This is a genomic window from Polaromonas sp. P4_F6 (assembly GCF_056401275.1).
The window spans coordinates 1-111,461 of the sequence record NZ_JBFUJQ010000003.1; the positions used below are offsets into that span (position 1 = coordinate 1).

The 111,461-nt window shown below is 65.2% G+C and carries 105 protein-coding genes and 4 tRNA genes (1 of these 109 running past the window's edge); 55 read left to right on the forward strand and 54 right to left on the reverse strand.

The genetic code is table 11. The features are described 5' to 3' along the window. The 4 genes from AC1DUN_RS09340 to AC1DUN_RS09355 all read right to left on the reverse strand — a co-directional run. Window positions 1-422 (reverse strand): GTP-binding protein (locus tag AC1DUN_RS09340; RefSeq protein ID WP_477713730.1); only part of this gene is annotated, 422 nt, incomplete at its 3' end. 91 nt (window positions 423-513) lie between these two features. After that, a tRNA-Thr gene (locus AC1DUN_RS09345) sits at window positions 514-588 on the reverse strand. A 97-nt stretch (window positions 589-685) separates the two neighbouring features. Continuing rightward, window positions 686-759 (reverse strand) — tRNA-Gly (locus AC1DUN_RS09350). 100 nt (window positions 760-859) lie between these two features. Then, window positions 860-945: transfer RNA gene (locus tag AC1DUN_RS09355), tRNA-Tyr, on the reverse strand. An 80-nt stretch (window positions 946-1,025) separates the two neighbouring features. Here AC1DUN_RS09355 and AC1DUN_RS09360 point away from each other — a divergent pair. After that, window positions 1,026-2,129 (forward strand): patatin-like phospholipase family protein, encoded by a 1,104-nt coding sequence (locus tag AC1DUN_RS09360; protein ID WP_477713731.1) that lies wholly within the window; start codon window positions 1,026-1,028, stop codon window positions 2,127-2,129. Window positions 2,130-2,202: 73 nt separating this feature from the next. Here the strand turns inward: AC1DUN_RS09360 and AC1DUN_RS09365 are convergent, their stop codons facing one another. From AC1DUN_RS09365 to trpE, 8 genes are read right to left on the reverse strand one after another with little or no spacing between them, the layout of a single operon-like run. Further along, the gene (locus tag AC1DUN_RS09365) at window positions 2,203-2,907 is read right to left on the reverse strand and encodes a uracil-DNA glycosylase (RefSeq protein ID WP_477713732.1); all 705 of its coding nucleotides are present in this window, start codon (window positions 2,905-2,907) and stop codon (window positions 2,203-2,205) included. A 17-nt stretch (window positions 2,908-2,924) separates the two neighbouring features. After that, the gene (gene trpC / locus AC1DUN_RS09370; protein WP_477713733.1) at window positions 2,925-3,731 is read right to left on the reverse strand and encodes an indole-3-glycerol phosphate synthase TrpC; all 807 of its coding nucleotides are present in this window, start codon (window positions 3,729-3,731) and stop codon (window positions 2,925-2,927) included. A 5-nt stretch (window positions 3,732-3,736) separates the two neighbouring features. Further along, window positions 3,737-4,780 carry an anthranilate phosphoribosyltransferase gene (trpD, locus tag AC1DUN_RS09375; RefSeq protein WP_413328541.1) on the reverse strand — a complete coding sequence of 348 codons (1,044 nt, stop codon included), beginning with the start codon at window positions 4,778-4,780 and terminating at the stop codon, window positions 3,737-3,739. Between the two features lie 39 nt (window positions 4,781-4,819). After that, entirely contained in the window at window positions 4,820-5,470 is a 651-nt protein-coding gene (locus tag AC1DUN_RS09380) for a LysE family translocator (RefSeq protein ID WP_477664752.1), read from the reverse strand. A 9-nt stretch (window positions 5,471-5,479) separates the two neighbouring features. Beyond that, the gene (gene ltaE, locus AC1DUN_RS09385) at window positions 5,480-6,529 is read right to left on the reverse strand and encodes a low-specificity L-threonine aldolase (protein ID WP_477713734.1); all 1,050 of its coding nucleotides are present in this window, start codon (window positions 6,527-6,529) and stop codon (window positions 5,480-5,482) included. Next, window positions 6,526-7,107 (reverse strand): aminodeoxychorismate/anthranilate synthase component II, encoded by a 582-nt coding sequence (locus AC1DUN_RS09390; RefSeq protein WP_477713735.1) that lies wholly within the window; start codon window positions 7,105-7,107, stop codon window positions 6,526-6,528. Before AC1DUN_RS09390 ends, ltaE begins: the two co-directional genes overlap by 4 nt. Window positions 7,108-7,109: 2 nt before the next feature. Then, window positions 7,110-7,424, reverse strand: a complete 315-nt coding sequence (locus AC1DUN_RS09395) for a chorismate mutase (protein WP_477713736.1) — start codon at window positions 7,422-7,424, stop codon at window positions 7,110-7,112. A 2-nt stretch (window positions 7,425-7,426) separates the two neighbouring features. Next, window positions 7,427-8,926, reverse strand: coding sequence for an anthranilate synthase component I (gene trpE / locus AC1DUN_RS09400; protein WP_413328546.1), 1,500 nt, complete (start codon window positions 8,924-8,926; stop codon window positions 7,427-7,429). Between the two features lie 445 nt (window positions 8,927-9,371). Between trpE and AC1DUN_RS09405 the strand changes: the two genes are divergently transcribed. After that, window positions 9,372-9,953: a chalcone isomerase family protein gene (locus tag AC1DUN_RS09405; RefSeq protein WP_477664756.1), complete on the forward strand. Its 582-nt coding sequence runs from the start codon at window positions 9,372-9,374 to the stop codon at window positions 9,951-9,953. 64 nt (window positions 9,954-10,017) lie between these two features. Here the strand turns inward: AC1DUN_RS09405 and gph are convergent, their stop codons facing one another. Then, on the reverse strand, window positions 10,018-10,710 hold the full coding sequence (gph, locus tag AC1DUN_RS09410) for a phosphoglycolate phosphatase (RefSeq protein ID WP_477713737.1): 693 nt from the start codon (window positions 10,708-10,710) through the stop codon (window positions 10,018-10,020). Window positions 10,711-10,840: 130 nt separating this feature from the next. Between gph and AC1DUN_RS09415 the strand changes: the two genes are divergently transcribed. Then, window positions 10,841-11,413, forward strand: coding sequence for a hypothetical protein (locus AC1DUN_RS09415; RefSeq protein WP_477713738.1), 573 nt, complete (start codon window positions 10,841-10,843; stop codon window positions 11,411-11,413). A 7-nt stretch (window positions 11,414-11,420) separates the two neighbouring features. Here AC1DUN_RS09415 and AC1DUN_RS09420 read toward each other — a convergent pair whose 3' ends face one another. The 4 genes from AC1DUN_RS09420 to rpe all read right to left on the reverse strand — a co-directional run bounded on the left by AC1DUN_RS09420 (window position 11,421) and on the right by rpe (window position 17,368). Beyond that, window positions 11,421-13,934 carry a PAS domain S-box protein gene (locus tag AC1DUN_RS09420; protein WP_477713739.1) on the reverse strand — a complete coding sequence of 838 codons (2,514 nt, stop codon included), beginning with the start codon at window positions 13,932-13,934 and terminating at the stop codon, window positions 11,421-11,423. Between the two features lie 63 nt (window positions 13,935-13,997). Further along, window positions 13,998-14,750: a response regulator transcription factor gene (locus AC1DUN_RS09425; protein WP_477713740.1), complete on the reverse strand. Its 753-nt coding sequence runs from the start codon at window positions 14,748-14,750 to the stop codon at window positions 13,998-14,000. 136 nt (window positions 14,751-14,886) lie between these two features. Then, entirely contained in the window at window positions 14,887-16,584 is a 1,698-nt protein-coding gene (locus AC1DUN_RS09430; protein WP_477713741.1) for an adenylate/guanylate cyclase domain-containing protein, read from the reverse strand. A gap of 88 nt (window positions 16,585-16,672) precedes the next feature. Next, window positions 16,673-17,368 carry a ribulose-phosphate 3-epimerase gene (gene rpe, locus AC1DUN_RS09435; RefSeq protein ID WP_477713742.1) on the reverse strand — a complete coding sequence of 232 codons (696 nt, stop codon included), beginning with the start codon at window positions 17,366-17,368 and terminating at the stop codon, window positions 16,673-16,675. A gap of 114 nt (window positions 17,369-17,482) precedes the next feature. On the opposite strand from rpe, the gene apaG reads away from it, so the two are divergent. The 5 genes from apaG (at window position 17,483) to thiL (ending at window position 23,705) form a co-directional block, all read left to right on the forward strand. Further along, window positions 17,483-17,884, forward strand: coding sequence for a Co2+/Mg2+ efflux protein ApaG (apaG, locus tag AC1DUN_RS09440; RefSeq protein WP_477714086.1), 402 nt, complete (start codon window positions 17,483-17,485; stop codon window positions 17,882-17,884). Between the two features lie 21 nt (window positions 17,885-17,905). After that, the gene (locus tag AC1DUN_RS09445; RefSeq protein ID WP_477713743.1) at window positions 17,906-19,873 is read left to right on the forward strand and encodes a site-specific recombinase; all 1,968 of its coding nucleotides are present in this window, start codon (window positions 17,906-17,908) and stop codon (window positions 19,871-19,873) included. A 413-nt stretch (window positions 19,874-20,286) separates the two neighbouring features. Next, window positions 20,287-21,555 carry a cation:proton antiporter gene (locus AC1DUN_RS09450; protein WP_477713744.1) on the forward strand — a complete coding sequence of 423 codons (1,269 nt, stop codon included), beginning with the start codon at window positions 20,287-20,289 and terminating at the stop codon, window positions 21,553-21,555. Further along, the gene (locus AC1DUN_RS09455; protein ID WP_477713745.1) at window positions 21,545-22,684 is read left to right on the forward strand and encodes a YbdK family carboxylate-amine ligase; all 1,140 of its coding nucleotides are present in this window, start codon (window positions 21,545-21,547) and stop codon (window positions 22,682-22,684) included. The genes AC1DUN_RS09450 and AC1DUN_RS09455 overlap by 11 nt, the downstream gene beginning before the upstream one ends. Window positions 22,685-22,718: 34 nt before the next feature. Beyond that, a complete protein-coding gene (gene thiL, locus AC1DUN_RS09460) occupies window positions 22,719-23,705 on the forward strand; it encodes a thiamine-phosphate kinase (protein ID WP_477713746.1) in 987 nt (328 codons plus the stop codon). Here thiL and AC1DUN_RS09465 read toward each other — a convergent pair. Further along, the gene (locus AC1DUN_RS09465; RefSeq protein WP_477713747.1) at window positions 23,693-23,869 is read right to left on the reverse strand and encodes a hypothetical protein; all 177 of its coding nucleotides are present in this window, start codon (window positions 23,867-23,869) and stop codon (window positions 23,693-23,695) included. The genes thiL and AC1DUN_RS09465 overlap by 13 nt on opposite strands. Before the next feature lie 114 nt (window positions 23,870-23,983). Here AC1DUN_RS09465 and AC1DUN_RS09470 point away from each other — a divergent pair, with 114 nt between their 5' ends. Beyond that, window positions 23,984-24,913: a LysR family transcriptional regulator gene (locus AC1DUN_RS09470; protein ID WP_477713748.1), complete on the forward strand. Its 930-nt coding sequence runs from the start codon at window positions 23,984-23,986 to the stop codon at window positions 24,911-24,913. Between the two features lie 25 nt (window positions 24,914-24,938). On the opposite strand, the gene AC1DUN_RS09475 is transcribed toward AC1DUN_RS09470, so the two are convergent. Beyond that, entirely contained in the window at window positions 24,939-26,342 is a 1,404-nt protein-coding gene (locus tag AC1DUN_RS09475) for an esterase-like activity of phytase family protein (protein WP_477713749.1), read from the reverse strand. 91 nt (window positions 26,343-26,433) lie between these two features. Between AC1DUN_RS09475 and AC1DUN_RS09480 the strand changes: the two genes are divergently transcribed. The 5 genes from AC1DUN_RS09480 (at window position 26,434) to AC1DUN_RS09500 (ending at window position 29,496) form a co-directional block, all read left to right on the forward strand. After that, entirely contained in the window at window positions 26,434-26,955 is a 522-nt protein-coding gene (locus AC1DUN_RS09480; protein WP_477713750.1) for a phosphatidylglycerophosphatase A family protein, read from the forward strand. After that, window positions 26,952-27,452 carry a CinA family protein gene (locus AC1DUN_RS09485; protein WP_477713751.1) on the forward strand — a complete coding sequence of 167 codons (501 nt, stop codon included), beginning with the start codon at window positions 26,952-26,954 and terminating at the stop codon, window positions 27,450-27,452. The genes AC1DUN_RS09480 and AC1DUN_RS09485 overlap by 4 nt, the downstream gene beginning before the upstream one ends. 92 nt (window positions 27,453-27,544) lie before the next feature. Then, window positions 27,545-28,033 (forward strand): nuclear transport factor 2 family protein, encoded by a 489-nt coding sequence (locus AC1DUN_RS09490; protein WP_477713752.1) that lies wholly within the window; start codon window positions 27,545-27,547, stop codon window positions 28,031-28,033. A 36-nt stretch (window positions 28,034-28,069) separates the two neighbouring features. Then, window positions 28,070-29,002 carry an alpha/beta fold hydrolase gene (locus AC1DUN_RS09495; RefSeq protein WP_477713753.1) on the forward strand — a complete coding sequence of 311 codons (933 nt, stop codon included), beginning with the start codon at window positions 28,070-28,072 and terminating at the stop codon, window positions 29,000-29,002. A 20-nt stretch (window positions 29,003-29,022) separates the two neighbouring features. Then, complete coding sequence (locus AC1DUN_RS09500; protein ID WP_477713754.1) at window positions 29,023-29,496, forward strand: OsmC family protein; 474 nt, start codon at window positions 29,023-29,025, stop codon at window positions 29,494-29,496. Between the two features lie 18 nt (window positions 29,497-29,514). Here AC1DUN_RS09500 and corA read toward each other — a convergent pair whose 3' ends face one another. After that, a complete protein-coding gene (corA, locus tag AC1DUN_RS09505) occupies window positions 29,515-30,501 on the reverse strand; it encodes a magnesium/cobalt transporter CorA (protein WP_477713755.1) in 987 nt (328 codons plus the stop codon). A gap of 233 nt (window positions 30,502-30,734) precedes the next feature. Beyond that, a complete protein-coding gene (locus AC1DUN_RS09510) occupies window positions 30,735-31,952 on the reverse strand; it encodes a patatin-like phospholipase family protein (protein WP_477713756.1) in 1,218 nt (405 codons plus the stop codon). 465 nt (window positions 31,953-32,417) lie between these two features. Between AC1DUN_RS09510 and hpf the strand changes: the two genes are divergently transcribed. From hpf to hprK, 3 genes are all read left to right on the forward strand, one after another. Continuing rightward, window positions 32,418-32,747, forward strand: a complete 330-nt coding sequence (gene hpf / locus AC1DUN_RS09515; protein WP_007872838.1) for a ribosome hibernation-promoting factor, HPF/YfiA family — start codon at window positions 32,418-32,420, stop codon at window positions 32,745-32,747. Between the two features lie 217 nt (window positions 32,748-32,964). Beyond that, complete coding sequence (locus AC1DUN_RS09520; protein ID WP_007872841.1) at window positions 32,965-33,438, forward strand: PTS sugar transporter subunit IIA; 474 nt, start codon at window positions 32,965-32,967, stop codon at window positions 33,436-33,438. A gap of 36 nt (window positions 33,439-33,474) precedes the next feature. Next, window positions 33,475-34,425 carry an HPr(Ser) kinase/phosphatase gene (gene hprK, locus AC1DUN_RS09525; RefSeq protein ID WP_007872844.1) on the forward strand — a complete coding sequence of 317 codons (951 nt, stop codon included), beginning with the start codon at window positions 33,475-33,477 and terminating at the stop codon, window positions 34,423-34,425. Between the two features lie 48 nt (window positions 34,426-34,473). Here hprK and fur read toward each other — a convergent pair whose 3' ends face one another. After that, window positions 34,474-34,929 carry a ferric iron uptake transcriptional regulator gene (gene fur / locus AC1DUN_RS09530; RefSeq protein ID WP_477664536.1) on the reverse strand — a complete coding sequence of 152 codons (456 nt, stop codon included), beginning with the start codon at window positions 34,927-34,929 and terminating at the stop codon, window positions 34,474-34,476. Between the two features lie 125 nt (window positions 34,930-35,054). Here fur and AC1DUN_RS09535 point away from each other — a divergent pair, with 125 nt between their 5' ends. The 6 genes from AC1DUN_RS09535 to AC1DUN_RS09560 all read left to right on the forward strand — a co-directional run bounded on the left by AC1DUN_RS09535 (window position 35,055) and on the right by AC1DUN_RS09560 (window position 40,850). Then, window positions 35,055-35,630, forward strand: coding sequence for an outer membrane protein assembly factor BamE (locus tag AC1DUN_RS09535; protein WP_477713757.1), 576 nt, complete (start codon window positions 35,055-35,057; stop codon window positions 35,628-35,630). Then, the gene (gene dapB / locus AC1DUN_RS09540; protein ID WP_477713758.1) at window positions 35,627-36,460 is read left to right on the forward strand and encodes a 4-hydroxy-tetrahydrodipicolinate reductase; all 834 of its coding nucleotides are present in this window, start codon (window positions 35,627-35,629) and stop codon (window positions 36,458-36,460) included. Before AC1DUN_RS09535 ends, dapB begins: the two co-directional genes overlap by 4 nt. 39 nt (window positions 36,461-36,499) lie before the next feature. After that, window positions 36,500-37,141, forward strand: coding sequence for a MotA/TolQ/ExbB proton channel family protein (locus AC1DUN_RS09545; protein ID WP_477713759.1), 642 nt, complete (start codon window positions 36,500-36,502; stop codon window positions 37,139-37,141). A gap of 5 nt (window positions 37,142-37,146) precedes the next feature. Continuing rightward, the gene (locus tag AC1DUN_RS09550) at window positions 37,147-37,581 is read left to right on the forward strand and encodes an ExbD/TolR family protein (protein ID WP_477713760.1); all 435 of its coding nucleotides are present in this window, start codon (window positions 37,147-37,149) and stop codon (window positions 37,579-37,581) included. Between the two features lie 108 nt (window positions 37,582-37,689). Then, a complete protein-coding gene (gene leuS, locus AC1DUN_RS09555) occupies window positions 37,690-40,314 on the forward strand; it encodes a leucine--tRNA ligase (RefSeq protein WP_477713761.1) in 2,625 nt (874 codons plus the stop codon). A gap of 29 nt (window positions 40,315-40,343) precedes the next feature. Continuing rightward, a complete protein-coding gene (locus tag AC1DUN_RS09560; RefSeq protein WP_477713762.1) occupies window positions 40,344-40,850 on the forward strand; it encodes an LPS-assembly lipoprotein LptE in 507 nt (168 codons plus the stop codon). A 16-nt stretch (window positions 40,851-40,866) separates the two neighbouring features. Here the strand turns inward: AC1DUN_RS09560 and rocF are convergent, their stop codons facing one another. After that, window positions 40,867-41,781, reverse strand: a complete 915-nt coding sequence (gene rocF / locus AC1DUN_RS09565; protein ID WP_477713763.1) for an arginase — start codon at window positions 41,779-41,781, stop codon at window positions 40,867-40,869. Next, window positions 41,781-42,869: an ornithine cyclodeaminase gene (locus AC1DUN_RS09570; RefSeq protein ID WP_477713764.1), complete on the reverse strand. Its 1,089-nt coding sequence runs from the start codon at window positions 42,867-42,869 to the stop codon at window positions 41,781-41,783. Before AC1DUN_RS09570 ends, rocF begins: the two co-directional genes overlap by 1 nt. Window positions 42,870-43,007: 138 nt before the next feature. Here AC1DUN_RS09570 and AC1DUN_RS09575 point away from each other — a divergent pair, with 138 nt between their 5' ends. The 5 genes from AC1DUN_RS09575 (at window position 43,008) to AC1DUN_RS09595 (ending at window position 49,594) form a co-directional block, all read left to right on the forward strand. Then, window positions 43,008-43,430, forward strand: coding sequence for an Lrp/AsnC family transcriptional regulator (locus AC1DUN_RS09575; RefSeq protein WP_477664527.1), 423 nt, complete (start codon window positions 43,008-43,010; stop codon window positions 43,428-43,430). Between the two features lie 28 nt (window positions 43,431-43,458). Continuing rightward, window positions 43,459-44,547, forward strand: coding sequence for a DNA polymerase III subunit delta (gene holA / locus AC1DUN_RS09580; protein ID WP_477713765.1), 1,089 nt, complete (start codon window positions 43,459-43,461; stop codon window positions 44,545-44,547). Between the two features lie 94 nt (window positions 44,548-44,641). Further along, complete coding sequence (locus tag AC1DUN_RS09585; RefSeq protein ID WP_477713766.1) at window positions 44,642-45,964, forward strand: glutamate-5-semialdehyde dehydrogenase; 1,323 nt, start codon at window positions 44,642-44,644, stop codon at window positions 45,962-45,964. A 152-nt stretch (window positions 45,965-46,116) separates the two neighbouring features. Next, a complete protein-coding gene (gene gshA, locus AC1DUN_RS09590; protein WP_074578810.1) occupies window positions 46,117-47,412 on the forward strand; it encodes a glutamate--cysteine ligase in 1,296 nt (431 codons plus the stop codon). A 313-nt stretch (window positions 47,413-47,725) separates the two neighbouring features. Further along, window positions 47,726-49,594, forward strand: coding sequence for a potassium transporter Kup (locus tag AC1DUN_RS09595; protein WP_074578808.1), 1,869 nt, complete (start codon window positions 47,726-47,728; stop codon window positions 49,592-49,594). Between the two features lie 27 nt (window positions 49,595-49,621). On the opposite strand, the gene AC1DUN_RS09600 is transcribed toward AC1DUN_RS09595, so the two are convergent. After that, window positions 49,622-52,594, reverse strand: coding sequence for an L-glutamate gamma-semialdehyde dehydrogenase (locus AC1DUN_RS09600; RefSeq protein ID WP_477713767.1), 2,973 nt, complete (start codon window positions 52,592-52,594; stop codon window positions 49,622-49,624). A gap of 121 nt (window positions 52,595-52,715) precedes the next feature. On the opposite strand from AC1DUN_RS09600, the gene AC1DUN_RS09605 reads away from it, so the two are divergent. From AC1DUN_RS09605 to AC1DUN_RS09615, 3 genes are all read left to right on the forward strand, one after another. After that, window positions 52,716-53,195 (forward strand): Lrp/AsnC ligand binding domain-containing protein, encoded by a 480-nt coding sequence (locus tag AC1DUN_RS09605; protein WP_007872894.1) that lies wholly within the window; start codon window positions 52,716-52,718, stop codon window positions 53,193-53,195. Window positions 53,196-53,401: 206 nt separating this feature from the next. Then, window positions 53,402-54,541, forward strand: coding sequence for an ABC transporter substrate-binding protein (locus tag AC1DUN_RS09610; protein ID WP_477713768.1), 1,140 nt, complete (start codon window positions 53,402-53,404; stop codon window positions 54,539-54,541). 111 nt (window positions 54,542-54,652) lie between these two features. Further along, window positions 54,653-55,210, forward strand: a complete 558-nt coding sequence (locus AC1DUN_RS09615) for a DUF3617 domain-containing protein (protein ID WP_477713769.1) — start codon at window positions 54,653-54,655, stop codon at window positions 55,208-55,210. Window positions 55,211-55,344: 134 nt separating this feature from the next. Here the strand turns inward: AC1DUN_RS09615 and AC1DUN_RS09620 are convergent, their stop codons facing one another. Further along, window positions 55,345-56,046, reverse strand: coding sequence for a YggS family pyridoxal phosphate-dependent enzyme (locus AC1DUN_RS09620; RefSeq protein ID WP_477713770.1), 702 nt, complete (start codon window positions 56,044-56,046; stop codon window positions 55,345-55,347). Window positions 56,047-56,093: 47 nt separating this feature from the next. Here AC1DUN_RS09620 and AC1DUN_RS09625 point away from each other — a divergent pair, with 47 nt between their 5' ends. From AC1DUN_RS09625 to AC1DUN_RS09635, 3 genes are all read left to right on the forward strand, one after another. Beyond that, on the forward strand, window positions 56,094-57,137 hold the full coding sequence (locus AC1DUN_RS09625; RefSeq protein ID WP_477713771.1) for a type IV pilus twitching motility protein PilT: 1,044 nt from the start codon (window positions 56,094-56,096) through the stop codon (window positions 57,135-57,137). Window positions 57,138-57,189: 52 nt separating this feature from the next. After that, complete coding sequence (locus AC1DUN_RS09630; protein ID WP_477713772.1) at window positions 57,190-58,326, forward strand: PilT/PilU family type 4a pilus ATPase; 1,137 nt, start codon at window positions 57,190-57,192, stop codon at window positions 58,324-58,326. Between the two features lie 89 nt (window positions 58,327-58,415). Next, complete coding sequence (locus AC1DUN_RS09635; RefSeq protein ID WP_477713773.1) at window positions 58,416-59,330, forward strand: NAD(P)-dependent oxidoreductase; 915 nt, start codon at window positions 58,416-58,418, stop codon at window positions 59,328-59,330. Window positions 59,331-59,398: 68 nt separating this feature from the next. Here the strand turns inward: AC1DUN_RS09635 and AC1DUN_RS09640 are convergent, their stop codons facing one another. From AC1DUN_RS09640 to AC1DUN_RS09650, 3 genes are all read right to left on the reverse strand, one after another. Next, window positions 59,399-60,061 carry a BON domain-containing protein gene (locus AC1DUN_RS09640; protein WP_477713774.1) on the reverse strand — a complete coding sequence of 221 codons (663 nt, stop codon included), beginning with the start codon at window positions 60,059-60,061 and terminating at the stop codon, window positions 59,399-59,401. Continuing rightward, window positions 60,058-60,657: a phosphoheptose isomerase gene (locus tag AC1DUN_RS09645; protein WP_074578790.1), complete on the reverse strand. Its 600-nt coding sequence runs from the start codon at window positions 60,655-60,657 to the stop codon at window positions 60,058-60,060. Before AC1DUN_RS09645 ends, AC1DUN_RS09640 begins: the two co-directional genes overlap by 4 nt. 78 nt (window positions 60,658-60,735) lie before the next feature. After that, window positions 60,736-63,516 (reverse strand): S8 family serine peptidase, encoded by a 2,781-nt coding sequence (locus AC1DUN_RS09650; protein WP_477713775.1) that lies wholly within the window; start codon window positions 63,514-63,516, stop codon window positions 60,736-60,738. A 426-nt stretch (window positions 63,517-63,942) separates the two neighbouring features. On the opposite strand from AC1DUN_RS09650, the gene AC1DUN_RS09655 reads away from it, so the two are divergent. After that, window positions 63,943-64,251, forward strand: a complete 309-nt coding sequence (locus AC1DUN_RS09655; RefSeq protein ID WP_477713776.1) for a hypothetical protein — start codon at window positions 63,943-63,945, stop codon at window positions 64,249-64,251. A 35-nt stretch (window positions 64,252-64,286) separates the two neighbouring features. Here the strand turns inward: AC1DUN_RS09655 and AC1DUN_RS09660 are convergent, their stop codons facing one another. Continuing rightward, the gene (locus AC1DUN_RS09660; RefSeq protein ID WP_477714087.1) at window positions 64,287-64,703 is read right to left on the reverse strand and encodes a YraN family protein; all 417 of its coding nucleotides are present in this window, start codon (window positions 64,701-64,703) and stop codon (window positions 64,287-64,289) included. A gap of 86 nt (window positions 64,704-64,789) precedes the next feature. Here AC1DUN_RS09660 and rsmI point away from each other — a divergent pair, with 86 nt between their 5' ends. Then, window positions 64,790-65,638 (forward strand): 16S rRNA (cytidine(1402)-2'-O)-methyltransferase, encoded by an 849-nt coding sequence (rsmI, locus tag AC1DUN_RS09665; protein ID WP_477714088.1) that lies wholly within the window; start codon window positions 64,790-64,792, stop codon window positions 65,636-65,638. Next, window positions 65,635-66,867, forward strand: coding sequence for a multidrug effflux MFS transporter (locus AC1DUN_RS09670; protein WP_477713777.1), 1,233 nt, complete (start codon window positions 65,635-65,637; stop codon window positions 66,865-66,867). Before rsmI ends, AC1DUN_RS09670 begins: the two co-directional genes overlap by 4 nt. Window positions 66,868-66,887: 20 nt before the next feature. On the opposite strand, the gene AC1DUN_RS09675 is transcribed toward AC1DUN_RS09670, so the two are convergent. From AC1DUN_RS09675 to AC1DUN_RS09685, 3 genes are all read right to left on the reverse strand, one after another. Continuing rightward, window positions 66,888-67,370 carry a hypothetical protein gene (locus AC1DUN_RS09675; protein ID WP_477713778.1) on the reverse strand — a complete coding sequence of 161 codons (483 nt, stop codon included), beginning with the start codon at window positions 67,368-67,370 and terminating at the stop codon, window positions 66,888-66,890. 68 nt (window positions 67,371-67,438) lie between these two features. Next, window positions 67,439-68,491 carry a 3'-5' exonuclease gene (locus AC1DUN_RS09680; RefSeq protein WP_477713779.1) on the reverse strand — a complete coding sequence of 351 codons (1,053 nt, stop codon included), beginning with the start codon at window positions 68,489-68,491 and terminating at the stop codon, window positions 67,439-67,441. Window positions 68,492-68,653: 162 nt separating this feature from the next. Further along, complete coding sequence (locus AC1DUN_RS09685) at window positions 68,654-69,598, reverse strand: LysR substrate-binding domain-containing protein (protein ID WP_477713780.1); 945 nt, start codon at window positions 69,596-69,598, stop codon at window positions 68,654-68,656. Between the two features lie 174 nt (window positions 69,599-69,772). Between AC1DUN_RS09685 and AC1DUN_RS09690 the strand changes: the two genes are divergently transcribed. After that, window positions 69,773-71,047, forward strand: coding sequence for a cation:dicarboxylate symporter family transporter (locus AC1DUN_RS09690; protein ID WP_477713781.1), 1,275 nt, complete (start codon window positions 69,773-69,775; stop codon window positions 71,045-71,047). On the opposite strand, the gene AC1DUN_RS09695 is transcribed toward AC1DUN_RS09690, so the two are convergent. The 6 genes from AC1DUN_RS09695 to AC1DUN_RS09720 all read right to left on the reverse strand — a co-directional run bounded on the left by AC1DUN_RS09695 (window position 70,999) and on the right by AC1DUN_RS09720 (window position 83,827). Then, the gene (locus AC1DUN_RS09695; RefSeq protein WP_477713782.1) at window positions 70,999-72,855 is read right to left on the reverse strand and encodes a peptide transporter; all 1,857 of its coding nucleotides are present in this window, start codon (window positions 72,853-72,855) and stop codon (window positions 70,999-71,001) included. The genes AC1DUN_RS09690 and AC1DUN_RS09695 overlap by 49 nt on opposite strands. Window positions 72,856-72,900: 45 nt before the next feature. Next, window positions 72,901-74,460: an argininosuccinate lyase gene (locus tag AC1DUN_RS09700; protein ID WP_477713783.1), complete on the reverse strand. Its 1,560-nt coding sequence runs from the start codon at window positions 74,458-74,460 to the stop codon at window positions 72,901-72,903. Continuing rightward, a complete protein-coding gene (locus tag AC1DUN_RS09705) occupies window positions 74,447-78,361 on the reverse strand; it encodes a beta strand repeat-containing protein (protein WP_477713784.1) in 3,915 nt (1,304 codons plus the stop codon). The genes AC1DUN_RS09700 and AC1DUN_RS09705 overlap by 14 nt, the downstream gene beginning before the upstream one ends. Window positions 78,362-78,371: 10 nt before the next feature. Further along, a complete protein-coding gene (locus AC1DUN_RS09710; protein WP_477713785.1) occupies window positions 78,372-81,419 on the reverse strand; it encodes a ShlB/FhaC/HecB family hemolysin secretion/activation protein in 3,048 nt (1,015 codons plus the stop codon). Window positions 81,420-81,545: 126 nt separating this feature from the next. Beyond that, a complete protein-coding gene (locus AC1DUN_RS09715) occupies window positions 81,546-82,547 on the reverse strand; it encodes an alpha/beta fold hydrolase (protein ID WP_477714089.1) in 1,002 nt (333 codons plus the stop codon). Window positions 82,548-82,900: 353 nt separating this feature from the next. After that, entirely contained in the window at window positions 82,901-83,827 is a 927-nt protein-coding gene (locus tag AC1DUN_RS09720; protein ID WP_477713786.1) for a LysR substrate-binding domain-containing protein, read from the reverse strand. Between the two features lie 111 nt (window positions 83,828-83,938). Here AC1DUN_RS09720 and AC1DUN_RS09725 point away from each other — a divergent pair, with 111 nt between their 5' ends. Beyond that, complete coding sequence (locus tag AC1DUN_RS09725) at window positions 83,939-84,988, forward strand: Gfo/Idh/MocA family protein (protein WP_477713787.1); 1,050 nt, start codon at window positions 83,939-83,941, stop codon at window positions 84,986-84,988. Window positions 84,989-84,996: 8 nt separating this feature from the next. Further along, complete coding sequence (locus AC1DUN_RS09730) at window positions 84,997-85,806, forward strand: sugar phosphate isomerase/epimerase family protein (protein WP_477713788.1); 810 nt, start codon at window positions 84,997-84,999, stop codon at window positions 85,804-85,806. Window positions 85,807-85,899: 93 nt separating this feature from the next. On the opposite strand, the gene AC1DUN_RS09735 is transcribed toward AC1DUN_RS09730, so the two are convergent. Beyond that, window positions 85,900-87,357, reverse strand: a complete 1,458-nt coding sequence (locus AC1DUN_RS09735; RefSeq protein ID WP_477713789.1) for an efflux transporter outer membrane subunit — start codon at window positions 87,355-87,357, stop codon at window positions 85,900-85,902. A gap of 93 nt (window positions 87,358-87,450) precedes the next feature. On the opposite strand from AC1DUN_RS09735, the gene AC1DUN_RS09740 reads away from it, so the two are divergent. The 5 genes from AC1DUN_RS09740 to AC1DUN_RS09760 all read left to right on the forward strand — a co-directional run bounded on the left by AC1DUN_RS09740 (window position 87,451) and on the right by AC1DUN_RS09760 (window position 94,401). Further along, window positions 87,451-88,068, forward strand: a complete 618-nt coding sequence (locus AC1DUN_RS09740; RefSeq protein WP_477713790.1) for a TetR/AcrR family transcriptional regulator — start codon at window positions 87,451-87,453, stop codon at window positions 88,066-88,068. 77 nt (window positions 88,069-88,145) lie between these two features. Further along, window positions 88,146-89,255 (forward strand): efflux RND transporter periplasmic adaptor subunit, encoded by a 1,110-nt coding sequence (locus tag AC1DUN_RS09745; protein ID WP_477713791.1) that lies wholly within the window; start codon window positions 88,146-88,148, stop codon window positions 89,253-89,255. Beyond that, a complete protein-coding gene (locus tag AC1DUN_RS09750; protein WP_477713792.1) occupies window positions 89,252-92,326 on the forward strand; it encodes an efflux RND transporter permease subunit in 3,075 nt (1,024 codons plus the stop codon). Before AC1DUN_RS09745 ends, AC1DUN_RS09750 begins: the two co-directional genes overlap by 4 nt. A 319-nt stretch (window positions 92,327-92,645) precedes the next feature. Then, window positions 92,646-93,065: an LIC_13387 family protein gene (locus AC1DUN_RS09755; RefSeq protein ID WP_477713793.1), complete on the forward strand. Its 420-nt coding sequence runs from the start codon at window positions 92,646-92,648 to the stop codon at window positions 93,063-93,065. 328 nt (window positions 93,066-93,393) lie between these two features. After that, the gene (locus AC1DUN_RS09760) at window positions 93,394-94,401 is read left to right on the forward strand and encodes a FecR domain-containing protein (protein ID WP_477713794.1); all 1,008 of its coding nucleotides are present in this window, start codon (window positions 93,394-93,396) and stop codon (window positions 94,399-94,401) included. Window positions 94,402-94,477: 76 nt separating this feature from the next. Here AC1DUN_RS09760 and AC1DUN_RS09765 read toward each other — a convergent pair. After that, window positions 94,478-94,553, reverse strand: a tRNA-Arg gene (locus tag AC1DUN_RS09765). 233 nt (window positions 94,554-94,786) lie between these two features. Here AC1DUN_RS09765 and AC1DUN_RS09770 point away from each other — a divergent pair. Beyond that, the gene (locus AC1DUN_RS09770; RefSeq protein WP_477663702.1) at window positions 94,787-95,341 is read left to right on the forward strand and encodes a c-type cytochrome; all 555 of its coding nucleotides are present in this window, start codon (window positions 94,787-94,789) and stop codon (window positions 95,339-95,341) included. Between the two features lie 53 nt (window positions 95,342-95,394). Here the strand turns inward: AC1DUN_RS09770 and AC1DUN_RS09775 are convergent, their stop codons facing one another. Genes AC1DUN_RS09775 through AC1DUN_RS09790 form a run of 4 tightly spaced genes read right to left on the reverse strand, consistent with a single transcriptional unit; the run spans window position 95,395 to window position 98,326 of the window. Continuing rightward, on the reverse strand, window positions 95,395-95,964 hold the full coding sequence (locus tag AC1DUN_RS09775) for a DUF2946 family protein (protein ID WP_477713795.1): 570 nt from the start codon (window positions 95,962-95,964) through the stop codon (window positions 95,395-95,397). A 21-nt stretch (window positions 95,965-95,985) separates the two neighbouring features. Further along, complete coding sequence (locus AC1DUN_RS09780; RefSeq protein ID WP_477713796.1) at window positions 95,986-96,960, reverse strand: YheT family hydrolase; 975 nt, start codon at window positions 96,958-96,960, stop codon at window positions 95,986-95,988. A gap of 23 nt (window positions 96,961-96,983) precedes the next feature. Continuing rightward, entirely contained in the window at window positions 96,984-97,430 is a 447-nt protein-coding gene (locus AC1DUN_RS09785) for a YybH family protein (protein ID WP_074578731.1), read from the reverse strand. Window positions 97,431-97,468: 38 nt separating this feature from the next. Further along, window positions 97,469-98,326 carry a hypothetical protein gene (locus AC1DUN_RS09790; RefSeq protein ID WP_477713797.1) on the reverse strand — a complete coding sequence of 286 codons (858 nt, stop codon included), beginning with the start codon at window positions 98,324-98,326 and terminating at the stop codon, window positions 97,469-97,471. 44 nt (window positions 98,327-98,370) lie between these two features. Between AC1DUN_RS09790 and AC1DUN_RS09795 the strand changes: the two genes are divergently transcribed. From AC1DUN_RS09795 to AC1DUN_RS09805, 3 genes are read left to right on the forward strand one after another with little or no spacing between them, the layout of a single operon-like run. Further along, window positions 98,371-98,973: a LemA family protein gene (locus tag AC1DUN_RS09795; protein ID WP_477713798.1), complete on the forward strand. Its 603-nt coding sequence runs from the start codon at window positions 98,371-98,373 to the stop codon at window positions 98,971-98,973. 32 nt (window positions 98,974-99,005) lie between these two features. Continuing rightward, window positions 99,006-99,926, forward strand: a complete 921-nt coding sequence (locus AC1DUN_RS09800) for a TPM domain-containing protein (protein WP_477713799.1) — start codon at window positions 99,006-99,008, stop codon at window positions 99,924-99,926. Window positions 99,927-99,931: 5 nt separating this feature from the next. Then, complete coding sequence (locus AC1DUN_RS09805; protein ID WP_477713800.1) at window positions 99,932-100,474, forward strand: TPM domain-containing protein; 543 nt, start codon at window positions 99,932-99,934, stop codon at window positions 100,472-100,474. Between the two features lie 371 nt (window positions 100,475-100,845). Here AC1DUN_RS09805 and AC1DUN_RS09810 read toward each other — a convergent pair whose 3' ends face one another. The 9 genes from AC1DUN_RS09810 to AC1DUN_RS09850 all read right to left on the reverse strand — a co-directional run bounded on the left by AC1DUN_RS09810 (window position 100,846) and on the right by AC1DUN_RS09850 (window position 108,188). Further along, window positions 100,846-101,262 carry a F0F1 ATP synthase subunit epsilon gene (locus tag AC1DUN_RS09810; protein ID WP_007868942.1) on the reverse strand — a complete coding sequence of 139 codons (417 nt, stop codon included), beginning with the start codon at window positions 101,260-101,262 and terminating at the stop codon, window positions 100,846-100,848. 123 nt (window positions 101,263-101,385) lie between these two features. Continuing rightward, complete coding sequence (atpD, locus tag AC1DUN_RS09815) at window positions 101,386-102,792, reverse strand: F0F1 ATP synthase subunit beta (RefSeq protein ID WP_477663877.1); 1,407 nt, start codon at window positions 102,790-102,792, stop codon at window positions 101,386-101,388. A gap of 49 nt (window positions 102,793-102,841) precedes the next feature. Further along, window positions 102,842-103,708 carry a F0F1 ATP synthase subunit gamma gene (gene atpG / locus AC1DUN_RS09820; RefSeq protein WP_477655760.1) on the reverse strand — a complete coding sequence of 289 codons (867 nt, stop codon included), beginning with the start codon at window positions 103,706-103,708 and terminating at the stop codon, window positions 102,842-102,844. 64 nt (window positions 103,709-103,772) lie between these two features. Continuing rightward, window positions 103,773-105,326, reverse strand: a complete 1,554-nt coding sequence (gene atpA / locus AC1DUN_RS09825; RefSeq protein ID WP_477663878.1) for a F0F1 ATP synthase subunit alpha — start codon at window positions 105,324-105,326, stop codon at window positions 103,773-103,775. A gap of 64 nt (window positions 105,327-105,390) precedes the next feature. Continuing rightward, entirely contained in the window at window positions 105,391-105,921 is a 531-nt protein-coding gene (locus AC1DUN_RS09830; protein WP_007868963.1) for a F0F1 ATP synthase subunit delta, read from the reverse strand. A gap of 12 nt (window positions 105,922-105,933) precedes the next feature. Further along, a complete protein-coding gene (locus AC1DUN_RS09835; protein ID WP_413328632.1) occupies window positions 105,934-106,404 on the reverse strand; it encodes a F0F1 ATP synthase subunit B in 471 nt (156 codons plus the stop codon). A 74-nt stretch (window positions 106,405-106,478) separates the two neighbouring features. Next, entirely contained in the window at window positions 106,479-106,742 is a 264-nt protein-coding gene (gene atpE, locus AC1DUN_RS09840) for a F0F1 ATP synthase subunit C (protein ID WP_007868969.1), read from the reverse strand. Window positions 106,743-106,802: 60 nt separating this feature from the next. Continuing rightward, complete coding sequence (atpB, locus tag AC1DUN_RS09845; protein WP_477663880.1) at window positions 106,803-107,675, reverse strand: F0F1 ATP synthase subunit A; 873 nt, start codon at window positions 107,673-107,675, stop codon at window positions 106,803-106,805. Window positions 107,676-107,687: 12 nt separating this feature from the next. Further along, window positions 107,688-108,188, reverse strand: a complete 501-nt coding sequence (locus AC1DUN_RS09850; RefSeq protein WP_413328635.1) for an ATP synthase subunit I — start codon at window positions 108,186-108,188, stop codon at window positions 107,688-107,690. Window positions 108,189-108,384: 196 nt separating this feature from the next. On the opposite strand from AC1DUN_RS09850, the gene AC1DUN_RS09855 reads away from it, so the two are divergent. The 6 genes from AC1DUN_RS09855 to lipA form a co-directional block, all read left to right on the forward strand. Then, a complete protein-coding gene (locus tag AC1DUN_RS09855; protein WP_413328636.1) occupies window positions 108,385-108,831 on the forward strand; it encodes a DUF4149 domain-containing protein in 447 nt (148 codons plus the stop codon). Continuing rightward, window positions 108,828-109,358 carry a DUF2062 domain-containing protein gene (locus AC1DUN_RS09860; RefSeq protein WP_477713801.1) on the forward strand — a complete coding sequence of 177 codons (531 nt, stop codon included), beginning with the start codon at window positions 108,828-108,830 and terminating at the stop codon, window positions 109,356-109,358. Before AC1DUN_RS09855 ends, AC1DUN_RS09860 begins: the two co-directional genes overlap by 4 nt. A 76-nt stretch (window positions 109,359-109,434) precedes the next feature. Next, a complete protein-coding gene (locus AC1DUN_RS09865) occupies window positions 109,435-110,355 on the forward strand; it encodes a D-amino acid aminotransferase (protein ID WP_477713802.1) in 921 nt (306 codons plus the stop codon). Between the two features lie 14 nt (window positions 110,356-110,369). Continuing rightward, entirely contained in the window at window positions 110,370-110,687 is a 318-nt protein-coding gene (locus AC1DUN_RS09870) for an HP0495 family protein (protein ID WP_413328639.1), read from the forward strand. A gap of 21 nt (window positions 110,688-110,708) precedes the next feature. Further along, on the forward strand, window positions 110,709-111,395 hold the full coding sequence (lipB, locus tag AC1DUN_RS09875) for a lipoyl(octanoyl) transferase LipB (protein WP_477713803.1): 687 nt from the start codon (window positions 110,709-110,711) through the stop codon (window positions 111,393-111,395). A gap of 38 nt (window positions 111,396-111,433) precedes the next feature. Continuing rightward, a protein-coding gene (gene lipA, locus AC1DUN_RS09880; protein WP_477713804.1) for a lipoyl synthase crosses the window boundary here: on the forward strand, window positions 111,434-111,461 show its beginning. The gene runs 1,010 nt beyond the window's last position; only the first 28 of its 1,038 coding nucleotides appear in the window; it begins with the start codon at window positions 111,434-111,436; its stop codon lies off the right edge, out of view.

A 111,461-nucleotide genomic window follows, 5' to 3' on the forward strand; every position in this document is an offset into this window, starting at 1 on the left:
ACCATGTCGCACTTGTTCAGGAACACGATGATGTAAGGGACACCCACCTGGCGGGCCAGCAGGATGTGCTCACGGGTCTGGGGCATGGGGCCGTCAGCGGCCGAGCACACCAGGATCGCGCCGTCCATCTGGGCGGCGCCGGTGATCATGTTCTTCACATAGTCGGCGTGGCCTGGGCAGTCCACGTGGGCGTAGTGGCGGTTGGCCGTTTCGTATTCGACGTGGGCGGTGTTGATCGTGATGCCGCGCGCTTTTTCTTCCGGTGCCGCGTCAATTTGGTCGTAGCCCTTGGCTTCGCCGCCGAACTTCGATGCCAGAACGGTCGTGATCGCCGCCGTCAGCGTCGTCTTGCCATGGTCCACGTGGCCAATCGTGCCTACGTTGACGTGCGGCTTGGTCCGCTCAAATTTGCCTTTTGCCATTTTTTCAACTCCAGAAATTTATAAAGAGTTACAAAACCAGTGAATCACTACCGCCGGCCGCAGCACCTTGCATGCTGCGCCGGCACAAAATTGGTGCCCTTTGCGGGAATCGGACCCGCGACCTCTCCCTTACCAAGGGAGTGCTCTACCACTGAGCCAAAAGGGCTTAAATTCTTCAAAAAGTCAAACGACTTCAATCCCACCGCAATCCAACGCAAGACCAACCAACAGAGCCCGCAAACACCACAAAACCGCGGTTTTTGTGGAGCGGGAGACGGGAATCGAACCCGCGTCATTAGCTTGGAAGGCTAGGGTTCTACCATTGAACTACTCCCGCGCAGCTCTGCCAATTCAACTCACATCAAACCATTCACAGCTCAAAACCCGCTTTTTGCGACTGCCTTGCACTGCCCGCTTGCCAAAAATCAACAAAAATCTGGTGGATGAGGCTGGATTCGAACCAGCGTAGGCGTTAGCCAACAGATTTACAGTCTGCCCCCTTTAGCCACTCGGGCACCCATCCTTCAAGCGAACCTCGGATTATGCCACGGTTTTATGTCGGACGGAATCCCCGGGTAGCGCAAAAAGCATTAAAAATACCTCATGAGCACCCCGCCCCCAATCCCCTTGCCGCCCGCCCCCTCTTCCCAGCGCCGGGTCAACCTGGCCTTGCAGGGCGGTGGCTCCCACGGCGCCTTCACCTGGGGCGTCCTGGACGCCCTGCTGCAGGACGAGCGCATCCAGTTCGACGGCATCAGCGGCGCCAGCGCGGGCGCGGTCAATGCCGTGGCGCTGGCGCACGGATTTGCCGTCGCCGCGCACAAAGACAGCGGAACGCCCAATCCCCGGGAGGCGGCCCGCGCCTCGCTGGCCCGGATCTGGCAGGGCGTGGCCGCCATGGGCAGCCTGGGCTCCATGGCCGACGGCATCAGCAAGATGCTGCTGGGCGGTTGGCCCTCCGACAAAGTGGGCGCTAACTTTTTTAGCAACGCCATGAGCCAATGGCTGTCGCCCTACCAGTCCAATCCGCTGGACATCAATCCCCTGCGCAAGCTGCTGCAGGCGGAAATCGACTTTCCCGCCGTCGCCGCCCTGCAACTGCCCAAGGCTTTTGTGTCCGCGACCCATGTCAACACCGGCCAGGCCGAAATCTTTTCGGGCAAACGCCTGACATTGCAGGCGGTGATGGCTTCCACCTGCCTGCCCACGCTGTTCCAGGCGGTGGAAATTGACGGCCAGGCTTACTGGGACGGTGGATTTTCCAGCAATCCCTCCCTGTTGCCCCTGATCAGCGAATGCAGCAGCCGCGACATCATCGTGGTGCAGATCAACCCGCTGCGGCGGCCCGAGGTGCCCCACACGCCGCTAGACATCATGGACCGGGTGAACGAGCTGACCTTTAACGCCAGCCTGCTGTCCCAGATGCGCACCATCGATTTCATCAACCGCCTGCTGGCGGACGGGCGCCTGCAGGAAGGCGTGAAGTACAAAAGCCTGCTGCTGCACCGCATCGACGGCGGCGAGGCCCTGGAAAACCTGCCCTCGTCGAGCAAGATGTCGGCCGACGGCGCCATGATCGAAAAACTGTTTGAAATGGGCCAGGGCGCGGCCAAACGCTGGCTGCGCCGCCACTTTGAAGCGCTGGGCCAACAAAGCACGGTCAATATCCGGCGCGACTATGTCGGCAGCCTCCCCCAGGAGTTCTAGCGGGGGCTGCTTATCTGTCTAGTGGGTTTTTAATGTTCCGCGCTGCGGCAACCATTTCACACCCACACGCCGGCTAGGGTTTCGGGTGCGCGTCACGCCATTCCCGCGCCTGCGAGAAATGCCCGCAACCGATGAAAGGCAAAGGCGGGCGCAGGGCCGACAGCGGCGACGGGTGGTTGGCCACCAGCACCTTGTGGCGCTTGGCGTCAATCAGCGCCCGCTTGCTCTGGGCATGGGAGCCCCACAGCATAAAAACCACCGGGTGGTCGCCGTCGGCGACCTGGCGGATCAGCGTGTCGGTCAACACTTCCCAGCCTTTGCCCGAATGGCTGGCCGGCTGGCTTTCTTCCACGGTGAGGCAGGTATTGAGCAGCAGCACACCGTGCGTGGCCCATTTCACCAGGCTGCCGCCGGGCACAGGGAACTTGGGCGGCGGCGTGCCCAGGTCGCGCTGCAGTTCCTTGAAGATGTTGCGCAGCGAAGGCGGCAGGGCCACGCCGGGCGCGACGGAAAAGGCCAGCCCCTCGGCCTGGCTCCGGCCGTGGTAGGGGTCCTGGCCCAGGATCACGACGCGCACCTCTTCGGGCGGCGTAAGTTCCAGCGCGCGCAGCGGCTGGGGCGGAAAAATCACTGCGCCTTGCGCGAGCCGGCCCCGCAGGAAATCCAGCAGCTTTTGGCCGGTGGGGGAAGTGAAAAAAGCCTCGGTGGTGGGACGCCAGCCGGGCGCCACCGGCCAGTCCGCAGGGTCCGCGCTCAGCAGCTGGTCCGGAGGGTTCATCTGCACCGCCTCCTGGTTTACTGGCCGCTAAACAGCTGCGCCAGCGCCAGGCCCGGCTCTTCGGCGCGCATAAAGGCCTCGCCGACCAGGAAGGCGTTGACGCCGGCGTCCCGCATGCGCTTCACGTCGGCCGGGGTGGTGATGCCGGACTCGGTGACCAGCAGGCGGTCGGCCGGCACCTGGCCCAGCATGCCCAGGGTGGTGTCCAGCGAAACCTCAAAAGTCTTGAGATTACGGTTGTTGATACCGACCAGCGGCGTTTTGAGCTTGAGCGCGCGCTCCAGTTCGGCCTTGTCGTGCACCTCGACCAGCACCGCCATGTCCAGCGACATGGCCAGCGCCTCCAGCGATTTCATCTGCGCATCGTCCAGGCAGGCGGCGATCAGCAGGATGCAGTCGGCGCCCATGACACGCGCCTCATAGACCTGGTAAGGGTCGACCATGAAGTCCTTGCGCAGCACCGGCAGGCTGCACGAAGCCCTGGCCTGCTTGAGGTAGTCGACGCTGCCCTGGAAGAACTGCTTGTCGGTCAGCACCGAGAGGCAGGCCGCGCTGAGCGTGCCGTCGCCCTCGGCATAGCTTTGCGCGATGTCGGCCGGGATGAAGTCGGCGCGCAGCACGCCCTTGGACGGGCTGGCTTTTTTGACTTCGGCGATCACCGCGGGCTGGCCCGCCGCGATCTTGGCGCGCAGCGCGCCCACGAAGTCACGCGTCAGCACGCGCGATTCGGCGTCTTCACGCATCACGGCCAAGGGTTTCTTGCGAATCGCCTCGGCGATTTCCTGGCGCTTGACGGCGATGATTTTGTCGAGGATGTCGGACATGGTGTTCAGGCGGCGAGTTGTTGGGTGGTGGAAACCAGTTGCTGCAAGCGCGCCTTGGCCGCTCCCGAGGCCAGCGCCTCGCGGGCCAGGACGATGCCGGCCTTCATCGAGTCGGCCACATTGGCGGCATACAGCGCCGCGCCGGCATTGAGGATCACGATGTCGCGCGCCGCGCCGGGCTGGTTGTCCAGCACGCCCAGCAGCATGGCCTTGGACTGCTCGGGCGTTTCCACGCGCAGCGCGCGGTTGCTGGCCATGGGCATGTCGAAGTCTTCGGGGTGGATCTCGTATTCGGTGATCTCGCCGTTCTTGAGCTCACCGACGACGGTGGCCGCGCCCAGGCTGACCTCGTCCATGCCGTCCTTGCCATAGACCACCACCGCATGCTCGGCACCCAGGCGCTGCAGGGCGCGCACCTGTATACCGACGAGGTCGGAATGGAACACGCCCATGAGGATGTTGGGTGCGCCGGCCGGGTTGGTCAGCGGGCCCAGGATGTTGAAGATGGTGCGCACACCCAGCTCCTTGCGGATGGGGGCGACGTTTTTCATCGCCGGGTGGTGGTTGGGCGCGAACATAAAACCCACGCCGACCTGTTCTATGCACTTGGCGATGGCCTCGGGCGAAAGGCCGATATGGATGCCCAGCGATTCGATCACGTCGGCGCTGCCCGACTTGCTGCTGACGCTGCGCCCGCCGTGCTTGCTGACCTTGGCGCCGGCCGCCGCCGCCACAAACATGGAGCAGGTGGAAATATTGAAGGTGTGCGAGCCGTCGCCGCCGGTGCCGACGATGTCGACCAGATGGGTCTTGTCGGCCACATGGACCTTGGTGGAGAACTCGCGCATCACCTGCGCGGCGGCGGTGATCTCGCCTATGGTCTCCTTCTTGACGCGCAGGCCGGTGATCAGCGCGGCCATCATCACGGGCGACATCTCGCCGCTCATGATGAGCCGCATGATGTGCAGCATCTCGTCGTGGAAGATTTCGCGGTGTTCGATGGTGCGCTGCAGCGCTTCCTGCGGCGTGATTTTGTGGGTATGGGGCATGGCGTGTCTCGCTTTTTTGTTCCGGGGCTGGAGTAAGGTTCAGTTCGCGGGATTATCGGTAAAGGCAAGCTTGAGGCCAAACGCGATGAACATGGCGCCTGCCGCACGGTCCAGCCAGTGCATGCCGCGCTGCACCGCGTCGCGCCTGGCCATCCAGGCGGCCGCCACGGCCCAGCCCGAATTGACCGGAATGGCGTTCAGGTTGAACAGCATGCCCAGCAGCACAAAGGCCAGCGCCTTGTTTTCGGTGCCCGGTGCGATGAACTGCGGCACAAAGGCGAGGAAAAAAATCGCCACCTTGGGATTGAGCACATTGGTCCAGAAGCCACCCATAAAAATCGCCTTGAGGGGCTTGGGCGCTTCGGCGGCGGCAACCGCGGCCAGGTCGGTCGTGGCCTGCGGCGCCCTGGACAGCAGGATCTTGGCGCCTATCCACAGCAGGTAGGCCGCGCCTATCCACTTGAGCACGGTAAAGGCCAGGGCCGACGTGGCCAGCAAGGCGCCCACGCCCACGGCCGCCGCGAAGATGTGGACAAAACAGCCCGCGGTGATGCCCAGGCCGGCCACGATGCCGGCGCGCGCGCCCGAGCGCAGCGAGTGGGTCACGATGTAAAGCACGTCGGGGCCCGGCGTCAGGTTGAGCAGCCAGCCGGCCGCGATAAACAGCAACAGGTGTTGGAAATCAGGCATGGCGGCTCCTTAGCGACGGAAGAATTCGCGGATGGCGGCCACCGCGCGGTCCACGCCGTCGGCATCCACGTCCAGGTGGGTGACAAAACGCAGGCGGTACAGGCCCGTGGCCTGTATGCCCTTGCCGGCCAGGTGCTTGAGCAGGGCCGCCGACTGCTCACGCGCCGCGCCCGTCAGGTCGACAAAAACGATGTTGGTCTGCGGCGCCTCGACCTGCAGGCCCTCGATGCCGGCCAGGCCGTCGGCCAGCCGCCTGGCCAGCGCATGGTCCTGGGCCAGGCGCCCCACATGATGGTCCAGCGCATGCGAGGCCGCCGCGGCCAGCATGCCGGCCTGGCGCATGCCGCCGCCCGCCATCTTGCGGATGCGGTGCGCCCGCGCGATGAACTCGCGCGAACCGCACAGCGCCGAACCGACGGGCGCGCCCAGGCCCTTGCTGAAGCAGACCGAGACACTGTCAAAGCATGCGGCGATGCGTTTGGCCTCGGCCAGCGCGCTACCGCCTGTTTGCGCAGCCTGCGCCACGGCGGCATTGAACAGCCGCGCGCCATCCAGGTGGCAATTCAAGCCGTGCTTTTTTGCCAGTGCGGTGGCTTGCTGCACATAGTCAAAAGGCAGCAGTTTGCCGCCCAGGGTGTTTTCCAGCGCCAGCAGCCGGGTGCGCGCGAAATGCGCGTCGTCGGGCTTGATGGATGCCTCGATCTCGGCCAGGGCCAGTGTGCCGTCGCTATGGTGGTTCAGCGGCTGCGGCTGCACGCTACCGAACACCGCCGCGCCGCCGCCTTCCCAGCGGTAGCAATGCGCCATCTGGCCGACGATGTACTCGTCGCCGCGCTGGCAGTGGCTCAAAATGGCGCAGAGGTTGCTCTGCGTGCCGGTGGGCACAAACAGCGCGGCCTCAAAGCCCAGCAGGCCGGCGATTTTTTCCTGCAGCCCATTGACAGCGGGATCGTCGCCGAACACGTCGTCGCCCAGCGGCGCGGCCAGCATGGCTTCGCGCATGGCGGCGGTCGGCCGGGTCACGGTGTCGCTGCGTAAATCCACAAAGGCCTGGCTCATGCGCTTTGCTCCAGGAAGTTTTTCAGCATGGCGTGGCCGTGCTCGGTCAGTATCGATTCAGGATGGAACTGCACACCCTGGATGGGCAGCTCCTTGTGGCGCACGCCCATGATCTCGCCGTCGTCCGTCCAGGCCGTGACGGCCAGGGCCTTGGGGCAGGTCGATTTTTCAATCGCCAGCGAGTGGTAGCGGTTGACGACGAACTGCTCGGGCAAATTGGCGAAGACGCCCTCTTGCGTGGTGGTGATCACGCTGGTCTTGCCGTGCATGAGCTGCTGCGCGCGGATGATGTTGCCGCCGAAGGCCGCGCCTATGCTCTGGTGGCCCAAGCAGACGCCCAGAATCGGCAGCTTGCCGGCGAAATGCTGGATCGCCGCGACCGAGATGCCGGCTTCGGCCGGCGAGCACGGCCCGGGCGAGACCACCAGCAGGTCGGGCGCGCGGGCGGCGATGTCCGCCACGCTGATTTCGTCATTGCGAAACACCTCGACCTCGGCGCCCAGTTCACCGAAGTACTGGACGATGTTGTAGGTAAAGCTGTCGTAGTTGTCGATCATCAAGAGTTTGCTGCGCTTCATGTTCAGGCCTCCTGGCGCAGGCGTTGGAACTCGCCGCGCTCAAAGTCAATGGATGCGGCGATCATGGCGCGGTAGGCCGCTTCCAGGACGGCCTCGGGGGCGCCGGCCGTACGGGCCTGGGCGCGCACGCGGTCTACGATGAATTCAATGCGCGCGGTGTCGACGATCTGATCGGCGTTTTGTTTGATGCGCGCGGCTTGCGCGACGTAGGCGCTGCGCTCGGCGACCAGCGCCACGATGCGGTCGTCGAGCGCGTCGATGTTGCGGCGCACGTCGGCCATGGTGTGGCAGTGCTCCACGGTTGGGCGGATGGGCATATTCATTCCAGACCCTCCTCGACAAGCTCGGAGGCCCGCAGCAGCGCGCGCGCCTTGGCTTCGGTCTCTTTCCATTCGAGCTCGGGCACCGAGTCGGCCACCACGCCGGCCGCCGCCTGCACATACAACGTCTGGTCCTTGATGATGCCGGTGCGTATGGCAATCGCCACGTCCATGTCGCCGGCATAGCTGAGGTAGCCGCAGGCGCCGCCGTAGAGGCCGCGTTTGGTGGGCTCGAGCTGGTCGATGATTTCCATGGCATGGACCTTGGGCGCGCCGGTCAGCGTGCCGGCCGGGAAAGTGGCTTTGAGCACATCCATGCTGGTCATCCCGTCCAGCAGCACGCCCTCGACGTTGCTCACGATGTGCATCACATGGCTGTAGCGCTCGACCGCGAAGGCCTCGGTGACCTTCACCGTGCCGGTCTTGGCGATGCGGCCTATGTCGTTGCGCGCCAGGTCTATCAGCATGACGTGCTCGGCGCGCTCCTTGGGGTCGTTGACCAGTTCCTGCTCGACGGCTTTGTCGGCCTCGGGCGAGGAGGCGCGCGGCCGTGTGCCGGCCAGGGGCCTGATGGTGATCTTCTGCCCCTCGCTGACTTGTTCCTGCCGCACCAGGATTTCGGGCGAGGCCCCCACCACGTGGAAGTCGCCGAAGTGGTAGTAGTACATATAGGGCGAGGGGTTGAGCGAGCGCAGCGCGCGGTACAGGCTCAGCGGCGACTCGGTGTAGCGTTTCTTGATGCGCTGGCCGACCTGCACTTGCATGAAGTCGCCGGCTTCGATCAGGCGCTTGGCCTTCTCCACGGCGGCGATGTAGTCGGCCTTGGCGAAGTCGCGCTCGGCTGGGTAGCTTTGCGAGGGTTTCACCACCGGGGCACTGACCGAGTATTTGAGTTTTTCCCTGAGTTCGCGCAAGCGCTTTTTGGCGTTGGCATAGGCCTCGGGCTGGGCCGGGTCGGCATAGACGATCAGGTAGAGCTTGCCCGAGAGGTTGTCGATCACCGCCAGCTCTTCGCACTGCAGCAGCAGGATGTCGGGGCAGCCCAGGGTGTCGGGCGGACAGCTGGCTTCGAGTTTTTTCTCGATGTGGCGCACCGCGTCGTAGCCGAAGTAGCCAGCCAGGCCACCGCAAAACCGCGGCAGGCCCGGCCGCAGCGCGACCTTGAAGCGCTTTTGGTAGTCGGCGATGAAGTCCAGCGGGTTGGCCGCCGAAGTTTCCACGACGCGGCCGTCCGTCACCACCTCGGTGACCCGGTCGGCGCCAAAACCCGAGGCGCGCACCAGCGTGCGGGCCGGCAGGCCGATAAAACTGTAGCGGCCGAAGCGCTCGCCGCCGACGACGGACTCCAGCAGAAAGCTGAATTTGCCGCCATCCTTGGAATGCGCGAGCTTGAGGTAGAGGGAAAGCGGCGTTTCAAGGTCGGCAAACGCCTCCGCCATCAAGGGAATGCGGTTGTAGCCCTGGCCGGCCAGGCTTTTAAATTCGAGTTCAGTGATCACGGTAAATCCTTCGCTGGGAGGCAAAGCGCAAAGAGGCGCCGCCGCCGGTCATTCAAAACGCCCCGAAAACCGGGGCCGGGATGCCTCTCTCGGGAGGGCATCGATGGAAAAAGGGGGGTGCCGCAGAACCTGCGGCAGTTGCGCGGACCGATGGCAGCGTGGTAACGCGCCGGCCCGCATGCGCCTCAGGCGTGCGAGAAATGACAGGTACGCCAGGGCCAGGCTCCCCGGTCGCCACAACCTGTTTGAATGATGCGATGAATGAACATGTAGGGCAAAGTGTAGCAAAGACCGGGACCGGCCCGCGCCAGGCAAGCATGCCCGGGACAGACTAGTACTAATGCTTATCTCGCAAACCCTCTTGCGAGAGGCCGCCCCTGAACTCGAGAATGGTGAATAAAAAAAGAACGCTCGTTCTATTTCAACCATTCTTTGGAGACAGCCCATGACTTTGACAGCGCGATGCATCGCGGGCCTGACCAGCCTGCTGCTCTCATTCGGCATTCTTGCCGCACCCATGGAAGTAGCGGGCGTCAAACTCGACGACCCGGTGGAGCTTCACGGCACCAAGCTCCAGCTCAATGGCGCGGGCATCCGCTACAAGGCCGTGTTCAAAGTCTACGTGGCCGGCATGTACCTGCCCAAAAAGGCCTCCACCCCCGAAGAGGTTTACACCATGGCCGGCCCCAAGCGCATCAGCATCACCCTGCTGCGCGAGATCGACTCCAACGAGTTGGGCAAAAGCTTCACCACCGCATTCACCGAAAACGCGCCCAAGGCGGAAATGTCCAAGCTGATTCCCGGCCTGATCAGAATGGGCCAGCTCTTTGCCGACCAGAAAAAGCTGGTGGCCGGCGAAGGCTTCACCATCGACTGGATCCCCGGCACCGGCACCGTGATTTCCGTCAAAGGCAAACCGCAAGGCGAGCCCTTCAAGGAAGCCGAATTTTTCAACGCCCTGGTGCGCATCTGGCTGGGCCCGCAGCCCGCCGACTGGAAACTCAAGGACGCGCTGCTCGGCAAATAAGGCCCGCGGCTTTCAGACGGTCAACGGGGCGCCAAGCCCCGTTGCCGTTTTCACCGCCTCATTGTTATTTTTGGAAACGCAGTTCGGCCAGCGAATCGACAAAGCCGTCGGCATCGACCTCGCGCACCGGCTCGCCGTGGTTGTAGCCATAGGTCACCAGCAGCACCGGGCAGCCCGCCGCCCGCGCGGCCTGCGCGTCGTTGCTGGAGTCGCCGATCATCAAGGTGCGCGCGGGCGCGCTGCCCAGCGCCTCGCAGGTCTTGAGCAGGGGCAGAGGATCGGGCTTTTTGCGCGCGAAGGAGTCGCCGCCAAAGACCTCGCTGAAAAAAACGTCCAGGCCCTTGAGTTTGAGCAGCTGGCACGCCATGGCCAGCGGCTTGTTGGTCAGGCAGGCCAGTTTGAGCCCGGCTTGCTGCAGGGCGCGCAAGCCTTCCAGCCCTCCGGGATACACCGCCGAGTGCGCGCCGTTGATGGCGGCGTAATGCCGCTGGTAGCTGGCCATGGCTTCGGCGTAGCGCGCCGGCAGGTCTTCACCGGCATGCGTCAGCACCGTCCTCACCAGATTCTCAGAGCCTTTGCCGACCATGCGGCCCACGGTCGCCGCATCCAGCGCTTGCGGCGCCTCACCAGGCTTGCGCAGTTCGGCCAGCATGGCGTTCACGGCGGCCACGAAATCTCCCAGGGTGTCCACCAGCGTGCCGTCCAGGTCCACCATGGCGGCGTCGAAATGGGTGAGCGTCAGAACAGCAGGATTCATTCAAAACAGCCGGTGAAAGGTGGCAGGCGGAGCGGCGATCATGCCAGAACCCGCTCCCTGGCGCCCGGCTTTCTGCGCTACGCTAGGCCTGCACTTTTTCCATTGCCGCCACCGACCTTCCAGGAATGCCATGAATGCTTTTTCTCAAGACCGATGCCGCAACAAGGCGCTGCGGCGGCTGGCCGCGGCCTGTGCCGCATTGTTCGCCGCGGCGATGCCGGGGCCCACGATGACCCAGCCGGCGCCCGCACCGCTTGCCGCGGTGCCGCCCGGCGCCAACACCTTTGAACGGCTGGCGACAGGCGCCGGGATCACCAGTTGCTCCAAGGCCCTGCGCACGCTGGGGCCGGTGCTGACCGGGCCGGAGGGCGGCTATGCCGTGATGCTGATGGCCAACCGCGTGGCGCCCGCCGCCTCGGCCTTCTCGGCCTCGATTGAAAAAACCGGGCCCGCCGGCACCACCTTTGTCAGCGCATTTTTCAGTCCCGGCCTGATGGGCGGCTGCGATGTCGGCTACGACACCGTCAGCACCTGGAACAAGTCCTGCCAGGACGTTGCCGAGCAGGATTTCCGCTATGCGCAACCGCTCAACGTGATCGGCCGCAACATCAGCGTGCTGCCGTACTCGCCCACCCACCACGTGTACCTGATCCGCATGCCGGGCGGCTGCATCAGCATCAACAAGGAAATGCTCTACCCCTGAGCGGCGCTCAGGAGGCTGCGCGGCGCCTGGCCTGGATCGCGCGGTCCAGGCTGCCCAGCAGGCGCTGCTCGTCCAGGGGTTTTTCCAGCCAGCCCGAGACCCCCAGCGTCTGGCTGCCGGCCTGCTGCCGCGCCTCCGCGGCGGTGACCGACAACACCAGCACCGGCAGGCGCGCGGTGCGTTTATTCGCCCGCAACTCGTGTATCAGCGAGAACCCGCTCTCATAGGGTTGCCTGACGTCCACCGTCATCGCCGCGTAGGACTCCATCTTGAGGTAGTCGCGCGCCTGCTCGGTGGTGTGTGCCATGTCCACGGCATAGCCGCCGTTGTCCAGCATCATGCCGATGAGCTGGGCCACATCGGGATCGTCCTCGTACACCAGCACGCGCGGGCGCGCCACGCCGTCAAGCCCCATGGGCGCGGTGACCGGCGGCGCTTCCCGCCACACGGGCAGCTCGAAGAAGAAGGTCGTGCCAACCCGGCTTTCCGTGGTGAAGCCTATGCTTCCGTCCATGCGCTCGATGATGGCCTTGGAGATGCTCAGGCCCAGGCCGGTTCCGCCTTTTTGCCGCGTGTCGGAAGAGTCGGCCTGGGAAAACTTCTGGAAGATGCGCTGGCGGAATTCATCCGGAATGCCGGGGCCGCTGTCGGTGATTTCCACACGCGCGCGCCCCGCGTCCGTACGCAGCGACACCTGCACGGCACCTCCCGGCGGCGAGAACTTGATGGCGTTGGACAGCAGGTTGGTCACCACCTGGATCAGCCGGTCGCCGTCGACGCAGACCTGCACGGGCGCCTCCATCCTGCCCAGCGCCAGCGTCACGCCGTGCTGCTCCGCGAAGCCTTCATTGGCGGCCAGCGCCTGCTCCAGCAAGGGTTCCAGCTCCATGGGCCGCAGCTCAAAACTCATCTTGCCGGATTCGATTTTTTCGCTGTCGAGGATGTCGTTGATGAGCCGGATCAGCCGCTCGCAATTGCTCTTGGCGATACCCACCAGGTTTTTGGCCTGCGCCGGCAGCTCGCCCGTCACACCGCCCCAGACCAGCCCGAGCGAGCCGCGTATCGAGGTCAGCGGTGTGCGCAGCTCATGGCTGACGGTGGAGACGAACTCGCTCTTCATGCGGTCTATGCGCTTGAGCTCGGTCACGTCGTTGCCCAGCGAGGAAAAACCGATGACCGTGCCCTGCTCGTCCCCCTCACCGTAGCGCGGGAAATGGCTCATGACGTACTCGCGCCTCTCGCCCCCGGGCGTCACCTGCACGCACTCGTAGCGAACCGAATAGCCCGCCAGCGCCTCCTGCACATGGCCCTTGACCTGCTCGTACAGCTGCGGCCCCATGACCTCGAACAAGGTCTGGTTCTGTATCTGCTCGGGCGCAAGGCCAAAGGCCTCTTCATAGGCCCGGTTGTGGAACTGGAAACGCTCCTCCCTGTCGACATAGGCGATCAAGGCCGGAACGGCGTCGGTCAGCTCGCGCAGCTGGGCTTCGCTGCTGCGCAGGGCCTCGCTGATGCGGTTGCTTTCGGTGATGTCATGAATGATCGCGGTGAACAGCCGGCGGCCGCCGACATTGACGTCGCCGAACGATGCATTCACCGGAAACTCGGTGCCGTCGTGGCGCAGGCCCAGGACCTTGACGTCCCATTCGCGAAAGCCGCGCTGGCGCCCGCCCAGGCTCGCGAAGAAGGCCTGAAAGCCCATGCGGTAACGCGTGGGCAGCAGCATGGTCACTTCCCGGCCCACCAGGTCGTCAAGCCGGTAGCCGAAGAGATGGCGGGCGGCGCTGTTGGCGTTGACGATGATGCCCTCCTGGGTGGCCGTCACCAGCCCTTCGGCCATGCTCTCGGTCACGGCCCGGCTCATGGCCTCGCTGTCGGAAAGCCTGGCCTCGATGCGGCGGCGCTTTTCCTGCGCCCTGACAATCATCTGGATGGCCCAGCCGAAAACGCTCAGGCACAGCATGCCGCCCAGCAAGATCAATTGCTTGACGGTCTGCGCGGTCCGGCGCGTCTCCTCCTTGGAGTGCTCCAAGGTCTGGGTTTCAGCCACCTTGATGCGGGCCACCAGTGCCTCTATCTCGTCATGAAGCCGGCGATTGGGCGCGTTGCCGACGATGGCCGCCGCCGCGTCCAGCCCTGTCTGCTGCCGGGCGGCAATGGCCTGCTCCATGAGATCGAAGCGGCGCGTCATGGCCTCGCCCAGGGCGCGCCAGTCCTGGCCAGTTGCGGCCTGCGCATGCACGCGCTGCAGCGCCTGCTGGCTCAACGAGCGGGCCCGTTGGTAAGCGGCAAGGTCGCTGGCAATGTTGGTCAGCAGGTAGCGCCGCTGCGAGGACTCGGCAGCCTGGAACTCCGAGACGACCTGCTCCAGCAGCAACACCGTTTCGCGGGCCTCGGTTTCGCTCTGCGTGCCGCTGATCAGCGAATTGATCGTGAGATAGGAGGCCGCGATGCTCAGGATGATCAGGACCATACCGACGCCCAGCGCGACGTTGATGGTGGCGCGAAAAGGCAGCCTCATGGCACTTGAGCCGGCAGGCCTGGTTGACCAGAAAAGCGGCTCATCTCGCCATGCTCGCGCGCGCTACTGCGAGCCCAGCACGGTGCGGACCGCCTGGATCAGCGACTCGGTCTCCACGGGCTTGGTGATGTAGCCGTCGGCGCCGCTGGCCAGACCCTTGAGCACCGCCTCGCGCGTTGCCTTCGCCGTGAGCATGATCACGGGAATGTCCTTGAGCTGGGGATGCGAGCGGATGCGCAGCAGGATGTCAAAACCGTCGGTATCAGGCAGCATGACGTCCAGCAGCACCAGGTCGGGAATCGGTGCCTTGCGGAACTCGGCCACCACTTCAGCGCGTGAGCCCGCCACCCGCACGTCGAAACCCTCGAAGGTCAGGTAGTGGTTCAGGAACTTGGCCAGGTGCTCATCGTCGTCCACGATGATGGCCGACTGGCGCTCACCGGGCGCGCGCTGGCGCGGCGAGCCGCGCTTGCGGGCAATGCGGACGTAGTAGTTGGATTTCTTGAGCGTGGCCGCGCAGAGATCGGCTTCAGCGCCCGCCTCCGTGAGCGCCGTCGGGCTCAGCTGGAACTGCAGCGAAGCGGCGAACGGGTCCGGCACGACCTGCGTTACCAGCCCCTTGGCCAGCAGCAGTTTCAAGGTGTGGTCCAGCGTGGCGCCCACGGCATCTCCCACACTCTGGCGTATCTGGGCCATGGACAGGATGCCGTCGAGCCGCACAAGCAACTCCACCTCGGGCGGTGAAATCGTGGTGGCGGCGCTGCGCAGCTCCTGCTGGCCTTTGGGCGTAACTGCGTAGATGTCGTTGTACTGCACGGTGTAGCTCCTCTCTGTGGGTAAGGGGCATGACATGCGCCTGGGCGCCCTGCCTGATGATTCTAAGGGTCCAGGGCCGGCCCGAATGGCATACGCCCGCAGTAAGAAGATACACCAAGCGGGCCGGCCCGGGTGCTCACGGCGATTTCACGGGATCGGGCGGCGGCAAGGCCGAGCGCAAGGCCCCCATCAATTCACCGAGCGACTCCTCCATGCGCAGCAGCAGCTCGTCGATGCCGTCGCGCGGGGCGTTGTCGCGCAGCGCCTGCTCCAGTGCCTCGGCGTCTTGCGGCAGTTGCGTGGCGCCTATCTGCGCCGAGACGCCGCGCAGCGAGTGGCTCAGCAGTTCCGCTGCCTTCAGGTCGCCGGCCGCCAGCGCCTCGCGTATGCGCACCGGCGTGTCCGCGCGGCCGTCCATGAAGCGGCGCAGCATCGAAATGTAAAAACCTTTCATATTCATCGCCCGGCTCAAGCCCACCGTCAAGTTGATGCCGGCAATGCTGTCCGGCAGCGCTTCATCGCCAGCGCCCGCCGCGTCCGCCGCCTGCACGGCGGCAAGGCGGGAGGCCTGCGTGCCGGCATCGGCTGCGGGCGCCGGTGCCGGCGCGGGCTCCAGGCTGTCCAGCGCCCTGCGCAGCTCGGCGGCGGCATCCGCGCGCTGCGCGGGCGTGAGGCGGCCCGGGTCCAGTTCCAGGCGCAGGCCGGGCCGGTCGCACTGAATCACCCCCGCCGCCGCAGCCGGCGGGGCCGGGGTTTTGCGGACCGCGTAAACCGTGATGGGCTCGGAAAACCCCTTGGCGATCACCGGCTCGCGCTCTTCGACCTCGATGTCGCCCTGCACCAGGTCGTGGGTGTCCCTGGAAATCAGGATGCCGCCGGGCTCGGCGGCCTGCTCCAGCCGGGCGGCGAGGTTCACCTCCCGGCCGATGATGGTGTAGTCCATGCGCAGGTTGCTGCCGAAGTTGCCGACGTCGCAAAAACCCGAGTTGATGCCTATGCGTATCTCGAAAGCCTTGGGAATGCCCATGGCCTTCCAGCGCTGCCGCAGCTCGGCCATGCGCTGCTGCATGGCCACGGCCATCCTGACGCACTGCACCGCGTCCTGGCGCGGGCCCAGGGTGTGGGGGTCGCCGAAGAAAATGACGATGGCGTCGCCGATGAACTTGTCCAGGGTCGCGCCGTACTCGGCGGCGATCTGCGACATCTCCTCGAAGTAACTGTTGAGCAAAAACGTAACTTCCTCGGGCTGCCACTGCGCCGTGGAGGCGGTGAAATTCTTGATGTCCGAGAAAAACACCGTGAGCCGTTTACGCTGGGTCTGGATCTCGGCCTGGCGGGATCCGTCAAAAAGCGACTGGTAGACCTGCGGCGCAAGATAGCGCGACAGCTGCTCGGACAGGGTCTTCAGGCGCTTGGCATTGGCGCTGCGCTCCAGGTGCAGCCTCACGCGCGCCAGCAGCACGGGCGGGCTGATCGGTTTGGTGATGTAGTCGGTGGCGCCCAGGTCCAGCCCGAACTGCTCTTCCTCCACGCTGCTCAGCGCCGTGAGGAAGATGACGGGAATGTCGGCCGTGCGCGGGTCGCGCGCCAGCCGCCGCATGACCTCGTAGCCGTCCATGCCGGGCATCATCACGTCCAGCAGGATGATTTCGGGGCGCCGCTCGGACAGCGCCACCTGCAGGCCCTCTTCGCCCGACTCGGCGGCCTCCACCTCATAGCCGTCCCGCAGCAGGGCGACAAGGAAAAACCGGACGTCCGCCGTGTCGTCCACCACCAGGATGCGGGCGCGGCGCTTGGAACGCCCCGCGTCTTGCTCGCTTACGGCTTCAGTCATGCGGCTCCTCCATGAACAACGGGGGGCCGGCGTCCGGCCTGGCCGGTTACCGGGATTGGCGCGCGGGTCGGCGTCGTCGCGCGCCGGCCTATTTCACCAGTTCCGCACGCATGGCGTCAATGACCGCCTTGTAGTCGGGTTTCCCGAAAATGGCGCTTCCGGCCACAAAGGTGTCGGCGCCGGCGGCGGCCACGCGCGCGATGTTGTCGGCCTTGATGCCCCCGTCGACTTCGAGGCGGATGTCCTTGCCCGAGGCCTCTATGCGCTTGCGCGCCTGTTCGATCTTGCGCAGCGCCGAGTCGATGAAGCTTTGCCCGCCGAAACCGGGGTTGACGCTCATGATCAGGATCAGGTCGATGTCCTCGATCACCCAGTCCAGCACGTCCAGCGGCGTGGCCGGGTTGAACACCAGCCCGGCCTTGCAACCCTTGGCCTTGATGGCCTGCACGCTGCGGTGCACGTGGCCGGAAGCCTCGGGGTGAAAGCTGATCAGGTCGGCGCCGGCATCGGCAAAAGCCGCGGCCAGCGCGTCAACGGGCTGGACCATCAGGTGCACGTCCACCGGCACCGAGGTGCCATCGGCCTTTTTGGCGTGCGGCTTGAGCGCCTGGCAGATCATGGGCCCGAAAGTCAGGTTGGGCACATAGTGGTTATCCATCACGTCGAAGTGGATCCAGTCGGCGCCGGCGGCGACGACGGCCTTGATCTCGTCGCCCAGGCGGGCGAAATCGGCGGACAGGATGGAAGGGGCTATCCGGTAGGTGGGCGGCTGGTTTTTAGGCATGGCAGGATTGTCGCAGCAAGCCGCGGCCCTCGTGTGCCCTTGGTGTTGCCCGCTGTTTCGCCGGGCCAACAGCAACGGCAGGCGGTTAACATGGTCGCCAACAGTTCCAGAGCCATGCCCAAATACCAGTTTTCCTGCGAAGTCGCCCCCCAATACCTGCCCGAACAATCGGCGCCGGAAGACCACGTCTACGGGTTTTCCTATACCGTCACGGTCACCAACACCGGCGAAGTGACGGCCCAGCTGATCTCGCGCCACTGGGTCATCAGCGACGCCAACGGGCACAACGAGGAGGTCAAGGGCCTGGGCGTGGTCGGCCACCAGCCGCTGCTCAAGCCGGGCGAATCCTTCCAGTACACCAGCGGGTCGCGCCTGCGCACGCCCAGCGGCACCATGCACGGCAGCTATTTTTGCGTCGCCGAGGACGGCGAACGCTTCGAGGCGCCTATTCCCATGTTCGTGCTGGAAGCGCACAACGGCAATGGCAGCGTCCCGCCCGGCCGCGTCCTGCATTAAGCCCCCGGTCCTGACCGCCCGATGAAAGACCTGGCATCCCTGCTCAAGGCGCTGGATCCGGACGCCGGCCTGGCCCAGCGCCATGTCTGGCTGATCAAGCTCTTCGAATGGATACGCGGCGATGAGATTTCCGTCCCGGCCGCGGTGGCGCGGGTGCAGGCCTTCATCGATGCCGTCGAGATGCAGCCCGAGCTGCGCGCGCGCCTGCAGGCCTGGTGGCAGACGCTGATCCAGACGGTCGACATCACCACCTTGCTGGCCGATTTCGGCTTCGCGCCGCGCACGGCCTTCGTCAGTGAGCTGGCCGAGCGCCTGCGCCGCAAATGGCTGCCCGGCACGCCCGAGACCGTCGACGCCTCCGAGCTGTTTCCCCTGGTGGCGCCCACCCGCTTTGACGCGCAGTGGATGGGCGCGCTCGAAGAGTCCCAGGTCGCCCGGCTCACCCTGCTGCTGTCGGCCAGCCCCGACATGGACACGCTGCACTGGCATTACAGCCTGATGGACGCGCTGGCCTATTGCACGGCGCAGATCCGCGCCACCGGCTTCGCGCCCGAGCTGCGCCTGCGCATGAACCGCGCCACACCGCACGCGCGCGCCTTTCATGCGCTGCCGGCCGACATCGACGGGCTGCGCAACGCTTTCTTCAAGCCCGAACGGGACGAGGCGCAATTGCAGGCCGCGATCGCGCAATACCGCGAGCGGCTGGACGCCTGCCGCCAGGCCGTCAACAGCATCTACACGCACCTGGAGGAAAACGGCATTTCGGTCGGCATGGTGTTTCGCCTGCGCCAGCTGCGCGAGCGCATGCTGCGCGTGCGCGAACTGCTCGACAGCCTGGTCTCGCCCAAGCCGGCCATGGCGGCCGTCAAGCTGCTGGGGCGCCGCGTCATCACCGCGCAGGAGGGCAAAAGCATCAGCGCGCTGATCAGCGCCAACTCCACGCTGCTGTCGGCCAAGGTGGCCGAGCGCAGCGCCGAGACCGGCGAGACCTACATCACCCGCACGCGCGGCGAATACCGTGAAATGCTGGGCAAGGCCATGGGCGGCGGCGCCGTCACGGCCCTCACCACGCTGCTCAAGTTCATGATCGTCGCGGTGGGCCTTTCGGCCTTCTGGGGCGGCTTCTGGTCCGGCCTCATGTATGCCGCCAGCTTCATCCTGATCCAGCTGCTGCATTTCACGCTGGCCACCAAGCAGCCGGCCATGACGGCGCCGGCCATGGCGGCCAAGCTCAAGGACCTCGGCTCGGCCGACGCCGCCAGCACCATCGAAGCTTTTGTCGACGAGGTCACGCACCTGGTGCGCTCGCAGGTGGCGGCAGTCTTCGGCAACGTGTTCATGGTGGTGCCCGCGGTGCTGCTGGTCAACACGCTGGTGCTGTTGCTGCTGGGCCGGCCCATGATCAGCCCCACCGAGGCCGAGCATGTGCTGGGCACGCTGACCTTGCTGGGCCCCACGCTGATGTGGGCGGGCTTTACCGGCGGCATCCTGTTCGCGGCCAGCATGATCGCGGGCTGGACCGAAAACTGGTTCGTGCTGCACCGCCTGGACTCGGCCATGCGCCACAACCCGCGCATCACCGCCGTGCTGGGCAGCGAGCGCGCGGCCCGTTGGTCAAGCTTCATGCGCGACAACATCTCGGGCTTCGCCTCCAACATCGCGCTGGGCTTCATGCTGGGGCTGATCCCGGCCTTCACCGGCTTCTTCGGCGTGGAACTCCAGGCACGCCACGTCACGCTGTCCACCGGCCAGCTGGCCGCGGCCGGCGCCTCGCTGGGCCTGGAAGCCTTCAAGCACCCTACCATCTGGTGGTGCGTCGCGGCCATTCCGCTGATAGGCGCGCTGAACCTCGGCGTGAGTTTTTACCTCGCGTTCCGCCTGGCCCTGCAAGCGCACAACGTGAGCAATGTGGACCGCGCCCGCATTCGCGCCGCCATCTGGGCGCGCTGGCGCAGCCATCCGCGCAGCTTCTTCATGCCGTCTGAATAAGCTCACCCCCGTCCAGGCTCACTGCGTGTAGCCTGTTCTCCCCTTCCAGGGGGCGGGCGCCTGCGGTCTGGCAAAGCCAGTCCCGCGGCCCCCACTGATGAAATACCTCCATCACCGATAGCACCCACAGAATTCTTCAAGCCAGCATGAGCCGCGGAACCGGCTTTGCCGGGCCGCAGGCGGGCGGCCCCCTCGGGGGGCAGCGAACCACACGCAGTGGGGAGCGTGGGGGCCAGATTTCCGGCCTTGTCCTACATGTCGCCATGCGAGGCCCCTGTAAATTAATGCAACAAGTTTTCTTTCGCGCAAACCCACCGGGCCCCAGGCCGTAAAGGCTGGCCGACCAACGCGCAACAGGCCGCCTCCAGGGGCCTGTCTGCAGAAGTTCCCATCAGAGTGGAGACCCATCCCCCATGAATGACATCCTGGCCATCTGGGCCGAATGGATCAAACCTTCGGCAGGCTTGCCGACCGTGCAGTGGTCCATCCTGCTCGCGGTGGCCGCCGCCGCGGGCCACCTGCTGAACCGCTATACCGGCCTGCCCAAGGTGGTCGGCTATTCGCTGGTCGGCGGCGTTGCCGGCCTGGCCGGGTTCACCGGCGCGGTCTGGCCGCTGCAGGGCACGGGGCTGTTCCTGCTGGAACTGGGCGTGGCCGTGGTGCTGTTCGAGGCCGGCGGGCGCATTCCGCTGCGCTGGTTTCGCCACAACCCCATGGTGCTGGTGCAAAGCCTGGCCGAATCGGCGCTGACCTTTATTCTGGTGTACTGGGCCCTGGGCGCGATGAGCGTGCGCGTTGCCGTGGCCGAACCGCTGGCCCTGTTGGCCATGGCCGCTTCGCCGGCCGTGCTGTCGCGCGTGGCCATAGACACGCGCGCGGCCGGCCCGGTCACCGAACGCGCGCTGGTGCTGTCCACGCTGGGCACGCTCTATGCGCTCACGCTGTGCAGCGCCCGCGCCGGCATGATGCACCGCCCCGAATCGGCTGTGGCCAGTGTGCTCAGCACGCTCTACCCGGTGCTGGTGGTGCTGGGCCTGTCGGTGGTGGTGGGCGCGGTGCTGGCCCTCACGCTGCGCACCGCGCTGCGCGTGATGAGCCCCACCAGCGAAAACACCGCCATCCTGCTGCTGGCCCTGATCGCCGCCGGCGCCGCGCTGGCGGCCCACTTCGGCGGCTCGGCACCGCTGGCGGCGCTGCTGGGCGGCATGCTGCTCAAGCAGCTCAACCCGCGCCCCTGGTCATGGCCGCGGCAGATGGGCACGGCCTCCGCCATGCTGACCATGCTGATGTTCGTGCTGGTCTCGGTGGTGGCGGCGCAGGCCGACTGGAGCGGCCCGGTGGCCGGCCTGGTCATCGCCATGGTCCTGGCGCGCATGGCGGCCAAGATCATCGGTGTCGCCATCGGCAACGCGGGCAGCGGCGCCAGCTGGAAACAGGCGCTGTGGGTGGGCTGCGCGATGTCGCCGATGTCCTCGGTCGCGCTGCTGCTGGTGTCGCAGTTCGCCACGGCCTCGGGCGCCCTGGGCCGGCAGATCGCCAGCGTGGCCCTGCCCGCCATCCTGCTGATGGAGGTGCTGGGCGCGGTGCTGGCCACCGTGGCCATTTACCGCGCCGGCGAAAGTTCCAAACCCTGGGCGCCGCTCACGCGCGGCCCCGCATCCGGACCCGTCCATGAGCCTTGAACCTTTTCACAAATCGGCCGCGCTGTCGCTGGGCGTGGAGCTTGAGCTGCAGCTGGTGAACACGCACGACTACGACCTCGCGCCCTATGCCGAGGACATGCTGCGCCTGATGTCCAAAATCCCGCTGCCCGGCGCCGTGGTGCCCGAGATGACCTCCAGCATGATTGAAGTCTCGACCGGCATCTGCCACAACGCATCGGAGGTGCTGGGCCAGCTTTCGCAGATCCGCGACGCGCTGGTCAAGAGCGCCGACAAGCTCAACATCGCCGTGGTCGGCGGCGGCACCCATCCCTTCCAGCAGTGGCATGAGCGACGCATCTACGACAAGCCGCGCTTTCGCGAGCTGTCCGAGCTCTACGGCTATCTTTCCAAACAGTTCACCATCTTCGGCCAGCATGTGCATGTGGGCTGCCCCGACGCCGACAGCGCGCTGCTCACGCTGCACCGCATGTCGCGCTACATCCCGCATTTCATCGCGCTGTCGGCCTCCTCGCCCTATGTACAGGGCCAGGACACGGCCTTCGACTCGGCGCGGCTCAACTCGGTGTTCGCCTTTCCGCTCTCGGGCCGCGCGCCCTTCGCGCTGACCTGGGACAATTTCACCGTTTACTTCGACAAGATGACGCGCACCGGCGTGGTCAAGAGCATGAAGGACTTTTACTGGGACATCCGGCCCAAGCCGGAGTTCGGCACCATCGAGATTCGCGTGTTCGACACGCCGCTCACGGTGGAGCGGGCCACCGCGCTGGCGGGCTTTGTCCAGTCGCTGGCCTCCTGGTTCATGCACGAGCAGCCCTTTGTGCCCACCGAGGACGACTACCTGGTCTACACCTACAACCGTTTCCAGGCCTGCCGCTTCGGCCTGGACGCGGTCTACGTGGACCCCGCCACCGGCGGCCACATGCCGCTGCGCGAGCACATCCTGCAGACCATGTCGCAGATAGAGCGCCATGCCACCGCCATGGGCGCGGGCGCCTCGCTGCACCTGCTGCGCAACAGTGTGGAGCGCGGCGACAACGACGCCCGCTGGTTGCGCGAAAGGCAGGGCGAGGAGCACCTGCTGGCCGAAGTCATACGCCAGGCGTCGGAACGTTTTCGCGGCGGCGTGACGCACCAGCAAAATTCCTGAAACCCCTGCCGGCGCAGCCTGTATGCTCTGCGCCATGGGTGAATTCGACCTGATTGCGCGCTACTTCACGCGCCCCGCCGCGCGCGCAGCGCTGGGCGTGGGTGACGACTGCGCGCTGCTGCAGCCCGCGCCCGGCACGCAGCTGGCGATTTCCAGCGACATGCTGGTCGAGGGCCGGCACTTCTTCGCGGACGTGGACGCTTTCACGCTGGGCCACAAGGCGCTGGCCGTCAACTTGAGCGATCTGGCCGCCTGCGGCGCCAAACCGCTGGCCTTCACGCTGGCGCTGGCGCTGCCGCGGGTCGACGAAGCCTGGCTGGCCGCATTCTCCCAAGGCCTGCTGGCGCTGGCCGATGCGCACGGCTGCGATCTGGTGGGCGGCGACACCACGCAGGGGCCGCTCAATATCTGCATCACCGTGTTCGGCGAAGTACCCGTGCTGAACGGCAAAAGCCAGGCGCTGCTGCGCTCGGGCGCAAAAGCCGGCGACGATGTGTACGCCAGCGGCACGCTGGGCGACGCGCGGCTCGCGCTGGACGCGCTGCGCGGCACCATGCCCTTGCCGCCCGCCTTGCTGGCCCAGGCCAGGCGCCGGCTGGAGCAACCCACACCGCGTGTGGCCTTGGGCCTGGCGCTGCGCGGCATTGCCTCGGCGGCCATTGACGTGAGCGACGGCTTGATCGGCGACCTGCGGCACATCCTGCGCGCCTCGGGTGTGGGCGCCACACTCGAGACGGCGCCCGCCGCCCATCTGGTGGCCGCTTGCGCCCACCCCGATTGGCCCGGAACCGGCATTGATGCCGACAAGCAGCTGGAGTTCGCGCTGGCCGGTGGCGACGACTACGAACTCGCTTTCACCGCGCCGGTGTCGGCCCGCGAAGCCGTGCAGGCAGCGGCACGGCAGGCGCAAACCCCCGTCAGCCGCATAGGCCGCATCGACACGGACCCCGGCCTGCGCCTGCTGGACGCGGCCGGCGTGCTGATGGAGCGGCGCTACGCTTCTTTCGATCACTTCGCCTGAGGGCGAATGCCGGCGCCTGGGCGCGCTGGGTACACCAGGCCGCGCGCGAGGCGGCCCAGCACCGACCAGAACTGGGCCGGTGCCAGGGCACGCAAATGCCGGGCCTCGGCCATCGCGGCGGCGGCCAGGCGGTTTTCTTCGGCTGCGGTGTAGGCGGAATTCATGGAAGCATCCTTTCAGTTGCGGTACGGCTCCACTGTGCGCAAAACCGCCGCCAGCGGAAACCACCCGCGGCGCAAATGCGTCTTGCGCCAGGCGCAAAACAAAACAAACCGGCGATGGGTAATATGGCCGGCATGCGCAACCTGAACTTTGACGACATGCACCTGTTTGCACGCGTGGCCGAGCTGGGCAGCTTCTCGGCCGTAGCCCGCGCACGCGGTGTGCCTGTCAGCCAGGTATCCCGCGCCATCGCCCGCATCGAAAAAACCTGCAATGCGCGGCTGGTGCAGCGCAGCACGCATGCGCTGACCCTCACGCCCGAGGGAGAGACCTTTCTCGGCTATTGCCGGCGCATGACACACACACTGGACGACCTGGAAGGCGAGTTCGCCAGCCAGAGCGGCGAGGCCAGCGGCTGGGTGCGGGTGGCGGCCAGCACCGTGATGGCTGAATACCTGCTGGTGCCCAGCCTCGAAGGGCTGAGCCAGCGCCATCCGCAGGTTCGTGTGGAACTCAAGGTGGACGACCGCCTGGTGGACATGGTGCGCGACGGTGTCGACATCGCGATACGCAGCGGCACGCACACCAACGAGAACACGGTGATGCGCCAGATTGGCACGCATGGGCGGCGGCTGTACGCCACGCCGGCTTATCTTGCGGCCCACGGCACGCCCGAACACCCTGACGACCTGGGCGGGCACCGCCTGATCAGCAACAGCGGCGCGACCACGCTCAACCGCTGGCCCTTCATCATCGACGGCCAACCCGTGGTGATCACGGCGGACGGCCATTGGCGTGCCGACTCCACCGGCACGACCAGCCAGTTGGCCCTGCAAGGCCTGGGCATCGCGCGCTTTGCCATGCTGGCGGCCGAGCCCCTGGTGCGGCGCGGCCTGCTGGTGCCGGTATTGCCGGGCTTTGTCGACGAGCAGCCCGTGCCCATCCACGCTGTGACGCTGGGCGGGCGCCACCGGCTGCCGAAGATCCGGGCCTGCATTGACTACTGGGCCGAATGGTTCAGCCATGAAGGAGACTTGATCCGCTGACCCCCTACCGGTTGGTTCGTCCGCGTTATCTGGCGTCGACCAACGCGCGGATATCCAGCAAAGTCAGCTCATTGGCATCGGGCTTGCCGATTTCGCGCCCCGATGAATACGGAAAGTTGTTGTCATTGACCAGCACGATGTGCGTGGCATCCACTATCGCCAGGCCTTCGGGGCCCAGGTGCGGCAGCGAAAACACCGCCTCATTCGGCCCCAGCTTCGCGAGGCGCTGCGGGTTGGCGATGCGGGTCAGGTCGATGTAGGCCACCTTGCGCACAAAACCATCGGCATCGGCGGCCGCCAGGTCTATCTTGTAGACGCGCTTGAAACGCGCGGGCCGCGTGAAGCAGTCGGTGCGCGCTTCGCCCGGACAGGCCGGCGCCTGGCCTTCGGTGCTGTCGTCGCGCTCTATCACCAGGCCGGCCGTGGCGTCCAGCAGCTGGAAATCGGCCGCGACATTGCCCACTTCCTCGAGCAGGTACTTCCATTGCTTGCCGGTGTAGCTGCCCGAAGCAGCGTCCACCTCGTTGATGCGCACATAGGTCTTGTCGCCGGATTTTTCGACGCTTTTGGCCGTGGTGTCGAACAGCGGGCCTTCAAACATGGGATAGAGCTTGCTGCCGTCGGGTGACTTGGCCATGCCCTCAAAGCCGTTGGAGCGGCGCACCTCAAACAAGGCCTCGCCGGGCAGGTTGGGCAGGCGGCCCTGCATGTAGTGGTCGGGCGAGGCCAGCAGCTTGCCCTTGATGACGGTTTCAATCACGCCCAGGACCCGGCCCTGGAAGTCGGTGCGCAGCAGGTAGGGGCCGTATTCGTCGCCTATCCACCATTCCTTGCCCACCACCTGCAGGGATTCGGGGTCGAAATCGATGCCCGTGAGGTAGCGCCGCGAGGTGTTTTCGTTCTGGATGTGGAAAGGAATGCGCTTGTGGGGGTCGCTCAGGAAGGTCGTGCCGCGGCGCAGGACCCGGCCCTTGCCCCAGTCCACGGACAACCGGTGCACCATCAGCAGCGCGTCCTGCGAATTGACCTTGTTGCCGAAGCCGTTGTCGGTCAGCGCCAGGAATTCGCCCTTGCCCAGGGAGACAATGCCCGAAAAACCCTGCACCGACTGGCCCTTCATGGGCAGCGCGCCGCCGGAGGCGCGCGGGTATTTGGGGTCGCCGACAAAGGTGTTGGCGCTTTCGCTGCCGAGCTGCTCGTTGCGCTGGCGTTTGGCATTGGCGAATTTGCCCGCCGTGGCGAAGAAGGGCCCCGCATCGCGCGGCGCCGCCACCGAAGCGTCGGCGGCCAGGACCGCATGGCCCGCCAGCACGGCCTCCACGGCCGGCGCCGTCTGGGCGCGGCCGCTGCCGGCCGCCAGGCACAACGCGCAGGCGGCGGCCAGGGTCAAGGCGTTCATCTTGTTCAAAACCTGCTTGTGTTTGCTCATCCCGAATTCCCTCTTGTCTGGTGAATCGCAGGACTGTGCCGGCCGCGTGTGAAACCGCTGTGACAAAATCAGCCACTGCCCACCCCCACACATGACCGACACCACCACGCCGCCGCCCGCCTTCCGGCCCACCGCGAAATTCCTGCTGGCGCATCCCGCGCACTTCATTGCCCTGGGCTTTGGCGCCGGCCTGAGCCCGGTTGCGCCCGGCACGGCCGGCACGCTCTGGGCCTGGCTGGCCTTCCTGGTGCTGCAGCAGTGGCTCACGCCGGCAGAGATGGGCTGGCTGATCGCCGCCTCCACCCTGGTGGGCTGGTGGGCCTGCACCGTGACGGCCAAGGCCATGAACGTACTCGACCCGGGCAGCATCGTCTGGGACGAAGTCGTGGCCTTCTGGCTGGTGCTGTGGCTGGTGATGCCCGCGGACTTCGGTGCCCAGCTGGCCGCGTTCGGGCTGTTCCGCTTTTTTGACGCCGTCAAACCCGGCCCCGTGGCCTGGGCCGACCAGGCCTTCAAGGGCTTTAACTGGCGCGGCGGCTTCGGCATCCTGTTTGACGACTTCGTGGCGGCGTTTTGCACGCTGCTGGTGATCGCGCTCTGGAGGTTCTGGTGAGCGGCGCGTTGGCTGAACAGCTCGCGGCCCTGCTGCAGGCCCAGGGCCGCATGCTGGCCACCGCCGAAAGCTGCACCGGCGGGATGATTTCCGCGGCCTGCACCGACCTGGCCGGCTCCAGCAACTGGTTTGAGCGCGGCTTTGTCACCTACTCCAACGAAGCCAAGACGCAATTGCTGGGCGTCCCGGCCCCGCTGATCGCCCGCCACGGCGCGGTCAGCGAGGAAGTGGCGCGTGCCATGGCCTCCGGTGCGCTGGCGCATTCGCGCGCGCAGGTGTCCGTGGCGGTCACGGGGGTGGCCGGCCCGACGGGCGGTAGCGCCGCCAAACCCGTGGGTACGGTATGGTTTGGCTTCGCGCTGCCGGGGCGGCTGGTGTCGGAAGTCAGGCGCTTTGACGGCGACCGGGCCGCGGTACGCGGCGCCACGGTGGCGCACGCGCTGCGGCGGCTGCTGCAATTGCTGCAAGAGCCGGAAGCCCCGCAAGAGGCCAGCTGACGCCTGCGTGACGCCCGCCCCGCGCCGGCCGCTATAGAGTTCGCGGACCCGACCCTCACCGACATCGCCGACATCCCCGACCAGGAGACAGCATGCATCCCAACCAGATCACCCTCGAGAATTTCTACGCGTCCTTCGCCCGCCTTGACTCGGACGCCATGGCCGCCTGCTACGCGCCCGACGCCCAGTTCGACGACGAGGCCTTCTCGCTGCGCGGCCACAAGGAGGTCACCGGCATGTGGCACATGCTGTGCGACGTGACCAAGGCCAAGGGCGCCGACGTCTGGAAGCTGAAATGGAGCGGTATCGAGGCCGGCGCGCAGACCGGCAAGGCGCACTGGGAGGCCGACTACCGCTTCAGCGCCACCGGGCGCATGGTGCATAACGTGATCGACGGCCAGTTCGAGTTCAACGAACAGGGGCTCATCAGCCGCCACCGCGACCGCTTCGATTTCTGGGCCTGGTCGCGCCAGGCGCTGGGCACGCCCGGCCTGCTGCTGGGCTGGACGCCTTTTCTGCGTAACAAAGTGCGGGCCCAGGCGGGCGCGAATCTGCAAAAATATCTGGCGTCACGGCACTAGCCCCACGCCAGACTTGAACCCCGACAGGAGGAGCCCATGCCCTGGTTTGACGGTTTTGAATCGCGCAGCTTCGAGGTCAACGGCGCCTCCATCAACGCGCGCGTCTCGAAAACCACGCTGGGCGAACCGCTGCGCCCGGCCCTATTGCTGCTGCACGGCTTTCCGCAGTCGCATGTGATGTGGCACCGCGTGGCCCAGCGCCTGGCCGCCGACTACTTCCTGGTGATGCCCGACCTGCGCGGCTACGGCGACTCCTCCAAGACGGCGGGCTTGCCCGACCACAGCAATTACAGCAAGCGCAACATGGCGCACGACATGGTCGGCGTCATGGACGCGCTGGGCGTGAACCGCTTCTTCCTGTGCGGCCACGACCGCGGCGGACGCGTGGCGCACCGGCTGGCGCTGGACCACGCCGCGCGCGTGGCCAAGCTCTGCGTCATCGACATCGCGCCCACGCTCGACATGTATGAGGGCCGCAGCATGACCGAGCCCTATATGGCCTTTGCCCGCGCCTACTACCACTGGTTCCATATGCTGCAGCCCGCGCCGCTGCCCGAGATCATGATGGGCGCCAACCACCCGGAAACCGCCAAGGCCTACCTGCACGCCAAGCTGGGCGGCTGGGGTAGCGCCGGGCTGAACTACATCGAGCCGCGGGCGCTGGCCGAATACGAGCGCAGCTTTTGCAACGCCGAGGCGCTGCACGCCGCCTGCGAAGACTACCGCGCCAGCGCCGGCATAGACCTGGAGCACGACCGCGACGGGCGCGCGCAGGGCCTGAAGCTGGCCTGCGCGCTGCTGGTGCTGTGGGGCGAGCGCGGTGTGGTGCACCGCCTGTTCGACCCGCTGGCGCTATGGCGGGCGCAGTGCAGCGGTGAGGTCAGCGGCCAGGCCATGGCGGCCGGGCATTTCATTCCCGAGGAGCAGCCCGAGGCCACGGCGCGGGCGCTGCGCAACTTCTTCCACTGATCACTCCGGGCCCCAGCAACATGTCGCACTACACCGCACAAACCTTGTGGGAACGCAAGGACGCCAACTTCCTGGACAACCGTTACAGCCGCCGCCACCTGCTGCGCTTTGACGGCGGCCTGGAGGTACCGGGCTCATCGTCGCCCAGTGTCGTGCCGCTGCCCATGTCCGATGCCTCGGCGCTGGACCCGGAAGAGGCTTTTGTGTCCGCGCTGTCGAGTTGCCACATGCTGTGGTTCCTGACCATGGCGGTCAAACGCAAGTTCCGCGTGGACCGCTACTTCGACGCGGCGGTCGGCGTCATGGAAAAGAACCCGGAGGGCAAGGTCGCCATGACGGTGGTCACGCTGTATCCCGAAGTGACGTTTTCCGGCGAGCACCAGCCCAGCCGCGAAGAGCTGGCCAAGATGCACCACGACGCGCACGAGGCCTGCTTCATCGCCAACTCGGTCAAGACCGAGGTGCGCTGCGAGCCGGTCTACGGCGACACGTGAACGGCCGCGGCTCGGCGGCTACTTCAGCCAGCCGCGCTTCCTGAAGTACCACATGGGCACGACGGCGCTGGCCACCATCAGCAGGATGGCGTAGGGGTAGCCCAGCGACCAGTCTAGCTCGGGCATGAGTTTGAAGTTCATGCCGTAGACGCTGGCGATCAGCGTGGGCGGCAGCAGCGCGACGCTGGCCACCGAGAAGATCTTGATGATCTTGTTCTGGTTGATGTTGATGAAACCGACCGTGGCGTCCATCAGGAAGTTGATCTTGTCGAACAGGAAGGCGGTATGCGAGTCCAGCGAGTCGATGTCGCGCAGGATCTGCCGCGCCTCCTCGAACTGCTCGGCGTTGAGCATCTTGCTGCGCATCATGAAGCTGACGGCGCGGCGCGTGTCCATCATGTTGCGGCGTATGCGGCCGTTCAAGTCTTCGTGACGGGCGATGCTGCCCAGCACCTCGCCGGCCAGCGCGTCGGTCACGTCGCCCGACAGCACCTGGCTGCTGACTTTCTCGAGCTCGACGTAAATGCCTTCCAGCGTGTCGGCCGAGTATTCGGCGTCGGCGTCGAACAGCTTGAGCAGCACTTCCTTGGCATCCTCGATCAGGCCGGGGGCGCGGCGCGCGCGCATGCGCAGCAGCCGGAACACCGGCACGTCCTCGTCGTGGATGGAGAACAGCACGCCCTTGCTCTTGAGGTCGTCGTTGACCAGGTTCAGGATGAAAGCCACGCGTACGGTGCGCGGCTCGGCGTCGTCGGCGATCAGGAAGTCCGAGCGTATGTGCAGCTCGCCGTTGTCTTCCTCGTAAAAGCGCGCCGACTCCTCGATGTCCTCGTCCATCGCGTCTTCCGGGATGGACAGGCCGTAGTACTGCTTGATCCAGCGTTTTTCTTCGAGGGTGGGGGATTCCAGGTCCACCCAGATGGGCTGGAACCGGGAGAGTTCTTCCAGGGATTCGATTTCTTCCTGGAAAAGCCGGCCGTTGGCGAGCGTGAAAATATTGAGCATGACTGACTGCCTATCGGTTCAGGGGGCTGCACACAAGGCCTGCGCTCGGGCCTTGCGCAAAGCGCGGTAAAGGGGCGGTGGGATGGTGCATCGCTTTCAACCCCCTTTTGAACGTGAGCCTTTGCCGGGCTTGCGTCAGTCTGCGGTGTTGAAAGCTAGCGACTAGGGCTGCTTTCCAAGGATTTCTCCGTAATTGAACAGCGGCGATTATGGCATTTCAGGCCCGGCTTAGGCTACATAAAAAAGGCGATGAGCTCGTCCTTGCGCGCATAGGCATCGCGCTCGCCCAGCGCCATCAGCGCCTTCACAAAGCCCGGTTCGAACAGCAGGTAGCTGGCCAGCGCCGCGCCGCCGGGGCTGCCCTTGGCGCCCAGCGCGCCCAGGCCAGCCAGGGCGTTGTAGGTCGCCGCGGGCAATTCGGACGCATGGGCCTGCGCCAGCGCGTCCAGCGATTGCGAGGGCGCGATCGCCAGGATGTCCACCGGCCGGTAGGGCATGATGGCCGCGATCTCGCGCGGCATCTGGCGCACGGTCTTGCTGACGCGCTGCGCCTGTTCCACGTCGGCCTGCAGCGTGTCCTGGAAAACGCTGGCCATGGCATGGCCGGCAATCGCGCCCAGTGATGGCCGGCCGGTGACGTTGGCGCCGTTGCCGCCGCCCACAAAGCCGGCGCGTTCGGGCTGGCCCACGCCTATCACCAGCACCTTGCCGGCGCCCAGGTGCAGCGCGGGCGACAGCGGCGAGCTCTGGCGCATGGAGCCGTCGCCGAAGAACTCGGGATGGCCGTCCACCCACAGCGGCGTGGCCGGAAACAGGAAGGGGATGGCGCTGGAGGCCATCAGGTGCTCGATGGTGATGGGCTGGAATTCGGCGCGGCGCCCGGGCCGGCTCCACAGGTCGGACTGCCGGCCCGCCGCCATCTGGCAGAAGGTCCAGTGCACGCCGCTGCTGTAGCTCGAAGCCGTGACGGCCACGGCGCGCAGCGTCCTGTCCTGCAGGGCCTGCTCGATGCGGCCCAGCGAGATGGTGCGGTGCAAGGTGTCCACCAGCGGCGTGTTGTCCAGCAGCGCCTGCTGCGCCCGCACCTGCTGCGACAGAAACAGCGCCGCGGCGATGCGGCTCGAGCGTATCCAGGCCGGCACCTTGAGTTTGTAAACATGCGAGGAGCGCAGCGTGGTCCAGAAGGCGGCCAGCTGGGCAAAGGCCTGCAGGCCCTCGCCGGCGCGGCTGGCCAGGAAAGCGGCATTGAGCGCGCCGGCCGAGGTGCCCACCAGGATGTTGAACGGAAACCGCTCGCCGGCCGCGCCGCCCTGCAGGCTCAGGATGGTCGACAGCGCATGCAGCACGCCGGCCTGGTAGGCGGTGCGGGCTCCGCCGCCCATGAGCACCAGCGCACTGCGGTCCTCGTCGGGCCGGGTCAATGCGGAGGAAATAATGGTCTCAAGCGACATGGCCGGGCCGGGTCGGAGGCGAACAGGGAAAGAGCAGGCGGTGCATGGTCGTGAAGAGGCTTGTTGTTATGGTTTTCCTGCAGCCCGGCACACAGCGGCCCGGTCCTTGACGGACCCTTGTTTCGGCCCTGGAGCAGCCAGCGTGAACCTTGCCCGCATGATGCCGCCCGCGCGGATTTCCCGCAAGCCTGGTATCCCTCCATACACGGCTGCGCCGCAAAAAGCCTGCGAAATCAAGCGCTTGCCGCACCCTCGGGAACGGCGCGCCGGCCGGCCTCGCGGAGGCGGCGCCATACCGGTCAAGAGGATTTTCAGAAGGTTTCATTATTTATTGCAAGCCCGGTTGCAATTGATGGCCTTCGGGCGCATAGTAAATCCAAGAGCGTTGTCCCCGTCTGCCGCCCTCCCTCACGGGCCGGGTGGTGTTTTCAACCCCAGCTCCAACATTGGAAAAGGAGTCTCTTTATGAACTTGACGATCAGCGGTCACCATCTTGAAGTCACCCCCGCGCTGCGCGGCTATGTGACCAGCAAGCTGGATCGGATTACCCGGCATTTCGACCAGGTAGTGGACGTAAAAGTCCTGTTGACAGTGGACAACATGAAAGAAAAGGAAAGACGCCAGCGGGCCGAGTGCAATGTGCATGTCAAGGGCCGCGACCTGTTCGCCGAGAGTTCCCACGCTGATCTTTACGCCGCCGTAGACGAGTTGACCGACAAGCTGGATCGCCAGGTCGGACGCTACAAAACCAGAACCCAGGACCACCACCACGTTGCCGCCAAGCGCCAGGCCTGAAGGGCCTCCCCGTTTTTTGCCTGAGCCGGTGCGCCGCCCTGCCAAGGGGGCGCGCTGTTCCCAACGCGGTCCGATTGGAGACCCCGCCTTGGCGACCGGCACCGGGTTTGCGCAAGTTGCATGAAAAAAGCCGCTTGAGGGTTCAAGCGGCTTTTTTATGCCTCTTTTCCCAGCAAACCCGCTGCAAAGTGCATAATTCGGCGACTAAAAGATTGTTATGAACCGTCTTTCGCAAATTTTGCCCCCCTCCCAAGTGCTGGTCAGCGTCGAAGCGACCAGCAAAAAGCGTGCTTTCGAAGAAGCCGGGCTGCTGTTCGAGAACCAGCACGGCCTGAACCGCGCGCTGATCACCGACAGCCTGTTCGCCCGTGAACGCCTGGGCTCGACCGGCCTCGGCCATGGGGTGGCGATTCCGCACGGCCGCATCAAGGGGCTCAAAGCCCCCATGGCGGCGGTGTTCCTGCTGCAGTCGCCGATTGGCTTTGACGCGCCGGACGAACAGGCCGTGGCCCTGCTGATCTTCCTGCTGGTGCCCGAAGCCGCCACGCAAAAACACCTCGAGATCCTCTCGGAAATCGCCGAACTGCTCAGCGACAGCACCTTGCGCGAGCAGCTCAAGACCAGCACCGATGCCGCTGGACTGCACCATCTGATCGCTTCCTGGCACTCGGTCCACGAAGTCAGCTCCTAGCCCGCACCGGGCTCTTTTCCCGTACCACAGGCCGGCATGAAGCCCACCGTTGTCAGCGCCGACGTTTTATTTGAAGACCACCGCGCCTCCCTGAAATGGGAATGGGTCGCCGGCCTGGGCGCCTCCGAGCGGCGCTTTGACGAGGTGGCCGTGCGGGCCGCCCGCTCCGGCGCCGACCTGGTCGGTTACCTCAACTACATCCATCCCTACCGCGTGCAGATTCTGGGCGAGCGCGAGGTCGCCTACCTGACCAACGCCAGCCCCGAGGACTGCGCCCGCCGCATCTCCCGCATCATCACGCTGGAGCCGCCGGTGCTGGTCGTGGCCGACGGCCAGGTGGCGCCCGACACGCTGCTGTCCATGTGCGAGCGCGCGCAGCTTCCGATGTTTTCCACGCCGGAGTCGGCCGCCTTCGTGATCGATGTGCTCAGGGCCTACCTGTCCAAACATTTCGCCGACCGCACCTCCATGCACGGCGTGTTCATGGACATCCTGGGCATGGGCGTAATGATCACCGGCGAGTCGGGCCTGGGCAAAAGCGAGCTGGGCCTGGAGCTGATTTCGCGCGGCCACGGCCTGGTGGCCGACGACGCGGTGGACCTGTACCGCATCAACCAGACCACCATCGAGGGGCGCTGCCCCGAGCTGCTGCAAAACCTGCTCGAGGTGCGCGGCATAGGCCTGCTCGACATCAAGGCGATTTTTGGCGAAACAGCGGTGCGCCGCAAGATGCGCCTCAAGCTGATCGTGCACCTGGTGCGCCGCGAGACGCTGGAGCGCGACTACGAGCGCATTCCCTACGAGCCGCTGACGCAGGACGTGCTGGGCATACCGGTGCGCAAGGTCATCATCCAGGTGGAGGCCGGCCGCAACATCGCCGTGCTGGTCGAGGCCGCGGTGCGCAACGCGATTTTGCAGCTGCGCGGCATCAATACGTACCAGGAATTCGTCGAAAGGCATCGACGCGCCATGGAACAGGATGATTAGAAGGCGCGAATAAACCTTCTGCGCTCTGCCGGATTACCTCCGAACCCCTCAAGAGTGGTGGTGCCTGACCGGCGTGCCGGTGCTGCGGTTGGGGCATTTGTCCTTGGTGCAGTTGGCGTAGATGGACAGGGAGTGGTCGGCGATGGCGAAGCCCTTGGTTTTGGCGACCAGCTGCTGGCGTTTTTCGATCTCGGCGTCGTAGAACTCCTCGACCTTGCCGCAGTCCAGGCACACCAGGTGGTCGTGGTGCTGGCCTTCGTTGATCTCGTAGACCGCCTTGCCGGACTCGAAGTTGCTGCGGTTGAGCAGGCCGGCCTGCTCGAACTGGGTCAGCACCCGGTAAACGGTGGCCAGGCCGATGTCCGAGCGTTCTTCGAGCAGCACCCGGAACACGTCTTCGGCCGTCATGTGGCGCTGTTTGCCCGCCTGAAAAATTTCCAGGATCTTCAGGCGCGGCAGCGTGGCCTTCAAACCCGTGTTTTTCAGCTCGTCAATGTTGCTCATGGGAAAACTCTCTGGGTAAAACCGGTGTAAAGCGGCAATGCGGCCCGTCCGGTCGGATGCCGGCCGGGAGCCCCCAGCCGCTACAATGAACAATCATATCGCTACACCCCCTTACTATGTCAGCCATGCCTGCAAATCATCGTTACGGCGCCCGAACCGCTTTCCTGCTCCTGGCTTGCATGGTGCTGGCGTCCTGCAGCAGCCTGAGCGGCATGAGCGCCAGCGCCGCCAACCCGATCAACTGGGTCACGCCCTACAAGGTCGACGTGATCCAGGGCAACTTCGTGTCCAAGGAGCAGATCGAGCAGCTCAAAACCGGCATGACGCGCGACCAGGTCAAGGCCACGCTGGGCACGCCGCTGATGGCCAGCCTGTTCCACGCCGACCGCTGGGACTACGTCTTCACCCTGAAGCGGCAAGGCGTGGAACCCCAGTCCTACAAATACACCGTGTATTTCAAGAACGACCAGCTGGAGCGTTTTGAAGGCGACGCCATGCCGAGCGAAACCGAATTCATCTCCAAGCTGGGCAACCGGCGCAAACTGGGCGAGGTGCCCGTGCTCGAAGCCACCGAAGAGCAGTTGGTCAAGGCCGCCGGAAAATCCAAGCCGGCTGCGGACAGCGCCGCCGCAACGTCCGCGAGCGTGCCCGCCGGCGCGCCGCCCGCCAGCTACCCTCCCCTCGAAAGCCCGAAACAGTGAGCGGGGCGGCTGCCAACCAGGCCCGCCGCCACCGGGTCGCGGTGGCGGGTGCCAGCGGCCGCATGGGCCAGATGCTGATCGAGGCGATCAGCGCCAGCACCGACTGCCAGCTGACCGGCGCGCTTGACCTGCCCTCCAGCCCGGCCATAGGCGCCGACGCCGCCGCATTCACCGGCCGCGCCAGCGGCGTGGCCATCAGCGCCGATATCCGCCAGGGGCTGAAAGACTCCGGCGTGCTGATCGACTTCACCCGCCCCGAAGGCACGCTGGCCCACCTGGCGGCCTGCCGCGAGATGGGCGTCAAGCTGGTCATAGGCACCACCGGCTTCTCCGATGCGCAGAAAGCCGAAATCGCCGCCGCCGCCAAGGATATCGCCATCGTCATGGCGCCCAACATGAGCGTGGGCGTCAACGTCACGCTCAAGCTGCTCGAGATGGCGGCCCAGGCCCTGTCCACCGGCTACGACATCGAGATCGTCGAAGCCCACCACCGCCACAAGGTCGACGCGCCTTCGGGCACCGCGCTCAAGATGGGCGAGGTCATCGCCGGCGCGCTGGGCCGCGACTTGAAGGACTGCGGCGTCTATGCCCGCGAAGGCGTGACGGGCGAGCGCGACCCGCTGTCCATCGGCTTTTCCGCAGTGCGTGGCGGCGACGTGGTGGGCGACCACACCGTGATGTTCCTGGGTACCGGCGAGCGCATCGAAATCAGCCACAAGTCGTCCAGCCGCAGCAACTATGCCCAGGGCAGCCTGCGCGCCACCCGTTTCCTGGACGGTCACGCCACCGGCCTTTTCGACATGTTCGACGTGCTGGGTCTGAAAAAATAATCCCGGCCCGGGCCGCGGCAACTCAAAGGTGTGATCCACATGGATTTCCTGAGCCTCATGACCCAAGGCGGCATCGTCAGCCAGCTGGTGGCTATCCTGCTGCTGGCCATGTCGGTGGCGAGCTGGGTCGTGATCCTCTGGAAAACCTGGCTGCTTCAACGCGCCGCCGGCGACGTGGCGCGCAGCACCGCGGCCTTCTGGCAATCGGCCTCGATGGAACAGGCCGCTGACAAAGTCGCCGCCTTCGACCGCGAAGCGCTGGTGCTGCCGCTGATCGCCGCGACCAAACTCCCGGCCGCTGGCACGCTGGCCACGGCGGGCGACAAGTCCCAGCAACTGACCCGCGTGCTGCGCGATGCGCTGCACGCCGTGCTGCACAAACTGCAATTCGGCCAGGTGCTGCTGGCCACCGTCGGCTCCACCGCGCCTTTTGTAGGGCTGCTGGGCACGGTCTGGGGTATTTACCACGCGCTGGTCGGTATCGCTTCGGCCGGCCAGATCACCATTGACAAGGTCTCGGGCCCCGTCGGCGAGGCCCTCATCATGACGGCCGCCGGCCTGGCCGTGGCCATCCCGGCCGTGCTGGCCTACAACATCTTCGGCCGCTCCATAGGCCGCATCGAAGCCGACCTGGAAGGCTTCGCGCGCGATTTGCGCGAGCTCCTGGCGCACAAGGCCTGACGACCATGGCTTTTGGACGGCTTGAGCGCACCCAGGGGCCCCAGCCCATGAGCGAGATCAACGTCACGCCGCTGGTGGACGTGATGCTGGTGCTGGTGGTCATCTTCATCATCACTGCGCCCCTGCTGGCCAGCAGCATACGGCTGGACCTGCCTAAAAGCGACGCCGCCAAGCCGGCCGACACCCCGAAATTCGTCACGCTGGTGGTCGACAAGTCCGGCCAGGCTTTCCTGAACGACAAACCCCTGAATGCCGATGAACTGGCGGGCCGGCTGCGTGAGACCGCCGCCCAGAACCCCGAGACCGAGGTCCAGCTGCGGGCAGACGAGGGTGTGCCCTATGGCAAGGTGGTGCAGGTGATGGGCCTGGCGCAAAAAGCCGGGCTCAACCGCATCGGCTTTGTGGCCGACAACCCTTCCGCCTCGGCCCCAAGCCGCTAAACCACGCCGGTACGGCCCAGCCCCTAAAATCGGGGATTCCCGGCAACGGCCACGCCGCCCGGCCTTTTTCCCTGTTTCCTGTTCCGCTTTCCGCCTTCCCGGTTCTCCATGCAAGACAAATACAACCATCTCGACGTTGAGCGCGACGCTCAAGCCCACTGGACCGCCGCCGACGCCTACCGCGTGACGGAGGATGCCGGCCGCAAGAAATACTACGCCTGCTCCATGCTGCCCTACCCCAGCGGCAAGCTGCACATGGGCCATGTGCGCAACTACACCATCAACGACATGCTCACGCGCCACCTGCGCATGAAGGGCTACAACGTGCTGATGCCCATGGGCTGGGACGCCTTCGGCCTGCCGGCCGAAAACGCCGCCATGAAAAACGGCGTGCCGCCGGCCCGCTGGACCTACGACAACATCGCCTACATGAAAAAGCAGATGCAGGCGATGGGGCTGGCCATCGACTGGAGCCGCGAGGTCGCCACCTGCGACCCGGACTACTACAAGTGGAACCAGTGGCTGTTCCTGAAGATGCTGGAAAAAGGCATTGCCTACCGCAAGACCCAGGTCGTGAACTGGGACCCGGTCGACCAGACCGTGCTGGCCAACGAACAGGTCATTGACGGCAAGGGCTGGCGCACCGGCGCCACCGTGGAAAAGCGCGAAATCCCCGGCTACTACCTCAAGATCACGGCCTACGCCGAAGAGCTGCTCGACAGCGTCAGCCACAAGCTGCCCGGCTGGCCCGAGCGCGTCAAGCTGATGCAGGAAAACTGGATAGGCAAAAGCGAAGGCGTGCGCTTTGCCTTCACGCACGACATCCAGGATGCATCCGGCAAGCTGATCGGCGACGGCAAGATGTACGTCTTCACCACGCGCGCCGACACCATCATGGGCGTGACCTTCTGCGCCGTGGCGCCCGAGCACCCGCTGGCCCTGCACGCCGCCGCCTCCAGCCCCAAGGTTGCGGCCTTCATCGAGGAAAGCAAGGCCGGCGGCACCACCGAAGCCGAACTCGCCACGCAGGAAAAGAAAGGCGTGCCCACGGGCCTTTTTGTCACGCACCCGCTCACGGGCGGCAAGGTCGAAATCTGGGTCGGCAACTATGTGCTCATGAGCTACGGCGACGGTGCCGTCATGGGCGTGCCGGCGCATGACGAGCGCGACTTCGAGTTCGCCAAAAAATACGGCCTGCCCATCAAGCAGGTGGTCGACGTCAAGGGCCAGGCCTATAGCCTGGACGCCTGGGCCGACTGGTACGGCGACAAGCAGCAGGGCATCACCATCAATTCCGGCAAGTACGACGGCTTGTCCTTCAAGGCCGCCGTTGATGCCGTCGCGGCCGACCTCGCGGCCAAGGGCCTGGGCGAGAAAAAAACCACCTGGCGCCTGCGCGACTGGGGCGTGAGCCGCCAGCGCTACTGGGGCACGCCGATTCCCATCATCCACTGCGAGGAGCACGGCGCCGTGCCGGTGCCGGAAAAAGACCTGCCCGTGGTGCTGCCGCAGGACTGCGTGCCCGACGGCTCCGGCAACCCGCTGCACAAACACGCGGGCTTTCACGCCGGCGTGGTCTGCCCCGTCTGCGGCAAGCCCGGGCGCCGCGAGACCGACACCATGGACACCTTTGTCGACTCGTCCTGGTACTTCATGCGCTACTGCGACCCCAAGAACAGCGACAAGATGGTGGCTGAAGGCGCCAACTACTGGATGCCCATGGACCAGTACATAGGCGGCATCGAACACGCCATCCTGCATCTGCTTTATGCGCGCTTCTGGACCAAGGTCATGCGCGACTTGGGGCTGGTGAAGGTCGACGAGCCTTTCACCAAGCTGCTCACGCAGGGCATGGTGCTCAACGAAGCCTTCGCGCGCACCACCACCGGCAAACAGTACTTCTGGGCGCACGAACTCGACATCGTGCGCGACGAGCACGCCAAGGTGCTCTCCGCCACCGCCAAGGCCGACGGCCTGCCGGTGCCCTACGAGGGCTGGACCACCATGTCCAAGTCCAAGAACAACGGTGTCGACCCGCAGGACCTGATCGAAAAGTACGGCGCGGACACCGCCCGGCTCTACACCATGTTCACCGCGCCGCCCGACACCACGCTGGAGTGGAACGACGCCGCGCTCGAGGGCTCCTACCGTTTCCTGCGCCGTGTCTGGAATTTCGGCGTCAAGCTCGGCGCCGGCAAGCAGCCCGAGGGCGGCGCGCCCGCATACGACAAGGACACCAAGGCCTTGCGCCTGGAAATCCACACGGTGCTCAAGCAGATCGACTACGACTACCAGCGCATGCAGTACAACACCGTGGTGTCGGGCAACATGAAGCTGCTCAACGCGCTGGAAGACTTCAAGGGCGCGGCCTCCGCCGGCTCGGACGCCGCCCTGCGCGAAGGCTTCGGCATCCTGCTGCGCTGCCTGTACCCGGCAACGCCCCATCTGGCGCATGCGCTGTGGTCGCAGCTCGGTTATGCCGCGCAGCACGGCGAGCTGCTCGACGCGCCCTGGCCGCAGGTGGACGCCGCCGCCCTGCAGCAGGACGAGATCGAACTGGTGCTGCAGATCAACGGCAAGCTGCGCGGCGCCGTCACGGTGCCGGCCGGCGCCGACAAGGCCGCCATCGAGGCCGCCGCGCTGGCATCCGAGGCCTTCACCAAACAGGCCGCGGGCGCGCCCGCCAAAAAAGTGATCGTGGTGCCCGGCCGCCTGGTCAACATCGTCATCTGAGACCGTTTCAACGAAAAGAAGGCAAGCCCATGCAGCGTCGCGCATTCCTTTCCCTGTCGGCCACGGCCGCCGCCCTCACGCTGGGCGGCTGCGGTTTCGCCCTGCGCAAAGCGCCCAACTTCGCCTTCAGCACGTTGTTTTCGAGTCTTTCCGAGACCTCGTCGCTGGGCGTGGAGCTCAGGCGCTCCTTGCAATCGACCCGCAAGGTGGAAGTGATCTCCGACGTCCGCCGCATCAGCGAAGCACAGGTGATCCTGGACGCGCTGGGCGACCAGCGTGAGAAGGTGGTGCTGAGCACCAACGCCTCGGGCCAGGTGCGCGAGTTCCAGCTGCGGCTGCGCTTTCGCTTCAAGCTGCGCACGCTGGCGGGCAAGGAATTGATTCCCGAGACCGAAATCCTGCAGCAGCGCGACATCAGCTTCAACGAATCCGCCGTGCTGGCCAAGGAAGCCGAGGAAGCCCTGCTGTACCGCGACATGCAAAGCGACGTGGTCCAGCAGATCATGCGCCGCCTGGCGGCCGTGACGGAACTCTAGGCCGCGCCGGCGGGCATCAAGCCCGCATCAGGGTGCTCTTGCCGAACAGGCTTTCGATCAGGTCCACCGCGACTTCGGCCGTGCCGTTGCGCACGTCCAGCGCCGGGTTCAGTTCCATCACGTCCAGCGAGCCCAGCAGGCCGGTGTCGGCGATCATTTCCATGCACAGCTGGGCCTCGCGGTAGGTCGGCCCGCCCTTGATGGCGGTGTCCACGCCAGGCGCGATGGACGGGTCCAGGAAATCCACGTCGAAGCTCACGTGCAGATGCGTGTCGGCGCCCATGCCGGCCAGCGCTTTTTCCATGGTGTGGCGCATGCCCATCTCGTCGATGTAGCGCATGTCGAAGACCTCCAGCCCCTCCTGGCGCACAAAGCGCTTTTCGCCTTCGTCCACGCTGCGTATACCGACCTGCCGTATCGCCGAGGGGCTCATGGCCGGCGTGGCGCCGCCTATGCCGGTGAGTTCGGCCGGGCCGTGGCCGCACAGCACGGCCACCGGCATGCCGTGCACGTTGCCGGTGGGCGTGAGGGTATTGGTGTTGAAGTCGGTGTGGGCGTCCAGCCAGAGCACGCGCAGTTTTTTGCCGCTGGCGCGGCAATGGCGCGCCACGGCGCTGATGGAGCCTATGCCCAGGCAGTGGTCGCCGCCCAGCAGGATGGGCAGGCGGCCCGCGGCCAGGCTCTGGTACATGGCTTCATGCACGGCCTTGTTCCATTCGACCACTTCCGCCAGGTGGCGGTAGCCGTCGGCCGGCGGCAGCCAGGGATTGGTCGGGCCGGCCAGGTTGCCGGTGTCGGCCACTTCCAGGCCGCGCGCGTGCAGCGCCTCGCGGATGCCGGCCACACGCAAGGCCTCGGGGCCCATGGAAGCGCCGCGGCTGCCCGCGCCTATGTCGGTGGGCGCGCCTATCAGGTCAACGGGAATGCTCATCAAGAGGTCATTTCAGGGATGGTGTCGGGACGGCTTGCCTTGACTGTACGGGCTGCGGCCGGCGCCAGCAAGCCGAACAGGTCCTTGGGGTTGTCCAGGCGCGGCACCAGGTCGATCTGGCGGCGTAGGGCCGGGTCGGCCAGCTGCAGCTTGTGCAGGTAGCGCAAGGCCGAATAGTCCTCCAGCGCGAAGCCGACCGAATCAAAAATCGTGACTTCTTCGGGCGAGGCGCGCCCGACGGCCGTGCCTTTGAGCACGTCGGCGAATTCGGCCACCTTGAAATCCTCGGGCATCTGCTGGATCTCGCCTTCGATGCGCGACTGCGGCTCGAACTCGACCACCACGCGCGCGTCCTTGCGCAGCAGGATGTCGGCATGCAGCTCGGTCTTGCCGGGGCAGTCGCCCCCCACGGCGTTCAGGTGCATGCCGGGCTTGACCATCTCCGGCGTCAGGATCACGGCGTTGCGCTTGTCGGCGGTGATGGTGGTCACGATGTCGGCGCCTTGCACGGCTTCGGCGGCCGAGCGGCACACCGTCACGCGCAAACCCTGCAGCCCCATGGCGTGCAGGTTGCGCGCCAGCTTGTCGCTGGCCGCGGCGTCGATGTCGAAGAGGCGCATCTCGCGTATGCCCAGCATGTGGTGAAAGGCAATCGCCTGGAACTCGCTTTGCGCGCCGTTGCCGATGATGGCCATGACGCGGCTGTCGGGGCGCGCCATCCACTTCGCGGCCAGGGCCGAGGTGGCGGCGGTGCGCAGCGCGGTGGTGATGGTCAGCTCGGACAGCAGCAGCGGGTAGCCGGTGTCCACGTCGGCCAGCACACCGAAGGCGGTGACCGTGAGCAGGCCCAGTTCTGTGTTCTTGGGATGGCCGTTGACGTACTTGAAGGAATACTGGTGGCCGTCGCTGGTCGGCATCAGCTCGATCACGCCGTCGGGCGAATGGATGGCGTGGCGCGCCGACTTGTCAAAGTCGTTCCAGCGCCGGTAGTCATGCTCGATCTCGCCGGCCAGGCCTTCAATAAAGGCGGCGGCGCCGCGCTGGCGCACGATTTTCTGGATGCTTTCAATGCCAATGTAGTCAACCATGGTGGGGCTCCCATCTTTATGCTGATTTCCATTGTCCGCAGCCCCTATGGCAAAGAAAAGTCAGTAGATTGATCAAATTCTCTGGTTGTTTGAGCAAATAGACAGGAAAAAATAGCATTTCGCCAATAAAATCGGCCCATGGACGATACCGACCGCCAACTGCTGTCCCTGCTGCGCGACAACGCCCGGGCCTCCGTCGCCTCGCTGGCCAAGGTGCTGCGGGTCTCGCGCGGCACGGTGCAGAACCGGCTGGCCAGGCTGGAGGCCGACGGCACCATCACGGGTTACACGGTGCGCCTCAAGCCCCAGGCCGAGGGCCACCGCATACGCGCCTTCATGACAGTGGCGGTCGAGGGCAACCGCACCGACGCGGTGCTGGCCGCCCTGCGCGGTGACCCGGCCGTCAGCGCCCTGCACACCACCAACGGCCGCTGGGACATGGTGGCCGAGCTGCAGGCCGACAGCCTGGAAGCCTTCGACCGCGTGCTGGGCCGCATACGCCTGCTCGAGGGCATTGCCAACACCGAAACCAGCCTGCTGCTGTCGACCACCAAACTGTGACCCTGATACGCCCGCTAAACTCCCCGACATGAATCTGGCCCCCGCCCAACTCCAGGAACACCTCAAGCGCGGCTTGAAGAGCCTGTACACCCTGCACGGCGACGAGCCCCTGCTGGTGCAGGAGTTCGCCGACGCGCTGCGCGCCGCGGCGCGCGCCCAGGGCTACACCGAGCGCACGGTGCACACCGTGGCCGGCGCGCATTTCGACTGGAGCGAGGTGCTGGCCAGCGGCGGTTCCTTGAGCCTGTTCGCCGACAAGCAGATCGTCGAGATCCGCATCCCCAGCGGCAAGCCCGGCAAGGATGGCTCGGCCGCGCTGCAGCAGATCGCCGAGCGCGCGCAAGGCGACGACAGCACGCTCACTTTGGTCATGCTGCCGCGGCTGGACAGCATGACGGCCAAGGGCGCCTGGTTCGGCGCGCTCGAGAGCTTCGGCATCACCGTCAAATTCGACCCGATAGACAGGCGCAGCCTGCCGCAGTGGATCGCCCAGCGACTGCAGCAGCAGGGCCAGCGCGTGGCCGCCGGCGAGGAAGGCCAGCGCACGCTGCAGTTTTTCGCCGACCGGGTCGAGGGCAACCTGCTGGCGGCGCACCAGGAAATCCAGAAGCTGGGCCTGCTCTACCCTGCGCAATCGGGCGGCAGCGACGGGGTGCTCAGCTTCGACCAGGTCGAAAATGCCGTGCTCAACGTGGCACGCTACGACGTCTTCAAGCTCTCCGAAGCCGTGCTGGGCGGCCAGGCCGTGCGCGTGGCGCGCATGCTGGACGGCCTGCAGTCCGAGGGCGAATCCGAAGTGCTGGTGCACTGGGCGCTGGCCGAAGACATCCGCAGCATGAAACGCGTCAAAGATGCGATCAGTGCCGGGCGCCCCATGCCCATGGCGCTGCGCGAAAACCGCGTCTGGGGCATCAAGGAAAAACTGTTCGAGCGCGTGCTGCCGCAGATCGGCGACACCACCCTGGCCAACCTGCTGCATGCCGCGCACAAGGTCGACGGCATCGTCAAGGGCCTGAAGCAGCCCGACTGGCCGGCCGACGGCTGGCAGGCCCTGCACCGGCTGGCCGGCATGGTGTGCGAGCAATGCGCCGCGCCGGGCCGCCCCAAGCAAGCATAGCCCCCTCGGGGGCAGTGCAGTACACGAAGTGACAAGCGTGGGGGGAACGTGCGATGCGGCGCAAGGGCGCACCCGGCAGGCCTAAAATGGCCGAATGAACGCGCCCGACTCTCACCAAGCCCTTTCTTCTTCCAGCGACATCGCCGGCGACGTCCCGGGACTGATGGAACTGCTGGGCTCCCGGGCCAAGGCGGCTTCGGCCGAGATCGCGCGCGCACCGGCCGCCGCCAAGAACAAGGCCTTGCTGAACCTGGCCAAGTCGCTGCGCAAAAACACGGCGGCGCTGGAAACGGCCAACCAACGCGACCTGGAGCGCGCCGCGACCGCGGGCCTGGCCGGTCCCCTGCTGGACCGGCTCAAGCTCACGCCCAAAATCATTGACACTGTGGCCCAGGGCTGCGAACAGCTGGCCGCCATGGCCGACGTGATCGGCGACATCATCGGCATGAAGGAGCAGCCCAGCGGCATACGCGTGGGCCAGATGCGCGTGCCCATTGGCGTGTTCGGCATGATTTACGAAAGCCGGCCCAATGTGACGATAGAGGCCGCCTCGCTTGCGATCAAGAGCGGCAACGCCTGCATACTGCGCGGCGGCTCGGAAGCCATTGAATCGAACAAGGCACTGGCCGCGCTGGTGCAGCAAGCCCTGGCCGACGCCGACCTGCCGCCCGACGCCGTGCTGCTGGTGCCCACCACCGACCGTGAGGCCGTCGGCCAGCTGATCGCCATGCCGCAGTATGTGGACGTCATCATCCCGCGCGGCGGCAAGGGCCTGATTGAACGCATCAGCCGCGATGCCAAGGTGCCCGTCATCAAGCACCTGGACGGCAACTGCCATGTCTACGTCGACGACCCCTGCGATATCGACATGGCCGTGAAAGTGGCCGACAACGCCAAAACCCAAAAATACAGCCCCTGCAATGCCAGCGAAGGTTTGCTGGTGGCACGCGGCGTGGCCGCTGACTTCCTGCCGAAGATAGGGGCGATCTATGCCGCCAAGGGCGTGGAGATGCGCTGCGACCCCGAAGCGCTGGCCATTCTGTCCGGTGTGAAAAATGCCAACGCACTGGCCGCGACCGAGCAGGACTGGTACGAGGAATACCTGGCGCCCATCATCAGCATCAAGGTGGTGGACGGGATTGACGAAGCCATCGCCCACATCAACCACTACTCCAGCCACCACACCGACGCCATCCTCACGCGCGACCACATGCACGCCCAACGTTTTCTGCGCGAGGTGGATTCAGCCAGCGTCATGGTGAATGCGAGCACCCGCTTCGCCGATGGTTTCGAGTTCGGGCTGGGCGCCGAGATCGGCATCAGCACCGACAAATTCCACGCGCGCGGGCCGGTCGGCATTGAGGGGCTCACCTCCCTCAAATATGTGGTGCTGGGGCAAGGCGAAGTGCGCTCCTGAGCATCGGCCGGGACAGCAGGTCCGGCCTCGAGGTTTTTGATGGGATGGGTTGGCGTTACCCCTTGTAACCCCGCTACTTCATCCTTATATCCCTAGAATTCGGTCAGCTATAGCCGAAGCAAATAACAGAATCACCTATCGAAAGTGGCCGAATGGTTCCGCACCTCATCACCGCCCTGAACGGCCCCATCAACGAACTCGAACAACGCGTGCTGGACTCCACCCCGGCCATCGAGCGCTGGTTCCGGCTGGAGTGGATGGAGCACACGCCGCCGTTTTACAGCTCGGTCGACATCCGCAACGCGGGTTTCAAGCTGGCCCCGGTGGACACCAACCTGTATCCCGGCGGCTGGAACAACCTGACGCCCGAAATGCTGCCGCTGGCGGTGCAGGCGGCCATGGCCGCGATCGAAAAAATCTGCCCCGAAGCGCGCAACCTGCTGGTCGTACCCGAGAACCACACGCGCAACAGCTTTTACCTGTCCAATGTGCTGCAGCTCAAGCGCATCTTCCACCAGGCCGGCCTGAACGTGCGCTTCGGCTCGCTGAGCCCCGAGATCAAGGCGCCCACCACGCTGAACCTGCCGACCGGTGAGACCATCACCATAGAGCCGCTGATACGCACCGACAGGCGCCTGGGCCTGAAGGACTTCGACCCCTGCACCATCCTGCTGAACAACGACCTGTCGGCCGGCATCCCGGGCATCCTGGAAGACGTCAACGAGCAGTACCTGCTGCCGCCGCTGCACGCGGGCTGGTCGGTGCGCCGCAAGTCGCACCACTTCAAGGCTTATGAAGAAATCTCCAAGCGCTTCGGCAAGCTGCTGGGCATAGACCCCTGGCTGATCAACCCCATGTACGCGCAGTGCGGCGAGGTCAACTTCGCCGAAAACACCGGCATGGAGTGCCTGACCACCAATGTCGATGCGCTGCTGACCAAGATCAAGCGCAAGTACAAGGAATACGGCATCAACGAAAAGCCCTTTGTCGTCGTCAAGGCCGACAACGGCACCTACGGCATGGGCATCATGACAGTGCGCGACGTCAAGGACCTGGACGCGCTGAACCGCAAGACCAAGAACAAGATGAGCACCACCAAGGACGGCCAGGCGCTGTCCGAAGTGATCATCCAGGAAGGCGTGCTGACCAACGAGCGCGTCAACGACGCGGTGGCCGAACCCGTGGTCTACATGATGGACCGCTATGTGGTCGGCGGCTTTTACCGCGTGCATGCTGAGCGCGGCGTGGACGAAAACCTCAACGCGCCCGGCGCCAGCTTTGTGCCGCTGGCCTTTGCCGACAGCGGCCGCCTGCCGCAGCCCGGCGAAAAACCCGGCTCCAGCAGCCCCAACCGCTTCTATATGTATGGCGTGATCGCCAGGCTGGCCATGCTGGCAGCAAGCTACGAACTCGAAGCCACCGACCCGGACGCCGAGGTGTACGACTGAAAAACCCCCGCAAGGGGGTTTTTTTGATGGCTTTTTAGGATTTTTCGGGGCCGGCCCCCATGCGCCATATGCGGCCCACTATTAAATACATAGCATTACCCGGCAATAGGCCGGAGACAGCCCCAAGCACGTGCAGCGCCCTCCTCCTGTTACAAGTTGTTGCGGTGCAACAAAATCGGGATTAGTTGGATTTAGGGGTACCCGCCGACTTGCAAGCCGGGTCCCCGGGCGCAAAATAGCGTTCCCAAAGGTAACCATTCCCGCCCGCCTGGAGCCGTTTTGAACGGGCCTGGCGCAAAGACGGGAAGTTTTTGTGTCTAGTCAAAAATCATCACTCGCGGCGCTCACCCTGGGCGCCATCGGTGTCGTCTACGGCGACATCGGAACCAGCGTCCTGTATGCCGTCAAGGAAGTTTTCGGTTCCGGGCATGTTCCCTTCACCCCCGACAACGTCTACGGCATCCTGTCCATCTTCTTCTGGACGCTGACCGTCATCGTTTCCATCAAGTACGTGGCGCTGGTGCTGCGCGCCGACAACAACGGCGAAGGCGGGCTGATCGCCATGCTGGCGCTGGCCTCCACCGCGGTGAAGGACAAGCCCCAGCTGCGCCGCACCCTGCTGGTCGTCGGCATTTTCGGCACCTCGCTGTTTTACGGCGACGGCGTCATCACCCCGGCGATCTCGGTGCTGTCGGCGGTCGAGGGCCTGGAAGTCGTCTCGCCGGCCTTCAAGCAGGGCGTGATCCCTATCACCCTGATCATCCTGTTTGCCCTGTTCGCGGTGCAAAAGCACGGCACCTCCGGCATAGGCCGGTTTTTCGGGCCCATCACGCTGATCTGGTTCGCCGTGCTGGCCCTGCTGGGCATTTCGCAGATCGCCACCAATCCCCACATCCTGGTGGCGCTGAGCCCGCATTACGCCGTCATGTTCATGTGGGCCAACCCCGGCACCACCTTCATCATCCTGGGCGCCGTGGTGCTGTGCGTGACCGGCGCAGAGGCGCTGTACGCCGACCTCGGCCACTTCGGCAAGAAGCCGATACGCCTGGCCTGGTTCTCGGTGGTCATGCCCTCGCTGGTGCTCAATTACTTCGGCCAGGGCGCCCTGCTGATCAGCAATCCCGCCGCCGTGAAGAACCCTTTCTACCTGATGGCGCCCGAATGGGCGCTGCTGCCGCTGGTGGGCCTGGCCACCATGGCCACGGTGATCGCCTCGCAAGCCCTGATCACCGGGGCCTTCAGCGTGACCAAACAAGCCATCCAGATGGGCTACCTGCCGCGCCTCAATATCCAGCACACCAGCGTGCGCGACACCGGCCAGATCTACATGCCCTTCGTCAACTGGGGCCTGTTCATCACCATCGTGCTCGCGGTGGTGATGTTCCGCTCGTCCAGCAACCTGGCGGCCGCCTACGGCATCGCGGTCTGCACCGACATGCTGATCACCACCATCCTGACCTTCTACGTGATCCGCTACGGCTGGAAGTATCCGCTGAGCCTGTGCATCGCCGCCACCGGCGTTTTCTTCCTCGTCGACTTCGCCTTCTTCGCCTCCAACCTCATGAAGCTGTTCGCCGGCGGCTGGTTCCCGCTGGTCATAGGCGGCGCCGTCTTCACGCTGATGATCACCTGGAAGGAAGGCCGCCACCTGCTCAATGAAAAACTGCGCGCCGACGCGATAGACCTGCCCAGCTTCCTGGACGCCGTTTTTGTAAGCCCGCCGGCCCGCGTCGAAGGCACGGCCGTGTTCCTGACCGCCGAACCCGGCAGCGTGCCCAACGCACTGCTGCACAACCTCAAGCACAACAAGGTGCTGCACGAGCAGAACCTGTTCGTCACGGTGCGCAACCACGAGATTCCCTGGATAGGCATGAACAAGCGCCTGGAGATCCAGGCGCTAGGACATGACTGCTGGCAGGTCAATGTGCACTACGGTTTCAAGAACGACCTGGACCTGCCCAAGGCCCTGCAGCAGATCAAGGGCCGCGGCTGCGAGCTGGAATCCATGACCACCAGCTACTTCCTCTCGCGCGACACCGTGATCCCGACGATTGGCAGCGGCATGGCGCCGTGGCGCGAGAAGCTGTTTGCGCAGATGCACCACAACGCCAGCGGCGCGGCCGATTTCCTGAATTTGCCGAACAACTCCGTGGTGGAGCTGGGCAGCAAGATTGAGATCTGACGCCCGCCCGCGAGGGCGAGCAAACCCTCAAGCGCCGCCCGCCAGCAGCGCGGCATTCCCGCCAGCCGCCGTCGTATTCACAGTGACCGTCTGCTCAGCGCAGAAACGGTAAAGGTAATGCGGCCCGCCGGCCTTGGGGCCGGTGCCGGAGAGCCCCTCTCCGCCGAACGGCTGCACCCCCACCACCGCGCCAATCATGTTGCGGTTCACATAAATGTTGCCGACATGGGCCGCCGCGGCCAGGGCCTGGGCGCGGGAGTCTATGCGCGTCTGTATGCCCAGGGTCAGGCCGTAGCCGAGTGCGTTGATCTGCGCGATCACGGCCTGCGGGTCCTTGAGCTCGCCGCTGCCCCAGCGCACCACCTGCAACACGGGGCCGAAGATCTCGTCTTTCACTTCGGCCAGGCTGCGCACTTCAAAGGCCGCGGGCGGAATGAGGTTGGCCGGTGAGCCCGGGGCCGCCGGCTCGACCAGCACCTTGGCGCTTGCGCCCAAGCGCTGCAAATGCTTCTGGATGTTGTCAAAGGCTTCGCGGTCAATCACCGGGCCGACGTCGGTGGCAAGATCGGCGGTTTCGCCGGCCACCAGTTCCTGCGCCGCGCCCTGGATCATTTCGATCACGTGGTCGGCTATGCCCTCGTGCACGCACAGCAGGCGCAGCGCCGAGCAGCGCTGGCCGGCGGAACGAAACGCGCTTTGCACCACCGCGTCGGCCACCTGCTCGGGCAAGGCCGTGCTGTCGACCAGCATGGCGTTGATGCCGCCTGTTTCAGCGATCAGCGGGACGATGGGGCCGTCCTTGGCGGCCAGCGCGCGGTTGATGATTTTGGCAACCTGGGTGGAGCCGGTAAACACCACGCCGGCCACCTGGGGCGCCGCCACCAGCGCCGCGCCCACGGTCTCGCCGGGGCCGTGCGCGAGCTGCAGCGCGCCTTCGGGCACGCCGGCTTCATGCAGCAGCTTCACCGCCTCCCAGGCAATGCCGGGCGTCTGTTCGGCCGGCTTGGCCAGCACGGCGTTGCCGGTGGCCAGCGCAGCCGCGACCTGGCCGGTGAAGATGGCCAGCGGGAAATTCCAGGGACTGATGCAGACCCAGACGCCGCGCGCCGAGAGGCGCAGCTCATTGGTCTCGCCGGTCGGACCCGGCAGGGCCACCGGCTGCATGATGCGTTCGGCCTCATTGGCGTAGTAGCGCAGGAAGTCCACCGCCTCGCGCACTTCCGAGACGGCGTCGCCCCAGGTCTTGAAGGCTTCCTGGACCAGCAGCGCGCAGAGCTTGGGCATTTGCCGCTCCATGGTGTCGGCGGCGCGGCGCAGGATGGCCGCGCGCCCGGCCACGTCCACTTTGCGCCATTGCTGGTAAGCGCCGACGCCCTTCTCCACCGCAGCCGCGGCCTGCCGGGGGTCAAACGCCGGCACCGCGGGCACGGGGGTGGTGGCCAGCGCGGCCAGCAGCGGCGCGCGCATGCCGGCTACCGTGAGGTCCAGGCCCAGGCTGTTGGGCCGGCCGGGGCCGTAGAGCGCGGGCGGCAGCGGCAGCGAGGACTCGGGCTCCAGCCGCAGCGGCGAGGTCAGCAACTCGCCCATGCCGACCGACTCGTCGGCAAGCTGGTGCACAAAGGAGGAGTTGGCGCCGTTCTCGAGCAGGCGGCGCACCAGGTAGGCCAGCAGGTCGCGGTGCGCGCCCACGGGGGCGTAGACGCGGCAGCTGATCAGCGGGTTCTTGAGCACCTCACGGAACACGCCCTCGCCCATGCCGTGCAGGCGCTGCAGCTCAAAGGGCACGGCATTGCGCGAAGCCATCTGCAAGATCGCGGCGATGGTCGCGGCGTTGTGGCCGGCGAACTGCGGGTAAATCGCATCGGGCGCGGCGAGCAAGGCCTGCGCGCAGGCCAGGTAGGACACGTCGGTGTGGTGCTTGTGCGTGAACACCGGGTAGTGCGGCAGGCCCATCTCCTGGGCGCGCTTGATTTCCGAATCCCAGTACGCGCCCTTGACCAGGCGGCACATCAGGCGCAGCTTGTATTTGCGGGCGATGGCGGCGATGTGATGGATCAGGTCCAGCGCGCGCGTCTGGTAGGCCTGCATGGCCAGGCCGAAGCCCTGCCACTGCGGGTGGTGCTGGGCCACCAGCGCGGCCAGCGCCTCAAAGACATCGAGCGAAAGCTCCAGCCGGTCGACTTCCTCGGCGTCTATCGTGAGATTGATATTGGCACTGGCCGACAGCTCGCACAGGCCCCAGACGCGGGGCACGAGTTCGGCCATCACGCGTTCGCGCTGGGCATCTTCATAACGCGGGTGCAGCGCGCTGAGCTTGATCGAAATGCCGTCGTTTTTTTCGGTCGGGCCCGTCGCATTCGCGCCGGCCGCGATGGCCTGGATGGCATGGGTGTAGCTCGCCAGGTAGCGCAGCGCGTCGGCGTCGGTGCGTGCGCCCTCGCCCAGCATGTCGTAGCTGAAACGCAGGTTGGGAATTTTTTTTCGGCTGTCGCCGGCCTCGCCCATGGCGTCGCCAATGGTCTGGCCCAGCACAAATTGCCGGCCCAGCAACTGCACGGCGCGCAGGGTGGCGGCCACCACGGTGCGCGCACCCAGCTTGCTCATCAAATTGGGATGGCCGCCTTCGGGCAAAAACAGCTTGGACATCGCGATCGCGGAGGCCGACAGGCGCGCCATCACGCCGTCGCCGGCGCCGTCGAAATCCGCGCGCCCCAATTGGTCGGCCGTCAGCGCAATCGCGGTTTCGGCGTCCGGCACGCGCAGCAGGGCTTCGGCCAGGCGCATCAGGGCCAGGCCCTCGGCGCTGGAAATCGGGTATTCCTTGAGCAGGCTTTCCATGGCCCAGAAGGGCGGCGGGTTGTCGCGCACGGCCTGCACCCAGGGCTGGGCCGAATGCGCGGCCGCCGCCCAGTCCAGCGCGCCGGCCAGGCTTCGCAGCTGGCCGGCCACGATCTCGGATTCAGGGCGATAGGGAAAAGGCAGGCGCGGGGAGGTGAACATCGGGGGCTCCATGGAGGATTTCACGGTTTGAGGCACTTATTCAGTGGATGCATCGATGTTCCGTTGAATAATGGTGAGTTTCCCGCTAAATTTCAGAAAATAACCGAATAATTCACTACCCATGTTTGAAGCCTCCGCAGAAATTGACCGCATAGACCTCAAAATCCTGAATGTTTTACAGCAGGACGGCCGGATTTCCAACCTCAAGCTGGCCGAAAGCGTGGCCCTGTCGCCCACCGCGGTGCTGGCCCGGGTCCAGCGCCTGAGCCGGGACGGCTACATCCTGGGCTATGAGGCCCTGCTGAACCCGCTCAAGCTGGGCGCCGGCATGATGGTGTTTGTGGAGGTGCTGCTGGACCGCACCACGCCCAATGTCTTCGAAGCCTTCAAGGCGGCGGTGCAGGTGCACCCTGAAATCACCGAATGCCATATGGTGGCCGGCGGCTTTGACTATCTGCTCAAGACCCGCATGGCCGACATGGCGGCCTACCGCTCTTTCGCCGGCACCGTGCTGTGGCAGCTGCCGGGCGTGCGTGAAACCCGTACCTACGCGGTGATGGAAGAGGTCAAAAGCACCACCCGGCTCGCGCTGGGCGTATGAGCTCTCTGTCTGGGCCCAAATCGCGTAATTCGAGACTTTTGCGGCATTTTTGCCGCTCTTGAAGCGCAGAAAGCGCAAGAACGGGGGCTAACCGCGTTGCCAAGCCGGCGGGCTTGGGATACCTTGGCATCACAACACCTAGGTGCTGCATTGCATAGGTAGCGCAGCCGTATCCCCGGCTGCGGACAATATCGGAGGGCTTCCTGATGAACATCCAGCCATGGTCCCGGCTCGGCGCGCTGCTATTGGCACTGGCGGCCGGCAGCGCGCACTGCGCGGAAACCGGTGTCAGCGACAGCGAAATCCTGGTCGGGCAGTTCGCCGCCCAGACCGGCCCCGCGGCCGAGCTGGGCAAGCGCATGCAGCTGGGCATACTGGCCCACTTCAATGCGGTGAATGCGGCGGGCGGCATCAACGGCCGCAGCCTCAAGCTGGTCTCGCGCGACGACGGCTACGAGCCCGAAAAGGCCGCCGCCGCGGTCAAGGCCCTGATCGAGGAGGACAAGGTGTTCGCGCTGGTCGGCTCGGTCGGCACGCCGACCACGCTGGCCGCCGTGCCGGCCATCAACGCGGCCGGCATCCCGCTGGTAGGCCCCTTCACCGGCGCGCAGGCCCTGCGCGAGCCCTTCAACCGCAACATCTTCCATGTGCGCGCCAGCTACTTCGACGAGACCGAGCGCATCGTGCAGCACCTGAACACCGTCGGCATCACCAGGATCGCCGTCTTCTACCAGAACGACTCCTACGGCAAGGCCGGGCTGGAAGGCGTGACGCGGGCGCTGGCCAAGCGCAACCTCAAGGCCGCGGCCAGCGTCACCGTCGAGCGCAACAGCGTGGACGTGGCCGCGCCGCTGGCGGAAATCCTCAAGGCCGCGCCGGAAGCGGTGATACAGATCAGCGCCTACAAATCCTGCGCCGCGCTGATCAAGCAGGCCCGGGCCAAGGCTTACGGCGGCCAGTTTTTCAACGTGAGCTTTGTCGGCTCCAAGGCCCTGGCCGAGGAGCTGGGCGACGCCGGGGCCGGCGTGACGATTTCGCAGGTCGTGCCCTTTCCCTACACGCCCTCCTCGGCCATCGTGCGCGAGTACCAGCAGCGCATGACGGAAGCCGGCAACAAGGATTTTGATTTCTCGAGCATGGAAGGTTTTCTCGCGGCCAAGGTCTTCACCGAAGGCCTGCGCCGCGCCGGCAAGAACCTGACCCGCGAAAGCCTGGCCACGGCGCTGGAATCGCTGCGCGACCACAACATGGGCGGCTTCACCATCAGCTACGCGCCCAAAAGCCACGAGGGCTCGCGTTTCACCGACCTGACCATCATCGGGCGCGGCGGGAAATTCATGCGCTGAACCGGGCCCGCCGTTGCGGCAAGGCCGCACCGGGGCTTGCCAGGCGGCGCTCCCTGGCCATAATGCGAGCACAAACCACACCCTCCCTGTCAGACCTCACCAGGAGTGCCCATGAAACCCATATCTCTTCTGCTGGCAAGCGCCACACTGGCCTTCACCGCCGGCGCTTACGCGCAAACCACCAAGCCCGGCTTGTGGGAAATCACCAACAAAATGCAGTCGAGTTCCGGCGAAATGGAAAAAGCCATGGCCAATATGGAAAAGCAGATGGCCAGCATGCCGCCCGAGCAGCGCAAGCAGATGCAGGACATGATGGCCAAGCAGGGCATGTCCATGGCGCCCGGCAGCGGCGGCGGCATGAGCATGAAGGTGTGCATCACCAAGGAAATGGCCGAGCGCAATGAGCTGCCCCAGCAGCAGCAAGGCGACTGCAAGACCACCCGGTCGCCGGCCAGCGGCGGCACCGTGAAGTTCTCTTACGCCTGCACCCAGCCGCCGTCCAGCGGCGAAGGCGTGATGACCTTCAACGGCGACACCGGCTACACCATGAAGATGAACACCACGACCACCGTCAAGGGCAAGCCCGAGAAAATGACCATGGATGCCACGGGCAAATGGCTGTCAGCCGACTGCGGCACCATCAAGCCCATCGCTGTCCCCAAGAAATAAAAGAAGCCCCGAGGCGGGCATATCTTCACCAGCAGGGGCCGCGGAACCGGCTTTGCCGGGCCGCAGGCGCAGCGCCCCCTTGGGGGGCAGCGCATTACACGGAGCCGAAGGCGAAGTGAAAAGCGTGGGGGGGCCTACCTCTTGCCAAATATGGCGGCGCCTACGCGGACCATGGTGCTGCCCGCATGGATGGCGGCTTCGAGGTCGGCGGTCATGCCCAGCGACAAGGTATCCATAGGTGTCGGCAGGACACCGGAGGCGTTGACCGCATCAAAAACGGCCTTGGTCCTGGCATGCACTGCGCAGGCCGCATCAAAGTCGGCGGCGGGCTCGGGAATGGCCATCAGGCCGCGCAGCAACAGGCGCGGCAGTTGGGCGACCTCCTGCGCCAGGGCCTGGACCTCGGCCGGCGCCAGGCCCGACTTGTTGGCGCCGCCGTCGATGTTGACCTGCAGGCAGATCTGCAGCGGCGGCAGGCTGTCGGGCCGCTGCTCGCTCAGGCGCTGGGCGATCTTGAGCCGGTCGACCGACTGCACCCAGTCAAAATGCTCGGCGACCAGGCGGGTCTTGTTGCTTTGCACCGGGCCTATGCAGTGCCACTCCAGGGCCTGGCAGCCCGGCCGGCCCCGCAGCGCGAGGATTTTCTCCACGCCCTCAGCGATATAGTTTTCGCCGAAGGCGCGCTGGCCGTCCGAGGCGGCTTCGGCGACGGCTTCGGCGCCGAAAGTCTTGGACACGGCCAGCAGCCGCACGGTGGCCGGGTTGCGCCCGGCGGCGAAGCAGGCCGTGGTGATACGGTCACGGACAAGCTGGAGATTGCGCACAATCGTGGTCATAATCGAACTGTAAACTTTAGTTGAGTCATTTTTAAAAGGGTCCCGGGATGGATATCACGCAGTTGCTGGCCTTTAGCGTCAAGAACAAGGCGTCTGACTTGCATTTATCGGCTGGCTTGCCGCCCATGATCCGGGTTCACGGCGACGTGCGGCGTATCAATATCGACCCGCTGGACCACAAGCAGGTGCATTCCATGGTGTACGACATCATGAACGACACCCAGCGCAAAACCTACGAAGAATTCCTGGAAGTCGACTTCTCGTTCGAGATCGACGGGCTGGCCCGCTTTCGCGTCAATGCCTTCAACCAGAATCGCGGCGCCGGCGCCGTACTGCGGACCATTCCGTCCAAGATCCTGACGCTGGAGCAGCTCAACGCCCCGAAGATCTTCGGCGACCTGGCGCTCAAGCCGCGCGGCATGGTGCTGGTGACGGGCCCCACGGGCTCGGGCAAGTCCACCACGCTGGCGGCCATGGTCAACTTCCTGAACGAAACCGAGTACGGCCACATCCTCACGGTGGAAGACCCCATCGAGTTCGTGCACGAGTCCAAAAAATGCCTGATCAACCAGCGCGAGGTCGGCCCGCACACGCTGAGCTTCAACGCCGCGCTGAAATCCGCGCTGCGCGAAGACCCGGACGCCATCCTCGTGGGCGAAATGCGCGACCTGGAAACCATACGCCTGGCCATGTCGGCCGCTGAAACCGGCCACCTGGTCTTCGGCACGCTGCACACCTCCAGCGCCGCCAAGACGATTGACCGGATCATCGACGTGTTCCCGGCCGAGGAAAAGGAAATGATCCGTTCCATGCTGTCGGAGTCGCTGCAGGCGGTGATCTCGCAAACGCTGTGCAAGACCAAGGACGGCGCGGGCCGGGTCGCGGCGCACGAGATCATGCTGGGCACCTCCGCCATCCGCAACCTGATCCGCGAAGCCAAGGTCGCGCAGATGTATTCGTCCATCCAGACCGGCAACAGCGTGGGCATGCAGACCCTGGACCAGAACCTGACGGAGCTGGTCAAGCGCAATGTGATTTCCCCCGCGGAAGCGCGCGGCAAGGCCAAGATACCGGAAAACTTCCCAGGCTAAGCCATCCCGCCGTCTTGCGTTGACAACAGAATCTGTTTGAAAGGAGTCGCAAATGGAACGCGACCAGGCCAGTAAATTCATCAACGACTTGCTCAAACTCATGGTCAGCCGCAACGGCAGCGACCTGTTCATCACGGGCGACTTTCCGCCTGCCATGAAGGTGGACGGCAAGGTAACCAAGGTGTCGCCCCAGCCGCTGAACGCCAACCACACGCTGGCGCTGGCGCGTTCCATCATGAACGACAAGCAGGCGGCGGAGTTTGAGCGCACCAAGGAGTGCAACTTCGCGATCTCGCCGCCCGGCGTGGGTCGCTTTCGCGTGAACGCCTTCATCCAGCAGGGCAAGGTTGGCATGGTCATGCGGACGATTCCAGCCACGCTGCCCACCATCGACGGGCTGGGCGTGCCCCAGGTGCTCAAGGAAGTGGTGATGAGCAAGCGCGGCCTGACCATCCTGGTCGGCGCCACCGGCTCGGGCAAGTCCACCACGCTGGCCGCCATGGTCGACTGGCGCAACGAGCAGTCCTACGGCCACATCATCACGATTGAAGACCCCGTGGAGTTCGTCCACGCGCACAAGAACTGCGTGATCACGCAGCGCGAAGTGGGCCTGGACACCGACAGCTGGGAAGCAGCCCTGAAAAACACCCTGCGCCAGGCACCCGACGTGATCCTGATGGGCGAGATCCGCGACCGCGAAACCATGGAGCACGCCATCGCCTTCGCCGAAACCGGCCACCTGTGCCTGGCCACGCTGCACGCCAACAGCGCCAACCAGGCACTGGACCGCGTGATCAACTTCTTCCCCGAAGAGCGCCGCACCCAGTTGCTGATGGACCTGTCGCTTAACCTCAAGGCCATGATCTCGCAGCGCCTGGTGCCCAAGCAGGACGGCAAGGGCCGTTTTGCCGCGGTGGAAGTCATGCTCAACTCGCCGCTGATCTCCGACCTGATCTTCAAGGGCGAAGTCTCCGAGATCAAGGAGATCATGAAGAAAAGCCGCAACCTGGGCATGCAGACCTTCGACCAGGCCCTGTACGACGCCTTTGAAAGCCACTTCATCACCTACGAAGATGCGCTGCGCAATGCCGACTCGGTGAACGACCTGCGCCTGCAGATCAAGCTCAACTCGCAGCGCGCCAAATCGATCGACCTGTCGGCCGGCACCGAAAACTTCGCCATCGTTTAAGGTGCGAGGCGCCGGCCTCGCGCCGGCGCGGCCCTCTTCTTTTTCTTTCTTCTTCCTTCCCACGCATCGCGTTCCCTGAACCCATTCCCATGTCCAGCACCACCCCCAAAACCTACGAATCCTCGTCCCCCCGCCAGGTCGCCTTCCTGGGCCTGGGCGTCATGGGTTATCCCATGGCCGGTCATCTGGCGTTGGCCGGCCACAGTGTCACGGTTTACAACCGCAGCGCCGCAAAGGCCGCTGCCTGGGTCGCCGAATTCGCGGCTACGAGCAAGCCGGCGCAGGCCGCCCTGCCGCGCCTGGCCGTCGCCGGCGCCGACATCGTGTTTTGCTGCGTCGGCAATGACGACGACCTGCGCGCCGTCACGCTAGGCGCGGACGGCGCCTTCGCCGGCATGAAGCCGGGCGCTATTTTTGTCGACCACACCACGGCATCGGCCGACGTCGCGCGCGAACTCTACGCGGCGGCGGCCAAGCTGGGCCTGCAGTTTATCGACGCCCCGGTCTCGGGCGGCCAGGCCGGCGCGCAGAACGGTGCGCTCACCGTGATGTGCGGCGGCGACAAGGCGGCATTCGACGCCGTCAAACCCGCCGGCATGGCGTTTTCCAAGGCCTTCACGCTGATGGGCGCCAGCGGCGCCGGCCAGCTGACCAAGATGGTCAACCAGATCTGCATCGCCGGCCTGGTGCAGGGCCTGAGCGAAGCGGTCGCCTTCGGCCAGAAAGCCGGGCTGGACGTGAACCAGGTGCTGGAGGTGATCGGCAAGGGCGCGGCGCAAAGCTGGCAGCTCGACAACCGCGGCAAGACCATGGTGGCCGATAAATTCGATTTCGGCTTCGCCGTCGACTGGATGCGCAAGGACCTGGGCCTGGTCCTGGACGAGGCCAAGCGCAACGGCGCCCGGCTGCCGGTCACCGCCCTGGTGGACCAGTTCTACGCGGACGTGCAGGCCATGGGCGGCCAGCGCTGGGATACTTCGAGCCTGGTCAAGCGCCTGCGTTAAGCGCGCGCCGCGCAAAAAAAGCGGCCGCACCGGGCAAACCGGTGCGGCCGCTTTGTTTTTGGGCTTCTTCAGCCGCCCGCGGGCTTGGTGCTTTGGGCCGGCGGCGTGGCGGGCTTGGACGGCAGCATGCGCGCCAGCTCTTCCTCGCTGATGATCTCGAAAATGCGGATGACCTTCTGCACGCCGGGCGTGGAGCGCACCACCTCGGTGGCGCGGTCGGCCTCGCGCTGCGTGACACGGCCCATCAGGTAGGTCGTGCCGCGCTCCGTGATCACCTTGAAGGCGTTGGAGGATAGGTCGCGCGCATCGAGCAGCATGGCCTTGACGCGGCCGGTGACCAGGGCATCGGAAGAGCGCTGCGTCAGGGTCGAGGCGCCCATGACGGACAGTTCGTTGACCACCGAGCTGACGTTTTCCACGCGCGCGACGATCTGCTCGACCAGCTGCTTGTCCTGGGCATTCGGCACTTCGCCGGTGAGCAGCACCTGCCGGTTGTAGCTGGTCAGGTTGACGTGCACGCGCTCGCCGACATTGCTGCGGATGCGGCTGGTGGCGCGCAGCTCAATGCCCTCGTCCTCCAGTTGCGCGCCGGAGGTGCGGCGGTCGGTCGCCACCAGGGCGCCGCCCGCGACGCCGCCCACCACCAGCGGGAAGCAGGCCGTCAGGCTGCCGCCCAACAGGGTGGCCGTGACCACGGTCAAAGTCAGCCGTTTAAACGAAACACATTTCATACAGAGGTCTCCTGATCGCCAAGTAACTGGGTGTCCACGCCATCGCAGATGCAATGCAGGACAAGAAGGTGCACTTCCTGGATACGCGCGGTCCGCTCATGCGGCACGCAGATATGCACGTCGGTTTCACGCAGGGCATGGGTGATCTTGCCGCCGCCGCGGCCCGTCAGGGCCACCACGGTCATCTCGCGCTCGTGGGCGGCCTCGATGGCGGCCAGCACATTGGCCGAATTGCCGCTGGTGCTCATGGCCAGCAGCACATCGCCGGCGACGCCCAGCGCGCGGACCTGCTTGGAAAAGATCACCGAAAAATCGTAGTCGTTGGCGATCGCAGTGAGGATGGAACTGTCCGTCGTCAAGGCGATCGCGCCCAGCTCGGGCCTCTCGCGTTCATAGCGGCCGACGAACTCGGCGGCGAAATGCTGGGCGTCGGCGGCCGATCCGCCGTTGCCGCAGGCCAGCACCTTGCCCCCGCTGGTGACGCTGGCCAGTATGGCCTGCACCGCCGCCGCGACCGGCTTGGAAAGAACCTGGGCGGCCTGGTACTTGAGGTCGGCGCTGTCGATAAACTGCTGTTCAATGCGTTGTTCAAGCATGCGCCAATGATAGCGGGTCATGGTTGCCTCTCATCGACAAGACGGGGCGCATTCTCCGCTTGATTGCCATCAATCGGCTTATCGGGTTCTGGCCATCTGGCGTAACGAGGGCGATTCGTTGGACTGAATATCCCAGTTTTCAGTGAATGACCAGCCCTCAAAAGTGGTTTTTTTCAGCAATTCGTCCGGCGTTTTAGCCAGCCCCCCGCCTCCCGGCCCGTTGCCTCCCGCGGTATAAAACGACCGGAGAATTTCCGAGGGAGGGAATTTTTGCGGGGTCTCACTGCAAGCAAATGTTCCAGGCAATGGTCCCTTCGAGTTGTCGATGTTGGCGCCGACCAGGCCCCCGGCATGGGTTCCCTGGACCACCTCCAGTGAGTAGGAATTTTCCACCGCGGCATTTTCGATCACGCCGATCAGGCCGCCGGCAGTGGGCGCCGTGACCGCGACGGTCTCCGCCGCAAACTCGCTATAGCTATCCCGAACCGACGACTGGCACCTCAACGCTCCGACCAGGCCGCCGGCCACATCGCCCGATGTGACTTCGGCGATCGCAAGACTGCTTGCCATCGTTGAGCGAACACTCAGCTCCCCTGCGACACCGCCGGCCGGTGCACTGGAACTCCGCGTTGCGCTGACAGCGCCCTTCGAGAACGCCTTTTCAAGGTGTGCGTCGTTCACAACGAGGCCGGCGATGCCGCCTACTGTTGCCGTTCCGCTGACCTGCCCCTCAAAAAACACGTCCGTCATCCGGCCTGACGACGTCGGGCCGCCCACGGTGCGCCGAAGAATGCCGACGAGGCCTCCAACATTGCTTGCGCCACGCACCACACCCTCAACCTGTACGTCGTGAATGATGCCTTCCGAGATACCCGCTAGCAAGCCGATATTGTCCCCCGCGTCAAGCCTGGCATTGATCATCCGGAAGTTTTGAACCGTCCCATTGGGGCCGATGCGGACAAAAAGCCCCATATCCCGCAATCCCACCGAATAGTCATAGTTCTTCAGTGTGTTGCCCAGTCCCATGAACGTTCCTTGAAAGGGGGCGTCTGTCTTGCCTATCCTGAACCGCTGCTCCGGGGCGATCTCATTCCAGTCGATGTCCTGCATCAGCGCGTAGAACTTCTTCTGTCCCAATTGGGTGTTCAACGCCTGCAGCTGTATGACGGAACAAATGGTATGAGCGCGTTCGGGCGATGTGCCGTTATAAAAAGGCTCATAGGAATTGGCAAAGGGGACTATCCAGCTTCGCGGTGTGTTCTCGATACGTTGGTTGCAATAGTTTTCGGGATCGGATTCTTCTCTTGCTTTGGGCGCGATCAAAGCCCTGTAGATGTTCAGGCGCGGCCCGGCGGCCTCGCTGGGCGCAGCCTCGGCCCACGCGTGTATCTGGCGGCTCACCTGAATCATGTCGAAATCCGGATGCGCGCCTCGTATCAGCGCCACTGCGGCAACCACATGGGGAGCCGCCATGGAGGTTCCCGATTTCAGCCCGTACGCGGCCTTGGGCAAGGTCGACAGGATATCGGAGCCCGGCGCGGCAAACACCGGCGCGACGGCCTGATTTCCCGAATAGTAGGAATAGGGTGCGAGATTTCCGGATCTGTCGGTCGCCGTTACGCAGAAGGAGACCGGATAGCGGCATGGGTAGGTTTCCTGCCCTGGGATGGATACATCGCGGGGCTTTTCTCCCGGTGCACTGTTGCCGGCGGACGCAACTGTTGTCACGTCTTTTCCGCGCGCATAGAGAATGGCATCGCCCAACGCGGGGCTGGGCCCGACGGTGACGGACATGTTGATGACCTTTGCACCGTTGTCAACCGCGTAGTAGATGGCATCGGCAAGCGGAAAAATCTCGAATGTCGCCAGGTCGGCAACCTTCAGGATCATGAGTCTGGCATTGGGCGCAAGCCCCATAGGTGCACCCCGTGCCTGCTGCTCGGCAGCTATGATGCCGGCGACGTGCGTTCCGTGTGAATTGTTATCGGTGAGAACATTGTTGTCGTGCACGAAGTTCCAGCCGTGAATGTCATCGACCTTGCCATTGCCGTCATCGTCCTTGTTGTTCGGCGTTTCACGCGGGTTCTTCCATAGGCGGTTTTGTAGCGCGGGATGCTCCTTCGAGATACCCGAGTCGATGACGGCAACGGTGACCGGCACCACAACGAGCGATCCATATTTGAGCCGTGACAAAGCTTCGACACCGTCGACATCGGCGTCCCTGCCCGTGTTGCCGTCTATTCGAGGAGCATCGATGGACCACTGCTGCGGGTGTACCGTGATGCCGTGCTGATTACCCGAAAGGAAACCGACCTGGTTGACTTCGACGGAGGAAAACAATTCCTCGTTCCTGAGTTCCGCCGCAGCTTGCCACGGATCGGTCCCAGTACCCATCCTGTTTCTCACCAGGTAAACACCATGGTCGCCGATTTCCCTCACAACGATGTAACCCGGACCTCGCGTCCTCAACCATTCCTTTGCTTGCGCGAATTTACGTCGCTCTTTAAGGGTGACGATGAGTTCGTCTTTCACGGCATAGGCCATTGGCAGGTCGGCGCTCTCCGGTACCTTCGCCATGATGATTTTTGACCGGCTCACACTGATTTTGTAAATGCTCCCGGCCAGGTTTTTCTGGTTCCCCGCCTGGGCCAGGGAGATGGCTTTTTTCGGAAACTTCGCCTCCATCTCCAGAATGCGGGCCTGTCTTGCCGAAGAATCCGGTTCGGCGGGGGCGGGTATGGCTGCGAGCGGCGCGGGGATGGCGGCAGTTTGGGCAAACGAGGGGATCACACCCCACGCAGACAGGCTGAATAAACAAACCTGCACCGCCCGTTGCACGCTTGAAGAAAAAAGACCCATCGTTAACCCCGCCCTCTCAACTTATTAAAAAATCAGACCAAACTCATTCTGTAAGCTGCAGGCAGATGGGTCAACGTGAATAAATGCATTTCGGACACGCGCCCTGAGATCAAGCCTCGGTCACGCAGAGCCGGCTGAAGCATGCGGACAAGCACGCCGCAACCGGGCACATGCAATGGGATGCCGGGACCCGCGCGATAACCGACGCAGGCCCGGCGGGTATGCGCCGGCGCGCATATAAATCAGCGAAAATAAACACATCCGGCCGCCAGCTCATTCATCCGAAGAGACATGACCCAAAACCGGAACTAGTTCCCGGAACTATGTCCCGGTTCATTCCGAAAACACGGCGCGCTACTGCCGCTTGCGGAAAATTTCGGCCATCATTAATACATACGGTTACTTAACAAGCCAGTCCCCACGCACATGAGCAGTCCCGTCTTTGATCCCGAGGTCGTCAGCAAGGTGACCGCCGCCTTCATGCAGGCAACGGCCGCGAGATGGTCGTTCCCGAGCGTGGAGCTCCAGGACCGTGACACCTTCATGCTGATACGCGTGGACGTTCCGCCCTCGGACCAGCGCGACATCGACCTGCCCGTGCGGCAATCCATCGCGCTCGCGCTCAACCAGGCCGTCCCCGTGCATTTCACGCAGAAGTTCGGCCACTGGATCGTCACCTTCCTGCGTGACAACAAGATGGTCGAGACCGTGCACCCGAGCGAATTCCAGACCTGACGAAGCGGGCACCCCGCAATACCGGCAGGCGCGGCTCACGAAGCGTCGAACGCGGCGGGCAGCCATTCGATGGCGGCGCCTGTTGTGTCGCCCAGCGCGCCCTTGACCAGCACCACGTCAAAACGGCAGGGCGGCGGGCTCGCGAAACGCATCAGGTAGTGGCGCGCCGCCAGCACGATGCGCTGCTGCTTGGCGCTGCTGATGCTGGCCGCCGCGCCGCCGTGCGAATCGCCCGCCCGCTGCCGCACCTCCACGAACACCAGCGTGCCGTCTGGCGCGCGCATCACCAGGTCGATCTCACCGCCGCCGCGGCCCGGCGTTCGATAATTGGCCTCCACGAAGCGCAGCCCCGCCCGCACCAGATAGGCGCGCGCGGCGGATTCCGCGGCATCGCCGCGCGACTTGGTGGTAACCTGACCGGGCTCGGGCCGCACCTCGGCGGCCGCGCCCACCGGCGGGACCTTGGAAACCTTTCTGGAAAACCACATTGAACGCTTCTTTCGACCTGGCCCTGGATGCGGCGCGCGCCGCGGCGGGCATGCAGCATTATCCGGAAAGCGCGCTGTATGTCGTGGCCACACCCATAGGCAACCTGGCCGACATCAGCCTGCGCGCGCTGCAAGTGCTCCAGCTGGTAGACGCGATCGCCTGCGAGGACAAGCGCCACTCCCAGCCCCTGTTGCGCCAGTACGGTATCGACAAGCCGTTGCTCGCGGTGCATGAGCACAACGAGGCGGAGGCCGCGAACCTGGTGATTGAACGCCTGCAGCGCGGCGAGCGCGTGGCCTACGTCAGCGATGCCGGCACGCCCGCCGTGAGCGATCCCGGCGCGCGCCTGGTCGCGGCGGTGCGCGCGGCCGGCCTGGCCGTCATGCCCCTGCCCGGCGCCAGCAGCGTCACCACGGTGCTCAGCGTGGCCGGCCTGGCCAGCCCCGGCGGCGAGACCGGTTTTGTGTTTGCCGGCTTTTTGCCGAGCAAGGCCGGCGAACGCGACCAGGCCATCGCAGCGCTGCAGGCCGACACGCGGGCCGTCGTCATTCTTGAGGCGCCGCACCGCATCGAGGCGCTGGCGCGCGCCATGGCCGTGCTGGGGGAGCGCCCGGTCACCGTGGGCCGCGAACTGACCAAGCAGTTCGAGGAAATCGCGACGGTGCCCGCGCAGGACTTCGCGGCCTGGCTGGCCGCGGGGCCGCAGCGCACACGCGGTGAATTCGCCCTGGTGCTGCACCCGTGCGCCGCGCCCGAGAGCGCCGAGGACGGCACGCGGGTGCTGCAGCTGCTGCTGGCCGAACTGCCGCTCAAGACCGCCGTGAAGCTGGCCGCCGACATCACCGGCCTGGGACGCAACGAACTCTACGAAACCGCCCTCAAGCTCAAAAACGCATGAACCCCAATGCCGACCAGCTCTGGCGCGCCCCGCGCTGGACACTCGCCGCCCTGCTGGCCATCCTCGGCATGCTGGGGCCGTTTTCCATAGACACCTACATCCCGGCGTTTTCCGGCATCGCGCAGTCGCTGGGCGCCTCGCCGGTGCAGATGCAGCAGACGCTGTCGGCCTACCTCTTCGGCTTTGCCTTCATGAACCTGTTCCACGGCGCGCTGGCCGACAGCTTCGGCCGCCGGCCGGTCGTGCTCTGGGGCATCGCGCTGTTCACCCTGGCCTCGGCCGGCTGCGCGCTGTCGCAAAGCATAGGCCAGCTGGTCTTCTTCCGGGCCGTGCAGGGCCTGTCGACGGGCGCCGGCATCGTGGTCTCGCGCGCCGTGATCCGCGACATGTACCCGCCGGCGCAGGCCCAGCAGGTCATGAGCCAGGTGACGATTTATTTCGGCGTGGCGCCCGCACTGGCGCCCATCGTCGGCGGCTGGCTGTTTGTGCACCTGGGCTGGCACAGCATCTTCTGGTTCCTCACGGGCGTGGGCGTGGTGCTCTGGACAACCAACTTCCGCTTCCTGCCCGAAACGCTGCCGCCGCTGGACCGCCAGCCTTTTGAGGTGCGGCATTTGATGCGCGGCTATTGGCAGCTGGGCTCCAGCCCGCGCTTTTTGCTGCTGGCACTGGCCAGCGGCGTGCCCTTCAATGGCATGTTTCTGTATGTGCTGTCGGCGCCCGCGTTTCTGGGGGACCACCTGGCGCTGCAGCCCACCGAGTTCTTCTGGTTTTTCCTGCTCACCATTTCCGGCATCATGTCCGGCGCCTGGCTCAGCGGCCGGCTGGCGGGCAAGATCGCGCCCAAGCAGCAGATACGCCACGGCTTTGTCATCATGCTGCTGACCTCGGTGCTGAACCTCACGGCCAACCTGCTGTTCACGCCGCATGCCTCCTGGGCGCTGTTCCCGATCGCGGTGTTCGCCTTCGGCTGGGCGTTGATGGTGCCAGTGGTCACGCTGCTGGTGCTGGACCTGTATCCCGAGCGGCGCGGCATGGCGTCCTCGCTGCAGGCCTTTATCGGCTCCACCGCCAACGGCATCGTGGCCGGCATCGTCGCGCCGCTGGTCATGCATTCCACGCCCGCGCTGGCCGCGGTGTCGCTGGGCATGATGTGCATAGGGCTCACGGCCTGGATGTATTTGCACCACCGCTGGCCCGAGATAGGCCGCGTCGCCTCGCGCGACTGACAGCAGCACCAGAGACCGCTTTACCAGCGGTCGTTCACCCTGACCGGGAACTCCATGCCCTGGCCCACACGTTGCACCACGTAGCCGGCATCGAGGTAGACAAAAAAGAACATGTCCTGGATGCCGTCCCGCCAGCGGTAGGTCATGATGTCGCCCGACCAGGAGGCCACGCCGTCGACCTTCGCGGGAGGCCCGAACTCGCGCTCCACGTCGGCACGCGTCCATTTGCCGACTTCTATCCTGGAGAAGTCCTGCGGGTTCAGGACCTGCCTGGCGCTCACCACCTTGCCCGCGGCATCGAGGTCGACCATCACGGCCGTCTGGCCCGCGGGCTGGCGGGAATACTGCAGGCGCGTGCCCGAGGCCAGTGGCACCGCGCGCGTGGGCGCGCCATAACTCGCGAGGACCTGCTCTCGCGACATGCCGGGCTGCACGCCGACGGCGCAGCCCGCGGCCAGGAAAGCGGCAAGGGCCGCTGCGGAAACGGTTTTAACCATGGTCATAGGGGGTAGCTCCTGGATTTATCCCTGGATTTGTCTGACAGCGCCGGCACACGAATGTTCCCGGCGGCTTAGCCATTGAGCTGCGCCCAGCCCGGCGTGCCCGCGCGGCCTGAGTAGCGGCTGGTCGCGTCGTAGCGCTCCCAGGCCAGCCGCGCGGCACGCCCGCCATAAACATCCTGTTGCAGCCACTCACATTCGGCCTGCAGCGCGGCATCGCCGCCCAGCCGCGTGTGCCAGACCTTGGCGGTGCTGTCCCAGCGGTAGCCGCGGTTCTTGAGCAGTTCCTTGGCCGCGAAGGGCGCGCCTGTGGCCTGCAGGCGGTAGCTGGGCAGGCGGGCGGTGGACAACAAGTGCGCCAGGCCGTTGACGCCCTGGCCCGGTAACTCGGCCATCAGTACCGCCAGCAGCGCATGGCAGTCCATTTCCGCGCGGTGCGCATCGTAAAACCAGCCGAGTTCAGAAGCCAGGTAGCTGAGTTTGGCCGAGCTGTGGCCCGCCGCCGTCCAGTCGATGTCGGCAAAAGAGCAGGCCCAGTTCAAGGCCTGGGCCCCGGGGATCAGGCCTTCCACAAAGGGACGGTCAAAACCCGCGTTGTGCGCGACGACGAGGTCCACTCCCTCGAGCAGGCTGCCCACGCGCGCCATGTCCAGCTGCTGGCCCGCCAGCATCGCGTCGCTGATGCCGGTGATCTCGCGCGCGATTTTCGGCACCGGCATGCCCGGGTCGCGCAGCCCGTCATAAACCTGGACCGGGCCCGTCGCAAAGCCGGTTTGCGTGTCGACCTGGATGCGCAGCAGCGCCAGCTCCATGATCTGGTCGCGCGAGGCGTCCAGCCCCGTGGTTTCGGTGTCCAGAATCACCACATGGGCCACGGGCCCCTGGGGCGCCTGCGGAAATTCCATGGCCGGCACCAGCCGCCTCAGCACGCGGTAGTCGGGGTGGCGCTCCAGCGCCTGGGCCATGGCCTCGGGGCTCTCGCCGGCCGTGGCGGGGGGCGCCGCGGGAGCCGGTGCCGCAGGCTTGGCCGCCTTGGGCTTGCGCAGCTTGGCGGCAGCGGCCTCGGCGGCCATCGCCAGCAGACCCTCGTCAAAACCGAAACCCAGTTGACCGCCCGCCTTCATGCGCGCGGGAAGGCCTGAAGCCTCTGGGGATGGATAGCGTCTTGCATGCCTGCTCCTGGGTTTGCTTGGAATAAAGCCCGCTATCTTCGCAGATAGCAAGCCAGCGGTCCTTTCATGCCGGCACCGTTTGCGCACCGTGCAAGAGACCGAGACATTCGACGCCTATGCGCGGCGCGCCTGCTCTGCGGCCTTGTGCTGGCGCGCGAAACTTTTGGCCAGGTCCAGGAAATTCTTTTCAGCCGGCGAGTCGCTGTCATCCCGGCTCACCAGCGTGATGGGCGCCACGAGCGCGGGCCTGGCATTGCGGATGCGGCAGTACACCACGCTCTCGCGGTGGAAATTCTTCATCGAGGCGGGAACGACGGAGACGCCCGCGCCGGCCGCGACCAGGCTGATGTTGGTCAGCATGCGCTCGACCTCGGTGGCGATCTTGAGCGTGAAGCCCGCCTGTTCGCAGGCCTCGATCAGGTCCGAATACATGCCCGGCGCGCCGTGCCTGCGCACCAGGATGAACTGCTCATCGGCCAGGGACCTCAGGTCAATGACCGGCATCTTGTCCTTGGCGGCACCCGCGACCAGCGCGTGGCCCACCGGCAGGATCAGCAGCATCTCTTCTTCCAGCAAGGAGAAAAACCGCACGCCGCGCGGATGGCTGACGGGCGAACGCAAAATCGCGACATCGACCTTGCCCCGGTCTATGCCTTCGGTCAGCTCGGCCGCATTGGCTTCGCGCAGGTCCAGGTGGACATCGGGATAGGCGTCGCGGTAGGCGCGGATGATGCCGGGAATCAAGGGATGGGCCGCGGCCGAACTGGTAAAGCCTATGGCCAGCGTGCCTTCAAACCCCTGCGCGGCGCGCGCCGCGCGCGCCGAGGCCTGCTCAACGCCGCGCAGTATGGCCTTGGCCTCCTGCACAAACACGGCGCCGCCGGCCGTCAGCGCCGCGCCCTTGGGATGGCGGCGGAACAACTCGAAGCCCAGCTCTTCTTCCAGCAGCCGGATCTGGTGGCTCAGGGGCGGCTGCTGCATGTTCAGCCGCTCGGCGGCGCGCGTGAAATGCTGCTCCTCGGCAACCATCAGGAAGTAGCGCAGATGTCTAAGTTCCATCGCCTCAACCTATCTTTTAAAGATATTAGGAATATTGCCTCCGGATTTTATGCATATGCCCTCGGTGCGGGTGACACCTTCGCGTCTTTACACTCGCCGTCCATCCCCAAAAATCCACCGTACGGCGCGGCTCGCGAAGCTCCGCGGCAGGATCACCCGTAGACTGGGCGGTCGATGACCAGAACCAGAAAAACGCTTCGCCATCCCATCGCGCAGATGGCCCTCGCCTTTGCCGCCGGCATGCTGCTGGGGCATTTTTTCCCTTCAGCCGGCACACTGATGAAACCCCTGAGCGACGGCTTTCTGCGCCTGATCGGCATGCTGATCGGCGTGCTGATTTTTTGCCTGGTGGTGTCAGGCATCGCCGGCATGCGCAACCGGCTGCAGGCAACACAGGTCGGCGTCAAGGCATTCTTCTACTTCGAGGCCATGACCGTGCTCTCGCTGGCCGCGGGCATGGTGGGCGCCCTGCTGCTGGCGCCCGGCAAAGGCTTCGCGCCGGTTTTTGCCGCCGAGGCCGCGCAGCGCGCGGCGCCCGCACCGGCCGCGCAAAACACGAGCGATTTTTTGCTGGACATCATTCCCTCGACATTCACCGGCGCATTCACCGGCAACAACACCCTGCAGGTCCTGCTGCTGGCACTATTGACGGGCATCGCGCTGGCGCGCGTGGGCGAGCGCGGCCGCGGTCTGCTGGAACTCATAGAAGGCGTGCAGCAGGTGTTTTACGGCATGGTCGGCATGGTCCTGAAGCTCGCGCCGCTGGCCGCCTTCGGCGCCGTGGCTTTCATGATAGGCCGCTACGGCATATCCTCGGCGCTGCCGCTGCTGAATTTTCTCGCCGCGATCTACCTGGTCAGCGTCCTGTTCGTCTTCGTCGTGATGGGCCTGGTCGCGCGCGCCGCCGGCTGCAACATCTTTCGCCTGGTCGCCTACGTGAAGGAAGAGCTGATGCTGGTCTTTTTCACCAGCTCATCGATCGCCGCCCTGCCGGGCCTGGTCGAGAAGCTGGAAAAAATGGGCTGCGCCAAACCCGTGGTGCGCCTGATGCTGCCGGCCGGCTACAGCTTCAACCTGAACGGCAGCAATCTTTACATCGCGATGGCGGCGGTCTTCCTGGCGCAGGTGGCGCATGTCGACCTGGGGTTCTGGCAGCTGCTGTCGCTGCTGGGCATCATGATGCTGACGTCCAAGAGCGCCGCCAGCGTCGCCGGTTCGTCCTTCGTGGCCCTGACCGCGACGCTGGCCAGCCTGAACCTGATTCCCCTGACCGGCATGGTCTTGCTGCTGGGCGTGGAGCGGCTGATGAAATGCCGCTCCCTCACCAACGTGATCGGCAACTGTGTGGCCTGCGTCGCCGTCTGCGCCTGGGAAAAAACGCTGGACCGCCAGGCCATGCATCAAGCCCTGTCGGGCAAGGACCTGCCGGCCGCCGCCAACCAGGTCTGATGCAGGCGGTCGCCCAGGCACTCCGCGCGGCCCAGGAACAGGGCATCCAGGCACTCGGGCCGCTCCAGCCGGCGGTAGAGCGCGGCCCGCTCCTCGTAGTCGTCGGCCATGCGGATGGCGGCCGCGACGTAGCCCTCCACGCTGGCGGCAATGCTCCAGTCCGGCAGGCCCAGGCGCCGGAACAGGGCCTCGTCAATATGCTCGAACACCTCGGGCCCCGTCTTGCACACGCCGGGCAGGCCGACTGTCATCGCGTCGGTGATGCCGTTGGTGTTGCCGAAAGGGAAAGGGCTCAAAAACATGTCACAGCGGCTGAAGATAGCAAGGTAGTCCGGGTAGGGCTGGTGGGCGTAGACCTCGGCGTCCGGCAGGTAGCGGCGTACCACCCTTAGCACCTGCGGGTAGATCAGGCCGGTCGCCTGCCCGATCAGGAAATGAAAGCGCACCTGCTTGCGCGAGCCGGCGCGTATTTTCTGGCAGGCCAGCAAAAATTTCGGGTTGAGCTTCATGGTGGTCGAGGCCACCGCGATGTTGACCACGGGCGAGTCCTGCCGCTGCGGCCTCTCCAGCGAGACCGCTATGGCGGACGGCCGGTAAGGCTGGCCGTCCTTGGGCAGGCGCAGCAGGGTTTCGCTGAAGCAGGCCGGGTCGCCGACAAAATCGTCTTCCACGCTGATGTAGTCGATGCGGTCGGAGTGGGTGGTGGCCGGATGGCCCAGCGCGGCCACCTGCACCGGTGCCAGGCGCTGGTTGGCCGCGAACATGGTGATGGGAAACATGCCGACGCTGGGCATGTAGAACACCGCGGGCTTGAGGGCGCAGGCCAGCATGTGCAGCTGGCGCAGGCAGGCCATCATGTCGTTGGGCGCCTCGAAATCCACGACCTCGTCGAACACCGCCCGGCCCAGCTCGTCGATGTTGCCGGGATAGGCGACGGCCACCACGTAAAAATGCCGGCGCGCGGCCTCCATGCTCCTGGAGTGCGTGCGGTAAATCGAATGCCCGCCGGAAAACCACTCGAGCAGCACCAGCATGACGGGCTTGTCCGTGCTGGCCGGAGCCAGGGTGAGGGGCACCCGGGCCAGGCCCAGCGCCTCCAGCTTCTTGCGGATCAGGCGGTTGATGGGGCGCTTGATCTCGTGGCGGCCGGGCAGGTCGGCATAGCTGCAGTGCATGTACACGTCGTGCAGGATGCCCAGCGGCAGCAGGTCCAGGCTGTCGATTTCCTCAAGGTGGTCGGGCAGCCAGGCCAGCAGCGCTTCGCGTTTGGAGTGTGCAGCGGGTGAGCCGAGAAAGCGCGGCGAAAGCAGGGCCGTGAACAGCGCGGCGGCCAGTTTTTTGTTCTGCCGCCACAGCAGTTCCGCGTCCAGCGGGATTTCCGATTCGGGCGAATACAGGATGCAGAACTTCACCAGGTCCTGCTCGCTCACGTGGAACTCCGGCGCGCCCGGGCCCAGGAAGTTGAGCGACTTCAGGATGTGGTCGCAGTGGACGAAGGCGCTGGCGGCAAACAGCGCCGAGAGCCAGCGCTGGAAGTTGATGAACTGGCCGAAACCGTTTGGCGTGACGTGAAAGCCCGGGTCGGAAAACAGCGCCGAGATGGCGCTGGTGATGCGGGTCAAGCCGTGCGCGTCGCGCTCTTGCGCGCCCACGGCGGCCGACAGGCTGAGCGCGAAGTTGCCGTCCAGGTTGCCGTAATTCCTGTCTATGAGCAGCAGCAGCTTGACCAGCTCGCGCGCGGCCGGCTCCTGCTGCCGGGAGTAGCACAGGTATTCGAAGTTCTCGAGCGAAAAGATGTCCTCAGCCATGGCGCCCCTCCAGCAACGCCAGTATCACCGTTTCCGACACCAGGCTCACTGGAACAGCCCGGAAAAAGTGCGGTCCAGCTTCTGCTGGGCCAGCGCGAGTTTTTCTTCCTGCGCCTTGAGCCAGGCGGCGTCCTGGTCCAGCCTGCGCTTCTCGGCCGCCAGCATTCTGGCGGTCTCCGCACGCTGCGGGCCGCCCAGGCCTTTGCTCGAGGCCAGCATGTTCTGCGCGCTCAGCGCGGTCTGATAGCGTTCCTGCGTGAGCGGGAATTCCGTGCGCGGGAAGTCAAAGGCCTTCACCGCTTCGGTGTACAGCTGCTTGACGACGTCAAAGGGAATCTCGGCGGGCTTGAGCTTGTTGGCGCGCCCGTAGCTGACCAGCTCCGAGGCGAAATGGTGGCCGACCCGGAAGGGGACATCGGAGTCGCGCTGCAGGATGTCGGCCAGCTCGGTGGTGGTGGAGTAATCAGCCTCGACTTCCTGCAGGGCGCGGCTGCGGTCTATGACGAGGTTGTTCATCAGCTCGGCCAGCTTCACAAAGGCATCGGTGGTGAGCTCCAGGGTTTTTTCGACCTGGTCGCGTTTGTAGTCGGGCATGCCGGGCGTGACGTTGTGCGCCTCCAGCTGGTAGGTGAAGGCGCGGCCCACCACCTCGCTGGCCTGCAGCCGCAGCACGTTAAGGGCATAAGGGTTGCGCTTTTGCGGCATGATGCTGCTGGTGCCGGTGAGCCGGCCTTCCTGCAGGGTGATCCAGGGCACGGCCTGGTGGTACTGGGTGTGCATGTCCTGCACCAGCAGGCCCATCATCAGCGCCGCATTGCTGCACAGGCCCACCAGTTCCACGCCCTGGTCCAGCGCGCCGAGCTGCGCCGCGTCGTAGGAATTTTCCAGCGCGCCGTCAAAACCCAGCAGTTCCGCCAGGCGCTCGCGGTTGACCGGGAAGCTCGAGGTGCCGAGCGCGCCCGCGCCCAGCGGGCTCAGGTTCAGGCGCGCATAGGCTTCCTTCAGGCGCGCGCTGTCGCGCCCGAAGACCGAGGCAAAAGCCAGCAGGTAGTGCGCGTAAGTGGTGGGCTGGGCCTGCACGCCGTTGGTATAGGCCGGCACGATGGTGTCCAGGTTTTTCCCGGCCACGGCCAGCAACTGCGCTTTCGACTGGATCATCGCGGCCATCAGGGCCAGCGCGCGCTCGCGCTGCATCAAGCGCCGTGTGGTGGACAGCATGTCCTGGCGGCTGCGGCCCGAATGCATGCGCGAGCCGTCGGGGCCGGCCAGCGCCAGGATCAGCGGCTCGTACTGCAGGTAGTCCCCCGGGCGTTTGGCGCCCGGCTGGCTGCCGTCCCGGATCACCTGGTCGACCGCTCGCGCGATCTTTTTGCCGAGCTCGGGCGGGACGATCCGGGTCTCCACCACCATCACGGTGGAAGCCTTGTTCATCTCGCCAAGGAAATGGAAATTGTCGTGCTCGGCCTTCCCGGAGGTTTTGTCCGTGGCGATGGCCGCGCCGCACAGCGATGCCAGCAGCAGCGCAAGCAGCACCAGCCGCCCGGTCCGGCGCGGCGGCACGAAGCGAATGGTCGCCGCGGCGGGCGCGGGTTCAAGGCGTCGCATCGTCTTTTCCTCCGGCGGATGCATTGAGACTGGAGCCTGGCGACAGCACCGAAATGGTGAGCTTGTCCGTACCGTTGCCCGCAGGCGGGAGCGCGGTGTCGGCAAGCGGCGCCATCCAGTCGCCGCCGGTCATTTCGGTCTGCAGCGCGGCGGTGGCGCCAGCCGACGCGGCACTGGTCAGGCTGTTGTTGATGGTGCCGCCCAGGCTGCGCAGCACGGTGCCGGAGCCAGTGGCGGCAATCGTCGTGACATCCGAGGACTGGCTGAAAGCCTGCCCGTTGGGCGCGCTGGCGCTGATGAGCAGCAGGCCGTTTTCCACCTGCAGCTTGTTGGTGCCGCCGTCTATGCGCACGCCGTAGCTGCCGCCCGAACCCGAAACGCGCAGGCTGCCGTCGCCGCCCGTGCTGACGGTGTTGAAGGCATTGGCGCTGCTGCCGACGATGGAGAGCCCCTCGCCGGAGCCGGCGGCCGTCGCCTGGATGTCGATATCGCCGCTGCCCGAGGTGATGCTGACGCCGTTGGCGGAGCCCGAGGCCGCGCTGCGCAGCAGCACCGCCGGCGCGGCCGAGGCCGGGCCGCTGTTGCCGGTGACCGAGAGCTTGCCCGACACCGTGGAGATGGCGGCGGAACTGGTCGCCGTCGAAGGGTAGAGGGTGACGCCGCTGCCGTAGATGGAATTGCCGGCCACGCTCACCGTGCCGCTGCCGGTGGCGCGAATGACGTTGTTGCCGGTCAGCACGCCCACGCCGTCGCCGTAGACGCTGCTGCCGGTGATCGCGAGCGCGCCGTTCTCGACGCTGAGCAGCGCCTTGCCGCCGCCGTAGATGCTGACGCCGTTGCCCTGGTCGGCGGCATTGCCGACCAGCGTCACATTGCCCGCGCCGGTGGTCTGGATGCGGTTGGCGACGTTCTGGATGGCGATGCCGTGGTCCAGTTCCGCGATGTTCGGCGAGTGGAAGTTGCCCATCAGCGTGATGTTGCCGCCCTGCGAGGCGATGTTGTTGACCGAATTGGTGCTCGAAGCGCTGCCGCCCAGCGAGATGGCGTCCGAGGTGCCTATGGAGTCGCCGCGGAAAGTAATGTCGCCGCTCACGGTGGTGACGTTGACGCCGTTGGCGTTGCCGGTGGAGTTCAGGAAGATACCGTAGCCGCCGAAGCTGCTGGTGCTGTTGCCGTTGACGGCAATGGCGCCGCTGCCGGTCGTGATGTTGATCGCCGCATTGGCGCCGGAGGGCGCGATGTCCACGCCCCGGCCCGAGTAGCTGGTGCCGTCCAGCGTCAGCGCGCCCGACTGCGTGCCCAGGTTGATGCTGGCGTAGGCGCCGCTGGCGTCCAGCGACACGGCCTTGAACGAGCCGGTGGTGGGGTTGACCACGCTGTTGTTGGCCAGCAGCTTGAGCGCGCCGGCCGTGGTGTTGATGTTGATCCTCGAAGCGGTGGCCGCGCTGGCGCCGCTGCCCGAGCTCAGCAGCCCCAGCGCCGGCGTCGTGCCGCCCGAGGTGTTGCCGGCCACGGTGATGGCGCCGTCCGAGAAAATGCTGATGGAGGAGCCCGAGCCCGTCGAATTGAGCACCGTGCCGTAGCTGCCGGTGCTGCTGCCGCCCAGCGTGATGGCGCCGCCGGCCGTGGCATTGAGCACCACGCCGCCGGTGCCCGAGGCCGCCAGGTAAACGCCGCGGCCGGCGCCGGCAAAGCCGTTGGAATTGGCCTGCACGGTCAGGTTTCCGCTGCCCACGGTGAGTTGCTGCGAGGAGCCGCTGGCGGTCGAGCAGATCAGCACACCGAAACCTGAAGTCGCGTTGCCGCTGATCGTCAGATTGCCGGAGCCGCTGGCGGCCAGGGTGTTGTTGGTGCTGAAGATGCGTGTGCCGTTGCCGCTGCCCAGATTGGTGCTGTCCACCGTGATGGAGCCGGCGCCGCTGGTCTGCACGTTGCTGCCGCCTGTGAGCACAAAGGCGTCGCCGGTCGCGCCGGCGATGCCAACGTTGGCCAGGATGGCGATGTTGCCGCCGCCGGCATTGAGCGTGGAGCCGGAGATATTCACCGCGCTGCTGGTGGAGCTTGTCGAGGTGGAGGCGCCGCGTATCGTGATGTTGCCGCCGCTGGTGCTCAGCGTGGTGCCCGCGGTGATCGCCACGCCCGAGGCGCTGCTCTGGTTGGTGGCGGCATAGCCGGTCAGCGGATTGCTGCCGCCCCTGATGGTGATGGCCCCGCCGTTGGTGGTGATGGTGCTGCCTGTCAATGCCACCGAGCCGTTGCCGGTATCGCCATAGTTGGAGACCAGCGAGACGTTGAGGCTTTTGCCGGTGCCGTTGGAAATGACACGGCCGCTGCCCATGATGATGTTGCGGTGCGCCTGCAGGGTCAGAGAGGCATTGCCCACCCCCTTGACGTTGTCCAGCACATTGATGTCGCCCGAGGTGCCGCCGACGGCGGAGGTTTGGACAATCACGTTGGCGCCTTCGGACAGCGAGGCGTTGAGGACGGCCGAGCTCAGGTTGGAGCTGGCCGCGCCGCTGGAGGTGAAGGGCGAGCTCGAGGTCGCGCCGACGCTTGCCGTGCTTGTGATGTTGATGTTGTAGGGGTCGATCAGCCAGGTGCCGCCCTTGCCGGAGGCTGCGCTGATATCCACCGAACCCGTCGCCTCCAGGGCGTGGCCCGAGGTCTCGACCAGGCCACCGCTGCCGGTCTGCCCGCCGCCCAGCACGGTGATGCCGCCGTGAAAGCGCGTGCTGTCGGTGGACCACAGGATGACCTTGCCGCCGTCGCCACTGCTGATCGCGTCAGCGTTGATGCGGGCGTCTTCGCCCATGAAGGTTCCCACGGCCTGGCGCTCGGTGCCGCTGCCCTGGTAGTTGCCGCCGACCAGCACGGTGCCGCCGCCGGCGTCACCCGAGGCGTCTATGCGCGCGCCGTCGAACACACCGACGTACTGGCCCAGGGCCTTGAAGCTGCCGCCGGTTTCGCCGGCGCCGCGGCCCGAGACGTCGACACGGCCGCTCACCGCGACGACACCCGCGCCGCCGCCGTCCAGCAGCACGGCGCCGTTGCGGCGCTGCAGGCTGGTCGCCTCGATCACGCCCTCGTTGTTGACCACATGAGACAGCAGTGCGTCGCCGGAGCGTGCCGACATGACGACCACGCCGCCATTGGCCTTGAGCAGGCCCTGGTTCACCACGCTGGCGCCCAGCGCGGGGTCGCTGATCTGCATATTGATCAGGCCGTCGCCATTGAAGTCCAGTGTGACTTTTTCGCCGGCGCCCAGCATGACGCTGCCCAGGCGGGCCGTGATGCTGCCTTCGTTGCGCACCTGCGCGCCCAGCAGCGCCACGTAGCCACCGTCGGCCGCGACGATGCTGCCCTGGTTGATCACGGCGCCGCCCGCCCCACCCGCGCCGCCGGCTTCAAAACGGTTGGTGCCGGCCATGAAATTGGCGTCGGAGAGGTTCAGCGAGCTGGCCACCAGGCCGCCGACGTTGACGGCCGAGCCCTGGCCGAACAGGATGCCCGAGGGGTTGATCAGGTAGACCTGCCCGTTGGCATTGAGCTGGCCCATGATCTGCGAGGCGTCACTGGAGGTGACCCGGTTGAGCGCCACCGACGAGGCCGAGGGCTGCGCGAAATTGACCCTGGCCGCGCTGCCGATGTTGAAGGTGTTCCAGGTCGCGGCCATGCGGTCGCTGCCCTGCACCACGTTCATCACGTTGCCGCTCTGGCTGATGCTGCCGCTGCCGGCCGTGACCTGGCCGCCGGTCGGCAGGGCGCCGGGGTCCAGCGCGTATACCCGCAGCGGGTAGATGCTGCACAGCGCCGACAGCATGGCGGCCGTCAGCGGCGTCAGCCTCGGGCGGTTTTTGCGCGCCGCATGAATGGAAGAAGCCGGGGAAGGTTGGTGCGTCATGGCGAGCCCCTCAGAATGTGTAGTTGATACCGACACCGATCGCGCGAATCGTGGTGCCCACGCCGGAGGTGCCGAACACGCCGGCGACGGCGTAGTTGTAGTTGGCCAGCGGCTGGTTGCGCAGCACCACATACTGGCCGAAGATCCTCAGCTGCTTGCTCCAGTTGTAGGAAAAGCCGATGGCCTGGGAGGTCGCGCCCATGCCCTCGGTCGAGCAGTTCACGCCGTTGCCGGAAATCATGGTGCAGTCGCCCGCGAAGGCCTTGGCATGGCTGGCGCGCAGCTGCCAGGCGCCTATCTTGTGGGTGACGCCGACCATGTAGGCGCGGCGGCGGTAGCTGGACATGTCGCTGGAGGTGACGCTGGTGTTGACGACGCCGGATTCGGCGTAGCGCAGTTCGTCGGCGATCAGCGAGACCTTGGTGTCGCCGAAGTCGTAGGCCACGCCGTAGCGCACGCTGTAGTCGTCCGAGGTGGTGCCCTGCGTGACATGGGTGTTGGTGCCCACGCCGCGCGCGTTGCGGCCCAGGCTGGCGATGCCGAAGTAATTGATGTGCTGCTCGGCCGCCACCACGGCGGAGAAGCCGCCGTTCTCGTAGGACAGGCTGCCGCCGTAGAGGTAGCCGGTGTCAACATCAGGTGCGGCCTTCATGCCGTTGTTCGAATACGCCAGCTTGAGCTGGAAACCCCCCATCTTGGGCGTCCAGTAGCCGTACACGCCGGCCTGGCGCCGGTTGAAGGCGGCATCGTCGTTGTTGTTGACCGCCGCCGTGCCCACCGGGCCCGAATTCCGGGTGATGCTGGTGGCAAAGCCCGGCGAGCCGATGATGTTGTAGTGGGCCGCGCTGGTGGTGGCGCCGAAGGGGTCGAAGGAAGTCGTGCTTTCTTTCAGCGGCATGTCCCAGTTGCCGTACATCGCGGTGCCGGCCTCGGGATGGGCGACGGCCACGCCGGTGTTGCGCAGCTCCTGCCTGTGTGTCCAGTCGGGCGAGGCATCGACGCCGGCGGCGCCCGCGCTCAGCGACAGGCCCAGCTCCAGCTGCCACAGCAGCTTCCACTGTTCATAGACCGGGATGCCGCCGCGCGCGCCTATATAAGAGACGTTGTCGCGCGCGCGCCAGAAGCCCGACATATTGCGCCCGTTGGGCGTGGCCAGCTTGCTCTGGTCGGCGGGCGCCGCGGGCGTGGAGTCCGAGCGGCTCACGTATTCGGGGATGATGCCCAGCGAGCCGTAAAACAGCATGCCGTCCTGCGCTTCCTCAAAATCCTCGCCGCGGTTGCCGCCGCTGCTGCTGGAGGCCAGGCCGGTGAAGGCCTGGGGCGACCCCGAGACCGACAGCCACAGGCGGCGTGCGCTTTTCGGTTCGCTGCTCGGGTTGACGCCGGGCGACATCGCCAAACTCGCGTTAAACACCAGGTCCTTGTGGTAGACGTTCAGGCCCACACCGTAGCCGTAGCGGCTGGCGCGGTTTTCACTGGCATCCCAGGGTTTTTTGTTGATGGTCACGCGCCCCGCATCGGCAAACAGCGCGCCTTCCACCACCGCGTTGCCGACGACGCCCAGGGTTTTGCGCAGCTCCAGCCGGGCCAGCATGCCCTGGTCGCCGGCAGCTTCGCCGGCCGGGTAGGCGCGCACGCCGTTCGAGCCGCCCAGGCTCATTTTTTCCGACGCGTCCAGGTTCTTGTCGGCGTACTGCGCGCTGACGGAGCCCAGCAGCGAGAAGCCGCCGCCCAGCTGCTGCTGGCGGCTATAGGACAGGTTGAGTTTTTTGTAGTCGCCGGCCGCATTGGCCGTGAAGCGGTCCAGCGCGGCGTCGTTGGCAGTTTCTTTTTTCAGGTGGCCCATGCCCATGCGCACATTCCAGCTGTTGCTGGCCGGCGCACCGGTCAAATCGTCGCGCCAGTCGCCGGACAGGCCCGCGCTCAGCACATGGGCGGATTTGTCGACGGTGGTGCCGCCTGTGGTGTCCTGGAAATGCCGGTATTCCGCCGCCAGCGAGGCATTGATGTTGGCGCGCCGGCTGCGCAGCAGCGCGGCGTTGAGGAACAGCGTGCTGATGCGGGCTTCGCCGCTGGCCTGGACCTCCTTGAGGTTTTTGCCGATGTTGTACTGCAGGCCCGCGAAGTTCGCGCCCACCGTCAGGCCCGTTGTGCCCAGGGGCTGCTGGTAGCCCACGCCGGCGATGCGCAGGCCTTCAAACGTCTGCTGCGTGTTCAAGCTGAAGCTTTCGCCCATGCCCAGCGCGTCGTTGAGGCTCAGGTTGGCGGACAGGCGATTGGCGCCCGTGTAAAAGCTGCCGCCGTTGTCTATGCTCACGCGCCCGGTGATCGCGCCCATCTCGCTGAGCTTGACGATGACGTCGGTGGCGCCCGGCTCCGCCGACGGGCGCAGCACCGCCTTGACCGTCATGCCGGCGATGTCGGACAGCCGCAGCAGCGTGTTTTCCAGGTCGCTTTCCTGGATCACCTCGCCCGGCTGCAGCCCCGCGAGGTGCCGGCCTATCAGTTCCGGGTCCAGGCGCACATTGGCGTCGGGCTCGGCCACCACCCGGCCTATGACGCCTTCACGGATGCCCAGGGCGACCACGCCGCCCTGTATTTCCTGCGCCGGCAGGTAGGCGCGCGCCACCAGGTAGCCGCGCGCGCGGTAGTAGGCGGTGATCTTGGCGGCGGCTTTGCCCAGCCCGGCGAAATCCAGCTCGCGGCCGACAAACTCCTGCAACTGGCCTTGCAACTCGGAAGCCGGCAGGGACCGGTTGCCGCTCAACACAAAGGCCGTGACCTGCACGCCCGGCCCGCCCGCGGAAAGGCCCTGGCCTTCATCGCTGCCTTCGGTCTCTTTCTCGATGCGCGCGGGGCGCTGCGCGGGGGCCTGCGCCCCGGTGTTTTCCGTCGGCGAGAGTTGCTGCCGGTTTGCGTCGAACAGGGTGCCGGCGCTGGGCGGCGTCTGCGCATGGACGGCACATGGCAAGGTGAAGGGCGCGGCTGCCAGCATTGCGCAAATCTGCGACGCGAGGATTTTTCGCCGGGGCGCGGCAGGGCGTGGGGATTGCATCATGTTGTCGTTTTCCGTCTTGTTGTTGTGTTCACACCGTCGGCGTTTCTTTTGTGTTGTCTTCGTGTGCCTGTATTTCGGCGCGTCCCTGTTGGTCCCTGTGTGTCCTTGTGCGGTCCCCGCTTTTCGCTAGTGGCCGGCGGCCGGGAAAATTTTTTCGGCGACCTCGCGTGATTCAAAAATGTCGGCCGCCTCGTGGCCCGCGTCCGGCACCACCATGACGGCGCGCGCCACGGGCGTGCCCCATTTGCGGGCCAGAAATTGTTCGTAGCGCAGGTAGTTCCTGTGCCGGTTCAGCCGGTCCGTGCCCTGCATGGCGGCGCCGCAGGATTTGTCGAGGGACTCGTAGGCCGGGTCGTTGTCCTGCGCGCCCACCAGGTAGAGGACTTCGCGCGCCGCATAACGCTTGAACAGCTGTTCGCCGTCCAGGCCCTGCCCGTAGGGGACCATGTTGCCCAGGCCGTAGCGGAAATTGTTGTAGCCGGGGCAGAGGATGCTGTTGACCGGCTTGAAGTCTTCGCCCTCGGGGCGGTTGGCATCCAGGTACAGATAGGAGGACGGACTGGAGACCACATAACGCACGCGTATGCCCGCCTTGCGCAAGGCCTCCTCGCTGTTGTTCAGCACGGCATAACGCTGCATCAGCTGGCCGCCGGCCGAGTGGCCGATGAAGACGATTTCCTTGAGCACGGGGAAGCGCTTGTCCGCGCTCAGATAGCGGGCGATGTCGTCGAGCACGCCGCAGGAGTTGATGGCCTCCTTGCCGCGGGACTCCTGGCATTGCATCCAGTTGCCGCCGCGCCAGAGCGGGATCCTGCCGTCCGGCGACGGGTCCGAGGCCGTCAGGAAATGCGGCACCAGCAGCACGGTGCTGGAGGCGTCCAGCCGCGCAGCCTGCAGCAGCCCCAGGCCCACGCCGAAGTAGCGGTCGGCATCGCGCTGCACACCATGCACAAAAACCACTGCGCGCCGGATGCCGGGGTCAGGCGTGCGCAGGTCGATATTGGAATAGACCGCAAAGGGATAGGCCGCGCCCGCGGTTTCCAGGTCAATCACCTGCTCCTTGGGTGGTTCGCCAGCGGTTTTGTCGGCCGCGGCAAAAAGGCGCACACACAGAAAGGCCAGGCCCATTGCCACGACAACTTGTAACCATCGATTGCGAATGCACGTCATGCCTATACCCCGCTTGTCAAAAATCGGAGATCGACACGGCTTCACGCCTTGTGCGCTATGGCGGCTTCCCCACCTACGCGACACAGATGGACTGCAAGTCCAGCGTTTCCTTGACGATCTTTTGCCCGGCTACCGGGAACGCAAGCTGTAACAACTTGCAAATACCGGCTGTTTGGCGCGATTCTAGGAACGCATGTGCAGCATGTAAAATATCTTAATTCGGGCTATTTGATACTTTTAAAGTATCCAAAAGAGGCTTTCTCCCCTCGCCCGCCCAGGCGGGAGGCCGCCCGGGCCTCCCTGTTCGCAGCCTAGGCTGGCCGTGACGAGCGCGCGCCTATCTGCAGTGCGTGCGGCCCCCGCGCCAGCTGTTCCTTGAGGAACTCGACGCAGACCCTGACCTTGGCCGAGCCGGCCGAGCGGGTGCTGGTCATGGCCCAGACGTCGGCCGGTTCGTGGTGCGTGGGCAGCACCCTTACCACCCGGCCGTCGCGCAAAGGCTGCGCGACATCCCATATCGACAGCAGGCAGATGCCCTTGCCGTCCACGCTCCAGCCTTTCACCACGTCGCTGTGGTTGGAGCTGAAGCGGCTGGTCACCTTGACGGACTCCGGCCCTTTGGGCCCTGTCAGGCGCCAGGTGCCGAAGGGCTGCTCGCGCTCGCGGTACAGCAGGCATTCATGCTCGGCCAGTTCGGCCACCGACTTGGGGTGGCCGCGCCGCGCCAGGTACTCGGGCGAGGCGCACAGGATGCGCCAGCTCTCCACCATGCGCTGCGCAATCAGCTGCGGCTGGGCCGGCTCGCCGACACGGATGTCGAGGTCGAAGTTCTCGCTGACCAGGTCCACGCGCCTGTCCAGCAGTTCGAGCCAGACCTCGATGCGGGGATAGCGCGTGCCAAGCAGGGACAGTATGGGCGCCACATGTTCGCGGCCCAGGCGCTGGCTGGTGGCGATGCGCAACTGGCCCGAGGGCTCGCTCTTGGCGCTGCTGAAGGCCTCGGACATCGCGTTGCTGTCGTCCAGGATGCGCCGCGCCCACTGGTAGGCGCGCTCGCCGTCCTCGGTGATCACCACGCGCCGCGTCGTGCGGTGGAACAGGCGCACACCCAGCTGCGACTCCAGGATGCCTATGCGCTTGCTGATGTGCGCCGGCGTGGTGCCGACCTCCAGCGAAGCGGCGGCAAAGCCGGAGCGGCGAACCACCTCGCAGAACACGTGCAAATCCTTCAGGTCCATGGCCTTGATTATCAACAACTCGTTGAATACGACTCAACTATTTGCGGATTGTAGATATTTCTGTTGTTACTAGACTCCAGCCCAACAGCAGCCCTCATCAAAAAAGGACCCATGAGCAGACTTCCTATCGCCGTGATCGGTGCCGGCCTGATCGGCATCACCCATATAGACCGCGCACTCAAAAGCCCGGACGTGAAACTCGCCGGCATCGCCGACCCGACACCGGCGGCCGCCGACTTCGCAAGCGCCATCGGCGTGCCCTGCTTCCCCGACTACCAAAGCCTGCTGGCCGAAACCAAACCGAAAGGCGTGATCGTCGCGACGCCCAATGTGACGCATGCGCAGATCACGGTCGACTGCCTGGCGCACGGCGCCGCGGTGCTGGTCGAAAAACCCATCGCCGACACCCTGGCCGACGGGCTGCGCATCTGCGAGGCCTCGCGCGCCACCGGGCTGCCGGTGCTGGTGGGCCACCAGCGCCGCCACAACCCCATCATGCGCAAGGCCAAGGCCATCGTGGCCGCCGGCACCCTGGGCCGGCCGGTCAGCGCCACGGTGATGTGCACCTGGCTCAAGCCGCGCGATTATTTCGACGTGGCCTGGCGCCGCGAGCTGGGCGGCGGCCCCATCCTGATCAACCTGATCCACGACATCGACCTGATGCGGCATCTCTACGGGGAAATCGACAGCGTGCAGGCCCTGGCCTCCAGCGCGGTTCGCGGCTTCGGCGTCGAGGACACCGCGGTGGTCGCGCTGCGCTTTCGCAACGGCGCGCTGGGCACGGTCACCGTGTCGGACACGGCGGCCGCGCCCTGGAACTGGGACCTGGCCGCGGGCGAGGCGGAGCGCTTCCCGCGCCAGGACATCAACGCGCATTTCTATTCAGGCACGGAAGGTTCGCTGACCCTGCCGCGCCTGGAAGTCTGGCGCTACCGCCAGGACCAGGGCCCGGCCCAGGGCTGGCACGACCCGCTGACCATGGAGCGCACGGCCCTGCACATTGGCTGCCCCTACACCGAACAGCTACGCCATTTCGCCGCGCTGATTGAGGGCCGCGAAGCACCCGTGTGTTCGGCGCAGGACGGCTTGCGCACGCTGGAGGCGACGCTGGCGGTGACGCAGGCGGCCAAAGCGGGGAGCGCGGTTTCGCTGCCGGTTTGAGAAACGCCATGACCCCGCTGTCTCTTGCCCATCTCACCGTGCTGGACGCGGCGCCGCCGGCCTTCTTCGACCTCGCGGCCCAGGCCGGCTACCAGAAGGTCGGCATCCGCGTCTTCCCCGCCGTGCCGGGCGGCCTGTGTTATCCGCTGAGCCGGCCCACCGTCATCGAATGGCGCCGCCGCATGGCCGATGCCGGCGTCGGCGTGCATGACGTGGAGTTCCTCTCGGTCGCGCCGCAGCTGCGCGTGGACGACTACGCGGCCGCCGTGGCGCTGGCCGCCGAGCTGGGCGCGCGGCGGCTCAGCGTCTCGGGCGACGACACGGACTTCAGCCGCCTGGCCGACAACTTCGGCGCGCTGTGCGACCTTGCCGCCAGTGTCGGCCTCGGCGTGGACCTGGAGTTCATGCGCTTTCGCATCGTCGGCACGCTGCCGCAGGCGCTGGAGATCGTCACGCGCGCGGCGCGGCCCAACGGCAGGCTGCTGGTGGACCTGCTGCACCTGTACCGCTCCGGAGGAACGGCCGCCATGCTGCGCGAGATTCCGGCCGCCCTGCTCGGCTCGGTACAGCTGTGCGACGCGTTACTCAAGGACCCGACCGACGCCGGCATCACGGACGAAGCGCGCCAGGGACGTTTGTTCCCGGGCGAAGGCGAATTGCCGCTGAAGGATTACCTGGATGCCTTGCCCGCCGACATCCCCTTGTCGGTGGAAGCGCCGGCCGGCACAACCCATCCGGAGCTGGGACTGCCGCAACGCGCCGCGCGCGCCTGCGCCGCGTCGCGGGAGTTGCTGAAAGCCTGGCGGCCGTCACAGTGAAAGGGCGCGACACGCTCTGTGGCGTCTACTCTGGCTCAAGGTCTTGGGGGCCGTGTTGCAGTCGGCGGTGCCGTGGGCGCGCCAGGCATGGTGTTATCTGGCTGCTACCGTGGCTTCCTGGGGCTGCCAACCGCCGCCGAGCGCTTTAAACGCGGCAACCGCCGCGCGTGCGGATTCGGTTTGCGCCTGTGCTCGCGCGTCGGAGGCGCGCAACAGGTTTTCGTCAGCCTGCAGGACTTCGATCAGGCTGAGAACTCCTTTTTGGTACGCCGCAAACGACGCTGCCCGTGCGCGGCCGAGGGAGTCCACGCCTTGCGCAAGCACGGCGGCCTGCTCTTCGCGCTTGACCAGACCTGAGAAGGCGTTTTCGACGTCTTCGGTTGCGCGCAGGACGGCAAGCCGGTAGGCCGCCAACATTTCGGCCTCCTGGCCCCTGGCCTGGTCGATCTGCGCGTTGATGCGGCCGAAGTCGAACAGACGCCAGCGCAGGCCCAGAACGCCGGAGGCCTGACTCGCACCGCTGGTGAACAGGTTGCCGCCGGACACGGTTGTCGCGCTGCCGATCAGCCCACCCAGAGAAAGTTTGGGGTAGTACTCGGCAATGGCGACACCGATGCGCGCGTTCGATGCGGCAAGACGGCGCTCCGCCACAATCAGGTCGGGACGGCGCCTGAGCAACTCACCCGGAGAGCCTGTCGCAGTGATTTGCGGCGCCGCGGGGATGGCACGTGCATCAGCCAATTCCGCCCGATGCGTTCCGGGTGGCGAGCCCAGCATCACGTCAAGCGCGTTCATGGCCACGTCCAGGCCCGCCTCAAGGACCGGCACGGTCGCCCGAACCTGGGCCAGCGCAGCTTCGGCCTGACTCACCTGAAGTTCGGCCGCCAAGCCCTTGCCATATAGAAGGTTGATGGTTGATAGCAATTGCTGCTGCGTCTGCACCTGCCGGCGGGCAACATCGAGGCGGGTTTGCAGCCCACGAATGAGGATGTAGGTGTCGGCGGTCTGTGCCGCAACAGCCAGCCGGGTGGCGCTTGCGCCGGCCTCCGATGCCTGGTACCCCGCAACCGCCGCTTCCTTGCCGCGACGCAAGCCCCCGAATAGATCCAGTTCCCAGCTCGCGCCCAGATTGGCTTCGTAAGAACTGCCGTGGCGGTCGAAACCGGGGTTGGCGCTCAAGACTTTGCCCAAAGGCGTTTCAAGCGATTGGTAGGCTCTGGCGGCCTGGCCGCTGACATTGCCGGAAGGCAGCAACGCGGCATGGGCCGCCCCGAGTTCTGCGCGCGCCTGGGTGACACGAGCGGACGCCTGCGCGAGATCGAGGTTCTGCGCCAAGGCCTGCGTGACGAATCGGGTCAGCTGCGGATCGCCGAACCCCGTCCACCATGTGACGAGATCGGTGCGGGCGGCGGCCTGCCGCTGGTCGACCGCGGCTTGGCCCAGGTACTGTTGCGGCATGGGCGTATCGGGCCTGGCGTAGTCGGGACCGACGGCGCAGCCGGCCGAAAAGGCGGCAACAATGAAGATGGCAAGGGTGCGTTTGGGCAGCATGGACTTGTTCCGGATCAGGTAGTCGATATTGTGACTATAATACAATATGGTCACTCGCGGTCCACTTCTTTGGATGCGGGTAAGCTACAGGCCATGAACAAAGCGACCACTTACCCGGTTTCCGCCCGCGGCCCGGCCGACCACGAGGTGCGCGACCAGATCGTGACCGCGGCCACCGAGCATTTCAGCCGCTACGGCTACGGGAAAACGACCGTTTCCGATCTCGCCAAGGCCATCGGGTTTTCCAAGGCTTACATCTACAAGTTCTTTGAGTCCAAGCAGGCCATCGGCGAGGCGATCTGCGCCAACTGCCTGCGCGAGATCGAGGCCGAGGTGAGTGCGGCCATTGCCGGGGCCGAGACGCCGCCGGAGAAGCTGCGGCGGATGTTTAAAGCCGCGACCGAAGCGAGCCTTCGCCTGTTTTTCCAGGACCGCAAGCTTTACGAGATTGCCGCTTCGGCCGCCACGGAGCGCTGGCAGGCGGTTCAGGCCTACGAGGAACGCATCCAGAAACTGCTCCAGGACGTCTTGCAGGAGGGCCGGCAAACCGGCGATTTCGAGCGCAAGACCCCCCTGGATGAGACGGCCTTGGCCATCTACCTGGTCATGCGCCCCTACCTCAATCCCCTGCTCCTGCAACACAGCTTTGACTACAACAAGGAGGCGCCGGCGCATTTGTCCAGCCTGGTGCTGCGCAGCCTGTCACCTTGACGAAAATCCGTGACTATTGACTAATTTAGTCACTAGTTTCATAATGAAAGTCCAATCATTTCGTCAATGGGACTTTCATGCGCAGGCCTTACTTCGCTACATACACAGTCATTTGTGCATTGCCTTTTGTGTTGGCCGCTTGCGGCGACAAGGCGCAATCTGATCCGCGTACCGAGGCGCCGCTGGTGCGTGTGGCCACCGTTCAGGGCTCGGTCGCCGCGTCTCGCGCGTTTACCGGGACCGTAGCCGCCCGGGTCCAAAGCGACCTGGGCTTTCGGGTCTCCGGCAAGGTGCTGGAACGCCTTGTCGATGCGGGACAAACCGTCAAGCGCGGGCAAGCGCTCATGCGCATTGATCCCGTGGACCTGAAGCTCGCCGCCCATGCGCAGCTGGAGGCGGTGGCCGCCGCCCGGGCGCGGGCGCAGCAAACGGCGCAGGACGAGGCCCGCTACCAGGACCTGCGCGGAACCGGCGCCATTTCAGCCTCGGCCTATGACCAGGCCAAGGCTGCGGCAGATGCGGCCAGAGCCCAGCTCAGCGCCATCGAGGCCCAGGCCGAAGTCGCCCGGAACGCGAGCCGCTATGCGGAATTGGTGGCGGATGGCGATGGCATCGTCATGGAAACCCTGGTGGAACCCGGCCAGGTCGTCAACGCGGGACAGGTGGTGGTGCGCCTGGCCCATGCGGGCCGCCGTGAAGCCGTCATCCAACTGCCGGAAACCTTGCGCCCTGCAGTCGGCTCGACCGGGCTGGCCACGCTCTTTGGCCAGGAAGGCGCAGCCGTCCCGACCAGGCTCAGGCAGCTCTCCAACGCCGCGGACCGGCTGACGCGCACTTTCGAGGCACGCTATGTGCTGGATGGCGAGCTGTCCAACGCGCCGTTGGGCAGCACGGTGACCGTTCAAATCCCGGATGCCAATTCCACCGCGCAAGCCGGCTTTTCGGTGCCCATTGCTTCCCTGTCCGACGCGGGCAAAGGGCCGGGAGTCTGGGTGATCCAGGGCGAGCCGGCCAAGGTTTCGTGGCGGCCGGTCAAGGTCCAGCGCCTGGGCGACGACAGTGCTTACATTGCAGGCCAGCTCCAGCAGGGTGACCGCATCGTCGCACTGGGCACGCATCTGTTGCGCGAAGGCGAGCAGGTCCGCGTCGCGGCTCAAGCGCCCGTCACGGCAAGCGTGCGGCCATGAGCGAGGGCCGTTTCAACCTGTCGGCGCTCGCCGTGCGCGAGCGCTCCGTCACCCTGTTCCTGATCTGCCTGATCTCCTTGGCAGGGCTTATTGCGTTCCTCAAGCTGGGCCGGGCAGAAGACCCGTCCTTTACCGTCAAGGTGATGACCATCATTACGGCCTGGCCAGGGGCAACCCCGCAGGAAATGCAGGACCAGGTCGCCGAGAAGATAGAAAAGCGGCTGCAGGAACTGCGTTGGTACGACCGCAGTGAGACCTACACCCGGCCGGGCCTGGCTTTCACGACCCTGACCCTGCTGGACACTACCCCGCCCTCGGAAGTGCAGGAGCAGTTCTACCAGGCCCGCAAGAAGGTCGGGGACGAAGCCGGCAACCTCCCGTCCGGCGTGATCGGGCCCATGGTCAACGACGAGTATGCGGACGTCACTTTTGCGCTGTTCGCGCTCAAGGCCAAAGGCGAGCCTCAGCGCTTGCTGGCCCGCGATGCGGAGACGCTGCGCCAGCGATTGCTGCATGTGCCGGGCGTCAAAAAGGTCAACATCATTGGCGAGCAGTCCGAACGGATTTATGTCGAGTTCTCGCACGAACGGCTGGCCACACTGGGTATCAGCCCGCAGGAAGTGTTCGCCGCGCTCAATGGCCAGAACGCCCTGACGCCGGCCGGCTCCGTGGAGACCAAAGGGCCACAGGTGTTCATTCGCCTGGACGGTGCTTTTGACGAGCTGCAAAAAATCCGCGATACGCCGGTCGTGGCGCAAGGCCGGACTTTAAAACTGTCGGACATCGCCACAGTCAAGCGCGGCTACGAAGATCCGGCGACTTTCATGATCCGCAACGGCGGCGAACCCGCCCTGCTGCTGGGCATCATCATGCGCGACGGCTGGAATGGGCTCGAGCTGGGCAAGGCGCTCGATCAAGAGGTCGGTGCGATCAACGCCGATATGCCGCAGGGAATGAGCCTGGCCAAGGTCACAGACCAGGCCGTCAACATCAGCTCGGCGGTCGACGAGTTCATGGTCAAGTTCCTCGTCGCGCTGCTGGTGGTCATGCTGGTGTGTTTTGTCAGCATGGGCTGGCGTGTGGGCATCGTGGTCGCAGCGGCCGTGCCGCTGACGCTGGCGGCGGTCTTTGTGGTGATGCTTGCTACCGGCAAGAACTTTGACCGCATCACCCTGGGCTCCCTGATCCTGGGGCTGGGCCTGCTGGTCGACGACGCCATCATCGCAATCGAAATGATGGTGGTGAAGATGGAGGAAGGCTATAGCCGCGTCGCCGCCTCCGCCTATGCCTGGAGCCACACCGCGGCGCCCATGCTCTCGGGCACGCTGGTCACGGCTGTCGGCTTCATGCCCAATGGCTTCGCCCGATCGACTGCCGGCGAATACACCAGCAATATGTTCTGGATCGTCGGCATTGCACTGATCGCATCCTGGGTGGTCGCCGTGGTCTTTACACCTTACCTTGGCGTCAAGCTATTGCCCGAGCTCAAAAAAGTCGAAGGCGGCCACGACGCGCTCTATGACACGCCGCGCTACAACCGCTTCCGCCAGCTTCTGGGGCGCGTGATTGCGCGCAAGTGGCTGGTCGCCGCTTCCGTCGTGGGCCTGTTCGTGGTGGCCATCCTGGGCATGGCGGTCGTCAAAAAGCAGTTCTTTCCGATCTCTGACCGGCCCGAAGTGCTGATTGAGGTGCAGATGCCCTACGGCACCTCCATCACCCAGACCAGTGCCAGCACGGCAACGGTGGAGGCGTGGCTGGCCAGGCAACCGGAAGCGAAGATTGTCACGGCCTACATCGGCCAGGGCGCGCCGCGCTTTTACCTGGCGATGGGGCCGGAACTGCCCGACCCCTCGTTTGCCAAGATCGTGGTGCGCACCGACAACCAGGATGAGCGCGAGGTGCTGAAAACGCGGCTGCGCGAGGCGATTGCCGGCGGCCTTGCCCCCGGCGCGCGCGTGCGTGTCACCCAGCTCGTGTTTGGTCCCTACTCGCCGTATCCGGTCGCCTACCGGATCACCGGGCCGGACCCGGACAAGCTGCGCGAGATCGCGGCCGATGTGCAGCAGGCCATGCATGCCAGCCCGATGATGCGTACCGTCAACAATGATTGGGGCACGCGCACACCCGCGCTGCACTTCACCTTGCAGCAAGACCGATTGCAGGCCGTGGGCTTGACCTCCAGCGCCGTGGCGCAACAACTGCAGTTCTTGCTGAGCGGTGTGCCATTGACCGCCGTGCGTGAGGACATTCGCACCGTGCAGGTCACGGCCCGCTCGGCCGGCACCATCCGGCTCGACCCGGCCAGGATCGCGGACTTCACATTGACCGGCGCCAACGGGCAACGCATACCGCTGTCGCAGGTGGGCAAGGTCGACGTGCGCGCGGAGGAACCGATCATGCGCCGGCGTGACCGCATGCCGACGATCACGGTCCGGGGCGACATCGCCGACGGTTTGCAGCCGCCGGACGTGTCGGCAGCCATTGACCGGCAGATTCAGCCCATCATGGACAAGCTGCCGGGCGGCTACCGCATCGAACAGGCCGGCGCCATCGAAGAATCGGGCAAGGCGATGACGGCCATGTTGCCGCTGTTCCCGATCATGCTGGCCATCACACTGCTCATCATCATCTTCCAGACGCGCTCGATCTCGGCGATGGTCATGGTCTTCCTGACCAGCCCGCTGGGGCTGATCGGTGTGGTGCCGACCTTGATCCTGTTCCGGCAGCCGTTCGGCATCAATGCGCTGGTCGGGCTGATTGCGCTGTCGGGCATCCTGATGCGCAACACGCTGATCCTGATCGGCCAGATCCGGCACAACGAGCAGGCGGGGTTGGGTCCGTTTCGCGCGGTTGTCGAGGCCACCGTGCAGCGTGCCCGGCCTGTGGTGTTGACCGCATTGGCGGCGATGCTGGCTTTCATCCCGCTGACCCATTCGGTGTTCTGGGGGACGCTCGCTTACACGCTGATCGGCGGCACCTTCGCCGGGACGGTGCTGACGCTGGTGTTCCTGCCGGCCATGTATTCCATCTGGTTCAAGATCCGCCCGACAACAGACGCCGATCCGCGCTGATCTTCTCTTCTTCGCTATTCACTTAAATCCCCGAATTCCCTCTGCTTTTGGACCAAGCAAGGTAGTGCCTATGCAACAGAATCGACAGCACGGCCTGTGCTCGTTCATATTGAAGAGGCGGTTTCTACACCGTCCGCCTAGAATTGATTTGTGGGGTTTGGTCCCTGTTTATCGACCTGAGCGAAACCCAAAATGGACAATAGGTCTTTTAACCACAAGCTCTTGGCTGGGTTTTCAGCAGCCAGGTTATACGGCAGGGGCGATGTTATACCGCAGCCCTCGCGGCATGCATGACGTTAGGCCCCAGAAGGAGCAACGCATGCCAAGTATCGCTTCCCTGCTTCTCGCCGCGAGCGCGTTTGTGATCCTCAGCCTCGGTTGTGCTCATCTTCTATTCACCTTCCGCGGAAACAAGTTTTATCCTCGCGACCCCGCGCTAATGGCTCGAATGCAGGAAGTCTCGCCGGTCATCTCGGGCAAGATGTCCATGTGGGAAGCCTGGGTCGGGTTCAATGCGAGTCATAGCTTCGGGGCAATGCTGTTCGGCCTTGTCTATGGCTATCTTGCTCTGGCGCAGCCTTCAGTCCTGTTTTCGTCGTGGTTCCTGCTGGCTGTCGGCCTTGCCTTACTCGCCGGCTGCGTCTTTCTTGGCTGGCGCTACTGGTTCAGCACCCCGTTTCGAGGCATCGTCTTGTCCACGGCGCTCTATGTCTCTGGTGTACTCGCACACTGGGCCTAACCCTTCCATCGAGGGTGTTGAATTCCGCTGAAGTCTGACCCGAGGCCGCTGTCGGTCGCTTGGAAGCATAAGCGTGCAGCGGTAGCCGAATTGTCGCCAAAGGTTCCCGTCCACGGCTGCGCGTGGGCTCGCCGTAAATCGCCCCCTGCCGCCTGAAACTCTGCCAACGCTATTGGCGATGGCAGCCCTTGTTTGCTGCACAGCAAATAAGGGGCTATCCGCTAACGTAGCCGCTGGATTTCCAATATATTTGTCATTGAAAATGGGAAGCTCGCCAATATAAATCTCACACGCGCCGAACGCTTGAGATCAAACCAGAACTACACCTATGAATCTGTCCCCACTTTTTCTTCGCCGGCGCGTGCTGGCGAGTCTCGTATCGTTGACGACGGTGATCTGGTGGCGCAACGGGTCCGCGCAAGTGGGCTCGGGAGGAACTGGCATTGCTCAAAGCATTGGTAGTGCTGATTTGGTGGTGGGTGAGGTCACTTTGCGCAGGGCCGGGCAGCAACCAACAGGCATGGTGAAAGGTGCCAAGCTGCTCCAAGGCGACCTCATTGAAACCAGGAATGACTCTGAGGCCCACGTCGCGTTTGACGATGGTGGTTACCTCGCAATACGGCCAAACTCGACAGTTCGGATAGCCCAGTACGTAGTGACCGGTGATGTCACGGACACGGCGACAATTGACCTGATCAGAGGCGCATTGCGATCGGTGACCGGGTGGATCGGCAAGCTCGACGCACCGCGTTATCGAATCACCGCCAACACTGCAACGATTGGGGTCAGGGGCACCGATCACGAAGTGGTACTGGTACAAGCTGGAGATACGGCGGGTCTTGAGCCAGGGGTCCATAACCATGTCAACGAGGGCGCGACCACCTTGCGCAACCAAAGCGGAGTCGTGAACATTGCGTCCGGCACGGCCGCTTATTCGCCGAGTTCAGGAGCGCGACCTTTGCGCCATGCAGTCGTCCCTGGCATTTTTGAACGCCTGCGTACACGACAGGAAAGCGCGATAAACAGCCATGCCCAAAATATTCGCCAGCGCATGGAAGAACGTTTGCGCGAACGTGGAAAACTGCGCTCCAACGAGCGTTTCGAGCAGTTCCGGCAGCGTCAGCAAGCTCTTCGCCGGGGGCGGGCGGACCTCAAGCAGCCGGGAAACAACACCGGCCAATCTCGGGCCGCTGAGGTATCGAAAGACAGACAGGCAGCACGGCAGGCCTTGCGGGAACAGCGGCAAGAAAAAATTCGGCAGCAGCAGGAAAGCCGGGCTCAAGAACGGGCGGGCCAACGAAAGAAGGCCGGCGAAAAACGTCGAGTCGAAAAATGATCATGCGAGCATCGCTGCGTTCAAGTTTGCGACCTTAGGAAAGTCCCCGCATGAATGCTGGGCTTCAGGGGTATGGTGGTGCGGCTGGCGGGGATCGAACCCACGACCCTTGGCTTCGGAGGCCAATACTCTATCCACTGAGCTACAGCCGCAACGCTGGAAACGGTTTGCGCCGGAATTCGCGGCCGGGGAAGGCGCGAAATCGGGGCATTTGCGCCGCGCGGGCGATTCACGCCGCGCAGCGTGTCCGATTCTACCAGCCGGCCGCGGCACTCCCCGGGCCCGGCAAGAGCCCCAGCTATAATGCGAGGTTGCTGAGCAAGCGCTGTACAGGCGCGCCACCAATACGCGATAGCCCCCCGATTTTTAGTTTTTTGAGGACGCCATGAGCGCAAACGACCACACCACGGCCCACGAAGAAGCCCACACTGGCCCGATCAAGACGCCCCAGCAGCTGCTGGCAGCGGTTTTTTTCTCTTTTGTCGTCCCCGTTTTCGCCATCATCGGCCTGGTTTATTACGTCGCCTCGGCCAACAAGCCGGCCGCCGGCGCCAACGAAGACGCCAAAACCGTCGCACAACGCATCCAGAAAATCGGTTCGGTTGAAATCCGTGATGCGAACCGCCCGCTCAAATCCGGCGAAGAAGTCTACAAAGCCCAGTGCGTGACCTGCCACGGCACGGGCGCCGCCGGCGCGCCGAAGTTCGGCGACGCGGGCGCCTGGGGCCCCCGCATCAAGACCGGCTTCGACACGCTCTGGCATTCGGCCCTCAAGGGCAAGGGCGCCATGGGCGCGCAAGGCGGCGGCGACTTTGAAGACATCGAGATCGGCAAGGCCGTGGTCTACATGACGACAGCCGCCGGCGGCAAGTTTGCCGAACCCAAGGCGCCTGCCGCGGCAGCGTCCGCGCCCGAAGCGGCAGCCAGCGCGGCCAAGTAAGCCCTCACGCAGTTTCCCAAAAAGCCGGTTTCGACCGGCTTTTTTCATGGCCGCTACTTTTGCTGCTGCTGCGCCTGCGGGCTGCGCACATAAGCAAAGCGCGCCGGCAGGTCGCGGGCCTTGTAGTCCTCGGGCACCCACAGGCCCTGCTCCACCGCATCGGCGGCAAGCGTCATGTCCAGGGTGTGGACCAGGCCGAAGCCCAGGTCGGTCTCCAGATACAGCCGCCCGGCCTCATCCAGAATGCAGCGCTGGGCGCGCGCGGCCGCGCCGGTGTGCGCGGTGACGGCGAAGGACGGCGCCGGGCCCACGCGCCAGACCAGCGGCGTGGCTTCGAGCTCCACATAAACGCGCTGCGGGCCGTTCTGGAAGAACCAGCGGCCGCCGGCATCGCTTTCATAGTTGCGCTGGATGAAGTCGATCAGCTTGTCGTGCTTGAGCAGCGAGCCCTTGGCGGCCTTGTTGCGCGCGGGGTCCGCACCGGGGACACCGCTAAAAGGCCCGGCGGCCTGGGCCCTGTCGTCGCGCATATACCAGTTGCCGCGCGCATCCAGCCCGAGCCAGCCGTAGCAGTCGGGCACATTGGGCCATTTGGCAATCGCCTGCCGAACTATGTCGTCCATAAGCCTATTTTGCGCGCGGAGCTATAACTGCGCCGCCAGAAAGGCGGTGACGGCATCGGGCATGGCGCGCACATGGCCCGGAAAGGGCGCCGAGGGAAAGCCCACGTGGCCGCCTTGGGCCGGCTGCCACAGCGTGACATGCGGGCCTACCTCCCCGGCCTGCGGCAGGCTGGACGCCGGCACAAAGGGATCGTTGAGCGCGTTCAAGGCCAGCGCGGGCACGGCAATGCGGTGCAGATGCGGCTTGGCCGAGGCCCGCGACCAGTAGTCATCGGCGTTCTTGAAGCCGTGCAGCGGCGCGGTGAAAACGTCGTCGAAGGCATAAAGGTCGCGCGCGGCCAGCAGCCGCTCGCGGTCAAACAGCCCGGGGTGCTGCTCCAGCTTTTGCAAGGCCTTGGGCACCATGGTCTTGAGGAACATGCGGGTGTAGACCAGGCGGTTAAAGCCCCGGCCTATGGCCCAGCCGCTGGCGGCCAGGTCCAGCGGCGAGCACACGGAGGCGATGCCGGCCACCACCTGCCGGGCCTCGGCGCCCATCTCGCCGGCCCATCGCATGAGCGCGTTGCCGCCCAGCGAGATGCCGACGGCCATCACCGGCCCGCCGCGCTGGGCCGCGAAGCGCCGCAGTATCCAGTCGATCTCGGCGAAGTCGCCCGAATGGTAGGCGCGCGGCGCGAGGTTGATCTCGCCCGAGCAGCCGCGGAAATGCGGAATCGCGCAGGCCCAGCCGCGCTGGCGCGCTGCATCGGCCAGCGCTTCGGCGTAATGGCTGGCGGAGGAACCCTCCAGGCCGTGGAACACCACAAGCAGTGGCGTTTGGACCGTGGCCGCACCATCCGCCACCAGCCAGTCGACATCGACAAAATCCTCATCAGGCGTGGTCCAGCGCTCGCGGCGAAACACCGGCTGCGGGCCGAGGAAGCGGCGCGATTGCAGCGCGGCCCAGATGGTTTGCAGGTTGCCGCCCGGGAGCCACCAGGGCGCGGCATAGTTCATGGCGGGTTCCATGCGCAGCCGGATCAATGGAGAACGGTGGGCGTTTCCGACACTTCCTGCATTTCGCGCGGCGTGCCGGGACTGGCATGGTGGGCCACCATGCGCCAACCCTGCGCGGTCTTGTGATAGACGTTGGTGGCGATGACGTAGGCGTGGCGCGGGCCTTCTTCGGTCAGCACCTCGATGCGCTCGAGCACGCTGTGCACGCTGGCGCTCATGGCCTCCACCTTGCGCACCTTGATGGGCTGCGCGCGTATGGTGCCGTTGGAGAACATCGCATCGAAAGTCGCGCGTATGGCCGCCGGCCCCACGAGGCGGGCACCCCCGGGGTGCACGCAGACGATGTCGTCCTCGTCGCCCCAGCAGGCCATGAGTTTTTCAATGTCACCGGTTTGCAGCGCGTCGTAAAACGCCGCCTCGATGTCATCGGCGTTGCCGGTGCTGGCGGGCGGGACTTTGGGTTTGGGCATGGGGGCGATCAAAAGAAGTTCGGGCAAGGGGATGGGCTTCAATCCGGCCTGGCGTTTGGTGCTGAATTCTGCGCGGGATTGCGCGCCGCAGCAAGCCAGGCCTGGACCACGCCCTGCATGCCGCCGCCCGCCCGGCCCGCGCCGCGGCCGCTGCCGCTCTGGTTGGCCTGCCACAGCAGCTCTGGCGCGGCCACATGGGTGCCGGGCGGCAGCACCTGCAGGGCGGCATCGACAAATTCCGCGAGCTTGGCGGGCCGCACCGGCTGCTCGGTTTGGGGAATCATGAACTTGAGCGTGGACAGCATCCAGGCCGCGACCCGCTCCAGCACATTCCTTCCCGCGGCGTCCTGCGCCTTGCGGGCCGAACGCACCAGCAGCAGGCGTTCAAAGCCCAGGGCGGCGACGGCCTGCTCATCAAGATTGGCCAGGCCGCGCTTGAGCGCATCGGGCAGGCGCCCGGTGGCGTGCGGCACCACCACGACCAGGGTCTGCACGCCGCAACGCTTGAGCCACTGCGCCAGCGCGGGCAGCTCCGAAGGCGCGGGCGTCCAGAGCGTGCGCTCACGTCCGTAATACATGCGCGGTGGCTCGAACATGACCAGCCCGGTGTGCGCCGGCAGCGGCCTCAAGGCCCATTGCGCTATCGGCGAAGGCGTGCCCGCCAATGCGATGCCGACGCCAGAGAGCCCGGTCGCCATGGCCTCGGTGGCCAGCACCTCGGTGTGCGCATAGCGGCCGCTGCCGACCAGGCGGCGCAGCACCTCGTTGCCCAGCACGCCGGTGGCACCAGCCACCAGCAGGCGCGGCTTGGCCTGCGCCGGCGGCGGCGGGCGCAGGGCGGACTGCAAGGCTTGCAGCGGGCCGCCGGAAGCGGGGGATGTGGGCAGCGGGGACATTCGACTATGTTAGTGTTGCGGCTTGCATTTTCGGAGGCATTGCCATGACGATATCCCGCTTTTTGACATTCACCCTCGCGGCCCTGCTGAGCCTGCTGCTCTCGGGTTGCGGCTACAACGATTTCCAGCGCCTGGATGAGCAGACCAAGTCGGCCTGGTCCGAAGTGCTGAACCAGTACCAGCGCCGCGCCGACCTGGTGCCCAATATCGTGGCCACGGTCAAGGGTGAAGCGGCCTTCGAGCAGGATACGCTGACCAAGGTGGTGGAAGCGCGCGCCAAGGCCACCTCCATCCAGGTGACGCCCGAAACCCTCAACGACCCGGCCGCCTTCAAGAAATTCCAGGCCGCGCAGGGCGAGCTCGGCAGCGCGCTGAGCCGACTCATGGTGGTCAGCGAACGCTACCCCGATCTGAAGGCCAACCAGGGCTTTCGCGACCTGCGCGTGCAGCTCGAAGGCACGGAAAACCGCATCACCGTGGCGCGCAACCGCTACATCCAGACCGTGCAGGAGTACAACGTGCTCGCGCGCAGCTTCCCGAGCAACCTGACGGCCATGGTCTTCAGCTACCAGGTCAAGCCCAACTTCTCGGTGCAGAACGAGGCCCAGATTTCCACGCCGCCGGTGGTGGACTTCAACAAGAAATAAAGAGCACGGCGGGCCTGAGCGTGCGGCGCTCCATGCTTTTTGCTCGCGGCGGCACCCGGCTGCTGGGGGGCCTGCTGCTGGCCGCCTGGCTGCCGCTGGCGGCCTGGGCTCAGGGTGGCGTGCAACCGGTGCCGGCGCTGACGGCCCACGTCATGGACGGCACCGGCACGCTGAATGCCGCGCAGCGCGAAGCGCTCGAAGCCAAGCTCACGGCCTTCGAAAAAAGCCGCGGCGCCCAGGTGGTGATGCTGCTGGTTCCCACAACCCAGCCGGAAGACATTGCCGCCTATGCGCAGCGCGTGGGCGACAGCTGGAAGATAGGCCGCAAGGACGTAGGCGACGGCCTTCTGCTGGTGGTGGCCAAGAACGACCGCAAGGTGCGCATAGAAACCACCAAGGCGCTGGAAGGCGCCATCCCCGACCTGGCGGCACGCCAGGTCATAGACACGGCCATCACGCCGCGCTTCAAGCAGGGCGACTACGCCGGCGGGCTCGATGCCGCGGCCGACCAGCTCATTGCGCTGATCAGCGGCGAAAACCTGCCCGCGCCGGAACACAGCGGCAGCAGGGGCAACAACGACGGTTTTGAGTGGACTGACCTGGCCGTCTTCCTGTTTTTTGCGGTGCCGATTGCCGGGCGCATAGCGGCCATGGTGCTGGGGCGCAAATTCGGCTCGCTGGCCACCGGCGGCGTGGTCGGCGTGCTGGCCTGGATTTTCACCAGCAGCCTGATCGTGGCCGGCCTCGCCGTCCTGGTGGGCACGGTGTTCGCGCTGGTCGCCAGCCTGGGCGCGCTGGGCGGAGGCCGCCGCTCTTCGGGCGGCTGGACCTCCGGCGGCATAGGCAGCGGTGGTGGCGGCTGGAGCAGCGGCGGCAGCAGCAGCGATGGCGGGGGCTTCAGCAGTGGCGGCGGTGGCGACTTCGGCGGCGGCGGCGCCTCGGGAGACTGGTAGGCATCATGCTCAACAAGTTCAAGACCCTGCTCAAACACCTGTGGCTGGACGCCTCCGATACCCGGCGCGCGATTGCGCCCGACATGCTGCAGCGGCTCGCGCGGCGCGTGGCGGCCAGCGAGCGGCGCCACAGCGGCGAGATCCGTATCTGCGTGGAGGCTTCGCTGCCCCTGAGCTATCTGTGGCGGCTGGGCCGGCACACGTCCATCGCCGCGCTCACGCGCCAGCGCGCGGTCACGATGTTCGGCAAACTGCGTGTCTGGGACACGGAGCACAACAACGGCGTGCTGATTTACGTGCTGCTGGCCGAACGTGCGATCGAGATCGTCGCCGACCGCGGTGTGGCGCGGCATGTCGACTCCCATCAATGGCAGGCCATGGTGGCGCGCATGGCGGCCGCGTTTCGCGAGCAGCGTTATGAGGATGGGCTGACGCAGGCGCTGGAGGAAACGTCCGCGGTGCTGATGCAGCACTTCGCGGTGCATGGCTCAGAAGAAGGCGCGCAGGCCAGGGCGAATGAACTGCCCGATGCGCCGCTGCTCCAATAAGAGAGCCAAAGAATCAGGATGAAAGCAGGACGCCCAGGACGAACAACCCCGTCAGCACAACCAGGATGCGGCGTATCCATGTCCTGAGCGAACGTCGTCCCCTGGGGTGCGGCGAAAGCTCTTCGTCCCACGTCAGACTGTCCAGTGCGCTGTTCATAGTCCACCTCGTCGGTTAGCGTGAATCCCTGGATCCACGATACGGCAGCGGCGCCCTCGCTGGCTGTCATTTAGGGTTTCCAGTTGTTAAGCTGAGGCGCCGGCGCAACAGCATGAGTGCGAAAGGATTAGTGCTCATGCGCCGCCCATGAAAAAAGCCCCTGGCTTTCGGCAGGGGCTTGCTGCGATCCGGCGATAAAGCCGGAAGGCTGGTTTTATTTCTTCTGGCGGTATTTGCGCAAGGCGGCGATCTGTGCAGCCATGACGGCGAGTTCAGACTGGGCCATGGCGATGTCGATGTCGCTCTTGGCGTTCTTCAGCGCTTCCTCGGCGGCGGCCTTGGCTTCGCTGGCCTTGGTCTCGTCCAGGTCCTTGCCGCGAATGGCGGTGTCGCTCAACACCGTCACGCAGTTGGGCTGCACTTCGAGCAGGCCGCCGGCCACGAAGACGAACTCTTCCGTGCCATCGGCTTTTTCAATGCGCACGGCACCCGGCTTGATGCGGGTGATCAGCGGCGTGTGGCGCGGGTAAATGCCCAGCTCGCCAGCCTCGCCGGGCAATGCCACGAACTTGGCTTCGCCCGAGAAGATGGACTCTTCTGCGGATACGACGTCGACGTGAATGGTGCTCATCTCTTTTACTCCTTGAAAAAGTCGGGCTAAAGCAAGTAAGCGGCTGTCTGGCTAGGCGGCGCGCGGAAATGTGCAAGTGCACATTGAGCACGCCAACAACGCCAGGTGGCCGGTTACGCCGCTTTAGGCGACTTTTTTCGCTTTTTCGAAGGCTTCGTCGATCGTGCCGACCATGTAGAAAGCCTGTTCCGGCAGGTGATCGCACTCGCCGGACACAATCATCTTGAAGCCGCGAATCGTTTCAGCCAGGCTGACGTACTTGCCGGGCGAGCCGGTGAACACTTCAGCAACGTGGAAAGGCTGCGACAGGAAACGCTGGATCTTGCGGGCGCGGGCCACGGCCAGCTTGTCTTCAGGGGCCAGTTCGTCCATGCCCAGAATCGCGATGATGTCGCGCAGTTCCTTGTAGCGCTGCAGCGTGCCCTGCACGGCGCGGGCCGTGTTGTAGTGGTCTTCGCCGACGACGTTCGGGTCCAGCTGGCGGCTGGTGGAGTCCAGCGGATCGACCGCGGGGTAGATACCCAGCGAAGCGATGTCGCGCGAGAGCACCACGGTGGAGTCCAGGTGGGCGAAGGTGGTGGCGGGCGACGGGTCGGTCAAGTCATCGGCAGGGACGTAAACGGCCTGGATGGAGGTGATGGAGCCGACCTTGGTGGAGGTAATACGCTCTTGCAGGCGGCCCATTTCCTCGGCCAGCGTGGGCTGGTAACCCACGGCGGAAGGCATACGGCCCAGCAGCGCGGACACTTCGGTACCGGCCAGCGTGTAGCGGTAAATGTTGTCCACGAAGAACAGCACGTCGCGGCCTTCGTCACGGAAGGATTCGGCGATCGTCAGACCGGTCAACGCAACGCGCAGGCGGTTTCCTGGGGGCTCGTTCATCTGGCCGTAGACCATGGCCACTTTGGATTCGCCGAGGTTCTCGAGGTTCACGACGCCGGAGTCGGCCATCTCGTGGTAGAAGTCATTGCCTTCGCGGGTACGCTCACCCACACCGGCGAACACGGACAGGCCCGAGTGCGCCTTGGCGATGTTGTTGATCAGTTCCATCATGTTCACGGTCTTGCCGACGCCGGCGCCGCCGAACAGGCCCACCTTGCCGCCCTTGGCGAAGGGGCAGACCAGGTCGATCACCTTGATGCCGGTTTCCAGCAGTTCCTGCGAGGGCGACAGTTCGTCGTACGCGGGTGCCTTGCGGTGGATGGGGGCGGTCAGGGTCTGGTCGACCGGGCCACGCTCGTCGATGGGCGCGCCCAGCACGTCCATGATGCGACCCAGCGTGGCCTTGCCCACGGGAACCGTGATGTTGGCGCCGGTGTTGTACACGACGTTGCCGCGGCGCAGGCCGTCGGAGGTGCCCAGCGCGATGGTGCGCACAATGCCGTCGCCCAACTGCTGCTGGACTTCCAGCGTCAGCGCGGAGCCTTCCATCTTGAGCGCGTCGTAAATCTTGGGCATCTGGTCGCGCGCGAATTCCACGTCAACCACCGCACCAATACACTGAACAATCTTGCCTTGAGCCTGAGCCATGATTGAATCCTTTTCCGTTTCTTTAAATCTTTAAATCGGGTGTGGCGGCTTAAACCGCTGCAGCACCGGCAACGATTTCCGAAAGTTCTTTCGTGATCGCCGCTTGACGCGTTTTGTTGTAAACCAGCTTGAGTTCGCCGATCACGCTGCCGGCGTTGTCGGTGGCGGCCTTCATGGCCACCATGCGGGCGGACTGCTCGGACGCCATGTTCTCGGCGACCGCCTGGTACACCAGCGCTTCCACGTAGCGAACCAGCAGGTCGTCGATCACGGTCTGCGCGTCGGGCTCGTAGATGTAGTCCCAGCCGTGCTGGTCCTTGTCGGCCTGCAGGTGCGCTGCCGTCAAGGGCAGCAGCTGCTCGACCACCGGTTCCTGGCGCATGGTGTTGATGAACTTGGTGTAGCACAGGTACACCGCGTTGATCTTGCCTTCGCTGTAAGCGTCGAGCAGCACCTTGACGGGGCCGATCAGTTTTTCCAGGTGCGGCTTGTCGCCCAGCTGCGTCGCGTGCGACACCACCTTGGCGCCGACCCGGTTCAGAAAACCGAGGCCCTTGTTGCCGATGGCGACTGCCTTGGCATCATGGCCGGCGGCCTGCACTTCCTTGAGCTTGGCCGTCACGGCGCGCAGCACGTTGGTGTTCATGCCGCCGCACAAGCCCTTGTCGGTCGTCACCACGATGAACCCGGTGGCCTTGGCGTCGTTGGACTCCATGAACGCGTGGGTGTACTCGGGGTTGGCCTGACTCAGGTTGGCCGTGATGTTGCGGATCTTGTCGCTGTAAGGACGGGCAGCGCGCATCCGCTCCTGCGCCTTGCGCATCTTGGAGGCGGCCACCATCTCCATGGCCTTGGTGATCTTCTTGGTGTTTTCCACCGATTTGATCTTGCCGCGTATTTCCTTGCCTGCTGCCATATGGATTCCTAAGGGGTTCCTGAGGGTTGCTTAATTACCTGCTTGACGATGAGGTCAGGCGAGATCAGGCAAACGACTTCTTGAACTCGGTCACGGCCGTGTTCAGTTCAGCCTCAGCGTCCTTGTCCATGGCCTTGTTGGCTTCGAGCTTGGCCATCAGGGCCGCGTTCTTGTCCTTCAGGTAGGCGTGCAGGCCGTGTTCGAAAGCCAGGACCTTCTTGACTTCGATGTCGTCCATGAAGCCCTTGTTCACGGCGAACAGCGTGGCGGCCATGTTGGAGATGGACAGTGGCGAGTACTGGGCCTGCTTGAGCAGTTCGGTCACGCGGGCACCGCGGTCCAGCTGCTTGCGGGTGGCTTCGTCCAGGTCGGAAGCGAACTGCGCGAAGGCAGCCAGTTCACGGTACTGGGCCAGGTCGGTACGGATACCGCCGGACAGGTTCTTGATCAGCTTGGTCTGGGCGGCGCCGCCGACGCGGGACACCGAGATACCGGCGTTGATCGCGGGACGGATACCGGCGTTGAACAGGCTGGTTTCCAGGAAGATCTGGCCGTCGGTGATCGAGATCACGTTGGTCGGAACGAACGCGGACACGTCGCCGGCCTGCGTTTCGATGATGGGCAGCGCGGTCAGCGAACCGGTCTTGCCTTTGACGGCACCCTTGGTGAAGTCTTCAACATACTTCTCGTTCACGCGGGCTGCGCGCTCGAGCAGGCGGCTGTGCAGGTAGAACACGTCGCCGGGGTAAGCTTCGCGGCCTGGCGGGCGGCGCAGCAGCAGCGAAACCTGGCGGTAGGCCACGGCCTGCTTGGACAGATCGTCATACACGATCAGCGCGTCTTCGCCGCGGTCGCGGAAGTACTCGCCCATGGTGCAGCCGGAGTAGGCGCTGACGTATTGCATGGCGGCGGATTCGGAAGCCGCGGCGGCCACGACGATGGTGTATTCCATCGCGCCGGCTTGTTCCAGCGCGCGCACCACGTTCTTGATCGAGGAAGCCTTCTGGCCGATCGCGACGTAGACGCAGGAAACGCCCTTGCCCTTCTGGTTGATGATGGCGTCGATGGCCACGGCGGTCTTGCCGGTCTGGCGGTCGCCGATGATCAGTTCGCGCTGGCCGCGGCCGACGGGCACCATGGAGTCGATGGACTTCAGGCCGGTCTGCAGGGGCTGGTCGACGGATTTACGGGCGATCACGCCGGGCGCGACCTTCTCGATCACGTCGGTCATCTTGGCGTTGATCGGGCCCTTGCCGTCGATGGGCTGGCCCAGGGCGTTCACCACGCGGCCGAGCAGCTCGGGGCCGACGGGCACTTCCAGGATGCGGCCCGTGCACTTGACGGTGTCGCCTTCGGCGATGTGTTCGTATTCACCCAGGATCACGGAGCCGACCGAGTCGCGCTCGAGGTTCAGCGCCAGGCCGTAGGTGGGGGTGCCGTCGGCGGTTGCGGGGAATTCCAGCATTTCGCCCTGCATCACGTCGGACAGGCCGTGGATGCGGACGATACCGTCGGTGACGGACACCACGGTGCCCTGGTTGCGGATGTCGCTGCTGCCGGTCAGGCCTTCGATACGGCTCTTGATCAGTTCAGAAATTTCTGCGGGATTGAGTTGCATGACTCTTTCCTTCTTTCAGTATGTTGTTGGCTAAAAACCTGCGGGTGGCGCCTGAGCACCGGGCTCAGGAGATCAGCGCCACTTTCATTTGCTCTAAACGGGCTTTGACCGAGGTGTCCAGCACCTCGTCACCCACCACGACTCGCACGCCGCCTATCAGGGCCGGCTCCAGCTCAACCTGGAGGTTGAGCTTCTTGCCAAAGCGTTTTTCCAGCGTTGCCGACAGGTCGGCCAGCGCCGCGCCGTCGAGCGCGAAAGCGCTGTAGACGGTCGCGTCGGAAGAACCGCTCTGCGCGTTTTTCAGGACACGGAACTGCGCGGCGATTTCCGGCAGGACGCTGAGGCGGCCGTTCTCGATCACCGTGCGCAGGAAGTTTTTCGCGGCATCCGGCAGCTTGGTCTTGGCAACGCCCGAAATCACGTCGAACGCCTGCGCCGAAGTGACGCCGGGGTTGCCGGCGTACTGCTGCAGCTGCGCATTCGCAGCGATGGCGGCCAGCTCGTCGAGCCAGGCGGCGGTGCCGCCCAGGTCGGAGCCGGAGGCCTTGAACAGCGCTTCGGCGTAGGGACGGGCAATGGTGGCTAGTTCGGCCATGTTGATGCTCGCTTAGAGTTCGGTCTTCAGGCGGCCCAGCAAGTCAGCATGCACACCGGCATTGACTTCCTTGCGCAGAATCTGCTCGGCGCCCTTGACGGCCAGCGCAGCCACCTGCTCGCGCAGGGCTTCGCGGGCCTTCACGGCCTGCTGCTCGGCTTCGGCCTTGGCGGCGGCAATGATCTTGCTGCCTTCCTCGGTGGCCTTGGCCTTGGCTTCTTCGATCAGGGCCTGGCCCCGGCGCTCGGCTTCGGCCAGGCGCACGGCCGCTTCGTTGCGCGACTTGGCCAGTTCCTCTTCCACGCGCTTGTTGGCGACGGAGAGTTCGGATTTGGCTTTGTCGGCAGCAGCAAGGCCGTCAGCGATTTTTTGCGCACGCGCGTCCAGGGCCGCCGCGATGGGTGGCCACACAAACTTCATCGTGAACCCGACCAAAATCAGGAACACGATCAGCTGGACAATAAGGGTACCGGTAATGCTCACTGCTCATCCTTTCCCTTGGGGCCCAGCTGCAAGCCGGCCCGAAGGAATGACATTCTTGGGACTTGGGTCAATGCTTACTTGGGCAGGTTGGCGATTTGCGCCAGGAAGGGGTTGGCGGTGGCGAACCACAGCGCGATACCCGTGCCGATAATGAAAGCAGCGTCGATCAGACCGGCCAGCAGAAACATCTTGGTCTGCAGTTCGCCCATCAGCTCGGGCTGGCGTGCAGCTGCTTCGAGGTATTTGCTGCCCATGATGCCGATGCCGATACAGGCGCCGACAGCACCGAGGCCAATGATGAGGCCAGCGGCCAGAGCGACAAAACTAATAACTTCCATGATGACTCCTTAGGACTTTGGTTACGAGAGAAAAAGAAAAACGGGAAACGGGACAACTGATTAATGGTGATCGTGCGCCTGGCCGATGTACACCAGCGTCAGCATCATGAACACGAAGGCTTGCAGCGTGATGATCAGGATGTGGAAGATGGCCCAGGCCGAGCCCGCGATGATGTGGCCTATGGCCAGGCCGATGCCGGTCGCCGACAGCGACCAGGCGCCGCCCATCAGGGCGATCAGCAGGAAAATCAGTTCGCCGGCATACATGTTGCCGAACAGTCGCATGCCGTGCGAGACCGTCTTGGCGACGAACTCGATGACCTGCATCAGGAAGTTGAAGGGGTACAGCGCCCAGTGGTTGCCGAAAGGCGCGGTGAACAGTTCGTGGATCCAGCCGCCCAGGCCCTTGATCTTGACGTTGTAGACCAGGCAAGTGATCAGCACGCCCATGGACAGGCCCATGGTGATGGAGAGGTCGGCGGTGGGCACCGAGCGCATGTAAGCGTGGTGCGCGTCATGGCCGGCGGCGCCGTAAATCCAGGCCCAGATGACGGGCAGCAGGTCGACCGGCAGCAAGTCCATGGCGTTCAGCAGGAAAATCCAGACAAACACGGTCAGGGCCAGTGGCGCAACCAGCTTGCGGCTTTCGGCGTTGTGCACGATGCCCTTGGCCTGCGCGTCGACCATTTCGACGAGGATTTCAACCGCGGCCTGGAAGCGGCCGGGAACGCCGGAGGTGGCTTTGCGGGCCGCTTTCCAGAGCAGGAAGCAACCGAGCACGCCCAGCAAGATGGTGAAAACGGTGGAATCCAGGTTGATGACGCTCAGATCGAACGGGCCAACAAGTTCCTTGTTGCGCCAGTGCGTCAGGTGGTGAACGATGTATTCACCGGCGGTTGGACCGCCATGTCCAGCAGCATTCTCAGCAGCCATTTATTGCTCGCCTCAAAGTTTATTTTTCCTGACCGCGAACAACAGCGCGAGCCAGGACGTTTTCATTGTCACCACCAGGCCGACCAGCATGGCCGGCCAACTCAGCATCGAAACCAGCCTTGGCGCGGCAAACAGCATTGCCACCGTCAAGGCGATCTTGACCATTTCCCACAAAAAGAAACCAGCCACCGCAGTGCCTGGGTTCATGGACCACACTTTGCCGGTCAGGCCGCGCGCAAACAGCGCGGCCGGAATCACCACCGCCAGCGCCCCGTAGAGCGCCGACCAGCCGGCGGACCGCTGGCCTGTCAGCGCCCAGGCGGCACATGCCACCAGAACCCCGACCACCAGTTGCCCCGCCAATACCGACCAGGGGGAGATCGACGGACTCGTTTCACGAAGCTTTTGGGCTTCTTCCCGCGTCAGGGTCTTGAAACCCGCGTCGTCCGCCTCAAGCTCATATGTAACTGCCCGGGGGACCGGGTCCGTCGCCGAATTCGCCGAATTTGTCATTCTGAAACCTACAAATTACGGGAAAGTTACAGGGGCCGCTATTAGCAAAGCCCTTGATTATACGTAGAAACCCCTGCACCCCCATAAAAAACCCCGCTTGCGGGTGAATTAGGGGCCTCTTACGCGTGCGCCGGGGCCGGCGGCAGGCGGTGGTTCACAATGGGCTGGCCCACAACGCCCCACCGAAAGATCCCCCATGCACGCCCTGATGAAATTCCTGCACCTCGCCGCCGCCATCGCCTGGCTGGGCGGGATTTCCTTCATGCTGTTCGCCCTGCGCCCCGCCGCGGCCGAGCAGCTCGCGCCGCCGCAGCGCCTGCCCCTGATCGTGCAGGTCCTGCGGCGTTTCTTCGTCGGGGTGTGGGCCGGCATCGCGGTCCTGCTGCTGACGGGCCTGGCCATGCTGCTGGCCGTCGGCATGAAAAGCGCCCCCACCGGCTGGCACATGATGTTCGGCCTGGGCCTGTTGATGTTCGCGCTGTTCGGCCACCTGTATTTCGGCCCCTTCCGCCGCCTCAAGCAGGCCGTGGCCGCGTCCGACTGGCCCGAAGGCGGGCGCCGCGTCGGGCAGATCGCCACCCTGGCCATGGCCAACCTCGCACTGGGCGCGCTGGCCATTGCCGCCGTCATTTTTCTCGCGTGAAGAAGGCGCGGCCCGAACCCCTCCAAAAAACCGGCTGGCTGGAGCGCCTGAAGGCCTCGGTGCCGACCCGCGAAGCCCTGGCCGCCCATCCCTGGCTCAGGCCCGTGGCGCATCGCCTGCTGGACCCGCAGCTGTGGCGGCTGCAACACGAAGCCGTGGCGCGCGGCGCGGCCATAGGCATCTTCTGGGCCTTTGCCCTGCCCTTCGCGCAAATCGTCGCGGCCGCCGCCCACAGCGTCTGGTGGCGCGCCAATATTCCGGTCGCCGTCGGCATCACTTTCATCACCAACCCCTTCACCGTGGGCTTCTGGCTCTGGCTGGCCTACCAGGCCGGCAGCCTGCTGCTGGACGCGCCGCCGCCGGTGCCCATGTCCGAAGGCGCGGGTGTGATCAGCTGGCTGGCATCGTTTGGCGGGCCTGCCATACTGGGCATGGGTTTGTTCGCGGTGCTGGGCTCCGCCGCCGGCTACCTGCTGGTCAAGCTGGCCTGGCGTTTGCGCATCTGGTTCAAGCGCCGCCGCCGCTGAACGCCGGACCCTGGACAATCGGGTATTTACGCTTCTTTTTCTTTCTTCTTCTCCTCTTTCTTCGTTTCAAGCCACCATGACCACGCCCCCTACCAGCCTTGCCAGCCTTGCCAGCCTTCCCGACACGCCCTGCTACCTCAACGGCGAATACACCCCCCTCAAGGACGCCAAGATCAGCGTGATGGACCGCGGCTTCATCTTCGGTGACGGTGTGTACGAAGTGGTGCCGGCCTATGGCGGCCGGCTGTTCCGTTTTGAGCAGCACATGGCGCGCCTGGAACGCAGCCTGGCCGAGCTGCGCATCCCGAACCCGATGACGCGCGCCGAGTGGCAGGCCGTGGCCCTGAAGCTGATCGCGGCCCATGCGCAATCCTCCGGGGCGCCGGCCGACAGCGGCAACCAGCTGGTCTACATCCAGCTCAGCCGCGGCGTCGCCATGCGCGACCACCCCATGCTGCCCGGCCTCACGCCCACCGTGTTCGTGGTGGCCAATACCATGAAGCTGCCCGCTGCGCAGCAGCGCGAGGCCGGCGTGGCCTGTGTGACGGCCGACGACTTCCGCTGGGAAAAAGCCCATATCAAAAGCACCAGCCTGCTGGGCGCGGTGTTCGCGCGCCAGATCAGCGTCGATGCCGGCGCGGTGGAAACCGTGATGTTTCGCGGCGAGTACCTCAGCGAAGCCGCGTCGAGCAACGTCTGGATCGTCAAGGACGGCAAGGTGCTGGGCCCGCCCAAGGACAACCTGGTGCTCGAAGGCATACGCTTCGGCCTGATCGAGGAAATCTGCCGCGCCGCCGGCATCCCCTTTGAGCTGCGCCGCATCACGCGCGCCGAGGTGCTGGCGGCCGATGAGGTTTTGCTGTCCTCGGCCACCAAGGAAGTGCTGCCGGTCACCCAGCTGGACGGCCAGCCCGTGGGCCACGGGCTGGAAAAGGGCAAGCCCGGCCCCATCTATGCCAAGCTGTACGCCCAATACCAGCGCGCCAAACAGGCCTGAAAGGACCCCTTGTAATGACCACATCGCCCGACACCCCGAAAATCATCGGAGTTCCCGGCTCCGAGCCTTCGCGCCAGGAGTCGCTGATCGAATACCCCTCGCAGTTCCCCATCAAGGTCATGGGCCACAAGGTCGACGGGCTGGTCGCCGCCATTACCTCGGTGGCGCACCAGTTCGACCCGAACTTCGACGCCTCCACCATAGAGCTGCGTGAAAGCAAGGGCGGCAAATACCTGGGCGTCACCGTCACTGTCACCGCCACCAGCCGCGAACAGCTCGATGAGCTCTACCGCACGCTGTCCACGCATCCCATGGTCAAGGTGGTCCTCTAGGCCACCGCTGAAGCTGCAGACATGCAGGCTGAAACACGCCACCTGGGCCGGGTCGACTACCTACCCACCTACGAAGCCATGCAGGCCTTCACGGCCGCCCGCCACCCGGGCGCCGATGAGGGCGAGCCCGACCAGCTGTGGATTTGCGAGCACCCGCCGGTTTATACCCAGGGCCTGGCGGGCAAGCCCGACCATCTGCTCAATCCCGGCGCCATCCCGGTGGTGCAGACCAACCGCGGCGGCCAGGTGACTTACCACGGCCCCGGCCAGGTCGTGGCCTACCCGCTTATTGACTTGAAGCGCGCCGGCTACTACGTCAAGGAATATGTCTACCGCATCGAAGAGTCCGTCATCAAGACCCTGGCGCACTTCGGCGTCACCGGCCACCGCGTGGCCGGCTCGCCCGGCATTTATGTGCGCCTGGACGACCCGGCCTCGCACGCCGCACTGACCGGCCCCATGCACCCGGCCGACCCGTTTCGCGGCCTGGGCAAGATCGCCGCGCTGGGCATCAAGGTCAGCCGGCACTGCACCTACCACGGCGTGGCGCTCAATGTGGCCATGGACCTGGAACCCTTCTCGCGCATCAACCCTTGCGGCTACGTAGGACTGCAAACCACAGACCTTTCTACAATCGGGGTATCGGCAAGCTGGCAGGACGCCGCGGATGTGCTGGGCCGCAAGCTCGCCACCTACCTGGCGCCCTGAGGCGCAAATGCCCCCTGCCGCCAACACGAAACACATTCATGAGCACACCCGACCCCCTCCAAACCA

Coding starts and splice junctions, on each gene's coding strand:
- AC1DUN_RS09360 (WP_477713731.1), top strand. CDS start 1,026: ATGAGCACCCCGCCCCCAATCCCCTTGCCGCCCGCCCCCTCTTCCCAG.
- AC1DUN_RS09365 (WP_477713732.1), bottom strand. CDS start 2,907: ATGAACCCTCCGGACCAGCTGCTGAGCGCGGACCCTGCGGACTGGCCG.
- trpC (WP_477713733.1), bottom strand. CDS start 3,731: ATGTCCGACATCCTCGACAAAATCATCGCCGTCAAGCGCCAGGAAATC.
- trpD (WP_413328541.1), bottom strand. CDS start 4,780: ATGCCCCATACCCACAAAATCACGCCGCAGGAAGCGCTGCAGCGCACC.
- AC1DUN_RS09380 (WP_477664752.1), bottom strand. CDS start 5,470: ATGCCTGATTTCCAACACCTGTTGCTGTTTATCGCGGCCGGCTGGCTG.
- ltaE (WP_477713734.1), bottom strand. CDS start 6,529: ATGAGCCAGGCCTTTGTGGATTTACGCAGCGACACCGTGACCCGGCCG.
- AC1DUN_RS09390 (WP_477713735.1), bottom strand. CDS start 7,107: ATGAAGCGCAGCAAACTCTTGATGATCGACAACTACGACAGCTTTACC.
- AC1DUN_RS09395 (WP_477713736.1), bottom strand. CDS start 7,424: ATGCCCATCCGCCCAACCGTGGAGCACTGCCACACCATGGCCGACGTG.
- AC1DUN_RS09405 (WP_477664756.1), top strand. CDS start 9,372: ATGACTTTGACAGCGCGATGCATCGCGGGCCTGACCAGCCTGCTGCTC.
- gph (WP_477713737.1), bottom strand. CDS start 10,710: ATGAATCCTGCTGTTCTGACGCTCACCCATTTCGACGCCGCCATGGTG.
- AC1DUN_RS09415 (WP_477713738.1), top strand. CDS start 10,841: ATGAATGCTTTTTCTCAAGACCGATGCCGCAACAAGGCGCTGCGGCGG.
- AC1DUN_RS09420 (WP_477713739.1), bottom strand. CDS start 13,934: ATGAGGCTGCCTTTTCGCGCCACCATCAACGTCGCGCTGGGCGTCGGT.
- AC1DUN_RS09430 (WP_477713741.1), bottom strand. CDS start 16,584: ATGACTGAAGCCGTAAGCGAGCAAGACGCGGGGCGTTCCAAGCGCCGC.
- rpe (WP_477713742.1), bottom strand. CDS start 17,368: ATGCCTAAAAACCAGCCGCCCACCTACCGGATAGCCCCTTCCATCCTG.
- apaG (WP_477714086.1), top strand. CDS start 17,483: ATGCCCAAATACCAGTTTTCCTGCGAAGTCGCCCCCCAATACCTGCCC.
- AC1DUN_RS09445 (WP_477713743.1), top strand. CDS start 17,906: ATGAAAGACCTGGCATCCCTGCTCAAGGCGCTGGATCCGGACGCCGGC.
- AC1DUN_RS09450 (WP_477713744.1), top strand. CDS start 20,287: ATGAATGACATCCTGGCCATCTGGGCCGAATGGATCAAACCTTCGGCA.
- AC1DUN_RS09455 (WP_477713745.1), top strand. CDS start 21,545: ATGAGCCTTGAACCTTTTCACAAATCGGCCGCGCTGTCGCTGGGCGTG.
- thiL (WP_477713746.1), top strand. CDS start 22,719: ATGGGTGAATTCGACCTGATTGCGCGCTACTTCACGCGCCCCGCCGCG.
- AC1DUN_RS09465 (WP_477713747.1), bottom strand. CDS start 23,869: ATGAATTCCGCCTACACCGCAGCCGAAGAAAACCGCCTGGCCGCCGCC.
- AC1DUN_RS09470 (WP_477713748.1), top strand. CDS start 23,984: ATGGGTAATATGGCCGGCATGCGCAACCTGAACTTTGACGACATGCAC.
- AC1DUN_RS09475 (WP_477713749.1), bottom strand. CDS start 26,342: ATGAGCAAACACAAGCAGGTTTTGAACAAGATGAACGCCTTGACCCTG.
- AC1DUN_RS09480 (WP_477713750.1), top strand. CDS start 26,434: ATGACCGACACCACCACGCCGCCGCCCGCCTTCCGGCCCACCGCGAAA.
- AC1DUN_RS09490 (WP_477713752.1), top strand. CDS start 27,545: ATGCATCCCAACCAGATCACCCTCGAGAATTTCTACGCGTCCTTCGCC.
- AC1DUN_RS09495 (WP_477713753.1), top strand. CDS start 28,070: ATGCCCTGGTTTGACGGTTTTGAATCGCGCAGCTTCGAGGTCAACGGC.
- AC1DUN_RS09500 (WP_477713754.1), top strand. CDS start 29,023: ATGTCGCACTACACCGCACAAACCTTGTGGGAACGCAAGGACGCCAAC.
- corA (WP_477713755.1), bottom strand. CDS start 30,501: ATGCTCAATATTTTCACGCTCGCCAACGGCCGGCTTTTCCAGGAAGAA.
- AC1DUN_RS09510 (WP_477713756.1), bottom strand. CDS start 31,952: ATGTCGCTTGAGACCATTATTTCCTCCGCATTGACCCGGCCCGACGAG.
- hpf (WP_007872838.1), top strand. CDS start 32,418: ATGAACTTGACGATCAGCGGTCACCATCTTGAAGTCACCCCCGCGCTG.
- AC1DUN_RS09520 (WP_007872841.1), top strand. CDS start 32,965: ATGAACCGTCTTTCGCAAATTTTGCCCCCCTCCCAAGTGCTGGTCAGC.
- hprK (WP_007872844.1), top strand. CDS start 33,475: ATGAAGCCCACCGTTGTCAGCGCCGACGTTTTATTTGAAGACCACCGC.
- fur (WP_477664536.1), bottom strand. CDS start 34,929: ATGAGCAACATTGACGAGCTGAAAAACACGGGTTTGAAGGCCACGCTG.
- AC1DUN_RS09535 (WP_477713757.1), top strand. CDS start 35,055: ATGCCTGCAAATCATCGTTACGGCGCCCGAACCGCTTTCCTGCTCCTG.
- AC1DUN_RS09545 (WP_477713759.1), top strand. CDS start 36,500: ATGGATTTCCTGAGCCTCATGACCCAAGGCGGCATCGTCAGCCAGCTG.
- AC1DUN_RS09550 (WP_477713760.1), top strand. CDS start 37,147: ATGGCTTTTGGACGGCTTGAGCGCACCCAGGGGCCCCAGCCCATGAGC.
- leuS (WP_477713761.1), top strand. CDS start 37,690: ATGCAAGACAAATACAACCATCTCGACGTTGAGCGCGACGCTCAAGCC.
- AC1DUN_RS09560 (WP_477713762.1), top strand. CDS start 40,344: ATGCAGCGTCGCGCATTCCTTTCCCTGTCGGCCACGGCCGCCGCCCTC.
- rocF (WP_477713763.1), bottom strand. CDS start 41,781: ATGAGCATTCCCGTTGACCTGATAGGCGCGCCCACCGACATAGGCGCG.
- AC1DUN_RS09570 (WP_477713764.1), bottom strand. CDS start 42,869: ATGGTTGACTACATTGGCATTGAAAGCATCCAGAAAATCGTGCGCCAG.
- AC1DUN_RS09575 (WP_477664527.1), top strand. CDS start 43,008: ATGGACGATACCGACCGCCAACTGCTGTCCCTGCTGCGCGACAACGCC.
- holA (WP_477713765.1), top strand. CDS start 43,459: ATGAATCTGGCCCCCGCCCAACTCCAGGAACACCTCAAGCGCGGCTTG.
- AC1DUN_RS09585 (WP_477713766.1), top strand. CDS start 44,642: ATGAACGCGCCCGACTCTCACCAAGCCCTTTCTTCTTCCAGCGACATC.
- gshA (WP_074578810.1), top strand. CDS start 46,117: ATGGTTCCGCACCTCATCACCGCCCTGAACGGCCCCATCAACGAACTC.
- AC1DUN_RS09600 (WP_477713767.1), bottom strand. CDS start 52,594: ATGTTCACCTCCCCGCGCCTGCCTTTTCCCTATCGCCCTGAATCCGAG.
- AC1DUN_RS09605 (WP_007872894.1), top strand. CDS start 52,716: ATGTTTGAAGCCTCCGCAGAAATTGACCGCATAGACCTCAAAATCCTG.
- AC1DUN_RS09610 (WP_477713768.1), top strand. CDS start 53,402: ATGAACATCCAGCCATGGTCCCGGCTCGGCGCGCTGCTATTGGCACTG.
- AC1DUN_RS09615 (WP_477713769.1), top strand. CDS start 54,653: ATGAAACCCATATCTCTTCTGCTGGCAAGCGCCACACTGGCCTTCACC.
- AC1DUN_RS09620 (WP_477713770.1), bottom strand. CDS start 56,046: ATGACCACGATTGTGCGCAATCTCCAGCTTGTCCGTGACCGTATCACC.
- AC1DUN_RS09625 (WP_477713771.1), top strand. CDS start 56,094: ATGGATATCACGCAGTTGCTGGCCTTTAGCGTCAAGAACAAGGCGTCT.
- AC1DUN_RS09630 (WP_477713772.1), top strand. CDS start 57,190: ATGGAACGCGACCAGGCCAGTAAATTCATCAACGACTTGCTCAAACTC.
- AC1DUN_RS09635 (WP_477713773.1), top strand. CDS start 58,416: ATGTCCAGCACCACCCCCAAAACCTACGAATCCTCGTCCCCCCGCCAG.
- AC1DUN_RS09640 (WP_477713774.1), bottom strand. CDS start 60,061: ATGAAATGTGTTTCGTTTAAACGGCTGACTTTGACCGTGGTCACGGCC.
- AC1DUN_RS09645 (WP_074578790.1), bottom strand. CDS start 60,657: ATGCTTGAACAACGCATTGAACAGCAGTTTATCGACAGCGCCGACCTC.
- AC1DUN_RS09650 (WP_477713775.1), bottom strand. CDS start 63,516: ATGGGTCTTTTTTCTTCAAGCGTGCAACGGGCGGTGCAGGTTTGTTTA.
- AC1DUN_RS09655 (WP_477713776.1), top strand. CDS start 63,943: ATGAGCAGTCCCGTCTTTGATCCCGAGGTCGTCAGCAAGGTGACCGCC.
- rsmI (WP_477714088.1), top strand. CDS start 64,790: ATGCAGCATTATCCGGAAAGCGCGCTGTATGTCGTGGCCACACCCATA.
- AC1DUN_RS09670 (WP_477713777.1), top strand. CDS start 65,635: ATGAACCCCAATGCCGACCAGCTCTGGCGCGCCCCGCGCTGGACACTC.
- AC1DUN_RS09675 (WP_477713778.1), bottom strand. CDS start 67,370: ATGACCATGGTTAAAACCGTTTCCGCAGCGGCCCTTGCCGCTTTCCTG.
- AC1DUN_RS09680 (WP_477713779.1), bottom strand. CDS start 68,491: ATGAAGGCGGGCGGTCAACTGGGTTTCGGTTTTGACGAGGGTCTGCTG.
- AC1DUN_RS09685 (WP_477713780.1), bottom strand. CDS start 69,598: ATGGAACTTAGACATCTGCGCTACTTCCTGATGGTTGCCGAGGAGCAG.
- AC1DUN_RS09690 (WP_477713781.1), top strand. CDS start 69,773: ATGACCAGAACCAGAAAAACGCTTCGCCATCCCATCGCGCAGATGGCC.
- AC1DUN_RS09695 (WP_477713782.1), bottom strand. CDS start 72,855: ATGGCTGAGGACATCTTTTCGCTCGAGAACTTCGAATACCTGTGCTAC.
- AC1DUN_RS09700 (WP_477713783.1), bottom strand. CDS start 74,460: ATGCGACGCCTTGAACCCGCGCCCGCCGCGGCGACCATTCGCTTCGTG.
- AC1DUN_RS09705 (WP_477713784.1), bottom strand. CDS start 78,361: ATGACGCACCAACCTTCCCCGGCTTCTTCCATTCATGCGGCGCGCAAA.
- AC1DUN_RS09710 (WP_477713785.1), bottom strand. CDS start 81,419: ATGATGCAATCCCCACGCCCTGCCGCGCCCCGGCGAAAAATCCTCGCG.
- AC1DUN_RS09715 (WP_477714089.1), bottom strand. CDS start 82,547: ATGGGCCTGGCCTTTCTGTGTGTGCGCCTTTTTGCCGCGGCCGACAAA.
- AC1DUN_RS09720 (WP_477713786.1), bottom strand. CDS start 83,827: ATGGACCTGAAGGATTTGCACGTGTTCTGCGAGGTGGTTCGCCGCTCC.
- AC1DUN_RS09725 (WP_477713787.1), top strand. CDS start 83,939: ATGAGCAGACTTCCTATCGCCGTGATCGGTGCCGGCCTGATCGGCATC.
- AC1DUN_RS09730 (WP_477713788.1), top strand. CDS start 84,997: ATGACCCCGCTGTCTCTTGCCCATCTCACCGTGCTGGACGCGGCGCCG.
- AC1DUN_RS09735 (WP_477713789.1), bottom strand. CDS start 87,357: ATGCTGCCCAAACGCACCCTTGCCATCTTCATTGTTGCCGCCTTTTCG.
- AC1DUN_RS09740 (WP_477713790.1), top strand. CDS start 87,451: ATGAACAAAGCGACCACTTACCCGGTTTCCGCCCGCGGCCCGGCCGAC.
- AC1DUN_RS09745 (WP_477713791.1), top strand. CDS start 88,146: ATGCGCAGGCCTTACTTCGCTACATACACAGTCATTTGTGCATTGCCT.
- AC1DUN_RS09750 (WP_477713792.1), top strand. CDS start 89,252: ATGAGCGAGGGCCGTTTCAACCTGTCGGCGCTCGCCGTGCGCGAGCGC.
- AC1DUN_RS09755 (WP_477713793.1), top strand. CDS start 92,646: ATGCCAAGTATCGCTTCCCTGCTTCTCGCCGCGAGCGCGTTTGTGATC.
- AC1DUN_RS09760 (WP_477713794.1), top strand. CDS start 93,394: ATGAATCTGTCCCCACTTTTTCTTCGCCGGCGCGTGCTGGCGAGTCTC.
- AC1DUN_RS09770 (WP_477663702.1), top strand. CDS start 94,787: ATGAGCGCAAACGACCACACCACGGCCCACGAAGAAGCCCACACTGGC.
- AC1DUN_RS09775 (WP_477713795.1), bottom strand. CDS start 95,964: ATGGACGACATAGTTCGGCAGGCGATTGCCAAATGGCCCAATGTGCCC.
- AC1DUN_RS09780 (WP_477713796.1), bottom strand. CDS start 96,960: ATGAACTATGCCGCGCCCTGGTGGCTCCCGGGCGGCAACCTGCAAACC.
- AC1DUN_RS09785 (WP_074578731.1), bottom strand. CDS start 97,430: ATGCCCAAACCCAAAGTCCCGCCCGCCAGCACCGGCAACGCCGATGAC.
- AC1DUN_RS09790 (WP_477713797.1), bottom strand. CDS start 98,326: ATGTCCCCGCTGCCCACATCCCCCGCTTCCGGCGGCCCGCTGCAAGCC.
- AC1DUN_RS09795 (WP_477713798.1), top strand. CDS start 98,371: ATGACGATATCCCGCTTTTTGACATTCACCCTCGCGGCCCTGCTGAGC.
- AC1DUN_RS09800 (WP_477713799.1), top strand. CDS start 99,006: ATGCTTTTTGCTCGCGGCGGCACCCGGCTGCTGGGGGGCCTGCTGCTG.
- AC1DUN_RS09805 (WP_477713800.1), top strand. CDS start 99,932: ATGCTCAACAAGTTCAAGACCCTGCTCAAACACCTGTGGCTGGACGCC.
- AC1DUN_RS09810 (WP_007868942.1), bottom strand. CDS start 101,262: ATGAGCACCATTCACGTCGACGTCGTATCCGCAGAAGAGTCCATCTTC.
- atpD (WP_477663877.1), bottom strand. CDS start 102,792: ATGGCTCAGGCTCAAGGCAAGATTGTTCAGTGTATTGGTGCGGTGGTT.
- atpG (WP_477655760.1), bottom strand. CDS start 103,708: ATGGCAGCAGGCAAGGAAATACGCGGCAAGATCAAATCGGTGGAAAAC.
- atpA (WP_477663878.1), bottom strand. CDS start 105,326: ATGCAACTCAATCCCGCAGAAATTTCTGAACTGATCAAGAGCCGTATC.
- AC1DUN_RS09830 (WP_007868963.1), bottom strand. CDS start 105,921: ATGGCCGAACTAGCCACCATTGCCCGTCCCTACGCCGAAGCGCTGTTC.
- atpE (WP_007868969.1), bottom strand. CDS start 106,742: ATGGAAGTTATTAGTTTTGTCGCTCTGGCCGCTGGCCTCATCATTGGC.
- atpB (WP_477663880.1), bottom strand. CDS start 107,675: ATGGCTGCTGAGAATGCTGCTGGACATGGCGGTCCAACCGCCGGTGAA.
- AC1DUN_RS09850 (WP_413328635.1), bottom strand. CDS start 108,188: ATGACAAATTCGGCGAATTCGGCGACGGACCCGGTCCCCCGGGCAGTT.
- AC1DUN_RS09855 (WP_413328636.1), top strand. CDS start 108,385: ATGCACGCCCTGATGAAATTCCTGCACCTCGCCGCCGCCATCGCCTGG.
- AC1DUN_RS09865 (WP_477713802.1), top strand. CDS start 109,435: ATGACCACGCCCCCTACCAGCCTTGCCAGCCTTGCCAGCCTTCCCGAC.
- AC1DUN_RS09870 (WP_413328639.1), top strand. CDS start 110,370: ATGACCACATCGCCCGACACCCCGAAAATCATCGGAGTTCCCGGCTCC.
- lipB (WP_477713803.1), top strand. CDS start 110,709: ATGCAGGCTGAAACACGCCACCTGGGCCGGGTCGACTACCTACCCACC.